88 protein-coding genes, 2 tRNA genes and 1 pseudogene (1 of these 91 only partly in view) are annotated in these 115,343 nt (G+C 46.6%); 45 read left to right on the top strand and 46 right to left on the bottom strand.

All coding sequences use genetic code 11. The features are described from left to right. Positions 1-13: 13 nt before the first annotated feature. On the top strand, positions 14-763 hold the full coding sequence (locus Tanf_RS04000) for a NigD1/NigD2 family lipoprotein (protein WP_014225136.1): 750 nt from the start codon (positions 14-16) through the stop codon (positions 761-763). A gap of 99 nt (positions 764-862) precedes the next feature. Here Tanf_RS04000 and Tanf_RS03995 read toward each other — a convergent pair whose 3' ends face one another. From Tanf_RS03995 to Tanf_RS03970, 6 genes are all read right to left on the bottom strand, one after another. Next, a complete protein-coding gene (locus tag Tanf_RS03995) occupies positions 863-1,741 on the bottom strand; it encodes a 3-keto-disaccharide hydrolase (RefSeq protein WP_046824980.1) in 879 nt (292 codons plus the stop codon). A gap of 103 nt (positions 1,742-1,844) precedes the next feature. Further along, positions 1,845-3,326: a glycoside 3-dehydrogenase gene (locus Tanf_RS03990; protein WP_014225134.1), complete on the bottom strand. Its 1,482-nt coding sequence runs from the start codon at positions 3,324-3,326 to the stop codon at positions 1,845-1,847. 155 nt (positions 3,327-3,481) lie between these two features. Beyond that, complete coding sequence (locus Tanf_RS03985) at positions 3,482-5,377, bottom strand: RagB/SusD family nutrient uptake outer membrane protein (protein ID WP_046824979.1); 1,896 nt, start codon at positions 5,375-5,377, stop codon at positions 3,482-3,484. Between the two features lie 17 nt (positions 5,378-5,394). After that, the gene (locus Tanf_RS03980) at positions 5,395-8,925 is read right to left on the bottom strand and encodes a TonB-dependent receptor (RefSeq protein WP_371706658.1); all 3,531 of its coding nucleotides are present in this window, start codon (positions 8,923-8,925) and stop codon (positions 5,395-5,397) included. Positions 8,926-8,949: 24 nt separating this feature from the next. Then, positions 8,950-10,074 carry a FecR family protein gene (locus tag Tanf_RS03975; RefSeq protein WP_046824977.1) on the bottom strand — a complete coding sequence of 375 codons (1,125 nt, stop codon included), beginning with the start codon at positions 10,072-10,074 and terminating at the stop codon, positions 8,950-8,952. A 169-nt stretch (positions 10,075-10,243) separates the two neighbouring features. Then, positions 10,244-10,834 (bottom strand): RNA polymerase sigma-70 factor, encoded by a 591-nt coding sequence (locus tag Tanf_RS03970; protein ID WP_046824976.1) that lies wholly within the window; start codon positions 10,832-10,834, stop codon positions 10,244-10,246. A 131-nt stretch (positions 10,835-10,965) separates the two neighbouring features. Here Tanf_RS03970 and Tanf_RS03965 point away from each other — a divergent pair, with 131 nt between their 5' ends. Genes Tanf_RS03965 through Tanf_RS03955 form a run of 3 tightly spaced genes read left to right on the top strand, consistent with a single transcriptional unit; the run spans position 10,966 to position 13,953 of the window. Further along, complete coding sequence (locus Tanf_RS03965; protein ID WP_041590785.1) at positions 10,966-11,199, top strand: DUF4492 domain-containing protein; 234 nt, start codon at positions 10,966-10,968, stop codon at positions 11,197-11,199. Between the two features lie 22 nt (positions 11,200-11,221). After that, the gene (locus Tanf_RS03960) at positions 11,222-12,772 is read left to right on the top strand and encodes a cytochrome ubiquinol oxidase subunit I (protein ID WP_046824975.1); all 1,551 of its coding nucleotides are present in this window, start codon (positions 11,222-11,224) and stop codon (positions 12,770-12,772) included. A gap of 26 nt (positions 12,773-12,798) precedes the next feature. Beyond that, complete coding sequence (locus Tanf_RS03955) at positions 12,799-13,953, top strand: cytochrome d ubiquinol oxidase subunit II (protein WP_046824974.1); 1,155 nt, start codon at positions 12,799-12,801, stop codon at positions 13,951-13,953. 351 nt (positions 13,954-14,304) lie between these two features. On the opposite strand, the gene Tanf_RS14730 is transcribed toward Tanf_RS03955, so the two are convergent. Both Tanf_RS14730 and Tanf_RS03950 read right to left on the bottom strand, forming a co-directional pair. After that, on the bottom strand, positions 14,305-14,544 hold the full coding sequence (locus tag Tanf_RS14730; protein ID WP_140230696.1) for a hypothetical protein: 240 nt from the start codon (positions 14,542-14,544) through the stop codon (positions 14,305-14,307). A gap of 16 nt (positions 14,545-14,560) precedes the next feature. Next, positions 14,561-15,205 carry a Crp/Fnr family transcriptional regulator gene (locus Tanf_RS03950; protein ID WP_046824973.1) on the bottom strand — a complete coding sequence of 215 codons (645 nt, stop codon included), beginning with the start codon at positions 15,203-15,205 and terminating at the stop codon, positions 14,561-14,563. A 189-nt stretch (positions 15,206-15,394) separates the two neighbouring features. Here Tanf_RS03950 and Tanf_RS03940 point away from each other — a divergent pair, with 189 nt between their 5' ends. Then, positions 15,395-17,485 (top strand): KamA family radical SAM protein, encoded by a 2,091-nt coding sequence (locus tag Tanf_RS03940; RefSeq protein WP_046824971.1) that lies wholly within the window; start codon positions 15,395-15,397, stop codon positions 17,483-17,485. Positions 17,486-17,620: 135 nt separating this feature from the next. On the opposite strand, the gene rpsO is transcribed toward Tanf_RS03940, so the two are convergent. Beyond that, the gene (rpsO, locus tag Tanf_RS03935) at positions 17,621-17,890 is read right to left on the bottom strand and encodes a 30S ribosomal protein S15 (protein WP_014225122.1); all 270 of its coding nucleotides are present in this window, start codon (positions 17,888-17,890) and stop codon (positions 17,621-17,623) included. A 149-nt stretch (positions 17,891-18,039) separates the two neighbouring features. Between rpsO and typA the strand changes: the two genes are divergently transcribed. After that, positions 18,040-19,848 (top strand): translational GTPase TypA, encoded by a 1,809-nt coding sequence (gene typA, locus Tanf_RS03930; RefSeq protein ID WP_014225121.1) that lies wholly within the window; start codon positions 18,040-18,042, stop codon positions 19,846-19,848. 254 nt (positions 19,849-20,102) lie between these two features. Beyond that, on the top strand, positions 20,103-21,749 hold the full coding sequence (gene hcp, locus Tanf_RS03925) for a hydroxylamine reductase (RefSeq protein WP_014225119.1): 1,647 nt from the start codon (positions 20,103-20,105) through the stop codon (positions 21,747-21,749). Positions 21,750-21,854: 105 nt separating this feature from the next. Here hcp and Tanf_RS03920 read toward each other — a convergent pair whose 3' ends face one another. The 5 genes from Tanf_RS03920 to Tanf_RS03900 all read right to left on the bottom strand — a co-directional run bounded on the left by Tanf_RS03920 (position 21,855) and on the right by Tanf_RS03900 (position 27,103). Then, a complete protein-coding gene (locus Tanf_RS03920; protein ID WP_014225118.1) occupies positions 21,855-22,712 on the bottom strand; it encodes an enoyl-ACP reductase FabI in 858 nt (285 codons plus the stop codon). A gap of 248 nt (positions 22,713-22,960) precedes the next feature. Then, positions 22,961-24,766, bottom strand: coding sequence for a 30S ribosomal protein S1 (gene rpsA / locus Tanf_RS03915; protein ID WP_014225116.1), 1,806 nt, complete (start codon positions 24,764-24,766; stop codon positions 22,961-22,963). A gap of 150 nt (positions 24,767-24,916) precedes the next feature. Next, positions 24,917-25,291, bottom strand: a complete 375-nt coding sequence (locus Tanf_RS03910; RefSeq protein WP_014225115.1) for a hypothetical protein — start codon at positions 25,289-25,291, stop codon at positions 24,917-24,919. A gap of 10 nt (positions 25,292-25,301) precedes the next feature. Then, entirely contained in the window at positions 25,302-25,847 is a 546-nt protein-coding gene (locus tag Tanf_RS03905; protein WP_041590783.1) for an RNA polymerase sigma factor, read from the bottom strand. Positions 25,848-25,921: 74 nt separating this feature from the next. Beyond that, entirely contained in the window at positions 25,922-27,103 is a 1,182-nt protein-coding gene (locus Tanf_RS03900) for a MalY/PatB family protein (RefSeq protein WP_046824970.1), read from the bottom strand. A 75-nt stretch (positions 27,104-27,178) separates the two neighbouring features. Between Tanf_RS03900 and Tanf_RS03895 the strand changes: the two genes are divergently transcribed. Further along, positions 27,179-27,862: a hypothetical protein gene (locus Tanf_RS03895; RefSeq protein WP_140230695.1), complete on the top strand. Its 684-nt coding sequence runs from the start codon at positions 27,179-27,181 to the stop codon at positions 27,860-27,862. On the opposite strand, the gene Tanf_RS03890 is transcribed toward Tanf_RS03895, so the two are convergent. The 3 genes from Tanf_RS03890 to Tanf_RS03880 all read right to left on the bottom strand — a co-directional run bounded on the left by Tanf_RS03890 (position 27,863) and on the right by Tanf_RS03880 (position 30,536). After that, positions 27,863-28,639 (bottom strand): porin family protein, encoded by a 777-nt coding sequence (locus Tanf_RS03890; RefSeq protein WP_046824969.1) that lies wholly within the window; start codon positions 28,637-28,639, stop codon positions 27,863-27,865. It lies immediately after the preceding gene. A 52-nt stretch (positions 28,640-28,691) separates the two neighbouring features. Next, positions 28,692-29,081: an Ig-like domain-containing protein gene (locus Tanf_RS03885; protein ID WP_014225109.1), complete on the bottom strand. Its 390-nt coding sequence runs from the start codon at positions 29,079-29,081 to the stop codon at positions 28,692-28,694. 204 nt (positions 29,082-29,285) lie between these two features. Continuing rightward, a complete protein-coding gene (locus Tanf_RS03880) occupies positions 29,286-30,536 on the bottom strand; it encodes an MFS transporter (RefSeq protein WP_046824968.1) in 1,251 nt (416 codons plus the stop codon). 481 nt (positions 30,537-31,017) lie between these two features. Here Tanf_RS03880 and Tanf_RS03875 point away from each other — a divergent pair, with 481 nt between their 5' ends. Further along, positions 31,018-33,321 (top strand): TonB-dependent receptor, encoded by a 2,304-nt coding sequence (locus tag Tanf_RS03875; protein ID WP_161794935.1) that lies wholly within the window; start codon positions 31,018-31,020, stop codon positions 33,319-33,321. A 538-nt stretch (positions 33,322-33,859) separates the two neighbouring features. Continuing rightward, positions 33,860-35,473, top strand: coding sequence for a DUF4139 domain-containing protein (locus tag Tanf_RS03870; RefSeq protein ID WP_014225104.1), 1,614 nt, complete (start codon positions 33,860-33,862; stop codon positions 35,471-35,473). 22 nt (positions 35,474-35,495) lie between these two features. On the opposite strand, the gene folK is transcribed toward Tanf_RS03870, so the two are convergent. The 11 genes from folK to Tanf_RS03815 all read right to left on the bottom strand — a co-directional run bounded on the left by folK (position 35,496) and on the right by Tanf_RS03815 (position 46,252). Beyond that, complete coding sequence (folK, locus tag Tanf_RS03865; protein WP_046824966.1) at positions 35,496-35,975, bottom strand: 2-amino-4-hydroxy-6-hydroxymethyldihydropteridine diphosphokinase; 480 nt, start codon at positions 35,973-35,975, stop codon at positions 35,496-35,498. Then, positions 35,972-37,021 (bottom strand): tRNA preQ1(34) S-adenosylmethionine ribosyltransferase-isomerase QueA, encoded by a 1,050-nt coding sequence (queA, locus tag Tanf_RS03860; protein ID WP_046824965.1) that lies wholly within the window; start codon positions 37,019-37,021, stop codon positions 35,972-35,974. The genes folK and queA overlap by 4 nt, the downstream gene beginning before the upstream one ends. Before the next feature lie 14 nt (positions 37,022-37,035). Beyond that, positions 37,036-37,755, bottom strand: a complete 720-nt coding sequence (gene truB / locus Tanf_RS03855; RefSeq protein ID WP_014225101.1) for a tRNA pseudouridine(55) synthase TruB — start codon at positions 37,753-37,755, stop codon at positions 37,036-37,038. 11 nt (positions 37,756-37,766) lie between these two features. Continuing rightward, complete coding sequence (locus tag Tanf_RS03850) at positions 37,767-38,579, bottom strand: undecaprenyl-diphosphate phosphatase (RefSeq protein WP_046824964.1); 813 nt, start codon at positions 38,577-38,579, stop codon at positions 37,767-37,769. Then, positions 38,576-38,830, bottom strand: coding sequence for a DUF3098 domain-containing protein (locus Tanf_RS03845; protein WP_014225099.1), 255 nt, complete (start codon positions 38,828-38,830; stop codon positions 38,576-38,578). Before Tanf_RS03845 ends, Tanf_RS03850 begins: the two co-directional genes overlap by 4 nt. Positions 38,831-38,854: 24 nt before the next feature. Next, complete coding sequence (locus Tanf_RS03840) at positions 38,855-39,733, bottom strand: cell division protein FtsX (protein WP_046824963.1); 879 nt, start codon at positions 39,731-39,733, stop codon at positions 38,855-38,857. Positions 39,734-40,045: 312 nt separating this feature from the next. Continuing rightward, a complete protein-coding gene (locus Tanf_RS03835; RefSeq protein WP_014225097.1) occupies positions 40,046-41,059 on the bottom strand; it encodes a 2-oxoacid:ferredoxin oxidoreductase subunit beta in 1,014 nt (337 codons plus the stop codon). A gap of 4 nt (positions 41,060-41,063) precedes the next feature. After that, positions 41,064-42,923, bottom strand: a complete 1,860-nt coding sequence (locus Tanf_RS03830) for a 2-oxoacid:acceptor oxidoreductase subunit alpha (RefSeq protein ID WP_014225096.1) — start codon at positions 42,921-42,923, stop codon at positions 41,064-41,066. A 59-nt stretch (positions 42,924-42,982) separates the two neighbouring features. Next, positions 42,983-43,519 carry a shikimate kinase gene (locus Tanf_RS03825; RefSeq protein WP_046824962.1) on the bottom strand — a complete coding sequence of 179 codons (537 nt, stop codon included), beginning with the start codon at positions 43,517-43,519 and terminating at the stop codon, positions 42,983-42,985. Between the two features lie 235 nt (positions 43,520-43,754). Next, positions 43,755-45,503: a S8 family serine peptidase gene (locus Tanf_RS13765; RefSeq protein ID WP_052448990.1), complete on the bottom strand. Its 1,749-nt coding sequence runs from the start codon at positions 45,501-45,503 to the stop codon at positions 43,755-43,757. Beyond that, complete coding sequence (locus tag Tanf_RS03815; RefSeq protein WP_046824961.1) at positions 45,500-46,252, bottom strand: hypothetical protein; 753 nt, start codon at positions 46,250-46,252, stop codon at positions 45,500-45,502. Before Tanf_RS03815 ends, Tanf_RS13765 begins: the two co-directional genes overlap by 4 nt. Positions 46,253-46,623: 371 nt before the next feature. On the opposite strand from Tanf_RS03815, the gene Tanf_RS03810 reads away from it, so the two are divergent. From Tanf_RS03810 to Tanf_RS03795, 5 genes are all read left to right on the top strand, one after another. Then, positions 46,624-49,068, top strand: coding sequence for an FAD-dependent oxidoreductase (locus tag Tanf_RS03810; protein ID WP_046824960.1), 2,445 nt, complete (start codon positions 46,624-46,626; stop codon positions 49,066-49,068). A 15-nt stretch (positions 49,069-49,083) separates the two neighbouring features. Beyond that, positions 49,084-49,284 (top strand): hypothetical protein, encoded by a 201-nt coding sequence (locus tag Tanf_RS14140; protein ID WP_074451832.1) that lies wholly within the window; start codon positions 49,084-49,086, stop codon positions 49,282-49,284. Between the two features lie 8 nt (positions 49,285-49,292). Next, complete coding sequence (gene trxA / locus Tanf_RS03805) at positions 49,293-49,751, top strand: thioredoxin (RefSeq protein WP_014225089.1); 459 nt, start codon at positions 49,293-49,295, stop codon at positions 49,749-49,751. Positions 49,752-49,768: 17 nt separating this feature from the next. After that, on the top strand, positions 49,769-50,122 hold the full coding sequence (locus Tanf_RS03800) for a MarR family transcriptional regulator (protein ID WP_041591212.1): 354 nt from the start codon (positions 49,769-49,771) through the stop codon (positions 50,120-50,122). A gap of 242 nt (positions 50,123-50,364) precedes the next feature. Continuing rightward, the gene (locus Tanf_RS03795) at positions 50,365-51,573 is read left to right on the top strand and encodes an ROK family transcriptional regulator (RefSeq protein WP_046824959.1); all 1,209 of its coding nucleotides are present in this window, start codon (positions 50,365-50,367) and stop codon (positions 51,571-51,573) included. A gap of 170 nt (positions 51,574-51,743) precedes the next feature. Here the strand turns inward: Tanf_RS03795 and Tanf_RS03790 are convergent, their stop codons facing one another. From Tanf_RS03790 to pheS, 6 genes are all read right to left on the bottom strand, one after another. Then, positions 51,744-52,745: a hypothetical protein gene (locus tag Tanf_RS03790; protein WP_140230693.1), complete on the bottom strand. Its 1,002-nt coding sequence runs from the start codon at positions 52,743-52,745 to the stop codon at positions 51,744-51,746. A gap of 133 nt (positions 52,746-52,878) precedes the next feature. Beyond that, a complete protein-coding gene (locus Tanf_RS16080; protein WP_327093334.1) occupies positions 52,879-53,037 on the bottom strand; it encodes a Fic family protein in 159 nt (52 codons plus the stop codon). A gap of 131 nt (positions 53,038-53,168) precedes the next feature. Further along, positions 53,169-54,164 (bottom strand): STELLO glycosyltransferase family protein, encoded by a 996-nt coding sequence (locus Tanf_RS03780; protein ID WP_046824957.1) that lies wholly within the window; start codon positions 54,162-54,164, stop codon positions 53,169-53,171. A 601-nt stretch (positions 54,165-54,765) separates the two neighbouring features. Further along, entirely contained in the window at positions 54,766-57,594 is a 2,829-nt protein-coding gene (locus Tanf_RS03765; protein ID WP_046824956.1) for a M16 family metallopeptidase, read from the bottom strand. Positions 57,595-57,703: 109 nt separating this feature from the next. Next, complete coding sequence (gene nth / locus Tanf_RS03760; RefSeq protein WP_046824955.1) at positions 57,704-58,357, bottom strand: endonuclease III; 654 nt, start codon at positions 58,355-58,357, stop codon at positions 57,704-57,706. A gap of 42 nt (positions 58,358-58,399) precedes the next feature. Continuing rightward, a complete protein-coding gene (gene pheS / locus Tanf_RS03755; RefSeq protein WP_046824954.1) occupies positions 58,400-59,422 on the bottom strand; it encodes a phenylalanine--tRNA ligase subunit alpha in 1,023 nt (340 codons plus the stop codon). 78 nt (positions 59,423-59,500) lie between these two features. Here pheS and Tanf_RS03750 point away from each other — a divergent pair, with 78 nt between their 5' ends. The 8 genes from Tanf_RS03750 to Tanf_RS03715 all read left to right on the top strand — a co-directional run bounded on the left by Tanf_RS03750 (position 59,501) and on the right by Tanf_RS03715 (position 72,749). Then, positions 59,501-60,709 (top strand): L-serine ammonia-lyase, encoded by a 1,209-nt coding sequence (locus tag Tanf_RS03750; RefSeq protein ID WP_014225078.1) that lies wholly within the window; start codon positions 59,501-59,503, stop codon positions 60,707-60,709. Next, the gene (locus Tanf_RS03745; protein ID WP_046824953.1) at positions 60,700-61,971 is read left to right on the top strand and encodes a hemolysin family protein; all 1,272 of its coding nucleotides are present in this window, start codon (positions 60,700-60,702) and stop codon (positions 61,969-61,971) included. The genes Tanf_RS03750 and Tanf_RS03745 overlap by 10 nt, the downstream gene beginning before the upstream one ends. 146 nt (positions 61,972-62,117) lie before the next feature. Next, positions 62,118-64,682 (top strand): ATP-dependent Clp protease ATP-binding subunit, encoded by a 2,565-nt coding sequence (locus Tanf_RS03740; protein ID WP_046824952.1) that lies wholly within the window; start codon positions 62,118-62,120, stop codon positions 64,680-64,682. Positions 64,683-64,801: 119 nt separating this feature from the next. Further along, positions 64,802-66,862 carry a molecular chaperone HtpG gene (gene htpG / locus Tanf_RS03735; RefSeq protein WP_046824951.1) on the top strand — a complete coding sequence of 687 codons (2,061 nt, stop codon included), beginning with the start codon at positions 64,802-64,804 and terminating at the stop codon, positions 66,860-66,862. 494 nt (positions 66,863-67,356) lie between these two features. Beyond that, positions 67,357-68,334, top strand: a complete 978-nt coding sequence (gene fmt, locus Tanf_RS03730; RefSeq protein ID WP_014225072.1) for a methionyl-tRNA formyltransferase — start codon at positions 67,357-67,359, stop codon at positions 68,332-68,334. Positions 68,335-68,385: 51 nt separating this feature from the next. Further along, entirely contained in the window at positions 68,386-68,874 is a 489-nt protein-coding gene (locus Tanf_RS03725; RefSeq protein WP_014225071.1) for a DUF456 domain-containing protein, read from the top strand. Positions 68,875-69,104: 230 nt separating this feature from the next. Then, positions 69,105-70,829, top strand: coding sequence for a single-stranded-DNA-specific exonuclease RecJ (gene recJ / locus Tanf_RS03720; RefSeq protein ID WP_014225069.1), 1,725 nt, complete (start codon positions 69,105-69,107; stop codon positions 70,827-70,829). A gap of 6 nt (positions 70,830-70,835) precedes the next feature. Next, on the top strand, positions 70,836-72,749 hold the full coding sequence (locus tag Tanf_RS03715; protein ID WP_014225068.1) for a RecQ family ATP-dependent DNA helicase: 1,914 nt from the start codon (positions 70,836-70,838) through the stop codon (positions 72,747-72,749). On the opposite strand, the gene Tanf_RS03710 is transcribed toward Tanf_RS03715, so the two are convergent. After that, the gene (locus tag Tanf_RS03710) at positions 72,733-73,932 is read right to left on the bottom strand and encodes a THUMP-like domain-containing protein (protein WP_041590777.1); all 1,200 of its coding nucleotides are present in this window, start codon (positions 73,930-73,932) and stop codon (positions 72,733-72,735) included. The genes Tanf_RS03715 and Tanf_RS03710 overlap by 17 nt on opposite strands. A gap of 153 nt (positions 73,933-74,085) precedes the next feature. Here Tanf_RS03710 and trxA (Tanf_RS03705) point away from each other — a divergent pair, with 153 nt between their 5' ends. After that, a complete protein-coding gene (gene trxA, locus Tanf_RS03705; protein WP_231964139.1) occupies positions 74,086-74,505 on the top strand; it encodes a thioredoxin in 420 nt (139 codons plus the stop codon). 116 nt (positions 74,506-74,621) lie between these two features. Here trxA (Tanf_RS03705) and Tanf_RS03700 read toward each other — a convergent pair whose 3' ends face one another. Then, positions 74,622-75,212: a 30S ribosomal protein S16 gene (locus Tanf_RS03700; RefSeq protein ID WP_046824950.1), complete on the bottom strand. Its 591-nt coding sequence runs from the start codon at positions 75,210-75,212 to the stop codon at positions 74,622-74,624. A gap of 196 nt (positions 75,213-75,408) precedes the next feature. Here Tanf_RS03700 and Tanf_RS03695 point away from each other — a divergent pair, with 196 nt between their 5' ends. After that, positions 75,409-76,233: a tetratricopeptide repeat protein gene (locus tag Tanf_RS03695; protein WP_046825095.1), complete on the top strand. Its 825-nt coding sequence runs from the start codon at positions 75,409-75,411 to the stop codon at positions 76,231-76,233. A 12-nt stretch (positions 76,234-76,245) separates the two neighbouring features. On the opposite strand, the gene Tanf_RS03690 is transcribed toward Tanf_RS03695, so the two are convergent. The 3 genes from Tanf_RS03690 to Tanf_RS03680 all read right to left on the bottom strand — a co-directional run bounded on the left by Tanf_RS03690 (position 76,246) and on the right by Tanf_RS03680 (position 78,564). Further along, a complete protein-coding gene (locus Tanf_RS03690) occupies positions 76,246-76,707 on the bottom strand; it encodes a methylglyoxal synthase (protein WP_041591207.1) in 462 nt (153 codons plus the stop codon). A gap of 67 nt (positions 76,708-76,774) precedes the next feature. Beyond that, the gene (locus Tanf_RS03685) at positions 76,775-77,872 is read right to left on the bottom strand and encodes a hypothetical protein (protein ID WP_140230692.1); all 1,098 of its coding nucleotides are present in this window, start codon (positions 77,870-77,872) and stop codon (positions 76,775-76,777) included. 92 nt (positions 77,873-77,964) lie between these two features. Further along, positions 77,965-78,564, bottom strand: coding sequence for a porin family protein (locus Tanf_RS03680; protein WP_041590775.1), 600 nt, complete (start codon positions 78,562-78,564; stop codon positions 77,965-77,967). Positions 78,565-78,732: 168 nt separating this feature from the next. Here Tanf_RS03680 and dnaE point away from each other — a divergent pair, with 168 nt between their 5' ends. From dnaE to Tanf_RS03665, 3 genes are all read left to right on the top strand, one after another. Further along, positions 78,733-82,518, top strand: a complete 3,786-nt coding sequence (gene dnaE / locus Tanf_RS03675) for a DNA polymerase III subunit alpha (RefSeq protein WP_014225059.1) — start codon at positions 78,733-78,735, stop codon at positions 82,516-82,518. A gap of 29 nt (positions 82,519-82,547) precedes the next feature. After that, positions 82,548-82,862, top strand: coding sequence for a thioredoxin (trxA, locus tag Tanf_RS03670; RefSeq protein ID WP_014225058.1), 315 nt, complete (start codon positions 82,548-82,550; stop codon positions 82,860-82,862). Positions 82,863-83,019: 157 nt separating this feature from the next. Further along, positions 83,020-83,433, top strand: coding sequence for a Fur family transcriptional regulator (locus Tanf_RS03665; protein WP_014225057.1), 414 nt, complete (start codon positions 83,020-83,022; stop codon positions 83,431-83,433). A gap of 323 nt (positions 83,434-83,756) precedes the next feature. Here Tanf_RS03665 and Tanf_RS03660 read toward each other — a convergent pair whose 3' ends face one another. The 6 genes from Tanf_RS03660 to Tanf_RS03635 form a co-directional block, all read right to left on the bottom strand. After that, positions 83,757-84,890 carry a TlpA family protein disulfide reductase gene (locus Tanf_RS03660; RefSeq protein ID WP_231964071.1) on the bottom strand — a complete coding sequence of 378 codons (1,134 nt, stop codon included), beginning with the start codon at positions 84,888-84,890 and terminating at the stop codon, positions 83,757-83,759. Between the two features lie 32 nt (positions 84,891-84,922). After that, positions 84,923-86,410, bottom strand: coding sequence for a RagB/SusD family nutrient uptake outer membrane protein (locus Tanf_RS03655; protein WP_080948543.1), 1,488 nt, complete (start codon positions 86,408-86,410; stop codon positions 84,923-84,925). Between the two features lie 35 nt (positions 86,411-86,445). Further along, positions 86,446-90,030 (bottom strand): SusC/RagA family TonB-linked outer membrane protein, encoded by a 3,585-nt coding sequence (locus Tanf_RS03650; protein WP_046824947.1) that lies wholly within the window; start codon positions 90,028-90,030, stop codon positions 86,446-86,448. 150 nt (positions 90,031-90,180) lie between these two features. Continuing rightward, the gene (locus Tanf_RS03645) at positions 90,181-91,905 is read right to left on the bottom strand and encodes a RagB/SusD family nutrient uptake outer membrane protein (RefSeq protein ID WP_046825094.1); all 1,725 of its coding nucleotides are present in this window, start codon (positions 91,903-91,905) and stop codon (positions 90,181-90,183) included. Between the two features lie 35 nt (positions 91,906-91,940). Then, on the bottom strand, positions 91,941-95,231 hold the full coding sequence (locus Tanf_RS03640; protein WP_041590774.1) for a SusC/RagA family TonB-linked outer membrane protein: 3,291 nt from the start codon (positions 95,229-95,231) through the stop codon (positions 91,941-91,943). A 36-nt stretch (positions 95,232-95,267) separates the two neighbouring features. Beyond that, entirely contained in the window at positions 95,268-96,272 is a 1,005-nt protein-coding gene (locus Tanf_RS03635; RefSeq protein WP_161794934.1) for a FecR domain-containing protein, read from the bottom strand. Between the two features lie 315 nt (positions 96,273-96,587). Here Tanf_RS03635 and Tanf_RS03630 point away from each other — a divergent pair. From Tanf_RS03630 to Tanf_RS16330, 4 genes are all read left to right on the top strand, one after another. Beyond that, a tRNA-Glu gene (locus tag Tanf_RS03630) sits at positions 96,588-96,659 on the top strand. 39 nt (positions 96,660-96,698) lie between these two features. Beyond that, entirely contained in the window at positions 96,699-96,953 is a 255-nt protein-coding gene (gene rpsT, locus Tanf_RS03625; protein WP_014225051.1) for a 30S ribosomal protein S20, read from the top strand. Positions 96,954-97,024: 71 nt separating this feature from the next. Beyond that, a tRNA-Glu gene (locus Tanf_RS03620) sits at positions 97,025-97,096 on the top strand. A 645-nt stretch (positions 97,097-97,741) separates the two neighbouring features. Further along, a complete protein-coding gene (locus Tanf_RS16330) occupies positions 97,742-98,293 on the top strand; it encodes a hypothetical protein (protein ID WP_046824945.1) in 552 nt (183 codons plus the stop codon). A gap of 53 nt (positions 98,294-98,346) precedes the next feature. Here the strand turns inward: Tanf_RS16330 and Tanf_RS03605 are convergent, their stop codons facing one another. Further along, positions 98,347-98,541, bottom strand: a complete 195-nt coding sequence (locus Tanf_RS03605) for a DUF6722 family protein (RefSeq protein WP_046824944.1) — start codon at positions 98,539-98,541, stop codon at positions 98,347-98,349. Between the two features lie 661 nt (positions 98,542-99,202). On the opposite strand from Tanf_RS03605, the gene Tanf_RS03600 reads away from it, so the two are divergent. The 13 genes and pseudogenes from Tanf_RS03600 to Tanf_RS03540 form a co-directional block, all read left to right on the top strand. Continuing rightward, positions 99,203-99,403 carry a hypothetical protein gene (locus Tanf_RS03600; RefSeq protein ID WP_046824943.1) on the top strand — a complete coding sequence of 67 codons (201 nt, stop codon included), beginning with the start codon at positions 99,203-99,205 and terminating at the stop codon, positions 99,401-99,403. A 489-nt stretch (positions 99,404-99,892) separates the two neighbouring features. Beyond that, positions 99,893-100,861 carry a lanthionine synthetase LanC family protein gene (locus tag Tanf_RS03590; RefSeq protein ID WP_046825093.1) on the top strand — a complete coding sequence of 323 codons (969 nt, stop codon included), beginning with the start codon at positions 99,893-99,895 and terminating at the stop codon, positions 100,859-100,861. Between the two features lie 47 nt (positions 100,862-100,908). Next, on the top strand, positions 100,909-101,724 hold the full coding sequence (locus Tanf_RS03585) for a glycosyltransferase family 2 protein (protein ID WP_236684378.1): 816 nt from the start codon (positions 100,909-100,911) through the stop codon (positions 101,722-101,724). A gap of 33 nt (positions 101,725-101,757) precedes the next feature. Continuing rightward, positions 101,758-102,222: a hypothetical protein gene (locus tag Tanf_RS03580; protein WP_046824941.1), complete on the top strand. Its 465-nt coding sequence runs from the start codon at positions 101,758-101,760 to the stop codon at positions 102,220-102,222. Between the two features lie 183 nt (positions 102,223-102,405). Further along, entirely contained in the window at positions 102,406-104,151 is a 1,746-nt protein-coding gene (locus tag Tanf_RS03575) for an erythromycin esterase family protein (protein WP_236684377.1), read from the top strand. Further along, entirely contained in the window at positions 104,148-104,708 is a 561-nt protein-coding gene (locus tag Tanf_RS03570; RefSeq protein ID WP_046824939.1) for a hypothetical protein, read from the top strand. Before Tanf_RS03575 ends, Tanf_RS03570 begins: the two co-directional genes overlap by 4 nt. Positions 104,709-104,867: 159 nt before the next feature. Next, a complete protein-coding gene (locus tag Tanf_RS03565; protein ID WP_080948542.1) occupies positions 104,868-106,595 on the top strand; it encodes an erythromycin esterase family protein in 1,728 nt (575 codons plus the stop codon). A gap of 30 nt (positions 106,596-106,625) precedes the next feature. Then, a pseudogene (locus Tanf_RS16325) lies at positions 106,626-107,651 on the top strand (glycosyltransferase family 4 protein); the annotation flags it as partial. Positions 107,652-107,822: 171 nt separating this feature from the next. Continuing rightward, positions 107,823-108,491: a glycosyl transferase gene (locus tag Tanf_RS16320; RefSeq protein ID WP_371327241.1), complete on the top strand. Its 669-nt coding sequence runs from the start codon at positions 107,823-107,825 to the stop codon at positions 108,489-108,491. A 139-nt stretch (positions 108,492-108,630) separates the two neighbouring features. Next, a complete protein-coding gene (locus Tanf_RS03555) occupies positions 108,631-109,866 on the top strand; it encodes an HlyD family secretion protein (protein WP_236684389.1) in 1,236 nt (411 codons plus the stop codon). A 4-nt stretch (positions 109,867-109,870) separates the two neighbouring features. After that, the gene (locus tag Tanf_RS03550) at positions 109,871-112,057 is read left to right on the top strand and encodes a peptidase domain-containing ABC transporter (protein WP_046824936.1); all 2,187 of its coding nucleotides are present in this window, start codon (positions 109,871-109,873) and stop codon (positions 112,055-112,057) included. Positions 112,058-112,286: 229 nt separating this feature from the next. Further along, positions 112,287-114,245, top strand: a complete 1,959-nt coding sequence (gene gyrB, locus Tanf_RS03545) for a DNA topoisomerase (ATP-hydrolyzing) subunit B (RefSeq protein ID WP_014225039.1) — start codon at positions 112,287-112,289, stop codon at positions 114,243-114,245. 77 nt (positions 114,246-114,322) lie between these two features. Continuing rightward, positions 114,323-115,343, top strand: partial view of a gamma-glutamyl-gamma-aminobutyrate hydrolase family protein gene (locus tag Tanf_RS03540; protein WP_046824935.1) — the 5' portion only. The gene runs 761 nt beyond the window's last position; 1,021 of the gene's 1,782 nt are visible here — the first part of the coding sequence; it begins with the start codon at positions 114,323-114,325; the stop codon falls past the right edge of the window.

The raw sequence follows: 115,343 nt of genomic DNA, 5'->3' as shown, positions 1-115,343 counted from the left end.
ATAAAAAAACGAGATGAAGACAAAGAGATTATTTTTCAACTGTGCAGGCGGAGTGATGATCGCCCTGTTCTTAAATTCGTGTAACCTGGATAATAACGGTTATTCACTGGGGGATGTATGGTATTCGTTGGCCACCGTAAATCCTTTAGACAATGGAAGAATTTATTCGCTGACCCTCGACGATGGAAAAACGTTATGGCCGGCAGCCACACGAGCTCCTTACTATAAACCGAAAGCCAATCAACGGGCATTCGTTTATTATACGATTCTTTCCGATTCGTTTCAAGGATATAACCATGCCGTGCAGATACACGATATCCGTAACATTCTGACCAAGCCTTTTGTCGATCAGTTCAACCCCGACAGTCTGGATGTGAGATACGGAAAAGATCCTTTGAAAATCATGGATATGTGGATGGGTGATGGTTATCTGAATGTACAGTTCGGATTCAACTACGGTGGCACGAAAGTACATTATATCAACCTTATACATCGTCCGAAGGGAGACAATCCCTACGTTTTCGAGCTCCGTCATCATGCATATGGGGATCCGCAGCGCTATGGACGTAAAGGGTTGGCGGCTTTTGATTTGTCCAAATTGAAACTGGAAAGTAAAGAACCCACGCTGACCGTGCTGGTAAAAACGTTTAAAGGAGATAAGGAATATACGATCAAATATAAGAAGAAGCACACATCGAAGGCCACACCATATTCGATTAAAGACAAAGATTTAAGCGATCTGGATTTCGTAGCGACGAAATGACGATCTGTTAATAATGTTGTTTGTTGTTCTGAAAGAAGAGGGTGTGCCTGTTGGAGTACACCCTCTTTGTCGTAAGAATTATGAATTAAAGGGAGAAATTTATTCTAAGACTTTAATTCGGATGTTTCGGTACCATACCGTATCGCCATGATCCTGTAATCCGAAGAATCCTTCTCTGTTTTCCCCGCCGCAATTGTTGAGCAACTCGAATGCCAATGGCCATTTTTCCTGGCTGAATTTACTCTTTTGCAGCATTTCTGTCCATTGCGGAGTCCATAAATGATATTCCACCACGGCCTCATCGTTCTGATAATGAACCACCGTACCCTTGTAGCACATGATTTTTGCCTTGTTCCATTCTCCAAACACTTTTGAATTCTGGGGATTGGCCGGAATCATGTCATACAACGATGCTGACTGACGGTTACCGTCTTTGCCTAACTTGGCATCCGGATGATTCGCATTGTCAAGTATCTGATACTCGGGAGCAGAGATATACGAAGGCTGGGTCTTCCAATTACCTTGTTCATCGGGGGATTCTACTTCCTGAATCATATAGAAAATACCGGAATTAGAGCCTTTGTCGACTTTCCATTCCAGCTCAAGTTCGAAGTTGCTGAACTTGTGAGCGAAGATAATGTCTCCGCCATCTTCCGCACCGGCTTCTCCCTTGCCCGAGCCGGTCATCTTGATACAACCGTTTTCGATCGTCCAGCGAGCCGGCATGTCTTCGCGTCCGTAACCGCGCCAACCATCGAACGTCTTGCCGTCGAACAGCGTAATCCATCCGTCTTTATCTTTGGCAAATTTTGCCAGATCGACAGTCGGCAAGTTTAACGTCCGGTATTCAGGAGCGGCCTGAGCCGTAGGAACAGAATCGGTCGCCGCCGTATCGGCGCTTTCGGCTTTTTTCCCTCCGCCGCAGGAGGCAAGAGCTATCATACCGACAGCGCTTGCAACTAATACACTTTTCTTCATTGTTTATCGGTTTAATTTTTGTAAGTAAGAAAAGACGGAGCGCACGATCCGCAACTCTCACGGAAAGCTCTCCGTCTTCGTCTATGTATTCATTATTTTCCGCTTACGGCATATCCGGCAACTTCCAGCCTGCGCGATACGTATGCTTCACCAATTCCTCGGCAAACTGTTTCGCATTCATCGGCTCAGTGAATTTCTTGTCGAACTTGGGATCGCCGTCCACCACTTTGAAGTCGTCACTGATCTGGATTTTGAGCATCTCGTCATCCTTGATATTCGTAAACTTCATGTTCTGTCCGTCCCAATCGAGCACTTTGTTCAGTCCCTGCAAACGAACCGCCAGTACTCCCATCACGACCATTTCGTTGAACGGTCCGGCTTCGGAGAAGTCCGACTTCGGCTTCACGCGGTTTGCCGGGCTTTCCTTACATGCGCGCACCCAATCCTGCTCGTGGCCGCTCTCTGCGTCGGACACCCGACGTTCTACCTTCGGCGCATTCGGTACACGTCCCGAAAGCAGGAATGGGTCACGTCCGTAGCATCCGCAGATCAGCGTATCTTTCGTACCATGGAAAATACATAATCCGCCTCCGCCCTGCATCAGTTGCTTGCCTTGCGGGAATCCTTCCGGACGGTCAGGCATCATGCCGCCATCGTACCAATGTATTTCAACTTCGGGAAGCGCTAACTTAGGCATATTTTCACGCGCCGGGAAGATCAGCTTCACATGCTGTGCCTGCGGAGCGCAGTCAGTCAATAACAACGTCGAAGAAGCTTCGGCATGAATCGGAAAGCCCAGTTTCAGCGCCTTGAAAGCCGGATGCATGATATGGCATGCCATATCTCCGAGAGCACCTGTACCGTATTCCCACCATCCGCGCCAGTTCCACGGATGATAGATGTTGTTGAACGGTCTGAGTTTACCCGGTCCTGTGAACAAATCCCAATTCAGCGTCGAAGGTATTTTATCGACTTTCGTCGGGGCATTCAGACCTTGTGGCCAAATCGGACGGTCGGTAGCGCAATCCACGCGTTTCACCTCACCGATCTCGCCGTTCCAGATCCATTCGCAGACCTGATTGACACCTTCGCCCGATGCTCCCTGATTACCCATCTGGCTTGCGATCTGATATTTCTCAGCCAGCTTCGTAAGCAGACGCGATTCGTAAACCGAGTGGGTCAACGGTTTTTGTACGTAAACGTGCTTGCCCAGCGTAATGGCATCGGCCGTAACGATCGCGTGCGTGTGATCGGCCGTAGCCACGATCACCCCGTCGATCGATTTGCCCATTTCGTCGTACATCTTCCGATAGTCCCAATACTTCTTGGCTTTGGGATGCGCATCGAATACTTTTTTGGCATACTTCCAGTCCACATCGCAAAGAGCGACGATGTTTTCGGTCGGCGACACTTTCTTGATGTTGGCATTTCCCATTCCGCCGATACCCACAGCGGCAATATTCAACTTATCCGTCGGGGCGGTATAGCCATGACTTTTACCTAATACACTGCTCGGGACGAACGACAATGCTGCAGCGGCAGCAGCTCCCTGTTGGAGAAAACTTCTTCTTGAAATGTTTGACATAGTTAGTTAAGTTTGATATTGTAATTATAACTGTAAAATACATGAAAAAACCATGCAAATGTAAAGAAAAAAGGAATAAAACAAAAATATTCGTATTCTTTTTTACGCACTTTCATACCGACCTGCTATTCTACAGCTTAATCTTACCATAGCCCCTACCATCCCGGATTCTGCTTCAATGAGGGAGTACGTTTTAACTCATCAGTCATAATAGGAAACCAGTAATGTCTGGGTGTTTCAAAGACACGGTCATCCCGGACTTCAAAACGTTGCATCTTGTATTTCTTACCATCGACTTCGATCTTACCGTTAGCGTCTTCGACAGGCCTCATACCGTGCGAACTGCGTTGTGTTTTAGGATAAGGCCAATGGTCGGCATTGGTATATGCTTTTTCAAGAGCAATCATCTCAGGATCATCCGGTTCTAAGTACAATCTGCAATGCCATATACGATGGTTCTCATAAAAGAGTTCGACACGTCGTTCCCGCTGTATGTATTGATTCATCAGCTTCTTGTCCGTCTTTGCAGCAGGAGGAATCGGTGCCATGAACGAACGAGCGCGTATTTCGTTGAGTAGAGCATATATTTCTTCATTGGGCCCTGTCGTTTCATTGACGGCCTCACAATAGATATAGATGAATTCAGGAAGCCTCCATATGGCAGGAGCGCTGATCGAATGCCCTCCGGAGCCTTTATTCCACCCATCCTTATAAAACTTACGCATATAATATCCTGTGTGAGATGCATTATCAAGATAGCTTCCGCTTACGGCATCATTTTTTTCCGCCGTATTGAGTATACTGCTGCGATAAGAAGAACCATGATAACGAATATCACGGTAGAAACGCGGATCGCGCTTTACGCTTTCATATGGATTTGCGTCGTCATATCCGTCTGTTACTGCGCGCGAGCCATACACCGGATACCCGTATCCATCAGAAGCGATATATTCGTATTCATCGACCTGTTCCTGCAGCGGGCGCTGGCGTGCATGCCCACCTTGTGAAGGAGGCAATACGTCTCCGGACCATCCCGTATCTTTATCTCTCGTTACAAACCAGACCCACTCCTGCTGTATGGCATCCATATCATAAAACATGGTCCACAGTCTTTTATAGACTTTTCCATTGCTTGTGTTTTTATTGTCTATGTCTCCAAAGTCTTTTTCATCATATTTTTTATACAGCCCATAGCGTAAATTCCCATTATGGTCCTTACATTCCAGCACAGCTTTGGCCGCCTGCTTCGCCAATTCCCAGCGTTTGGCAACATATCCGTATTCGTCTTTATATATACGCGTATCGTTAGGAATATTGCCACCATTATACATCGGAGTTGCCGCCATCCATCGCACCACGGCTTTCAGTCCGAGACAAGCGCCTTTGTCTACGCGCCCAAAGTCTTGTCCGCCGTTAAAAGCCGAAACCCTATGATATGCCGAATCAGCATCCGCACATATTCGCTCGACAATTTCATGTGCAGACAATTGCTTGAATTCCATCTTGTCATTGGGCATGATTACACGATCGATGTAGGGCATCTCTCCATAAGCGCGCAATAAAAGAAAATGCAGGTAGCCTCGCAGGAAATACGTCTCACCGACACGTTTTGTGATGTCTCCTTCACGTCCCATCTGCGGATTATCAGGTGTATCATATTTTTTTACTCCTTCAAGTATAATATTGGCTTTACGCACCTTCTCATATAAATGCTCCCAGTACTGGCCACAGCTACTGCGAGAAGGCATCCCTTGCGACGGGCCATAATTACCGATATGAAACTGATGAGGAATCGCTGCCTCATGACTGCTGGCACTGCACTCATCGGTAACAGAGGCGGTTCCAAAATGGTTAAAATAAAGCAGCGGTCTATTGGCCGTTTTACAGCCTTCGTAGAGGTCCGTCACTAATTTTTCCACCTTATCATATGAGGTAAACACCTCTTTTTCATTCACTTTATCGTCAGGCGTTTTATCCAAGTAGTCGTCACATCCGCAAAAGATTATTGATAAACACACCAAAAGGCTTGTCAAAAGCTTTATCTTATTCATGTCATTGAGTTTTAAAGTTAATACGTAATATTAATGCCAAAATTAAAAATACGCTGTACGGGATACCATGAACCGTCTCCGCTCCTTGTTTCCGGATCGACATCTACCTCTCCCAGATTATCAAAAGTTAAAAGATTCATTCCCTGTGCATATATTCTGAAGTTTTGTAATCCTGCGAAACGAATCGCACTTTGGGGAAGCGAATATCCGATTTCCAAGTTCTTCAGACGCAAGTATGAAGCGTCATATAAGAACAAACTGCTGTGATTATTTTTATTATTGTTATTCGCTCCATAAGTCAGTCTCGGATACTTTGCTCCCTCTTTTCTTTCTTCTGTCCATCGCTCAAGGTGCATCGGTTTTACTTTGCCGATTTGATCCTGTTCATATGCAGGAAAATCCCACACAGCAGCCCCGTTAAGCAACACACTGCTGTGGCCTGAACCCTGGAAGAGCAAGCTAAAATCCAAGCCCTTATATTGTATTCCGATCGGAATACCGAATTGTATTTCGGGAGTTCTCGGATATCCCATAGGTATACGGTCTCCTTCGTTATCAATCTTACCGTCTCCGTTGAGGTCTTTATATACAACATCACCGGGATAAAGTTTTCCCCATGGCTGAAAGCCACTGCCACTGTTCATCGCATTTAAACGGTCGGCCTCCTCCTGATCACGAACAAAATGGTCTGCGATGTAAACAAAATGCTCGCCAATACGTTTGCCGGTATTTCTACGGTAGTCGTTATCATAATTTATCTCGTTCATAAATTTGATCTTATTCCGAGCGAATGTAAAGTTAGGCTTTATGTAATAACGAAGATTTTTCCCCACACGTCCGTTCCAGCCTATTTCGAAGTCGACACCATAATTATCGACAATACCTGAATTGATGAATGGTGCGTCTTTGCCTACAATATCAGGGAATCCAAGTTTATCACTACCGTTCAAACTCGTAATAATGTCATAGCGATGTTCCCTGAAATAATCGAACGAGAATGTAAGACGTTCGTTGAAGAGCGATGCATCCAATCCGATATTGAGTTTTTGAGCTTTTTCCCAGGTCAAATCAGGGTTGGCGAAATTCCCTTCGTGCAAGCCATCATAACGACTGCCGAACTCATTTACACCAAAGTTATAACCGTTACCTCCTCTGTAAAACTGCAGATAGGCGAAGCGATCATCGTCCAAATCGGATATCATGTCGCTCCCGACTAACCCGAAAGAACTTCTTATCTTTAACATATCCAACCATGAATTCGCTTTTTCCATAAATGATTCGCGCGATATGACCCATCCTACAGAAGCAGCCGGAAATGTTCCGTAGCGTTTGCCCGGAGCAAAGTTTTCCGAACCATTATACCCTATGTTAAATTCAGCCAGATACTTATTCTCATAGCCATACGTAATCCGTCCGCTAATTCCCTGATAACGATAATCTACACGATTATCATATGTTCGTGTCGAGCGGTTGAACAGTATGAGCCCTGAAACATCGTGTGCCCCAAACCGACGTAAATAATCGAGTTTCAACTGATAATATGTTTTACTTTGCGTCGGATTATGCTCCAAATTATTGCTGATCGTTTCATCCGTGTCATACCAGGGGTTGCCCAATTTATATTTACCATCATACGAAGTGTGATTCATGTAATAAGAGCCATTATTCCCTTCTTCCGGTTGAAACGTGGCATACCTTCCATAATGGGCGTATCCGTCGGCGCGTGTCTCGAGAAGACGCCGAATCCATCGTCCCTCTTCCGCATCATACGAAAAAACGCCCTCTATTTTTAGCCCTTTGGTGATAAAGTCAAGACGGTGTCCGATGGCAAAAGAACCGTTTAAATAAGTCTTCTTCTCATTCAGATAGCCCGTACGTGACAATTCGCCCAATATGTTATAGCGGTGCTGGTAGTCTCCATACAATAATCCATATGGATTTTTCAGCACATATTTCTGATTGTCCGCATGACCGTTATCAGGCAGCGTAATTGGCAAATAAGGAGGCTGTGTATTACAGATGGCGACTATTCGGGAGGCCGTCGTTCCGGGAGCATTTCGATCCGTTATACGCGCCCCCAAATCAACTTTTACGTAGAAATTCTTCGTGATATTTACATCAACATTGGCCCGGAAATTATATCGTTTGAAAACAGCTTGCGTTTCATATTGTGTGAGATCGGTATGTTTGTAGTTGCCGCTTTGCTCATAATAGTTGGCCATTACATAATAACGCGCCCGATCGGATCCCCCTCGTACCGAAAGACTGTAATCCTGCTGCATTCCGGTTTGAAATGCATAGTCGAAATAATCGTTATCATATCCCAAGCCGTCCGAATTATCCCCTTTCGCTCTCCGATAATCGGCAATCGCTTTCTCCGAAAAAAGGGTCAATTTCGACCGATCAACGTTCGGATTGCTATTAATCACAGCTTCATTATAAAGCATGGCATAATCGGCAGAACCTAAGTATTTCGGAAATTTCACAGGGTTATTCGTGCCAACGGACGCCTTGAAGTTGACGGTAGCCTTTTCTTGCGCTTTTCCGCGCTTCGTTGTTACAATAATGACTCCATTGGCCCCGCGTACTCCGTAAGGCGCTGTTGCCGAAGCGTCCTTGAGAATCGTAAATGTTTCTATTTCTTCCGGAGCAAGATAACTCATGTCACGTTCTACCCCGTCGACAATAATGATCGGAGACTGATCGCCATAAGTACCCGTACCGCGTACTCTCAGAGTGGCTGCATCAACGCCCGGCTCTCCCCCGCTGAATTGATTGACCATTAATCCCGGCATACGTCCTGCAAGCGCATTATTAAGATTCGCCGTGGGACTTTGTTGCAGATCTTTCGTTGTGATAGTAGCAATCGAGCCTGTAATCGTCGCCTTCCTTTGCGTAGTGTATCCTATGACAACCACCTCTTCCATCGCCTTGCTGTCTTCCACCAACCGAACTGCGATCCGGTCTCTGCCATTAAGTGCGACCTCTTCGGGCTGAAACCCGACATACGAAAAAACCAACACCGCATCGGCATAAGGAACTTCAATCGAGAAAACGCCCTCCGCATCTGTAATAGTCCCGACAGACAAACCCTTAACCTGTATATTTACACCGGGTAAGGGATCATTGAGATGATCGACTACGGTTCCCGTAATGTTCACTTTTCGCTGATCGGGGGCATGTACGCGCTCCCCGTTTTTTTCTGAAGAAGGAAACAATACGACTTGTCCGTTTCTCTCCCTGATGGAGATATTCTTCCCTTTTAAGGCCATTTTCAGCGTCTCTTCCAATGTCGAATTTTTGACTTGAATCGAGATCGTTTCATCGTCATTTACAATTTCATTGGAATAAATAATGCTTACACCTACTTGTCTGTGAATCTCATCAAAGAGTTGTTGCAATGTAACATTTTTCATTGTCAGGCTGACTGAAGATTTTAGGACATTGGCATGTACCGACAGTCCAACCACAGATAATAAGCAAACAACAAGCGCTCTTCGGCAGCCGAAAGCAAATCCGAGGCCTTTTCTTTTGTGTGAATTACTCATCTTTCCCATGTTATTAAAATAGGATTAATGATTATGTTTGATTTTATAAAACGCTTTTTCGTCAATCAACTTCTCCGGAGCAACCGTTTCCATGAGCATTCTGACCGTTTCTTCTGCCGAGTTTCTGAGATTAAGTTGCCCCGAAACCTGATAATTGAGATATTGACGATCCATCAGTTCGATCCGTATGTCGTATGTTTTCTCCAACTTGCGTATCGCTTTATACAACTTCTCTTTTTTGAATTGAAGTCTGTTCTCGATCCATGATGTATAGCAAGTTGCATCAACAGTCCGGACCTCCTCGATCTTCGTTTGATCCGAAAAGGTGTAATATTGATCCGGTCTCAATAGCTCATCCGTTGCATCCCCTTTTATCATCACCGAGCCGTTGACCAGCATCGTCTCAAACGTTTGAAACTCCCTGTCGACGGATACATTAAATTTCGTGCCTAAGACCTCTACCGAACGATACAACGTTTTGACAACAAACGCTCGGCTTTCATCCTTGGAAACATCAAAATAAGCTTCGCCATCAAGATAAACTTCCCTTCGGCGGGTCGTAAAACAGGATGGATAGATAAGCGTAGAACCGGAATTTAAATAGATCATTGTGCCGTCGGAAAGCAGAAGTTCTGCACGCTTTCCGTAAGGTACATATAAGACATTCGGTTCTCGCCTTTCCCGATCAATGACTTCGATCGTATCATTAATGACCGTTTGCCGATGATTATGCAAGATTTTCACAATCGATTCGGCGCATCGTATCTCCTCTTTTCCTCCGATTTTCAATATGATCTTATCGCCGCACGAAAATTGTCTTACGGCCGCCTCATAATCAAAGTTCTTCTCCCATGTATTCCATACGGCAATCCCCGCAGCAATCACAACAATCACACATGCCGCCGCTGCATAATACAGGGATAGTGGCATTTTCTTCTTATCTTTTTTCCGTATGCGTCCCACAATCTTTTTTACCGCCCTGTCATTTGTTTCATGCGGAGCGTCGATCAGGGTTGCCGCCCATAAAGTTTGCAACTCGGCAAAATGTGATCGGTTTGCTTCAGACTGTTCCATCCAGCTCAAAACCTGACGTGCTTCTTCAATCGTCACGTCCTGTTCAATGAATTTTATCAATAACAGATCATCCATATTTTAAAGTATCCATATTCATAATAAAGAACAACAAATCCTTCATCACACCCTAAAATATAGCTGTTAAATGTGAATAATGAATGAACGTTCTTCTCGAATCCAGGCTTTATGCTGGCAACGCGACAGATAATTTTTCCATTCCTACGGAAACGCTGTGGAACTCCGGTTAACGCCAATAAGAAGAAAACAGGAAAAAGAATAAGAAGAAATATTCTTTCGGCAGATTTTTTCTCAGATGTTGCAAAGCCTTCGTGATATGGAATTCTATTGTCTTCACAGACAAGCCATATTTATCCGCGATCTCCTTATTTTTTATGCCCTGGATACGACTCATCTCAAAAATCGCACGTGTTTTTTCCGGCAACGATTCCATCGCCTTGCTTATTATAAGTCGCAAATCCTCCTCTTCCAAAAGTCCGGAGGCATCATCCTCTAATGTATACAAATGAGCTTTCATGTACATCGCTCCGATATCCATCTCGTCGATCGATACAAACTTATGCCGGAAGGACCTCAAATAATTTATACATTTATTTCGGAGAATAACCGTCAGATAAGGAATTAATCGAGTATTTTCATCCAGAGAATGACGGTTTATCCATAACGACAGAAAGGTGTCAGACACGATCTCTTCGGATACTGCACGGTTTTGTGTGTATATCATGGCAAATCGGTTCAATCGGCCTTCGCAAGACTGAACGATTTGTCTGAAAACATGCTCATTTCCTTCTTTCAGAAGTCTGAGATCAACATCCATGCGTATAACATTTATCTTATTAGAGGGTTATGTTCCTTTGTGCAAATTTATAAAAAAGATGCGGGTGTTGCATGTTTCCAAAAAAGAAATTACATTTGCATAAGCATTAATTTTGTAATCAATACAATGTCATGAACTATCGCAATCTGTCGATGCGTATCTTCCGATTCTATGTTGAGGGCTTCAGGTCAATGACTTGGGGAAGGACGCTTTGGATATTGATTTTGATTAAACTGTTCGTCATGTTCGTGATCCTGAAAATTTTCTTTTTCCCACGATACCTGAACCGGTTCGACACGGCGGCAGAAAAAGAGCATTATGTCTCGGAAGAACTCGTTGAGAGAGCGTTAAATCCATCAAATTAATAAATGACTAAAATAAAACACGATGATTGAAAATTTAAATTCTTCTTTGGTTGATTGGTCGCGGGCGCAGTTTGCCTTGACAGCCATCTATCACTGGCTATTCGTTCCGCTCACCCTCGGGCTGGGAATTGTGATGGCCGTGACGGAAACGATCTACTACCGTACCGGAAAAGAGTTTTGGAAAGAAACAGCCAAATTCTGGATGAAACTCTTCGGTATCAATTTTGCGATTGGAGTGGCTACCGGTCTGATCCTGGAATTTGAGTTCGGCACGAACTGGTCGAACTACAGTTGGTTCGTAGGCGATATCTTCGGCGCTCCGTTGGCAATCGAAGGTATTCTGGCATTCTTTATGGAAGCCACGTTTATCGCCGTCATGTTCTTTGGCTGGAACAAGGTCAGCAGAGGTGCACATCTGGCTTCTACCTGGCTGACGATTACGGGTGCAACCCTTTCGGCCTTCTGGATTCTGGTAGCCAACGCGTGGATGCAATATCCGATCGGCATGCAGTTTAATCCGGACACGGTGCGGAACGAGATGTTCGACTTTTGGGCGGTTGCTTTCTCGCCGGTAGCGATCAATAAGTTCCTCCACGCCGTACTCTCCGCCTGGGTGCTTGGCGCGGTGTTCGTTGTGGGTGTCAGCTCGTGGTTCCTGCTGCGGAATCGTCAGCGGCAATTTGCGACGGAAAGCATAAAGATCGGTGCGATATTCGGTCTCGTATCATCCGTATTGCTGATGTGGACGGGCGATGGTTCGGCTTACTGCGTCGGACAATATCAACCGATGAAGCTGGCTGCGATGGAGGGTTTGTATAAAGGCTCGAACGGAGTAGAGCTGGTGGCTGTCGGGGTCTTAAACCCTTCGAAGAAAGCGTACAACGATAACGAGGACCCGTTCATCGGAAAGATCGGCATCCCCAAGCTGTTGTCGTTGCTGACGGAACGCGATCCCAACGCGTTTGTACCCGGTATCGGCGACCTTATCGACGGCGGTTATCCTTCGGGTGATGGTGTGACGATATCGGCACAGGAGAAGATGGCGCGCGGGAGACTGGCAATTCAGGCAATGGCCGATTATCGGAAGGCCGTCAAGGCCGGTGACGAGGCGTCGATGCAGACGAGCCGTTCTACTTTGGAAGAAAACTTCCGCTATTTCGGCTACGGTTACATCAAAGACCCGGCCGAACTGATCCCGCCGGTGGCGCTGACGTTTTACTCGTTCCGCGTGATGGTCGGATTAGGACTTTTCTTTATGTTGATTTTCGTACTGGTGCTGGTATTCGGACGGAAAGAACAAATCACGAAACATCGCTGGCTGCAAAAGGTTTCTCTTTGGTCTATCCCGTTGGCTTACATTGCCAGTCAGGCGGGATGGATCGTAGCCGAAGTAGGGCGGCAGCCATGGGTGATCCAGGACCTGATGCCGACGGGAGCAGCCGTATCGAAACTGTCAACCGGTTCGGTGCAGTTGACGTTCTTCCTGTTCCTCGTACTATTCACGATCTTGCTTATTGCCGAGATCGGCATCATGACGAAGGCCATCAAGAAAGGCCCTGAAATTTCCGAATAATGACAACCAATTAAAAACGAAACACTATGAATCAAATAAGTTATCAGTTTCTTCAAGAATATTGGTGGTTTCTGGTCTCGTTGCTGGGAGCGCTGCTGGTATTTTTGATGTTTGTGCAGGGCGGTCAATCGCTGCTGTTTACGATAGGAAAGACGGAAAGACAGCAGAAATTGCTGATCAACTCGATCGGTCGCAAGTGGGAGTTTACATTCACGACGCTGGTCACCTTCGGAGGGGCTTTCTTTGCGTCGTTTCCCCTGTTTTATTCGACGAGCTTCGGAGGCGCCTACTGGGTGTGGACACTGATTCTGCTTTGCTTTGTGCTGCAAGCCGTCTCGTACGAATTTCAGGCTAAAAAAGGTAACCTCTTAGGGGAAAAAACCTACCGGATTTTTCTGATCATTAACGGAGTGCTTGGGCCGCTGCTGCTCGGCACGGCGGTCGGCACGTTTTTTACGGGCGCCGAGTTCGTGATCGATAAGACACAGCTCACCGAGGTAAGCATGCCGGTGATTTCGCGTTGGGCCACGCCGTGGCATGGTCTGGAGGCCGTGACGGTAGTCTGGAATCTGTGCCTCGGAGCAGCCGTATTCTTTTTGGCGAGGGTATTGGCCATCCTTTATTTCGTAAATAACATCGAAGACGACGAGGTGGATAAGCACTGCCGTAAGCGTCTGCCGATCGAAGCAGGCGGATTTCTCGTTTTCTTCCTCCTGTTCGTCGGTCGTCTGATGACGATGGAAGGGTATGCGGTACAGCCGGAGACGGAAGCAATCTTCATGCAACCGTACAAATATCTGAACAATCTGCTGGAGATGCCGGTCGTACTGGTACTTTTCCTCGCAGGAGTCGTACTGGTGCTCTACGGTATCATCGACACGATGCTCTCGAAATATCACGTCAAAGGGATCTGGTTCGCCGGGACAGGGACGGTACTGACAGTGCTGGCGTTGTTGCTTTGTGCAGGTTGGAATCATACGGCGTACTATCCGTCGACGGTCGATCTGCAAAGCTCCTTAACGATTCAAAACAGTTCGTCGAGCCATTTTACCCTTCAGACGATGATGTACGTTTCGTTCCTGATTCCGTTCGTGCTGGCGTATATCTTCTATGCATGGCGGGCGTTGGATTTGCATAAGATCAACGATCAGGAGATACGCGAGGGAGAACATACATATTAAATGTATAGTTGTCTGTTGTTAATTGTCATGCCGGGTACATGATTCGTGTACCTGGCAAATAACCATCAATAACCAACAATTGGAAAACAGCCCTGAAAGGGCGTGTTAATTCAGCCCAATGCGTAGCGAAGCAAAGCGTTGGGAAAAAGGATGCACCCCCGATAAGAGGGCTGCAAGCCTGAATTAATCAGCGTTCGTCATTCGTAACTTATAATTCGTAATTCTCCTACCCTGTCATTCAGAGTGTCAGCGATGAATCTTTTTCTGTCACTTTGGGCTTGACCCAAAAGTGACCCAAAGGTCAAGGCTTCGTGCGCTTCACACGCCTTCGCGACGCTTACAGGTCGAAAATCAGGTAACTCGCTTTGCTTCGGACAGCCTGATTTTCTTTCGTCCTGCTCGCTGCTCCGTCGGCTCACCGCCCGAGGCCCATGGACGAACGCCGAAGCGTTCGAGGCAAGATTCGTCACTACGTTCGGAATGACAGGAGGAGGCGTTCGTCATTCGTAATTTGTCATTCGTAATTTTTACGGTGGTTAGCCGTCTCAGCTCTTCGGAAGTTGGGAGAAGTGCGGAGGGGAGTGTCAACACGGCACGCCCTTTCTTTTTATGAATCGGATTTCGGAAGCGAGCGTTTCAGCAGGGTGATTTTTCCGTGTTCGAGTTTAACGATTCCTTCGTGACACAGTTCCTGCAACACGCGGTTGAGTGAAGGACGCGCCACGCCTAACCGATCGGCGATTTCCTGCTGTTTTCCGTAGTGCTCTCGCGTGTGAAGATATTGCAACAATTGTTCGCGAAGCGATTTCAGGGCGAAGCTATGGAGTCGTCCGGTCAGTACGGCACACTTGTCCGAAATTTCGCGCAAGAAATTTTCCATCATACGCAAGTCGGCATGCAGCATCTTGAGCAGCGTGTCCTTGTTCAGCACAAGCACTTCGCAGGGCGACGTGGTTTCAATATTGACAGGGAAGACGTTGTGCGTAGCCAACAGAAAAGCAGGCGCAAGCACCGACCAGTCCGTAAATTGCTCGACAATAATCTGACGCCCTTCGTGATTAATCATCAAAGCATTGATATGGCCGTGGCAGAGAATAAACAACGAACGACACATCTCGCCTTGCATCGCCAGAAAAGACTGTTCGGGATACGAGCGGAGCGCATAGCCGTAGCGGTCGAACAAGTCCTGGACCGTCTCCGGCTTCACACCCTGAAACAATGTGCAATGTGCTGTTAATTCTTGAATAAGCATACGGCAAAGATACTGTTTTTTTCATTGTCTGCTCTGCCGAATATTGGGAAATATGCGTCCGTACCCGGCAAACAAAAAATCGGGGGAGAGGGAAACTTGCATCCCAACGCCTGATACCGATCAAAAATTTTGCTTATCCGCGTCCGTTTCGTTATATTTGCAAACATAACACTCCAAAACACGACGCAGATGAAACACAAATACTGCCTTTCCCCTCACCAGGATATACGAAGTCGATTCGAGCACGATCTTCCGCACATTGTTGCACTCGCTTCGTCGAGCCGCGACGAGACCGAGTTCAAACAGCGGCTGAACAAACTGCTACTCTCCGGAAACTTCCATCCCGATGGCGTGCGAAATATCGCGCGATTAATCGCATACGACGGCAAAACCATTTTCGAACTCTCGACCGAGTCCGAGATCAAGCTAAAGACTCTCTCGCTCCTCCGGCAATTCCTGGCCGGACGGCTGCATGACGATCACGACGTCTCCGTCGACTTCCTGACCGATCTCTATCACCAGTTCATGCGACTCCATGCACCGGAGCGCTCCACCCCGTCGCCGACTCAAGTATTGCAATGGATGAAACGCTGGCCGAGCGGGCTGAGCAAAGACGTACGCACCATACGACGTGAAAACAAAGAACGAATTATTGAACAGCTTATCCACCGTATCGAACGACGGCACTCCACATCAAACCGTTACGTCTTTCCCGAAGGATGCAGTGAGAAAGAAAAACGGTGTCTCATGAGCACATGGTGGGACGACCATCGTTTTCACCTCACGTTTGCCGTAAAGAACGCCGACGAACTGAACCGGATGCTGGGACATACGCTGTCCGAAGAAACGATGCAGACCTACCGCAAGGCGCGGGAGAAAGGTATTCCGGTCTTCGTGACGCCCTATTACCTGTCGTTGCTGAATCCCACCGGGCGGGGCTATGACGATCAGACGCTGCGCAGCTATGTGCTGTACTCGCCCGAGCTTGTCGATACATACGGTAAGATACGCGCTTGGGAGAAAGAAGACGTAATCGAGGTCGGCAAACCGAATGCCGCAGGATGGTTACTCCCCGACGGACACAACATCCACCGCCGCTACCCTGAAGTAGCTATCCTCATCCCCGACTCCATGGGACGCGCATGTGGCGGACTGTGCGCATCGTGTCAGCGCATGTACGACTTCCAAAGCGAACGTCTGAATTTCAACTTCGAAGACCTCAAGCCCAAAGAAAGCTGGGAGATACGATTACGTAAACTAATGAAATACTTCGAAGAAGATACGCAACTGAGAGATATCCTCATCACCGGAGGCGATGCGCTGATGAGCCAGAACAAAACGCTGCGCCATATCCTCGATGCCGTCTACAAAATGGCGATAAACAAACGAAATGCGAACCTGAAACGCCCCAACGGCGAGAAATATGCCGAGATGCAGCGTGTACGGCTCGGCTCGCGCCTGCCGGTCTACTTGCCCATGCGGATCAATGACGAGCTGCTGACCATTCTGCGCGAATTCAAAGCCAAAGCATCGGCCGTAGGGATCAAACAGTTTGTCATCCAAACCCATTTTCAGTCACCGCTCGAAGTGACCCCCGAAGCGCGCGAAGCCCTCCGCCGCATCCTCTCGACCGGATGGAGCATTACGAATCAACTCGTTTACAACGTGGCTGCCTCGCGTCGCGGACACACAGCCAAACTGCGCAAGACCCTCAATGCGCTCGGCGTGCTTTGCTATTACACCTTCTCCGTGAAAGGGTTTGAAGAGAACTATGCTGTATTTGCACCTAACAGCCGCTCGATGCAGGAACAGCAGGAAGAGAAAGCGCTCGGCAAGCTTGACCGCAAAACCGAAGCCGAATTTCTCTCGCTCCTCCACAACAGCAACGACCGCGGTGATGCTATCCGGCACTTCTGCGAAGCGAGGGACCTCCCTTTTGTGGCAACCGACCGAAACGTACTCAACCTCCCCGGAATCGGCAAAAGCATGACCTTCACACTGGCAGGCATCACCCCCGACGGCAAACGAGTGCTGGAGTTTGATCACGATCATACGCGCAGACATAGCCCCATGATCGGACGCATCGGCAAGGTCTTTATTCGTGAGAACAAATCCATCCTGCAGTATATGCTCCAACTTCACAAAATGGGCGAGAAGCCGGAACATTACGCCGACATCTGGTATTTTACCGAAGGCAAGACGGAATCTCGCTTCCCCCTCTACGATTATCCGAAAAGCGACCTCCGGACCACCCCGGAATACAGCCATTGCGTTCTCTGACCAACCGAGTTTTTCACTTTCCCATAACCATTGACCATTAAAAATTAACAATCAGCTCAAAGCAAATTATACCGAAAAAGCAACTGCCCGCAAAAGGACAGTTGCTTTTTTATACGTGGTGTTCGGATGTCCGGATTACTTCCGGATGCCGAGTTCTTTGATGATGGCACGATAACGTTCGATATCGATCTTCATCAGGTAGTCGAGCAGACGACGACGCTTCCCTACGAGCATCTTCAATGCGCGCGAAGTGTTGAAGTCTTTCTTGTTCTTCTTCATGTGCTCCGTCAGATGACTGATGCGGTACGTGAACAACGCGATCTGACTTTCCGCCGATCCGGTGTCGGCTTTCGATTTTCCGTATTTCCCGAAAATCTCTTCTTTTTTTGCTGAATCTAAATACATGTTCTACTTTGAATAAATTAATACCATTTTATTTAAGCGGCTACAAAGATAGGGCTTTTATTCGGACAGACAAACGTTTCCGACCTCTTTTTTTTTCGCGTCGCTGAATTTTTATGCTTACTTTTGCCCCCGAAAGTAACAGGTTATCTATGCAAAAAATTAGAAATATCGCTATTATTGCCCATGTGGATCATGGCAAGACGACGCTGGTTGACAAGATGCTGCTGGCCGGTAAGCTTTTCCGCGAAGGACAGGCCGAACCGGATCAGTTTTTAGACAGTAACGATCTGGAACGCGAACGGGGGATTACGATTCTCGCCAAAAACGTTTCCATTAACTATAAGGATTACAAGATCAATATCATCGATACGCCCGGGCATGCCGACTTCGGCGGCGAAGTGGAGCGGGTGCTCAATATGGCCGACGGCTGCCTGCTGCTTGTCGATGCGTTCGAGGGACCGATGCCGCAGACGCGCTTCGTCCTGCAAAAAGCTATTCAGATCGGACTGAAGCCGATCGTGGTCATCAACAAGGTCGATAAACCCAACTGTCGTCCGTCGGAGGTACAGGAGATGGTCTTCGATCTGATGTTCAGCCTCGACGCCACAGAAGAACAGCTCGACTTCCCGACCCTCTTCGGTTCGGCCAAGCAGGGATGGATGTCGGACGACTGGCAGCAACCGACAGAAGATATTTATCCGTTGCTCGATGCCATCATTCAATATATTCCCGAGCCGGAAACCCTTCGTGGAGCATCGCAAATGTTGATCACTTCGCTCGATTACTCCAAATACGTGGGACGAATCGCCGTGGGGCGCGTCCATCGCGGTGAGCTTCTTGAAGGACAGGATATCATGCTCTGCAAGCGTGACGGTTCGTTCGTGCGCTCAAAGATCAAGGAGATCGATGTGTTTGAAGGATTAGGGCGCAAAAAGGTAGAAGCCGTGCCATCCGGTGATATCTGCGCCGTGATCGGGGTGGAAGGCTTCGAGATCGGCGAGACGATTGCCGACGCCAACGAGCCGGAAGCGTTGCCGACGATCGCTATCGACGAGCCGACGATGTCGATGCTCTTCACGATCAACAACTCTCCGTTCTTCGGCAAAGATGGGAAGTTTGTTACGTCGCGCCATATTTTCGAACGCCTCACGAAGGAGTTGGACAAAAACCTCGCGCTGCGCGTAGAACCGACGGAGTCGGCCGACTCATGGAACGTGTTCGGGCGCGGGGTACTGCATCTGTCGGTGCTTATTGAGACGATGCGCCGCGAAGGCTACGAGCTGCAGGTAGGACAGCCGCAAGTGATTATCAAGGAGATCGATGGCATTAAACACGAACCGGTAGAACAGTTGACGGTGAATCTGCCCGAAGAATGCGCCAGCAAAATCATCGATGTGGTGACAAAGCGGAAAGGCGAAATGATGTCGATGGAGAGTAAGAACGAGCGTGTCTTTCTCGTCTTCACCATTCCTTCGCGCGGCATCATCGGGCTGAACAACCTCGTGCTTACTCTCTCGGCCGGCGAAGCCATCATGGCACATCGTTTCCTCGAATTTCAGCCGTGGAAAGGACCTATCGAGCGTCGCCAAAACGGCTCCATCATTGCGATGGAAACCGGCAATGCGTTTGCATACGCACTCAACAACCTGCAGTCGCGCGGACGATTTTTCATCGCACCAGGCGAAGAGGTGTATGCCGGACAAGTAGTCGGCGAACATACGAAAGAAGGCGATCTGGTCGTGAACGTCACCAAATCGAAAAAACTGACAAACATGCGTGCTTCCGGCTCGGACGAGAAGGTGGGGCTGGCCCCCCCAACCGTCTTCAGCCTTGAAGATGCGCTCGAATACATCAAGGCCGATGAATACGTGGAGGTGACCCCTCACTTTATGCGCATGCGCAAAATCCTCCTTGACGAAAACGAACGCAAGCGGCAGCAAAAAGCGGTGGCAGAATAAACCAAACATGTCGGGGCAAAAAACGAATATCGCGTGGGGTGCGCGGAGATGTTCGATCGCCGTTGAAGAGATTTGTGAAGCTCGCGAAGACTTTCGGATACTTGACGAACGTCTGCGCAAGACGTATGGGCATTTCTCTCACAAAAAACAATAAAAAAACAGCTCTGTCACATAAGTGACATTTGAAGAACAGACCTATCCGGATATTTGCATCATGAAATTTATTGATGTTACATGTAAAAAAATTGAAGGATATGGATGCTAAGATGTTTTGTTTCCAGTGTCAGGAAACGGCTAAGGGGACCGGTTGCACGGTTCAGGGTGTTTGTGGTAAGAAGAGCGATCTCTCTGCCATGATGGATATGTTGCTGTTTGCCGTTCGCGGCATCGGGGTGTTAACTACCGGCCTCCGCCGGGCCGGAAAGGAAACAGAACGTGAAGTCGACCATCTGGTGGTCGACGCGTTGTTTTCGACGATCACGAATGCGAATTTCGACAAGGCGAGCATCCGTGCTCGGGTAGAACGTGCTTTCGCGCTGCGGGACAAACTGAAACAACAGGTTGCCGAGGCGGGACTGCCTCCGTACGATGCCGAAGAGGTGGTATGGGCTCCCGTAGTCGATGAGTATGAAGAGAAAGGATTTGTCGAAGGAGTCTTGCGCGAGACGAATGCCGACGTGCGTTCGCTTAAAGAACTCGTGATTTACGGTCTTAAAGGAATGGCTGCCTATGCCGAGCATGCCATGCGTCTGGGATATGAAGACGACGAGATTTATGCGTTTATGGAACGTGCGCTGAGCGACATAACCATTGGTGAACTCAACGGCGAACAGCTTACGGCCCTCGTGCTTGAGACGGGGTCGGTGGGGGTCAAGACGATGGCCTTGCTCGATCAGGCCAATACCTCGACATATGGCAACCCGGAAATGACGGAAGTAAACATCGGTGTGGGCAACCGTCCCGGCATCCTGATCAGCGGACACGACCTGCACGATATGGAAGCGTTGCTCAAACAGACCGAAGGTACAGGCGTCGACGTCTATACGCACAGCGAAATGTTACCCGCGCACTATTATCCGGCATTCAAGAAGTACAAACACTTCGTAGGCAATTACGGCAACGCATGGTGGAAACAACGCGAGGAGTTCGAGACCTTCAAGGGGCCGATTCTTTTCACCACCAACTGCATTGTGCCACCCTTGCCTAAAAACACGTACGTAAGCCGTATGTTTACGACCAACTCGTCCGGCTATCCGGGCTGTAAACACATCCACACAGGACCCGGCGGAGAAAAAGATTTCAGCGAAATCATCGAGATCGCCAAGCAATGCGAACCGCCTGTTCAGATCGAGAGCGGAACGATTATTGGCGGCTTCGCACACCGTCAGGTGCTGCAACTGGCCGACCGGATTGTCGAAGCCATCAAGTCAGGCGCATTACGCAAATTTGTGGTTATGAGTGGATGTGACGGACGTTTCCCTCACCGTACATATTATACGGATTATGCGAAAGGTCTGCCCAAAGATACGGTTATCCTCACCTCCGGATGTGCAAAGTACCGGTATAACAAGTTGAATCTGGGAGACATCAACGGTATTCCCCGCGTACTCGATGCCGGACAGTGTAACGACAGTTATACATGGGCCGTTGTGGCACTGAAACTGAAAGAAGTGTTCGAACTGAACGATATCAATGACCTTCCGATCGTGTTCAATATCGCGTGGTACGAGCAGAAAGCCGTTATCGTATTGCTCGCCTTACTCAGTCTCGGGGTGAAAAATATTCATATCGGCCCCACACTGCCGGCTTTCCTCTCGCCCGGTGTAACGCAAGTGCTCGTCCATACGTTTGGCCTTGCCGGTATCACCACCGTCGAGGAAGATTTGAAGCTCTGCATCTGAGAAGAAAGTAGAGAACACAATAGCAAGAAAGCCGTCTCTTCCTTTCGGTCGAGACGGCTTTCTCATGCTTTTTCCGGACATGACCGTCCGAATACGCCGCATGCGTTATCCGTAAACGATTTTTCCGCTCTCATCGGTATACTCTTCGAGCCCCTTGCTGTACTGATTCATGGCGCGCAGGCTCATACCCATGCTTGAGAATCCGCCATCGTGATAGAGGTTTTGCATCGTCACCTTACGGGTCAGGTCGGAGAACAATGTGATACAGTAGTTCGCACAGTCGTCGGCCGTCGCATTGCCGAGCGGACTCATCTTGTTGGCAAAGTCCATCAAGTGATCCATGCCTTTGATACCGCTCCCGGCCGTCGTCAACGTGGGCGATTGCGAGATCGTATTGATCCGCACGTTCTTTTCCCGTCCGTAGATGTAACCGAAACTGCGGGCAATCGACTCGAGCAAACTCTTTGCATCAGCCATATCGTTATATCCGAAAAACGTACGCTGTGCCGCCACATAAGTAAGCGCCACGATTGATCCGTACTCGGCAATGGCCTCCTGCTTCTTGGCTACCTGCAACATTTTATGAAATGAGATGGCCGAGACGTCGAGTGTCTTCGACAACAAATCATAGTCGAGATCGTCATACGTACGTTTCTTGCGTACGTTCGGACTCATACCGATGGAATGCAACACGAAATCAATCGGACCGCCAAGAATTTTCACCGACTGTGAAAAGACCTCTTCCAAATCTTCCACACTCGTGGCGTCGGCCGGAATCGCTTCTGCCTGCAACTTGTCCGACAAAGCTTTGACTTCGCCCATACGAATCGCCACCGGCGTATTGGTCAAAGTAATCCTTGCCCCTTCTTCGACGGCACGCTCGGCCACCTTCCAGGCAATGGACATATCGTTTAATGCTCCGAAGATAATTCCTCTTTTCCCTTTTAATAAATGATGACTCATTTTCTTTCCTATTAAAATCCGAGGCAAAGATAGTGAAAGAACGCCAATGCAACAAACGGCCTCCCGTTCCGTTCCTCTCCTCCTTCCGGCACAGATACTTCAACCCGGCACCGTCGCTCGCCGAAGCCATGGACCTTAGTACTAAAAAAGAGGATGTTTTCAGACGTCGTTTATTGCCCAAAAGAGAAAAAGAAGAGACTGCCTCAAGATGGAGGCAGCCTCTTTTCAAGATAAAACCTGTGATAAGATTATTCGGCTTTCGGCTCTTCCGGGGCGGCCGCGGCCGAAGGTTTCTCGCCCAATTTTTCTTTCAAGGCCGCCAACTCTTCAATATCCCCCAGCGTAGTCTTTTCCATCACCGGACTATTCACCGTCTCGACGTTCTTTGATGCTTTTCTTTCACCCCCTCTCGAACTCTTCTGTTCGTCTTCAAAAGTACGGCTGTGCGAAAGGATGATGCGTTTCGCGTCTTTATTGAACTCGATCACCTTGAATGGCAGTTTCTCGTCTAATACGGCCAACGATCCGTCTTCCTTCGTTAAATGCTTCGGCGTAGCAAATCCTTCCACCCCGTAAGGCAATGAAACGACTGCACCTTTTTCGAGCATCTCGATGATCGTACCTTCATGTACGGAACCTACGTTAAAGAGGGTCTCAAAAACATCCCACGGATTTTCTTCCAACTGTTTGTGACCAAGACTCAGGCGACGGTTTTCTTTGTCGATCTCAAGTACCTGCACATCGATATCCGCTCCGATCTGGGTAAATTCGCTCGGGTGCTTGATCTTTTTCGTCCACGACAAGTCGGAGATATGAATCAATCCGTCTACGCCTTCTTCGATCTCCACGAATACCCCGAAGTTGGTGAAGTTACGCACTCTGGCCGTATGCTTCGAGCCTGTCGGATAGCGTTGTTCGATATGTTCCCACGGGTCTTCGCGCAGCTGCTTGATGCCAAGCGACATTTTGCGTTCTTCGCGGTCAAGTGTAAGGATCACAGCCTCTACTTCGTCGCCCACCTTCATAAAATCCTGTGCGCTGCGCAGATGTTGAGTCCAACTCATTTCCGACACGTGGATCAATCCTTCTACCCCCGTAGCCACTTCTACAAAGGCACCATAGTCAGCCATCACCACAACTTTGCCGCTCACCTTATCTCCCACCTTCAGGCTCGGATCAAGTGCATCCCACGGATGCGGAGTCAGTTGTTTCAGACCGAGCGCAATACGTTTCTTCTCATCATCAAAGTCAAGAATTACAACATTGATCTTTTCATCAAGTTGAACAATCTCTTCCGGATGCGAAACACGTCCCCACGAAAGGTCGGTAATATGGATCAGCCCGTCCACGCCGCCAAGGTCGACAAACACACCGTAAGATGTGATATTCTTGACCGTACCTTCGAGTACCTGGCCTTTTTCGAGCTTCGAGATGATTTCTTTCTTTTGCTGCTCGAGCTCGGCCTCGATCAGCGCCTTATGCGACACGACGACGTTCTTGAAATCCTGGTTAATCTTCACGATTTTGAATTCCATCGTCTTGCCGACAAATACGTCATAGTCACGGATTGGCTTCACATCGATCTGCGAGCCGGGCAGGAAAGCCTCGATACCGAAGATATCGACGATCATACCGCCCTTTGTACGGCATTTAACGTAACCTTTGATGATTTCGTCTTTTTCAAGCGCTTCGTTGACCCGCTCCCACGAACGAGCCGCACGCGCTTTCTTGTGCGACAAAATCAATTGCCCTTTTTTATCTTCCTGATTTTCAATATAAACTTCCACTTCATCGCCGATTTGCAAATCCGGGTTATATCTGAACTCGGACATCGGTACGACACCGTCCGACTTGAAACCAATGTTAACCACCACCTCACGTTTGTTCAGTGATGTCACGGTTCCGATTACGACTTCCTTGTCTCTCATGGTATTCAAGGTTTCATCGTAGGTCTTGACCAGTTCGTCTTTTTTTACCTCCGTGTTTAAATCTCCCTTTTCGTACGACTCCCAATTGAAGTTTTCGTCAGGGACAATGTTTTTTAAATTCTCCATTTTAAAGTTAATACTCCGTTTTTTTTAATTAAAAGTTCGACAATCTATTTATTACTCACTAAAAATAATCCGAAAAAGTGGGACAAAGATAATGCTTTTTTTCGAAGAGGAAGCCGTTCTCGGAAGAAAATCTTTGAATTTCAATTTTTTTCATGTGCTCTCGTGCGGGTATTTTTTGCAGTAATATCTTCGGAAAGCGGTATCGGCCATCCAAAGTGCAAAAGCTAATGCTCCGATATATGCGTAAAACAAGAAAGTAGACATCTCGGGGAGCGATATCCGCCACTGCGGCCATTGCCATGAAATGCCCAAAAAGAAAAACAGGACAGCAAGGCCGCCCAGGAGAGATATGATCAGGACACCCATCCCCAACAGGTTCAAGCGTTCTTTGCGGCGTTCGGCACGGAGCAGTGCCTCCTGCCGGATGCGTTCCATGAGGAGGGTCTGAAAGTCCGCCGGAAGCTTCTTATCCGGCAGCCGGGCAAACCAATCATTCAAACGGTCTTTTTCTATTCGTTCCATCATTCAATCCTTTCTATTTTTTTACGCGATCCATTAATTTCTTGCGGATACGGTGCATCTTCACTTTCACGTTCGACAGCGTCAGTCCCGTAATCTTCGCAATCTCCTCCATCGTTTTTTTCTGCTGGTAATAAAGCAGGATCAGCGCTCGATCACCCGGCCGAAGTTGATCCAGCGCCTGCTCAAGTCGCTGCTGACGTTCCTCATTGAAGACTTCGTCCGCCTCATCGTCCGATGTCTCTTCCGCCATACGCTCCATCCCGGAATCGTCAAACGACATCCATTCGCGCTTCGGCCGGCGTGTCGCCGAAACAGCCGTATTGTAGGCAATGCGGTAGAGCCACGTCGCAAAGCTACTGTTACGCCGGAATGAGGAGAGCGAACGAAATACTTTCAGGAACACATCCTGGGTCAGCTCTTCCGCATCTTCACGATTGCCTACGATCCGCACCAATAACGAAAAGACGGGCTGACTGTAACGTTCCAGCAGCGGAGCAAAATATTCCGCATCCCCGGCCTGAACCTTTTCAACATATTCCATGTCGCTCCACTGTTCCATACCGTTATGGACGCACATCGGGGGGACAGGTTACAGTTACCAGTCAATTCGCTTTCAACCTGAAGGAGATAACCCTAACCCATCCTCTTTTTCACGGCGTTTTTCAGTCTCTCCAGCGCTTGTTCGAGTGTAGCACGTGGACAACCTACGTTCAGACGCATGTATCCTTCTCCCCCGGAACCGAACATCGATCCGTCATTCAGCGCCAGTCCGGCATCATTCACAAAGAAGTCGACCAGCCCTTTCTGTTTCAACTTCATCCCTCGGCAGTCAAGCCAGATAAGAAACGATGCCTGTGGCCGATATATGCTGAGTTGCGGAATATGTTGCTTCAGATACGCTTCCACAAAATCTATATTCTTCGACACATAGTCCAGCATCTGCCTACGCCATTCCGCACCATGCCGGTAAGCGGCAATGGTAGCCGTGTAGGCAAAAATCGTTCCATGGTTGAACTCGCCCGATTCAAGAAACGAGTAAAACTCCTTGCGCAGCTTATCGTCGGGTACGATAGCGTAGGATGACACGATGCCGGCAATATTAAAGGTCTTACTGGGAGCCGTGAAAGTGATGCTGCATGCCGCCGCTTCGTCCGACACGGTCGGGAACGGATGATGCGTAAACGCAGGATAGGCCATTTCGGCATGAATCTCGTCCGAAATAACGAGAATATGGTGCTTGGCACAGATCGAAGCCAGCCTTTGCAGCGTTTCTTTCGGCCAGACGATACCGGCAGGGTTATGCGGATTGGAAAGGATCAAGGCTTTGCAGCCTTCGTCGATGACAGATTCGAGGTGATCGAAATCCATTTCATACGAGCCGTTCATTTTACGCAACGGGTTATATACCACTTCGCGATGCATCGCTTCGGGCACCAAGTGGAACGGATGATACACCGGCGGTTGGATGATGACCTTATCCCCTTTGTGCGTAAAATGGTCGAGTACAAACGCAAACCCTTTGACGATGCCGGGAATATACGAAAGCCATTCGCGACGAATCTCCCACCCGTGCAGGTCACGCACCCAATCAATAATACTGTTGTAATACTCGTCCGACGGGTATGTATACCCGAAAACCGGATGTTCGCATCGTGCCTTCAGCGCATCAATGATAAAATCGGGCGTGCGAAAATCCGTGTCGGCAATCCAAAACGGCATCAGATCATCACGTCCGAAATGCTCTTTCAACGCATCGAACTTGATACAATCCGTACCTTTTCTCTCAATAATTTCATCAAAGTCATAACGTTTCATAAAAAGATTTTTTTTGCCGGCAAATGTAGTACTTTTGTCCCGATAAAAAAACCAAGTTTAACTCTAAACAGAAGAATGATGAGAAAAAGTTTTTTAATGTATTGCTGTATGCTCGTATGTACGATGGGCATTTTCAGCGGATGTAACAAAAATGACGACAAGAAGCCATTCGAATTGGCGGGTAAATGGAATGTAAAAGAAATGCCGATGGATATCGTGTGGGAAGCTCCGGACAATGTCGTGATTGAGGCGGGAAAGATCAAACTTACGGTCAAGCAATTGACTGCCATGATGACTCCGACCCTGAACGAACTCGTACAGGCCGGGCTGAAAGACGTTACGTTCACGGCCGATGGAAAAATTGAAGCCACATATAAGAAAAAAGATTCGAAAGAATGGATGGCGGCCAAAGGTTATGCGACATACAACACAAAAGTCGCTAACAAAATCCTGTTGCATCCGGACGCAGACAAGGTTTTCGCGGAAATGAAAGGTCTTGATGCTACGAAATTGGCTGCTATCAAAGTGCTGTTTAAGGCCGGGATACCCGTATATTATACCTCGAACGGTTCCTCTACCCGCTTCTATCTCGACACGGAAACGGTTAAGGCATTACGCAATGTGCTGCCTGTCCTGTTGGCATCGGTCAAAAGTATTCCGGACTATGCGAAGCCTCTTATAGCCAAGGAACTCCCCAACCTGTTGGAAAAATCGACGAAAATCGAGATCGGTCTGACTTTGACCAAAGCGGCCAATTGATTAAAAGACATATCCGAATCCGGCATTCAGATAGATGGGGTACAGAGCGAATGAGATGGTTTCAAAATCGCTTTTAAACAGACCGTTCAAGCCCCACGAGAGATCGGCGAACGTATTGAAATGCTTGAAGGCGCGCCATGAGATACCCATTTGAGCGCCATATACGAAATGTCGCAGCCGGTTGGAAAAATCGTAGGTGGCGATCCGCCCGTCCTTAAACTCAATTTTAGGACCGGTCGGGTCGCCTTCTCGCAGGTAGCCGTCGTACACGTGTCCGGAAAAGTCGCCCTCGGTCAGATAAGAGACGTAAGCACCGCCGCGCATCACCCAGCGCTCATCGAGCCGGTAAGCAGCCAGCAGAGGTATTGTCAGGTACGCAGTACGCATTTTAGTCTTGACATATCCCGTCCAGCGCCCGCTGACTTTCTCTCCCCCGTCGCCGATAATCTCGGTACGGTAATTCTTCACACGCGAGCAAGTAATCATCCCTTTATTCTCTAATTTCAGTCCTGCGGTCACGCCCCATTTCCTCTGCTTACCCAACCATTGTGTCACCGTCCCTTCGATCGGGATGGCTAATGTCGGGTTATAACTGCTGATCTCACGTATCTCGTGCGGCAAGGGCAACGGCGATGCCCCCCCGATATGAAACCCGGCCTTCACTTCATATTCCAGTCCCTTGGCAGCAGAACGAAGAACGGTTGCACTACGATCGTGCTGCGCATGGATGATCCATACACAAAACGATAGTAAAGCAACCATATATATCTTTGTCATTTCGGTATCGGGAAAGAGGTTAAACAGCTCATGAGTAATCCAATCAACTCATTCAGAGTTTCACTTTACGTACCCAGCCCGACGAGCCTTTCACGATGACGATGCCGCGCGGCACGTTCAGATCGAAGACCGTCTCACCCGGCTGTTTCATTGCACGATAAACGATTACGCCTGTCAGGGCATACACTTCAATCACCTCCTTCACCGGCGATGTAACGTACAGCCGACCATAGTCGCTCCATGCCGATGTTTCCGCCTCACCCGCCCTGCTGGCATACACCTTGCCATCGTTATCGACCAGGGCCATCGATTCATGATTGCCGCTCCACGTCACATTGCGGTTCGCGGCATCGTTGGGAACGATCACGGACGCATAAACTCCCGACACGCTTAAAAGCATGACGACAACAAGAAGCATCCATGGGTGAAAAGCAGTTTTCATTATGTTTCGATAAATGTAAATATATAACGTGACCCTTTCTATGTCACTAAGAATAATAACCTGGATCGTCGACAAAAATACATCTTTTCGAGGAGGAAGCAGGGATGTATTAACGTTTTTTACCCGTCGATATGTATTTATTTTTGATTTTTATTCTTTCGATAAAGTCTTCATCCGGACTGATTGTCAGACTGAATCCCCGTTCTATTCCGGTTTCTTCCGCAAAAGAACGACGGCATAAATCAAAATTACCGCAAACGCCGTCAAGGGCACAAGAAACGAGAACGTCATGTTGTGCATATCGGCAGCCATTCCCATCAATACCGTACCGATGGCTCCGCCGACAGGTGTCATCATCAAGATAGCTGACGCCTTTTGCGTAAGGCTTCCTAAACCTTTGATCGATAAGGCGAAAATTGTCGGGAACATAATCGATTCAAAAACGAAAATCAGGATCGAGGCCACGAAAGAGACTCCGTGCATATCCATCACCACAAGGGTGGTCATCGTCACCGTCCCGATGGCACAACCGAACAGGACTTGCTCGGCACGCATACGTTGCATAAGCATACTGCCCGCAAACCGACCGAGCATAAAAAGTAGCAGACCGACCGACAGCACGATGGAGGCGATAAACTTAGGGTGAAGATTCATCCCGAAATGCGTGGCGATAAAGTCGGTAAACCACTCAACCATGTGATTCTCGACCGCATAATTGATAAAGAATGAGTTGATGGCGATCTCGGCAATCTCGTAACAGAACAGCGCAAAAAGACCGAAAAGAAACAGCGGTCGGGCACTCAGCCCTTTCGTCGGACGAGAGCGCGCAGCGGAACCTTCGTCTTCTATAACAAATTCAGGCAACCTCACCCGCGAAAACAAGACAGCGATCACTAACACAATCGCCCCGATACCTATGTACGGGATCGAGATGTTCGGATTTTCGCCCGAAAAACAATAGATGCCCCCCAGCAACGACCCGCAGATACACCCCAGCCCGTTGAACGACTGCGCCCGGTTGATGCGTCCGGCAGCCGTCTCCTTATCGCCGAGCAATGTCACGTACGGATTAGCAGCCACCTCAAGACAGGCCAGCCCGCAACCGATGACAAACAACAGCAACAGATAAAACCGAAAGATGTATGGCCCGAAGAAACGACTCGCCACAAAAGCCAGTGCTGCCCCGCCGAAAGCCAGCAGCCCGACAACGACACCTTTACGGGTACCGTACCGGCGAATCATCATGCCGGCAGGCACAGCCATCAGAAAGTATGCCAGATAGGTGACGAACTGAATCAGCGATGCCTGCGTCTTGTTGATTTGGAATGTCTCCTGGAAAAATGGATTGAGCACGTCGAGAATCGCCCGTGCAAATCCCCACAGGAAAAAGAAAAAAGTAATCAACACAAATGGCAGCATATAGCCCTGCCCCACCAGTGAATGTCTGTGTTTCATGTTTTCGTTTTTTGTTGTTCTTGACTGCAAAGGAAACATTTTTTTGTCATACGTAAACGATGAAGAAGCGAAAAACGAAGAGAAAAGTCGTATGGGATGGTTAAAATCCTTTGGGATAGTCGTCAGCAGTCGATTTTCAGCATCCGGCAGTCAGTTTACCCGTAGAGACGCAATATTGTCCTAAATAGTTTCATGTCACACGCTAAGTGACAGATATACATATTTCTACCTAAAACGGTCGGTCATAATCACCCCTTACGTTTGAAGTACCACCTCTGGGGGTGTCGTAAATGGTTCATTGGCTAAGGAGAAACTACACTCCTCGTTTTTTTATCTCCATTGGCTTAAATATCGCGTTTTTTATGTAAATTCGCCGTTTTCAACTGCTGATATGTTCTGTTAGCCATTTTTATTTTGCAGATGATCAGCGCGGATGCATAAGCGGACACACGAATCTTTTGTTTATTATATGAATAATGTTATGAGAAAGAAAATTTTTTTATGTCTGTTTTTTTCGACATGCCTGTTTGCTTTTGTACATGGGCAAACCGATTCGGAAAACAATCTGAAATTCGATGAAGAGAAGGATACTGTTATCCATCTGGAGGAACATGTGGTTGTTGGACGTCACATTCGCAAAACAAGTCTGCTTAAACTGCCTGTTGCACTATCGGAAATGCCCCTTACGATGTCTGTTGTCGAAGGCAGGGTGTTATCTGATCTAAACATCACCGATCTGCTCAACATCAATAAAACAACGACCGGGATAAGAGTGATGAATAATTACGGAGGATTTCATATGTTTCGTACTAGAGGCCTCAATGGTGTTGTGTTGTTATCGAATGGTATTCGAGACGAAAGGTCTGAGTTTTATTCTTGTGCTCCCACTTCATCATTTGTCGGAGTTAATCGGATTGAGGTACTCAAAGGGCCTTCCTCGGCAATGATCGGCCATTCTGCTATTGGCGGTATCATTAATATTATTTACAACCAGCCGTCGGCAACAGCCTCAATGGATGCAAGGCTCGCTTTCGGCAGTTGGAATACGTATACCGCTCAGTTAGGTGCTTCCGGTTCCTTATCGTCAAAAGTTAATTTTAGAATCGATTATACCGGTATACAAAGCGACGGATGGAGAAAAAACGACAAAAAATCTCATAATATCTATCTGGCATTAGATTTTCGTCCCAATATCAGGAATAAGTTTTCTTTTTCTGCGATAGCATATGATAACAGAGTGCATACTGATCCTGGTATTCCACGCTTTTTCAACGATATATATGATGAAAGCGGAAAGAAAATTTATTCGATTGGTGACATTCCTGAAGGGGTCGATCTGAAGAAAACAAATCTCACCTATGTAGATGATCATTTGAATGATAAACATCTCTCAACGACAAACATCTGGGAACATACGTTTTCAGACCAATGGAAGTTGCGAAATATATTCGGCTTATCATATAATACATTGAGTTACTTACAGTCGGAAGAGTTTTCACATTTGACAAGCAAAACTTCCGGACGTTACAAGCATTATTATCTAAACGGCAAAGAAAAAAGGTATATCAGTATTGATTCAATTATTCGTGAGCCGTTTCATTTTGATTATGACAATTATTATATAGGCAATCAAATAGAAATACAGGGGAGTTTGGATACATGGGGAATAAATCATCTTGTATCGTTCGGTCATGATTTCTCTTATATGTATTTGCAGAGATGGCAAGGCAGCAATTTTTCAGGACCTGCCACGACGACGGCGATGTCTATCTATCATCCGATAGCCAACCCTGGATATTTGGAGGCCAAATTTACAAACAGAGTAAATGTTAAGGAATATTATCATTCTCTTTCATTGTTTGATCAGGTTGCTTTGAATAAACGTTGGTCCGTCATGCTTGCATTGCGTTATAATCTATTCAGGAGGAAGGTAAAAAACAATAAGACCAACCATCGTACCGTCACAGAAGAGGGCATAGAATACATTCTTCCAGACAATGCCTTGACATATAAGTTCGGATTGATTTATGAATTTGCTGCAAATAACAGAATCTATGCTTCCGTTTCCAATTCATTTAGACCGATAAGGACTATTGGAGACAAAAGTTATATTTATGTTGATAATAAAGGAAATATCATAGAACCCGGTTCGACAGGAAAAATATATGCCCCGGAGCGTGGAATGCAATATGAAATAGGCCTTCATTCTAAAATCAATGATGTTTTTTTACTCGAATTGTCAGCTTTTCATATCCGAAAGACGAATATTGTACAAAAGTTGGGAAAGAATACAGAAGGCAAGAGTGTGATTGGACAAGTTGGTACGGTTAACTCGGATGGCTTTGAAACAGAAGTGACATACTCTCCCGTAACATATCTCAGTTTACGGGGAGGTTATGCTTTCACAACTTCTCGGGTGGGAGAATATTCCAGTACATCCATTTCAAAATCGGAAATGAAGGGGAATTATTTGCCATATTCACCTGTTCATACGGCTTTTGGGTGGATATTTTTCAATAATAATTCGATAAAACATCTTTTCCGTTTGGGAATCGGATTTGACTACTCCAGCAAGTCGTATGCTGATCTTGCTAACGAGATGTGGTTCAACCCCGCATTTGTCGGAAATATTATGGTTAGCTATCGTTATAATAAAAATTGGACTTTGCAGTTGAATATAGACAATATTTTTGATAAACGATATGCCAAAGCAGCTGAGAATACGATTCAATGGTTGCCCGAGCCCGGGAGAAATATTACGCTTTCAGCCATATTTCATCTATGAAAGGATTACAATTGAAAAAAAGAAAAAAGTAATCAGCACAAATGGCAGCATATAGCCCTGCCCCACGAATGAATGTCTGTGTTTCATGTTCTCGTTCGTTGTTATTCTTCCTGCAAAGAAAACATTTTTTTGTCATACGTAAACGATCAAGAAGCGAAAAACGAAGAACAAATCCCTGCAGAAGGTTTGTTGCCCCGCGGGTGTTGGTTGTTGAATTGTTGCATCGTCTTTTGTCATTCAGAGCGAAGCGATGAATCTCCTTCTTTCTCGGTGGGATTCCTCTCTGCATTCGGAATGACAAAACGCGGTTCTTTGCGTTTTCCTTTGCGGTAAGGAATAAACCGCAAGGTTTCAGTCAGCCGTCAGCATTCAACGACTAAACACCTCAACAACAAATAAAATACCCGAAGGCCTTTTCGTTCTTCATAAACAAACCAACCATCCAACAGAACAAGAATTCATTCAATAATCCAAAGAAATTCAAAATTATCGTGTAACTTTGCATAACGTTAAGAATACCTAAAAAAACAAGTAAAAAATGAGAACAGCAGGAATTATTTTAACCGCGATTTTTATGATGAATATGATGATGGAAACACAAGCGAATGAACGAAAGACGGTCCGATCAAAATTAGACGAGGTAACGGTCTTTTTCCATGGAGCCGAACTGAAACATTCGGCCGAAATAGCCTTAACGCAAGGCGAGAATGAAGTATGGATTGAAGGGTTGAGCACCCAGATCGATGCCGGCAGTCTGAACATACGTGCCGGAGCGGGAATTGTTATCTCGGCATACGAGTTCGTGCCAGCACATGTATCGGAGCATATTTCTGATCCGGTGCTCCGGAAGTTGCGCGACTCACTGGTGATGTATCAAAAGAAAGGGCAGCAGATCGACATTGAGATGAGTGTGCACCGGCAGATGCTGGAACTACTAGAGAAAGGCATGACCCAGAAGATGGCTTCGCAGGAAAAGGGCATGACGCTCGACGAACTGTCGAAAAGCATGGAATATTTCAAGGACAAGCACATTGAGATCGAGACACTGCTGATCAGGCGTGAAGAAGAAAAGAAACACCTCGAAGCGGACATCGCACGTATCACGGGTGAGCTGAAGGCCGGCGGACACGAGACAGGTGCGCTGAAGCTGAGCCTCACTGCGCCATCGGCCATGAAGAGCCGGCTGGCAGTGAGTTATTGCACGTTCGCGGCCGGCTGGTCGCCTTATTACCATCTGCATGTGGAATCGATCGAGCACCCGGTACAGATCGTCTCGAAAGCACGGGTACGCCAGACGACGGGCGTCGACTGGAAACGTGTGAAGCTGACTCTCTCGACAGGAGCGCCCGGCAAGGAACAAGTCGCTCCACTATTCAACACATGGTTTCTGCGCGAATGGTCTCCCATGCCGATGCTACGTAGCCAGCCGTCCGCACGAAACACCTACGCCGAGAAAGCAAACATGGAGATGGCGGCAGAAGAGCCCTCGGCAGCCAAAGCCGAAGCAACGGTAGACGACTATCTGACGGTGGACGAAAATGCGCTGGTCACGACGTATGCCATCGACCTGCCCTACACCATCCCCGGTAATGGCAAAGAACAGAATATCGACCTGCGGGTACAGCAAGCCAACGCCACTTACCGCTTCTATGCGGCGCCGAAATTAGATACCCGCACGTACCTCACCGCCGAACTGACGGAAAGCGAGAAGCTGGATCTGCCAAGCGGCAAGGCGATGATCTCGTACGACGATATGTATCTGGGCGAAACGTATATCGATGGCTCCGGTACGCTGCAGAACATGACACTGACGCTCGGCACGGATCAGCGCATCTCCGTGAAACGGGAAAAGATGCAGGATTTCAGCAGTACGCGCCTTTTCGGATCGGATGTGAAGCAAGTGTTCACCTTCAAAATCACCGTTAAAAACAACCAGAAGAAAGAAATCAAACTGACGCTCAAAGATCAGTATCCGATCTCGACACAGAAAAATATCGAAGTAGAACTGTTGAAAGAAACAACCCCGCCGACAACGAACAAGGCGGATACGGGAGTGCTCACGTGGGAAGATACGTTTCAACCGGGCGAGACGAAAAGCTATCAGATCAGTTACAGCGTGAAGTACCCGAAAGGGATGCAGCTGAATCTGTAACGACGGTCATGTCGCGACTGTGTCACAGGGCGTGAAGCAGCTCGTCGACCGTGCGATGCAATACCGGATGGCGGAGTGCCGGCGCTACCTCGGCCAGCGGCTCGAGCACAAACCGCCGACGGTGCATCAGCGGGTGAGGAACGGTAAGCTCGGGCGTCTCACACACTAAATCGTCGTACAGCAAGATATCGATATCGATCGGACGGTCATGATAAATGCGGTTCTCGCTTTTGACCGTACGTCCCAACTCGCATTCAATCTGCTGCGTAAGTACCAGCAGGTCTGTAGGCGAAAGTGTCGTTTGCAGGTATGCCACGGCATTAAGGAACGTATGGTCCGAATCGAACCCCCACGGTTCGGTCTCATAAAAAGCCGAAAGGGTAGGAATATCTCCCGCCCTTTCGGCCAACAGTGCCAATGCTGTAATCATATTTCTTCGCTTATTCCCCTGATTGGAGCCTAAACTCAAGTAAACATGGTTTGTCTGTGTGCCTGTTGTCATAAAATCAACATGGCATCGCCGTAAGCACAAAAACGGTATTTCTCCTTGATCGCTATCCGGTAGGCTTCCATCGTCAAGTCATACCCTCCGAACGAAGCTGTCATCATCAGCAACGTAGAGAGCGGCATATGAAAGTTCGTAATCATTGCGTTAGCAATGCTGAACTCGTATGGCAGGAAGATAAACTTGTTCGTCCATCCGTCATACTCTTTCAGGTTACGGTCTGTCCCGACCGCCGTTTCAATGGCACGCATCACCGAGGTACCCACGGCACATACCTTGCGACCGTTGCCTTTGGCCTTGTTGACGGCCTCCACCACTTCGCCATTAATAATCATCTGCTCGGAATCGACCTTATGTTTCGACAAATCTTCGACGTCAATCTCGCGATAGATGCCCAAGCCGGAATGTACGGTCAGATAAACAAAGTTGCAATCTTTGATCTCAAGCCGTTTCATCAACTCGCGGCTGAAGTGCAGCCCTGCAGCCGGAGCGACAACGGCGCCCTCTTCCGTAGCGTAAATCGTCTGATAACGCTCTACATCGTCAGGCTCGGCCGGTCGGTTCATATATTTGGGCAGCGGCGTTTCGCCCAAAGCAAACAGTGCTTTGACAAACTCTTCGTGCGTGCCGTCGTAGAGGAAACGCAACGTCCGTCCGCGTGAAGTGGTATTGTCAATTACTTCCGCTACCATCGAGTCATTCTTCCCGAAGTAGAGCTTGTTGCCGATACGAATCTTACGCGCCGGATCAACCAGCACATCCCACAAACGCATGCTCTCATTCAGCTCTCGAAGCAGGAAGACTTCGATTTTAGCACCGGTCTTTTCCTTATTGCCGTACAAACGAGCCGGAAACACCCGTGTATTGTTCATCACGAACACGTCGCCGGCGCCGAAATATTTGAGGAGGTCTTTGAAGACCTTATGCTCAATCTTGCCGGTATTCCGATGCAAGACCATCAGGCGAGACTCGTCGCGGTGCGGTGCCGGATACGCCGCAATCAGTTCCGGCGGCAAATTGAATTTGAAGTTTGAGAGTTTCATATGATTATTTTATTTTAATTCGATGATTCAACCGGATGAGACAACTCTGCCAGCGTACGATCCAGAAAAGTCTCCATCTCTTCGGGACGGATGCAACAGTCGAGGGTCACCTCACCGATACGCGTACGTTGCAAGGCGATCAGATGCGCTCCGGAACGGAGAGCTATCCCGATGTCGCGTGCCAACGCACGGATATACGTTCCTTTGCTGCAAACTACCCGTATCTTGATGACCGGAAGCGCATATTCCAGCAATTCCAACTCGTCGATAACAAGCGTCTTTGCTTTTAAGGCGACTTCCTCGCCTCTGCGTGCCAGCTCGTAAGCGCGCTTCCCCCCCACCTTGCAGGCCGAAAAAACAGGCGGTACCTGCCGGATCGTGCCCACGAATGTAGTCAACGTTTGCTCGACCAACTCGCGCGTGATATGTCCGGTCGGATAAGTACAATCGATTTCCTTCTCCAGATCGAAAGACGGAGTAGTCGCCCCCAGTTGTAAAGTCGCCACATATTCCTTCGTCTGATACTGGAACTCGTCGATACGCTTCGTCGCCTTCCCCGTGCAGACAATCAGAACCCCCGTCGCCTTGGGATCCAACGTCCCGGCATGTCCTACTTTGATCTTTTTAACCTTCAGCCTGCGGGATAGCAGATAGCGGAACTTGTTCACCAAATCGAACGATGTCCAGTCCAACGGCTTGTCAAAACATACGATTTCACCCGCAAGAAAATCCATCGCAGCCTCGTTTATTTAAAGAATGAATAGATGATGGCCAGCGTTCCGATAGCCATACAATAATAAGCGAAATAGATCAGCTTACCCCGCTTGACGATGCCGATCATCCATTTGCAGGCAACAGCCCCCGAAACGAAAGCCGCCGCAAAACCGCATAACATCGCTACCGGCGACATGGTCGCATAAGCCGAGACCTCATCGCCCTTAAGCATCTTCAACACATCGAGCAGGGCTTCGCCCAAGACCGGGATGAGTACCATCAAAAACGAAAACTTCGCTACCCGCTCTTTCTTGTTCCCGAGCATTATGCCCGTTGCAATGGTCGCACCCGATCGCGAGAGGCCCGGCATAACGGCGCAAGCCTGCGCCACTCCGATGATCAGAGCATCGCGAAACGAGATTCGATCTTTCCGCACGTCAGGCTTGGTCAAATACGATACCAGCAGCAAGGCAGCGGTAAGTAGCAACATACACCCTACAATAAACAGCCCCTGCCCGAATACGGCCTCGACCTGATCCTTAAAAAACAGTCCGATAATGCCGACCGGTACGGCAGAGAGTAAAAGCTTCGCAACGGTTAACGTCTCTTCGTTGCGCCGAAACGCAAAAAAACCTTTGAACAGGTCTGTGATCTCTCCCCACAGCACAACGATGGTGCTGCATACCGTAGCCACATGAAGCAACGTGGTGAAAGCGAGAATCTCTTCACCGCTCTTCATCCCGAACAGTGTGCCGGCAATGGTCAGATGCCCACTGCTGCTGACCGGCAAAAACTCCGTCAGCCCCTGAATGATTCCGAGAATAACCGCTTCGATCCAGCTCATTCGCCGAGGGTTTCGTCCTTATGTTCCGCGGTTTTCTTATCCCCTTTCAAAATAGCGAAAACCATAAGTATAAATCCGACCATCGTCACGATCGGGGCAATAACAATACGCTGTTTGCTGAAAATCTCAGGATTGAAAGAGATGCCGTCTTTCGACCCGCCTCCACTCATCAGAGCGAAACCAACAATAATCAAGAAGACGGAAACTCCGACCCAGATAAAATTGCTCTTCCCAAATGCAAAATCTTTCATGTTTGTTCTAATATATCCTTCTGTTTAAATATAATACATTTTTCCTACAGCCATATACATATAGCGGTTTACGGCAAACCAGGCTGCCAATACCGCCAGCACGATCCCCAACACAAGCACCGCACCATAAACAATAAGTAACCCTTCACCGCGCAGTATTTGCTCTAATCCGGCAAGTTCACCTTCCAGATAATACAACGTACCCATCAGCATCATTATTGCCAGTACGCCGGCAATCAGTCCGCTGACAATATTATAGCGGATAAACGGCCGGCGGATAAACGCCGGGGTGGCTCCGACGAGCCGCATGGTGTACACTAAGAAACGCTTCGAATAAATCAACAGCCGGATGGTATTGCTAATCAATACAAACGAAATCAGAACCAGAATCGTTATCAGCATAAACAATACCAGGCCGATACGCCGGACGTTGTTGTTCACCACCTGCATGATATCTTTCTGATACAGCAATTCCGACACATTCGTATATGAAGTGAGCTTCTTTTCAATTTGTTGCAAACTGTCCGGATTGGCATAGGCGGATTTTAACTTTACCTCCATCGACGCCTGAAAGGGATTAAATCCAAGAAACATCTGCGGGTCTTCTCCCAATTCGGCGACCATCTCCCGGGCCGCCTCCTCCTTCGAGATGTATTTCGCGCTCTTGATGAACGGTTGTGCATTCAACTGCCTCTCCATTTGCCGGATATCAGCCTCTTTGATATCCTCTTTGAGGAGGATGGAAAACGCAATGTTCTCCTTCATATAAACCGACAATTCTTTACTTATCAGCCCGAATATAAAGAAAAGACCCATCATATACAATGCGAGTGCAATGCTTATGACGGAAATCAGGCGGGAGTTGAAAAACGAAATCGGCGCTTTCTTCTTGCTTGCTGTCATGCTCCTGTACGTTATTTCTGCAACCATTGGGAGGTAATCAGGATATGACCTACCCAATTTTAGTGCAAAAGAACGATTTATTTGCGGAACAACACAATATGTTAGTATTATTTAACGCGAACATCCTAAACTTTTCGCAGTTTTCGACATCTCATACATAATGGCCTGCCCCATCTTTATCGTGGGCGATTGGCCGAAGAACTCCTGATGCTTCCGCCTACTCTTCCCTACCGACCCTCTGTATGGCATTAAAAAAAGTCGCCTCCTCGTCTTAAGGGACGACTTTTTCCTGTCTTATCTAAGTACAACGACTTACTTGACTTCCCACGTCTCGCCGGTCATCAACATCTCGTGCAGTGTTCGGGGAGACTTCTTAGCCTGTACATCGGCAAGCTGCCGATGTACGGACTCATCGTACACCGGTGCTTCTACATCGCGGATAATACCGAGTGCTAAAGGCATCTCGTCTCTCATCATAGCAAGCATCATGTGCAACGTGTTATCTCTTTCGTGCGCATCGTGAACAAGGATATCGTCGATCGTATAACCGTCTTCTCCAAGTGTCACCGCCTTCAACTTCAAGCCGTCAAGCACAAGTCCCTTCTGATTGTCTTTGCCGAAGAGCATCTTTTCGCCGTGGCGCAGGAAAATCGTCTTCTCGGCACGTACCTCGCGGTCCGAAACCTGCCGATGGATCCCATGATTAAAGATGACGCAATTGACAAGCACCTCCGTAACGGATGCTCCTTTATGGCGGGCGGATGCCGCAAGAGTATCCGTCAGGTTCGACAGGTCCACATCAAGCGCACGGGCGAAGAAATGGCCGCGGGCACCCAATGTCAGCTCGGCGGGAATAAACGGATCTTCCACTGTTCCGTATGGCGAACTTTTCGATACGAATCCACGATCGGAGGTCGGAGAATACTGTCCCTTCGTCAACCCGTAGATCTTATTGTTCATCAACACAATATTCAGATCGACATTACGTCGAATGGCATGGATGAAGTGATTTCCTCCGATGGCCAGACAGTCTCCGTCGCCGGTGACGAGCCAGACACTCAGATCGGGACGTGCCGTTTTCACCCCCGTCGCAATGGCGGCGCCGCGGCCGTGAATGGTATGAAAGCCATACGCATTCATATAATACGGCAATCGCGACGAGCAGCCGATACCGGAGATCACGGCCGTCTGATGGGGCGGTATCCCCACTTCGGCCATGGCCTTGTGCAGACAGTTTAACGTGGCATGATCGCCGCATCCGGGGCACCAGCGCACATACTGATCGCTTTTATAATCTTTGGGAGTATATTTCAAATCTGTATTCATCATTTTATTTGCCCTCCATAATTTTCGTGAATTCTTCAACCAAACGGGATACAACAAAGGGTTGTCCTTTGATACGATTAAACTTATGCGGATTGAAGTCTTTGATCTTACTCCGCAGATAGCCGGCAAACTGTCCGTTATTCTGTTCGGCGACCACCACGTTGGGATAATGTTTCAGGATTTGCTCCGTATTTTTAGGCAACGGGTTGATAAAACGGAAATGAGCCAATCCGATCTTATGACCGTTCTGACGCAGAATGTCCATCGCCTCATGCAGATGACCGTACGTGCCGCCCCAGCCTACGATCAGCAGGTCGGCATCCTGATCGCCCAACACTTCGACATCGGGAATATAATCTGCAATCTTGTCGATTTTCCCCTGACGTGTCTGCACCATCTTCTGATGGTTCCTGGGATCGGTCGAGATAGAACTGGTATCGTAATCTTTCTCCAACCCGCCGATACGATGCGTAAACCCTTCGGTTCCGGGCACTGCCCAATAGCGGACAAGCGTATTCTTATCGCGCCGGTAGGCTTTCCACGGCTCGGGATTCCTGTAATTCTCCACGTAGTTCGGTCTGATTTCCGGATAATCGTTCAGGTAATCCGGGATACGCCAGGCGGCAGAACCGTTCGCAATAAACGCATCCGTCAGCAGAATGACCGGAGTCATATGCTCCACAGCCAACTTACCGGCCCAATAGGCCATATCGAAACAGTCGGTAGGAGTCGAGGCAGCCAGTACAACGACTGGGCTTTCTCCGTTTCGTCCGTAAAGCGCCTGCATCAAGTCGGCCTGTTCGCTCTTGGTAGGCATACCGGTCGACGGGCCTCCGCGCTGCACGTCGATGACCACCAACGGTAACTCGGCAATCATGGCTAACCCGATGGCTTCGCTCTTGAGCGCCAGTCCGGGACCGGAGGTCGATGTCACCCCCAAGCAGCCGGCAAAGCTGGCACCGATCGCTGTACAAATGCCGGCGATCTCGTCTTCGGCCTGTACGGTGATGACGCCAAGGTTCTTGTGCTTGGACAGTTCGTGTAAGATATCGGTTGCGGGAGTAATCGGATAGCTCCCGAGAAACAACCGAAGGTTCGCTTTTTCGGCAGCAGCGATCAGTCCGTACGAAGTAGCATTATTTCCATTCACATCCATATAAATGCCGGGCTTCTGCTTCGATCCTTCGATACGGTAAGTCGAAACGGAGGCATGAATGTTGTTTCCGTAGTTATATCCATCGGTCAGAGCCTTGATATTGGCTTTGGCGATATCCGGTTTTTTAGCAAACTTGGTCTGAAGCATGGTCATTGCATGATCTAACGGACGATCAAACAGCCAGCAAACCAGCCCAAGCGTAAACATGTTCTTGCAGCGCAAGGCCGATTTGTTATCCAACCCGAATTCGGCCAGTCCGTCACGTACCATGGTCGAGATCGGTGCGGAAACGACCTGCACATTCGTCAGACCAAGCTCCTCCATAGGGTCTTCGGTCTTAAACTCCGCCTTCTCAAGGTCTCTCGTCGTGAACGAGTCGGAATCGATGATTACGATCGAACCCGGTCTGAGATTCTTCACGTTAACCTTAAGCGCCGCAGGGTTCATGGCCACCAGTACATCGGCCTTATCACCGGGAGTGTACACTTTCTTTGTTCCCAGATGTACCTGAAAGCCGGAAATACCGCTCAGTGAGCCTTGCGGCGCACGCACTTCGGCCGGATAGTCGGGGAACGTGGAGATATCGTTCCCGAAGATGGCCGACAGATTGGAGAAGATCGTACCGGTAAGTTGCATACCGTCACCGCTATCTCCCGAAAAACGGATCACCACATGATCCAGTGTCGTTACTTTGGTTGGTTCTGTCATGACAATTTAAATATTGTTCAATATTTTCAGAATAAAGTATAATTATATGGATATATATTTTACGAATAGCGTGTGTCGATCATTTCTTGAAGCTTCGATGCTTGTGCTATGACGTGATGCTCGGTGACCAATACTTCTACATCGAACGTAATGTGTGCCTGCTCGTAAAAAGGCACACGCTGCGCCAATGATTCTGCGACGAAATTCATCAAGCCTTCTCCCGAAAGTCCCTTCAACAAAGGGCGATTCGGTCTGCAATGTTCAAGACGCTCGGACAGCCCTTGAGGTGAAGCCTTTAAGTAGACCGTCGTCCCGATCGAATTCATGTATGCCATGTTGTCAAAAAAACACGGAGTCCCTCCTCCGGTAGATATAACCACGTTTTCAAAATCAGCCACTTCATGCAAGGCCTTTTTCTCGATTTGCCGAAACGTCTCTTCTCCCTTCTCTTCAAAAAGCTGTCGAACCGTTTTACGATATCGCCCCTCCATAAAGTGATCGAGATCAATAAATGACAATCCGCTTTGCTTCGAAAGCTCTTTGCCCATCGTCGTCTTACCGGCTCCCATGTAGCCAATCAGGAAAATGCGTCTCATGCTACTGACTTTTTCGGGGACAAAGGTAGAAAATAAATCTTAAAAGAAGCCTGCTCTGCAAATAATCTTCAGAGCAACCGTATTAAATCCGGTCACAACAGTCTGTTCGAACAGCACCAAGCAGGCTAAATAAAGTCCGGAGGAATTTACACATCTAAAAGAGGGTGTGCCCAAACATAGCGTTTTGACACACCCTCAAAATTCTCCGAACACGAGTTCCTGTTATCTCCTTTTATTATCTTATCTCAAAGCAACAACCTGAATTCACCTCAAATGTTCCGTTAACGGACGTTTCAGGCGATTTGACCGTCAATTTTGCACGATTAGAGACCGTTACATTCTGCAATGTAAAACCGGAACCGCAGCTCCGGGCAAATCGGTTGGACGATATGTTATTCGCCAAATTATAGATACAGTTTGCCGCTTGGACGGCGGCTTCGGCGTCTACCAAGCCGTACCCCACCTCATTATTCCAGGAACCGTTGGGATGGTTCGGCGTCTCTTTAAACTCATAACGGTCCAGTTTACGGCATGTCATTTCGATAATACTCCGGACTTCATGTTCGTACAGATGCGGATTAACGGACAAGATCAATGCGGCAATCCCCGCTACCTGCGGACAGGCAGCCGAAGTACCCCGAAAACCATGGCGATAATCACCTGCAGGACCGGGCGCCGTATTGGTGCCTTTAGGTCCTTGTAAATCGGTTGTATAGACTCTTATAGCCGCATCTTCTTTTCCGTCTGGGCCAACAGGAGCGACCACATCCAGGTCTTTACCGTAGTTGGAACTCCCTACGCGTCTCCCTTTATTATCCACGGAACCTACAGCCATTACATTCGGAAGATTGGCAAGGTAGCGTACCCGAGGTTTTCCATCATTATGAGAACAAAAAACAACTACGCATCCTTTTCCGCTTCTTCCCCGAAGAATACATTCGCTAATAACGGCATCATGAGTAGGGCTTTTGTAGCTATTAAGTCCCCATGAATTGTTGATAACATCAGCACCGGATTGGTAAGCATGTCTAAGCCCTCTCACATTAATATCTATTTGAACAGGCGTTATTACATAATTATCTGAGAATATTCTTATCGGTATCATTTTGCATTTCGGTGCAACGCCTACCACTCCGATGGAATTATCGATTGCGCCTACCACTCCGGCACACCATGTGCCGTGACCGTCATTACCCGTATAGCTTCCTTTGGAATTACCTCCGGTAGCATCATATCCGAGATACTTCAGCAGATTGGCTTCCAGATCGGGATGCGTTAAATCAACACCTTGATCGACAATGGCAATCTTGATATTACCGTTACCTTTGGTGATTCTCCACGCAGGCTCGATATTGATATCGATTCCGGGGATTCCACCAGTCTGTCCGGTATTTTTGAATGTCCACTGTTGAGGCCAGTACGTATTGCCCAACATCGCTTCCATATAAAAATTGGGTTCGACAAAATCGACCGTTCCCGTTTCATATACCTTACGGCATACGGATAGAATATCTTTCATCTTGCAGTCTAACGTCAGTAGAGATATTCCCGATGCCGGCAAAATCAGTTCATTTTTTCTGATTTTACCGGATAATCCGCTTTTCCGGATCACGTTTTCTATCGTTTCTCCTTCGCGGGGTTTGATGAAAATACTGTTGGATAAAGCCAGCTGTGCAGCATTATTATATTCCAACATATAATAGACATCTTCTACCCTATCGGAGCGCATAAGTTCTTCATCCCGGAATCGATTCGGGTCGACCTTCGCTTTTACCCAACCGTCGGACAGCCTATCCAACGATTCGAACTTGAATTGCCGAATAGCCCGGTCCTGCAAATCCTGCGATTTCGTCTTAATGACAACGAGGTCTTTTCGAATCTTAAACACTTCTTTTTTCCCATCTTTCGAATAGAAAAAATCCGATTGAGCAAACAGACTCGTTGCAAGAAGTGCAACAAATAGACACAGATATAATCGTTTCATAGCTTTACTTTTTTGTGTAGTTTATCTATATGTTTGAAAGTCAAAATCCGAAACCTCGGATATTCTAAAACACTGCCCGAAGGATACTCAAATTCAAATTCGTAGTCATTTATCACATGGAAAAAATATTCCCATTCTTTTCCTGAAAAAGTATCTTTCAGTACAATCGTATGTTTGTCTTCACGAATTTCATAATGATAGTACCCCTTTGAAAAAAATACGACCTCTCTTTCATTGACAAAATCAACCTTTACCCTTTCGTCCTGACTCGGGTATGTGAGAAAATATAATCCCCGCTGCAATACGGATTTGGATTTACCCCCTGACGGTTCCAATGAAGTCAACTCCAGCATACCTCGTTTTATTGCCTGCCCGGCCGTATCAAGCCGAACAACCCCGTTCATCCGCACATTGATTTCTCGAATCGTACCGAATCCGGTATCATACACCAACTCTGCTTTCCAGTCCTTTACGGATTCCGGCAGGTTTTTCACTTCGCACTCGATAATCGCTCCCTGCTCATCCATATAGCCGAAGAAGGCTTTGCCCTTATAAGAATATGGCCTGCCCATATAGGAAATATTAAACGGTGGGTAGTATACCAGTATGTTTCCGGTATTGGCATGCCATAAATTCTCGACATCCGGATCAAGACTATCGGGCACTGCTATCCGCAGCCTCGTATCCAGATTTTCAATCCTGATGCCATCATCCTGTTTGTCCGGACCGTCTTCTTTCCTGCAAGACATACCCACAACTAAAGATAATAACAAACAAAAATATTTAAAAAAGAAAACCTTAAAACAACTGCATATTCGCAAATTTCGTTGAACTTGATAATATCTACTATCCGTTCTCATTCTAACGTTCGTTTCCATTTTTTTATTGATTTAAAATTAATAATGTTTCAAAAGTATAAATAAAAAACGAACCCTCTATAAAGCCCTTAGGATTTTGTGTTTTTTATATTTATTTAGCAATCTCGAAGCAAATATCTAATCAATGAATAATTTTCCGTTGGAAATTTGTTTTATCGGAAATATAGTTTTATCTTTGCGCCATTATTTCCATTGGAACATAATAAAACAACATATAGGAGAAAATTTATTCTAGAAAGAATATGAAATACCTTATTATAGGTGGAGTTGCGGGAGGAGCAACCGCAGCAGCAAGGATTCGACGCATCGATGAGTTTTCGGAGATCGTACTGCTTGAGAAAGGGAAATACATCTCGTATGCCAACTGCGGATTACCTTATTACATTGGCGGTGCGATTGCAGGACGTGAAAGACTGTTTGTGCAAAAGCCCGAATCGTTTGGTCGTCGGTTTAAAATCGACGTAAGGGTTGAAAACGAAGTCGTGGCCATTGATCCGTCAAGACAGACGGTGACCGTACGGCGTGCAGACGGCTCTTCCTACACGGAAAACTATGACAAACTATTGCTTTCTCCGGGAGCGTCGGCCATCCGTCCGCCGTTGAAAGGGATCGACAGCAAAGGGATCTTCACGCTTCGAGATGTAGAAGATACCGACCGGATCAAAACGTACATCACTTCGCACAAGATCGAAAACGCAGTGATTGTCGGAGCCGGATTTATCGGTCTGGAGATGGCTGAGAACCTGCATCGAACGGGGGCGCATGTATCCGTCGTCGAGATGGGGAACCAAGTGATGGCACCCGTCGACTTTTCGATTGCTTCACATGTTCATCAGCATCTGCTGCAAAAAGGAGTATCGCTTTTCCTGGAGCAGAGCGTCGAAGGCTTTGAACGTAAGGGCGACAAGATCGAAGTCTTTCTCAAGAGCGGTCAAACGCTTTTGACCGATATGGTGATACTCTCCATCGGCGTCCGTCCTCGTACCACATTAGCGAAGAAAGCCGGAATAGCTCTTGGCGAGACAGGAGGCATACGGGTAGATGAATACCTCGAAACATCGGTGAAAAACATCTATGCTGTCGGAGATGCGATCGAATATCCTCATCCTCTGACCGGTAAGCCTTACCTGAACTTTCTCGCCAACCCGGCCAATCGGCAAGGACGGATCGTGGCGGACAACATGGTCTTCGGGAATGTTGCGAGATACGAAGGTGCGATTGCCTCGTCGATCGCAAAAGTCTTTGATCTGACGGTCGCTTCGACGGGCTTGGCCGGCAAACGCCTCAAACAGTTGGGGATGGTTTATGCCGAATCCACAACGCATTCCGTCTCCCACGCAAGCTATTACCCCGACGCATTGCCTTTGACCGTCAAACTCACGTTTCACCCTGAAACGGGTAAGCTCTACGGTGCACAGGCGGCAGGATATGAAGGGGTGGATAAACGCATCGATCAGATTGCGTTGCTGATCAAAAACGACGGTACGATTTACGATCTGATGAAAGTAGAACATACGTACGCCCCACCGTTCTCGTCGGCCAAAGACCCGATAGCCATCGCAGGCTACGTGGCGAATAATATCGTCAGCGGGACGATGCCCGTCGTTTCATGGCGCGATATCGTTCGGACAGACCGTGACAAAGTGCTTCTGCTTGATGTACGTACAGCGACAGAATACGCGTTCGGATCGATCGAAGGTGCAGTAAATATCCCACTTGACGATTTGCGCGACCGTCTCGACGAACTCCCTGAAGACAAAGAGATTTATACGTTCTGCGCCGTCGGGCTTCGCGGTTATCTGGCGCAACAAATCCTGCGGGCACATGGCTTCACGCGAGTAAAAAACCTATCGGGAGGATACAAGACGTATTCCGCCGCCGTCGCACCCTTATCCGATCAACCGGCACCGGCTCCCTCACAGGCTAATATCGACATGGAGACTCAGACGGAGAATGACGTTAAGGTCATCCGGATCGATGCCTGCGGGCTGCAATGTCCGGGGCCGGTGATGAAACTTAAACAGGCCATTGACTCGATCGGCGAAGGCGAACGCATTGAAATGACGGCCACCGACCCGGGGTTTGCCCGTGATGCGCAGGCATGGTGCAATACAACGGGGCAGCGTCTGATATCGATCGCAGACGAGAAAGGCAAATATACGGTTGTCATCGAGAAAGGCGGAGCGCAGGCTTGCCGGACGGTGACGTCGTGCGAGGGCAAGTCGAAAACCCTGATCATGTTCAGCGACGATCTGGATAAGGCACTGGCCACGTTCGTGCTGGCCGGAGGAGCCGCCGCCACGGGACATAAAACAACGATATTCTTTACGTTCTGGGGGCTGAATGTCATCAAAAAAGTATTGAAGCCCAAGGTCAAAAAAGAGCTTTTCGGACGTATGTTCGGGATGATGCTGCCATCCAGTTCTCTGAAGCTCCATCTCTCCAAGATGAGCATGTTCGGGATCGGCGACAGGATGATGCGCCATATCATGAAGCGGAAAGGCATCGACTCGCTCGAGACGTTGCGTCAGCAAGCCATCGATCACGGGGTAGAGTTCATCGCTTGCCAAATGTCGATGGATGTGATGGGCGTGAAACGTGAAGAGCTGCTCGACGAAGTCACCGTAGGCGGAGTAGCCACTTACATGGAACGCGCGGAAAACGCCAACGTCAACTTATTCATATAACATACAACTACAACAATGGAAACAAGATTATTAAAAAAGTACGGACTTACCCTGCTCGGCACCCTGTTGGGAGGTGTGGGAGGATTCTTGTATTGGAAATTTGTCGGCTGTGCAAATGGCACTTGCCCCATCACGGCATCTCCCATGGGCAGTGTCGTTTGGGGAGCCATCACAGGCGGCCTGTTACTCGGCATGTTTAACAAACCATCTAAATAATCACTCCAATGAATAAATTATTTTTAATTTTATTTGCCTCGGTGGCGATGATCGCCTGCGGCAACAAAGAAGCAAAACATAATCATTCTAAAAACGAAGAAAAAATGAAAACAGTAGAATTAACAAAAGCGGAATTTTTAACAAAAGTAGCGAACTATGAAACGAACCCGTCGGAATGGAAATACTTAGGTGACAAACCGGCCTTGATCGATTTTTATGCATCCTGGTGCGGTCCGTGCAAAATGATTGCCCCGATCCTCGAAGAACTGGCGGCCGAATATGGCGACAGCATCGTAATTTACAAGATCAACACGGAGAAAGAGCAAGAGCTGGCCGCAGCCTTCGGCATCCGTTCCATCCCGTCGTTGCTGTTCGTGCCAATGAACGAACAGCCTCAGATGAGCATGGGCGCCATGGGAAAAGCCGAACTGAAGAATGCCATCGACAGAATCCTGCTGAAAAAGTAAGTGCGATGTCGGGAAACATGGAGAAGCTGTGCAAAATCAGGGACGTGCAGCGAAGCATCATCGCTTTCGAACAACGGTTCGTGAAACGCCACGGGATTTGCCTGAACGAAGGGATGCTTCTCTGCTCCCTTCACCAATCGGAACGTTTGTCGTCAGGCGAACTTGGTGAGTTATTGGGACTGACCCCATCGAACACGTCGAAAGTCATCACCTCGGTCGAGGAGAAAGGATTGATTACCCGCATCCTTGGCACGACAGACAAACGACAGATGTACTTTGCCCTGACGGAAAAAGGACGCGAGAAAATCGCATCGATCTGTTGCGAAGAGGTGGAGATTCCGGAGTTCCTGAACGAAATCATCGCTTCGTAAACAAGAGGACGGAAAACAGCCAATCTTATCCACACTTATACTCCAAGGCCTTTGCACCGGTTTCCAACGATGAGGACCGGCGTAAAGGCCTTTTTTACAGGAGAACCGGCACACGCCCCATACGAAAGAAGCCGAAAAGCCCCGCGACCAATGATGTCCCGCCGAAAATTCGGCTGAATAATCCGAAAAAAAAATTGTACGTCGGCAATAAAGTATTTACTTTTGCACGACAATCGAAATCTATGGGAACGAAGTTTTTAATTACAGCCGAAAGTAACAACCGAACCGAGATGCTGAAGAAGAAAATCATTCAGCATTATATTGCCAATGGCGATACGACAATCGCCGAACTGTGCAAAGAGATCGATTTGAGCATACCGACGGTCACCAAGCTTATCGGCGAGCTGCAGGAAGACGGTTATATTCTGGACTTCGGCAAGCAGGACACGAATGGCGGACGCAAACCGAACATCTACGGACTGAATCCCGATTCGGGTTACTTTATCGGGGTCGACGTGATGCGCGACCGCGTGCATCTGGCAGCCGTCGACTTCAAAGGCGGGCGCCTCAGAATGAACGAAAACATCTCCTATAAACTCGAAAATACACGCGAAGCATTAGACGTTCTGTGCGAGATCATCCTCCGGTTCATCCATGTGCTGCCCGTCCCCCGTTCCAAAATTCTGGCCATCGGCGTAAACATATCGGGACGGGTCAACCCCATGTCGGGCTACAGTTACAGCATCTTCTATTTCGAAGAAAAGCCGCTCGCCGAACTTTTCGAAGAAAGACTCGGCATCAAAACCTATGTCGAGAACGACTCGCGGGCAATGACCTACGGTGAATACATGCAGGGAGTCGTACAGGGAGAAAAGAACGTCCTCTTCCTGAACCTGACGTGGGGGCTGGGACTCGGCATCATCGTCGACGGTCGCCTCTATTACGGAAAATCGGGATTCTCCGGCGAATTCGGGCACTTCTGCCTCTTCGATAACGAGATCCTCTACCATTGCGGCAAAAAAGGATGCTTGGAAACTGAGGCCTCGGGAGCAGCGCTCTACCGACATCTTGTAGAACGGCATAAACAGGGAAGCAGTTCCATTCTGGCACCACGTCTCGAAAGCGGCGAACCCATCTCACTGGCCGATCTTATCGAGGCCATTCAGAAAGAAGATGTCCTATGTATCGACATCCTCGAACAGATCGCCTTGAACCTTGGAAAAAGCATCGCCGGACTGATCAATATTTTCAACCCCGAGCTTGTTGTGCTCGGCGGTGCGCTTGCCGCAACGGGCGACTATATCCGCCTGCCCATCCGAAGCGCCATCAAAAAATACTCCCTGAATCTTGTCAGTCAGGACACGGAGATCAAGCTCTCCCGTCTTCAGGAACGCGCCGGCGTGATCGGCGCCTGCCTCCTCTCGCGCAGCAAAATGCTGGGGTTGATTTAAAGGGCTGGTTTTAAACTTGTAATTCAAAGGATAAAGGCTATTTTCTACGGAGAGGTCCGAAGAAGAAAGAAAGAGCATTTACCCCCACAGTAACTGTCAGACGAACTGGAAAGAAAAAACCGATGGATACGGTAGATTTTGTATCTCTTCAGTATTCGTAACATCCTGCCTTACATCATCTTTTTTAAAAGTTCAACATTGATCGACGTATAAAAATCTTTTAAATACGCAGCATTCGCTTCTGTGGGCGGAGAGGATTTTAAGGCATTGCTCAATTGACTTTCGAAAGCAGGGTAAGTCGTGATTGAAGGGCAGATCTCATCTAACCGATAATAGTCCGTTTCTACTGTTTTCGGATACCGTGCAATAATGTGGCAACCGCCGGAAAGTAATTCGAAGAGTCTCGGGGTAACAGGATTAAAACCTCCTGTACGTCGCTCCCCTCCATCCATACCGGGAGTTGCATAAAATGCGACTTTCGCCGTTTTCAACAGATTCATGTATTCCCGACGTGTGTGAAACTTCCCGACAATGCCTTTTTTATTACTCTCATAATATAACTCCCCATCTTTCCGTATCTGATGAAGATATTCAATGTCCGGGTGTGCAGCCTCATATTGTTTGAGAAAATTCCAAAGAACAGGATTCTTCCTGCCGGCCAATATGATATCGATCTTTTTATCGAACGATTGTGCCGGATTTAATCTGTACATAGAAGGTAAAGTCATTGGAAAATGGATCAAGTTGTTTCTTACCTGATTTGTTTTTAAGAAATTGAGCACTTCCAGACTTGTAACCAGAAGATACGGACAGTCTGCATATAATTTTTTAAAACGCTCTATACCCTCTTTATCCCAAAAATCGATAATCACCGGAATCGTTCTCCGGCTGTTGGAAAAGCTTTTATATCGTTTGGCACACATTTCAAAATAGAGACAACAGCCCTTGTTTCTATGGCCCCAATCTGCGATCATACGGCCAACTCCACCATTAAACACCTTATGATCAATATGTTTAAACATGTTATACAAAACATGTTTGCTTCCTTCCGGACTGTTTTTTAACGGTAAATGTAGCGCATGAGACAATTCATCTTCCCATTCATATACAATATGCCAGCTTGGCCAGTCCTGATAATGTCTATCCGTAAATACACCTTTTAAATCCATCATATATCAATTATTAATGCAATTTTAATAAGAAGGATCTCAAATCCCAACACCTTCTTCCACCTCGCCCATCGAAAGATCACACAGGTTTGCAATCAGCCCCCAAACGATCCCTTTTATTCTCCATCTCTTACTATCACCTTACCGTCTGCTTTGAATTACAAACAGCTAATCCTTTTACTGTCAGTAGATATTTCTGACGAGGGGGTCTCGGACTGTTAGGGTAGAGCATCGTAACAAGACCTTCTTTCATGGCAGGATTCAGATAGTTTTCTGACGGGGGATTCACAACCATATATCGATTCTTCAATTCATTGTGTTCGCCTATCATCAAGTTTCTGAAGATCGCATCCAACTTACTGCCACTCTTCATTTAGCCAAGAAGGATCATCTATATTTCAACAATCTCGTCTGTTCATAATAGAATTAACTGTTTATGTCTGTAATCCATGCATCAAGAAGAGTCAGTTCCTTTTCTTCTATTAATGACATTTCAACGAATGCACGATAACAACGTATCAGATTTTCGGGTATAGCCTCTACTCCTTCTTTCAGGTCCAATTGCATAAGTCTATCCATAATCTCACGGTTATTGCAATATCCTGAAATTTCATCTTTAAAATCTTTGATGATGGCATGTTCGTTTCGTTCTTGCCAAACTGTTGCTTCATGAAACAAAATATTCCAACCGCACGTCCATGCAATTCGCTGTGCCACGAATGAACGCCAAATATCAGTCATCCGGAAGCTGCAATACGAAGGCAGATACATGAGAGGGAAGGCTTCGCGGAACCATGTCGTATTTTGGCTGTTGAACGGGCAGATACTTCCATGTCCTAATGCAATACGTTTGGGTTCTTTTTGAAAACATACCGGCAAGGGCTGTGTTAAGCGGTAAATAGCATCGACATCGGGATTTAAATCTGCCAAACCTTGCTGGATGGGAGCCAATATTTTTTGCAACGGTTCCAATTCCGGAAGCTCGCTTTGAATATGTTCAAGTGCAAAGCCACGAGGCCATACAATGCTGCGGGTGTAATATCCATACATATTTACCCAACCTTTTTCTTTCAGACAATGCGCAGTGACCATTTTATTTCGTTCTCTCCAAAAGCAGGTTTCCGGATAGTTGTCATCATCCGTTTCGATAATAATTTCTGCACCGTGCCGTGCCGCTTCAAGATAGCCAAGATTTTTGCGTGCGTAGTGACCAAACGGCAACAATCGAGCCAACGTGTAAGGCATCACACATTGTCTCTCAATGGAAAAGAAATCACACCCGTCAAGATGAAAGGTAGGACTTTTTTTATCCCCGATGACCATAAAGCGAACCGAATGTAAGGCTGCCTCTTGAGCAAAGCGACTGAGCACCGGATGTTTATCCGAAGCAATAGACGTAATGATTAAAGTAGTATTTTTCATTGCTCTTTTATATCAATGGATTGGAATTTTAAACGTTTGAAAAAATAATAAAACAATACTTTATCTACGATAAAATAAACCGATCCGGAACCTATACGATCTAATTCATCCTTTAAAATCGAAACGAATGATTCAAAATCGTTTTCTTCGTTGGCCATAGGGATGATGACGGCATAACTAAATAACATATTCGAATTTATATAAATAACTTCACGGCATAAAAACGTAATCCGGATGATTCTCTAAAAAACACAGGTTAAACCTTTTACAGACGAATAACCCCATACAGGCTTGTTTGTCCGGAGGATCCAGTTACGTATGGAAAATAACGTCTTTTTTTCAATGTTCATTTTTTTATTTGTTGCATTGGCAAAAACTGCAATGATACGGTGCAAAGGTAGAAAATAATACGAAATCGATTCTTTCAGCATGAAAAAATATGTCCATATCTTTGTATCCGGAATTGACGAATGGGAATAAATGGGAATAATAGGCTGCTTTCGATTGGAAGGGAGTAGCTCTCGCATCGGCTACATGGGAAAGGCCGTCTCGTTCGTACGGAAGCGGGACGGCCTTTCGGGGCTTTCCTTGTTACGGAAAATTATTCTTGGCTGCTCATCGATACTTCGATGCGGTTATTCTGTTTCAGCAGTTCGTCGGTGAACTGTTGCAGCGATGCGATTGACAGATTGTTTACGTGTTTGACGTAGTTTTTCTCGCGGTCAATGCCGTGAATCAGATACTCTTGCAAGTTTCGGAGGGCATACCTGTTTTCTTTCAGGTTGTCGGCATGCTGTTTCAGCATATATTCTTTGACCTTCTGCAACATTTGGGCATCGGGGCCTTCCGTCCGTAATCGTTGGGTTACATCGTTGATGGCATTGACGAGTTCCGTGCGTCGGGCAGGATCGGTGTCGAATCTGAACTGGAGAGAGAAGCCTTCGGAAGGAATCTTTCGGGCATCGCTTTGTACGCGCACGCCGTATGTTCCACCCTTTTCTTCGCGAATCTTATCTGTGAACTCCATCTGGAAGAGTTGCGACAGAGCGCTCAGACAGATGATATTTTCGGGACTGTATACCATATCGCCCGAATATACGATGGCTGTTGTGGCTTTGGGGGTTTCGAGCTTGCGCATAAAATGGTTATTGTATATGCCTTTGCGTTCGGGGGTACGGTTTTTATCGTACATGGCGGTGGCGGTGGTACCCGGCAGTGAGGCGATATATTGCTCTACCAGCGGTTTGAGCTGAGCCGGAGAGACATTCCCCACGAAAGAGAACGTATAGTCAGCTGCATTGGCAAACCGGGCGCGATACAGTTCGAGCAGATTGTCGTAGTTGCAACTCTCAATTTCTTCGACGGTTGGGATAGACATGCGCGGATCGTTCATATAGATCGTACTTGTCAGCGAGTCGCCGAAAACGAAATCGGGGTTACTCGTTAACATCGGCAAGAGCCCTTTCAGGCGTCCAACAATCGATTTATATGCCGTTTCGTCTTTACGGATAGCCGTAAATCTCAGATAGAGCAACTGCATCATTGTTTCCAAGTCTTTAACATTGCTTGTGCCATTGACATTCTGGTTGTATTGATCGACATTAGTGCTTACGCCGGCATGTTTGCCTGACAAGGCTTTTTTAAGATTGGTAGCGCTGAAATTGCCCAACCCTCCTTCCGGAACGACATCATCCATCAGTTTGATTTCGGCGAGATGTTCGTTCCCGATGACAGACGTTCCTCCAAAGGCAAAGCCCGACATCAGAATTTCGTCTTGTTTGAAATCGGTTTCTCTGACCGCTACTTTTGCTCCGTTCGAGAGTGTCCATACCGTTACGCCCCGTTCAGCATCCGTCGTTTCGTTCGTGATACTGCCTTTGGGGAGGAGTTGTGCCAAGAGCGGTTCTTGCACGGTGTTGTCGGTATAGGCTTCCAACTTTTCGCGGTCTACTTCTTGTATGATTTCGCGTATCCGGTCGAGAGACGGATAAGTCGCTCTTTCATTTTCGTTGCCCATCAGAACGACCACTCTGTTTTTATCGGTGATGATCTGCTGCATGATTTGATTGATTGCTTCCACCGGGATGTTGGGTACGATCATCCGACTCATGGTGTTGTATTCGTCTTCGATAGAAGGGATCGGTTCGTTTTTGAGGAAATGCTGTATGTATTTCTGCACATAAAAGCCGTTGAGTTGTTTTTCCCGTTCGTTGTACAATTTTTCCATTCCGCTCAGATAGTTCGCTTTGGCACGTTCGTACTCGCCTTCGGTAAAGCCAAAATCATGGGCGCGTTTCGTTTCGCGCAGTAGTGTTGCAATGGTGATCTCCGCTTCTTTGGGGCGGGCTACACCGATCAATTGCAGGGCATCATTGGCATGTACGCCGTAAAAAGAACCGTCCATGACCGTCGCAAAGGCGAACGGCGGATTTTCCTGCTGCAACATTTCCTGAAGACGGTCGCTCAACATTCGGCTGATCATTTGCGTGGCAAATCGGAATACGAGATAATCCATCGTCGTTTTTCGGTCGGCAGGTATAATCTTTCTTTTAAAAGCGATCATCACGTTGTTGTTCGGAAGCTCCTTGTCGGTGGCTATGGCAACAATCGGTTCATCGTTGTCCGGTATTTGTTCATAGACCCGTTCGGCCGGATTTTCCGGTTTGGGAATGCTGCCGAAGAGGTTTTTTACTTTTTGCTCGATCTCCTCCGCATCGATGTCTCCCACGACAATGATTCCTTGTAAGTCGGGGCGATACCATTTATGGTAATAGTCGTGCAGTGCCTGCGGTTCGAAGTGATCGACCACGCTCATAAGCCCGATCGGCATGCGATGGGCATACTTACTGTCCTTGAAGATGGCCGGAGCGATGGAGTCAATCATACGCTGTGAAGCGTTACGGCGCGTACGCCATTCTTCGTGAATCACCTTACGTTCTTTATCGATTTCCTTCTCGCGTAGCAGCAGGGTATTCGACCAGTCATACAGGATCAGCAGGCATGAGTCTACGGCTCCTGCTGTGGTTGTCGGGACATCGTTGATGTTATAAACCGTTTCGTCCATGCTCGTATAGGCGTTCAAGTTAGCCCCGAATTTTACGCCGATGGTTTCGAGATACGAGATCATGTTTTTGCCGTCATCGCCTGCGGGGAAGTTCTTGGAACCGTTAAAGGCCATGTGTTCGAGGAAATGTGCCAAACCGCGCTGATTTTCTTCTTCCAGAATGGAGCCTACGCGTTGTACGATGTAGAAATTAGCCCGGTTTTCGGGGCGTTTGTTGGCGCGGATGTAATACGTCAGTCCGTTTTCCAACCGACCGACACGTACTTCTTTGTCCACGGGGATCGGGGGCATCTGCTGAGCCCTGAGTGTAGTCGTGCTTGCAAAGAAAGCAAGCAGGAGCATCATGTGTTTGAAATGTGCTTTCATCTGTTCTGAATTTTATCTGTTAAAAAAAACTTCGGCAAAGGTATAAATGGAGGGTGAATGTTCATGTTAACGGAATGTTATCTTACGCAATCTCAACGTTAATATTAGGTTAATTACCGGTTACGGTTTTTGTTTGCGCGTATGTCCTGCACCAGGGTGTCAGTCCGCAGCGTTCGCATTGAGGGCGGCGGGCGATGCAAGTGTAACGCCCGTGGAGGATGAGCCAGTGATGCGCTTTGGCAATCAGATGCTCGGGAATATGTTGAACGAGCTCCCTTTCGGTGTTTAACGGGGTTTTGCTCATAGAAGTCAACCCAATGCGATTAGCCACACGAAACACATGAGTATCGACGGCCATGCGTGGCTGATCGAAGAGTACTGAGGCGATAACATTGGCTGTTTTACGACCGACGCCCGGTAACTTTTGCAGCTCGTCCGTATCGGAAGGCACCTTGCCGCCGAAATCGGAAACCAGCATCTGTGCCATACCGGCAAGATGCTTCGACTTATTGTTCGGATAAGAAACGCTTTTGATGTATTCGAAGATTTCTTCGGGAGAGGCGGCGGCCATCGTTTCGGCCGTAGGAAAAGCTTCGAACAGGGCGGGGGTAATCATGTTCACCCGCTTGTCGGTACACTGTGCCGAGAGAATCACAGCGACCAGTAACTGAAACGGGTCGGTATATTTCAACTCCGTCTCGGCAACGGGCATATGCTCCTCGAACCATCCGATGACCCCCTTGTATCGTTCTTCTTTTCTCATCGTTACGAAAAATAAGCGATCATGTATCCATGCGAGACTCTTCTAATAATGAACCGCCTCAAACTGACGCAGGAACCGAAGGTCGTTTTCAAAAAACAGGCGGATGTCGTTGATCCGGTATTTGAGCATGGTGATTCGTTCGACTCCCATACCCAAGGCATATCCGGAGTAAGTGCGGCTGTCGATACCGCACAGATCGAGCACATTCGGGTCTACCATTCCGCAACCGAGAATCTCTACCCATCCGGTATGTTTACAGATGTTACAACCCTGGCCGCCACAGATGTGACATGTGATATCCATCTCGGCGCTCGGCTCTGTGAACGGGAAATAAGACGGCCGCAGGCGGATCTGCGTATCGGCTCCAAACATCTCTTTCGCAAAGAAAAGCAAGACCTGTTTCAGGTCGGCGAATGAGACGTCGCGGTCTACATACAGTCCTTCGATCTGATGGAAAAAGCAGTGGGCGCGCGCCGAGATCGCCTCGTTGCGGTAAACGCGTCCGGGGCAGATGATACGCACGGGCGGCTGTGTTTTTTCCATAACCCTTGTCTGTACCGACGAGGTATGCGTGCGCAGCAATACATCGGGCGCATGTCCGATAAAGAAGGTGTCCTGCATGTCGCGTGCCGGATGATCTTCGGCAAAGTTGAGCGACGAGAAGACATGCCAATCATCTTCCACTTCCGGCCCTTCGGCAATGGTAAATCCCAGTCGTGCAAAGATATCACATATTTCTTTGCGCACAATCGAGAGCGGATGGCGTGTACCGAGCGGAATCGGATAGGCCGTGCGCGTCATATCATAGAAGTCGGAGTTCTCGGCTGTCTGTTCAAACCGTTCTCTCAATTGATTGATTTTCTGTTGGGCCATTTCTTTCAGTTCATTCAAGGACTGTCCGACCTCGCGTTTCCGGTCGGCTGCCACATTTCGGAAATCGTTCATCAAGGCGTTAATCTCTCCTCTCTTACTCAAGTATCGGATACGTAACGCTTCCAACTCTTCGGCATTATCAGCTTTCAGGCGTTCTACTTCCTGCATCAGCGCCTTAATTTTTTCAATCATCTTATCGTGCGTACTGATTATTTTTCAGCCGACAAAGGTAAAAAATAAATTTATATCTTTGCGCCGCGAAAGAGAAATATGAAATCGTTAAGAGAACTCTATAAAATAGGAAACGGACCTTCAAGCAGTCATACCATGGGGCCTCAGAAGGCAGCCCGTCTGTTTCTGGAACGCACTTCAGGAGTATCGTATTTTCGAGTAACGCTGTATGGCAGCCTGGCAGCGACCGGTCGTGGGCACATGACCGATCGGGCGATCCTCGAGGTGTTGGAACCGGTTGCACCCACCGAAATAATCTGGAGACCCGAGGTCTTTTTGCCTTTTCATCCGAACGGGATGCTGTTTGAAGCTCTTTCGGAGGGGGAGGTAAAAGATTGCTGGACGATTTACAGTGTCGGAGGCGGGGCATTGGCGAATGAGGAGACGAAGCATATGGAGAACGACATCTATCCGTTGACGGCGATTGCAGAGATTCTTGAATTGTGCAGGACTGACGGCTGCTCCTTTTGGGAATATGTCGAGCGGTGTGAAGGCCCGAAAATCTGGGATTACCTGAAGGAGGTCTGGCATGTGATGTGCGAAGCGATAGATCGCGGTCTCAATAACGAGGGAGTTTTGCCCGGTGGTATCGGGGTGCGTCGCAAGGCTGCCACCTATTACGTCAAGGCCAAGGGCTATACCGGGAGTCTCAATTCGCGTGGCAACATCTATGCGTATGCGCTGGCCACCTCCGAAGAGAACGCTTCGGGCGGACGCATCGTAACGGCCCCCACCTGCGGGTCGAGCGGAGTCTTGCCGGCGGTGCTGTATCATCTTTACAAGGCGCACGATTTTCGTGAGATACGGATATTGAGAGCGTTAGCTACAGCCGGGTTATTCGGTAACATCGCCAAGGAGAAAGCCTCGATTTCGGGCGCCGAAGTCGGCTGTCAGGGAGAGGTAGGTGTGGCTTGTGCCATGGCTGCAGCTGCAGCCTGTCAGCTCTTCGGCGGTACGCCGGGGCAGATCGAATACGCGGCTGAGATGGCGCTGGAGCATCATCTGGGACTGACGTGCGATCCCGTATGCGGGTTAGTACAGGTGCCTTGTATCGAGCGCAATGCGGTAGCGGCGGCCCGGGCGCTCGATGCGAACGTTTATGCGATCTATTCCGACGGCAACCATCGTGTCAGCTACGATCGTGTGGTCGAGGTAATGAAAGAAACGGGACACGATATTCCCAGCCTGTATAAAGAAACGGCCGAAGGCGGGCTGGCAAAAAGCAGCCCTTTGTCACCATGGAAATAGTCGTCATTTTGGGACTTATTTTACTGAACGGTTGCCTCTCTCTGGCCGAAATCGCACTCGTTTCGGCGCGTAAGGCGCGTCTTGAATCGGAGGCTCGTAAAGGAAAAAAGTCGGCTCAGACGGCTCTCGAATTGGCGCATAACCCGGATAAGTTTCTGTCGACCATTCAGATCGGTATTACGCTCGTCGGCATTTTAACGGGGCTTTTTTCGGGTGAGGCCTTTGCTGCCGACCTGGCAAGGGTGCTGAAAAGCATGCCGGTGCTTGCACCGTATGCGTTGGCGATCTCAAAACTGACGATTGTCGTACTTGTGACATACCTCACGCTGGTATTGGGCGAGTTGCTGCCCAAACGTATCGGTATGAACTTTGCCGAACAGGCGGCCAAGCTCGTTGCCCGACCGATGAATATGCTGTCGAAGATCGCATCGCCCGTTGTATGGATGCTCTCCAAAAGCACACGCGGACTGATGATCCTTTTCGGCCTGAATCGCCCCGAAGAAAACAAAGTGACCGAAGATGAGATAAAAGCCATCGTTCGTGAGGGGTTCGACAGCGGCGAGGTGCAGGATGTGGAGCAAGACATCGTAGAGCGCGTATTTACGTTGGGCGACCGTGACGTCGGTTCGATCATGACCCATCGCAGCGAACTTATCTGGCTCAATACCGAAGAGCCTCTCGATACGATCCGTCAGACCGTGAAAGACCATCTCTTTAATGTCTATCCCGTAGCTGCCGGAAAATTTGACAACATTATCGGGGTGGTGTTCCTCAAAGACTTGTTCGGGAAGATTGATCGGCCCGGCTTTTCGCTCTCGGAGGTGTTGCGTCCCGCTCACTTCGTGCCCGAAAACCAGAGCGTCTATAACACACTCGAACAGTTTAAAGGTGCGCGGGTTAAGTATGGTTTGGTTACTGATGAGTTCGGCGGCATTCAGGGAATTGTTACCCTTAAGGATATCGTCGAAGCGCTGATCGGCGAGCTACCCGACGTCGACGAAGAACCTGAAATCAGAGAACGTACCGGAGGTAACGGATGGCTCGTGGACGGGCAGTATTCGTTCTATAACTTCCTCGAATACTTTGACATGGCCGACCTCTATGCCGACTATGACTACAATACCCTCAGCGGGTTGATTCTTGAGCTGCTCGAGCATGTTCCCAAAACGGGCGAGACGTTCAGTTGGCAGTGTTTCGACTTTGAGATTGTCGATATGGATCGTGCCCGCATCGACAAGGTGCTTGTGCGTAAGCATGCATAGCAGGAATCTCTTCTTCTTCCGAACGAAAAAAATTTTTTTCGCCCAGCTGGCTTCACCCTGTTGGAGGCCGAGTTGAGTTTTGGCATAAAATTTGTATGACATATTGGGAGATATTACTAACTTTGCACAGACGAAGCATGAGAAGTATGAAGAACAATTATTCAAAAAAAGTGATCGACGTGATTGAATACAGTCGCGAAGAGGCTGCTCGTTTACAGAACAGCTACATTGGTCCGGAGCATTTGATGCTGGGCCTGCTGCGCGAAGGCAATGGGAACGCCGTAACCATTCTTCAGGAGATGAATGCGGACTTGACACAGATCAAAAAAGAGATCGAACACGAAATACGAAATACGTATGAAACGGGCGAAATGCCACTCAATGATATTACCATCAGCAAAAGTACCGAACGTGTATTGCGCATGAGCATGCTCGAAGCCCGGATCTTTAAAAGCGAACGTACGCGAACCGAACACCTGCTGCTGGCACTCCTGAAAGAGGAGTTTAATACGGCGGCACAGATTTTGGGACGAACGGGTATTGATTATCACGCCGTCTACGGTCGCGTGAGCGGTGAATCCGATATCGATATCGCGGAGATCGAAGAAGTTCGCGACGGGTTTACCGACGATGATGAGGAAGAAGACGATGCCTTTTCATCGTCGTATTCTTCGTCTTCCTCGGGGCAGTCGACACCGGGAGGCATGGTGCGCGGCGCAGCCGGCACTTCGCAGAAAGTGTCGAACGATACGCCGGTGCTCGATAATTTCGGCTCGGACATGACGCGGGCGGCTGCCGAAGGGAAGTTGGACCCGATCGTTGGACGCGAGAAGGAGATTGAACGGCTGGCACAGATTCTGAGCCGTCGGAAGAAGAACAATCCCGTGCTGATCGGCGAGCCGGGCGTCGGGAAATCGGCGATTGTCGAAGGGCTGGCACAGCGTATCGTTCAGCGCAAGGTGTCGCGCATCCTGTTCGATAAAAGAGTGATCAGCCTCGACATGGCCTCCATCGTGGCCGGAACGAAGTATCGTGGGCAGTTCGAAGAACGTATCAAGGCTGTTTTGAACGAGCTGACAAAAAATCCGAATATTATCCTGTTCATCGACGAAATCCACACGCTTGTCGGGGCCGGTTCGGCTTCGGGCTCAATGGATGCCGCCAATATGCTTAAGCCTGCACTGGCACGGGGTGAGCTGCAATGTATCGGCGCTACGACACTCGATGAGTATCGGAAGAACATCGAGAAGGACGGAGCATTGGAACGCCGTTTCCAGAAGGTGCTCGTCGACCCGACCACCCCCGAAGAAACCTTGCAGATTCTCAAAAATATCAAGGAACGGTATGAAGAACATCATCATATGATCTATACCGATGCGGCGCTTGAAGCATGTGTCAAACTGACGGAACGCTACATCAGCGACCGCAATCTCCCCGACAAGGCCATCGATGCACTGGACGAGGCCGGATCACGCGTGCATATCTCGACCATTGTCGTACCCCGGCATATCGAAGAGCTGGAAGCGAAGATCGAAGCGACCCGAAATGACAAACTAGCGGCTGTGAAATCGCAGAATTTTGAGCTGGCGGCAAGCCATCGCGATACCGAACGGCAATACATCATCGAACTGGAAGCGGCCAAGCATAAATGGGAAGAAGAGATGCAGGAACATCGCGAGACGGTCGATGCCGAGCAAGTGGCGGAGGTGGTGGCGATGATGTCGGGAGTACCCGTGCAACGTATTGCACAGACGGAAAACATACGACTGCGTGACATGGGGGCACTGCTCAAGGAAAAGATCATCGGGCAAGATGAAGCCGTAGAAAAGATCGTTAAAGCCATTCAGCGTAACCGCGTCGGACTGAAAGACCCGAACAAACCCATCGGCACCTTCATGTTCTTAGGACCTACGGGAGTAGGCAAAACGCATCTGGCCAAAAAACTGGCCGAGTTCCTGTTCGACACACCCGATGCGCTGATCCGAATCGACATGAGCGAGTACCTTGAAAAGTTCGCCGTCTCGCGTCTTATCGGAGCACCTCCGGGATACGTCGGCTATGAAGAAGGCGGACAGCTGACCGAAAAGGTGCGTCGCAAACCCTATTCCGTTGTGCTGCTCGACGAGATCGAGAAAGCGCACCCCGACGTGTTCAACCTCTTGCTTCAGGTGCTCGACGAGGGACGGCTGACCGACAGCCTCGGACGCCGCATTGACTTCAAAAATACGATTCTGATCATGACATCCAATATCGGGACGCGCCAGTTAAAAGACTTCGGACGGGGCATCGGCTTCCATCCGCAGCGACAGGGGCTGATGGACAAAGATTATTCGCGCGGCGTGATTCGTAAAGCGCTGGAAAAGTCGTTCGCACCCGAATTTCTGAACCGTATCGACGATATTGTCATGTTCGATCCGCTGGACAAAACCTCGATTCACCGGATTATTGACATCGAACTGAAAGAAGTCTATCGACGGATCGACGAGCTCGGCTACCGTCTGGAAATTACGGACGAAGCGAAGGAATACATCACCTCGAAAGGCTATGATGTCCAGTTCGGTGCACGGCCACTGAAACGCTCGATCCAGAAATATATCGAAGACGAGATGGCCGGCATCCTTCTGCAGGAAGATGTGACGCCGGGTGATACGATCGTAATCGGGTATGATCAGGCAACCGACAAAATGACACACGAAATCAAAAAGGCGTGAAGCACGATCGGCGTTGCGTATAAGTAGACAGACAAAATGTCGGACATGAAGGGTCTGGCATTTTTTTTGTCCGGACAAGAGACTATAGAGAAAACAATAAAAAAACGAAAATAAACAATATGGCAAATCACGAAACCAAGGGAAATATCGGTGTTACAAGCGAAAACATCTTTCCCGTTATCAAGAAATTTTTGTACAGCGACCATGAGATTTTTCTCCGCGAGCTGGTGTCTAACGCAATCGACGCGACACAAAAGCTGAAGACCTTATCGTCGGTCGGCGATTTCAAAGGCGAACTGGGCGACTTGTCCGTGCGCATCCGTATCGAAGACGGCAAGCTCATCGTCTCCGACCGCGGAATCGGCATGACGGCCGAAGAGATCGAACGGTACATCAACCAGATCGCGTTTTCCGGCGCCGAAGAGTTCGTGCAGAAGTATCAGAACAATGCGTCTGCCATCATCGGACACTTCGGACTGGGATTCTATTCGTCGTTCATGGTAGCCAAGAAGGTCGAGATCGTTACCAAGTCGTATAAAGACGGCGCTGTCGCGATGAAGTGGAGCTGCGAAGGATCGCCCGAATATCAGATGACGGAAACGACAAAAGACGATCGCGGCACAGACATTATCTTATTTGTCGACGACGAAAACAAGGAATTTCTCGAGAAGAGCAAGATCACCTCGCTGCTGAACAAATATTGCCGTTATCTGCCCGTCCCCATCGTCTTCGGAAAGAAGCAGGAATGGAAAGACGGTCAATACGTCGACACGGACGAGGATCAAGTCGTCAACGAAACTCAGCCGGCATGGATACGCAAACCCTCAGAATTGAAAGAGGAAGATTACCGGACGTTTTACCGGGAGCTTTATCCGATGAGCGACGAACCGCTCTTCTGGATTCACCTGAATGTGGATTATCCGTTCAATCTGACGGGAATCCTCTATTTCCCGCGCATCAAAAGCAACATCGACCTGCATCGAAACAAAATTCAGCTATATTGCAATCAGGTGTTTGTCACCGACTCGGTCGAAGGCATCGTGCCCGAGTTCCTGACCCTGCTTCACGGCGTGCTCGACTCGCCCGATATCCCGCTCAACGTCTCGCGTTCGTACCTGCAAAGCGACCAGAACGTGAAGAAGATATCGGCGCATATCACCAAGAAAGTGGCCGACCGTCTCGAAGAAATCTTCAAGAACGACCGTCCGCAGTACGAAGAGAAATGGGACAGCCTCAAGCTCTTTATCCAGTACGGCATGCTCAGCGACGAGAAATTCTACGAACGCGCCGCCAAATTCGCATTGTACAAAGACGTAGACGACCAATATTATACGCACGACGAATATCAGCAGTTGATCAAGGAAAACCAGACTGATAAGGAAGGCTTCCTGACGTATCTCTACACCACGAATCCGAACGATCAGTACAGCTACATTCAGGCAGCTAAAGATAAAGGTTACAGCGTGCTGGTTATGGACGGACAGTTGGATGTGCATGCCATCAGTCAGTTGGAACAGAAGCTCGAGAAAACGAGATTCGTGCGCGTCGACAGTGATACGATCGACCGCCTGATCCGTAAAACCGACGGCAACACGGTTCACCTCGACGACCGCCAGAAGGAGGCGTTGCAGGAAATCTTCACAAGCCAGTTGCCCGGGATCGACAAGGTTGAATTTACCGTCTCGTTCGAGGCCTTAGGTCAGAGCGCTAACCCGGTGATGCTTACGCAAAGCGAATACATGCGACGGATGCGCGAAATGTCGGCTATGCAGCCCGGCATGTCGTTCTACGGAGAGATGCCCGACAGTTACAACCTCGTACTCAACACCGATCATGCCCTGATTCAGTCCGTACTGGCCGACGAAGAAAAGGCATGTGCCGAAAAGTTACAGCCTGTTCGGAACGATATCAAGGGATGGGAAGCCCGACAAAGCGACTTGCGTGAAGCGCAAAACAAAAAGAAAGAGGACGAAATTACGGCTTCCGAAAAAGAGGACTTGACGAATACGAACCGGAAACTTACCGAGTTACGCGGACAACAGAATGCCATTCTGGCCGAATATGCCGCCGGCAATCCGATCATCGGCCAACTGATCGACCTTGCCCTGCTCGGCAACGGATTGCTCAAAGGGGAAGCGTTGAGCCGCTTCATCCGCCGAAGTGTCGATCTGATTCGGTAATCCGGAAGAAGTGAACCGTCCGACAGATCAGGAAGAAGAGAGGGGGGCGAAACCGGACAGGGAAGCCCCCTTTTTTTGATGGAGCAGGCTGTCGAATGAATCGACATTAGGCTACCGGACGGAACGGTATTAGGCTACCGAACGAAATGCCGCGTAGCGGGCGAACCTTGTGTTCGCCCGCCGGAACAACATTTGCGAAATTCGCGTTCTGACATTTGTCATTCAGAGCGAAGCGATGAATCTCTCTCCTTTTCCGGGGCGAGATTCCTCACGGTGTTCGGAATGACAAAGGCGGCGTTCGTAATGCCCATACCTTGTTCAGAGGGCTGAAGGCCTGACATAATCGTCAGCGTTCAGCATTCAGTTAGTCAGCGTTCAGCAAACAATTCAACACCTAAACCCCTCCCCCCCCCTCCATTCTTATTTCTTCTATTGCGGAATCTGCGATTAAAAATTATCGCGTACATTTGCGTCGTCGGATAAAAAGAAAACGTATGGAAAAAAACGACCTGAGAATAGTATTTATGGGTACGCCCGAGTTTGCTGTAGCCAGTCTGCGTGCCCTTGTCGAGGGCGGCTACCGCGTTGTGGGAGTCGTCACCATGCCCGATAAACCGGTAGGACGCCATGGCAGTGTGCTTCAGGCTTCGGCCGTCAAGCAATATGCCCTTTCGCAGGGGTTTCCTGTCTTGCAGCCCGAAAACCTCAAAGACGAGCGGTTCATCCGCGAGTTGCGTGCTCTGCGGGCCGACTTGCAGATCGTCGTCGCCTTCCGGATGCTGCCCGAGGCGGTTTGGGCGATGCCGCCCCGGGGCACGTTCAACCTGCATGCCTCACTCTTGCCGCAATATCGCGGAGCGGCACCCATCAACTGGGCGATTATCAACGGCGAGAAGGAAACGGGAGTGACGACTTTCTTCCTTAAGCACGAGATCGATACCGGACACATCATCCGTCGTCGCCGACTGCCCGTGGCCGAAACCGACGATGCCGGACGCCTGCACGATGCGCTTATGGACGCCGGAGCACAGTTGGTGATTGAAACGGTTGATCTGCTGATCGAAGCCGGCGGCACGATCGAAACCAGACCGCAGGAGACGCTTTGTACCGACGAAGAAGAGCTGCGCCCCGCCCCGAAGATTTTTAAAGATACGTGTCGCATAAATTGGAAGCAGCCTGTGGCTAAGGTGTATGACTTTGTTCGCGGCCTCTCCCCCTATCCCGCAGCATGGACTGAGCTCGTCTTGCCTGACGGCCGTCGCTCCGTACTGAAACTGTTTGCGACCGAGAAGAGGATGGAAAACCATCGGCTCGCAGCCGGAACGATCCGTACCGACAGTAAAAAACACCTCGATATTGCCGCCGAAGACGGGTTTATCCGCGTCAAAGAAGTACAGTTAGCCGGCAAAAAACGGATGGCGGCGAGCGATTTTCTGAACGGAATCGCACTTTCGGACACGAGGGTGGAATAGGCCGTTGACAAATCTGTCGTTGTTTCGTCCAACCCTTCAATACAAAAGATTATGATGGTATTAGAGATTGTGTTAATCATCCTCGGAGCCGTTTGCTTGTTGGGAGGACTGATTGGCAGTCTACTCCCCGTGTTGCCCGGACCACCACTCTCGTACGGAGGATTGCTTCTGCTGCACTTTACCGAACGCGTAGAATTTACCACCACACAGCTGATTGTCTGGTTTATGCTGGTATTGCTCACCATAGCTTTCGACTATTTACTGCCGATCTGGGGCGTGAAAAAATGGAATGGAAGCCGATGGGGCAATTGGGGATGTGTTGTAGGTACGTTAGCGGGTGTTTTCTTCTTTCCTCCGTGGGGCATTTTGATCGGCCCTTTCGTCGGGGCGATAGCGGGTGAACTGTTGTTGGGACGACGCCATATCAGAGAGGCTGTAAAATCCGGATTCGGCGCATTTGTCGGTTTTCTGCTCGGTACGATATGTAAGATCGGTGTCTGCGGATGGTTTATCTATTGCTTTATTGCAGCGTTTTTCTGATTTCTTTTGCACGTTCGTTTTCTTTTTCGATCGACTGCAAAAAAGAGAAACAAATCTTTTTTTTTCAAAAAACAAATGTGCGCCGTTTTATTTTTTCGGCGATGACCATGTTATGTCATTTATTCGTTGTATTTTTACAGCCAATAGTAATTTTCTGAACCTGTCGCACTATGTAGCGATCATCGTTCATTCTGTTACTGCATGCTTGAAAAAAATAAAAACAATATATAATGACAAACAGATGGAGTATTCGACCCCATACAGAAGAAGATTTACGCAAACGCGACGAGTTAGCTGCCGAGCTGGGACTTAGTCCCACCCTCTGCCTGTTGCTCGTGCAACGCGGCATCGCCTCTGCCCGTGAAGTGCGGAAATTCTTTAAACCGAACCTGAACGATTTGCATGACCCGTTTCTGATGCCCGACATGTTCAAGGCCGTGAAACGGCTCAACAAAGCGTTAGGAAACAAAGAGAAGATTCTGATTTATGGGGATTATGATGTAGACGGTACAACGGCTGTATCGCTCGTCTACAAGTTTTTGAGACCCTACTCGTCGACAATCGATTTTTATATTCCCGATCGGTACGACGAGGGCTATGGTGTTTCGTACAAAAGCATCGACTATGCCGTCGAAAACGGCATCTCGCTGATCATTACGCTCGACTGTGGTATCAAAGCCATCGACAAGGTGGCCTACGCCAATGAGCGGGGCATCGATTTCATCATTTGCGACCATCACATGCCCGACGACGAACTGCCGGCCGCCGTGGCTGTGCTCGATGCCAAACGTACCGACTCGCAGTATCCCTACGAACATCTCTCGGGATGTGGCGTGGGATTCAAATTCATGCAGGCGTTTGCCCAGAGCAACGATATCCCTTTCACACAGCTCGAAAATTTACTCGAACTGACGGCCGTCAGTATCGCGTCCGATATCGTACCGATCACGGGCGAAAATCGCATCCTCGCTTACTACGGGTTGCGCCAGCTCAACAACAACCCGAGCTTCGGACTGAGAGGCATCATCAACGTCTGCGGACTGGCCGGCAAGGAGATAACGATCAGCGACATCGTCTTTAAGATCGGACCACGCATCAATGCCTCGGGACGGATGATGAACGGACGCGAGGCCGTCGAATTGCTGCTCTCGAAAGATATGAACGAGGCGAACGAACGAAGCGAAAGCATTGACCAGTATAACGACGACCGGCGCGAACTCGACAAGAAGATTACCGATGAAGCCAATGCGATCATCGAAGAAATTCAGGACATCGAAACTCAGAAAGGCATCGTAGTGTATAACCCCGACTGGCACAAGGGGGTAATCGGAATCGTCGCCTCGCGTCTGACGGAGAAGTATTATCGTCCGTCGGTTGTGCTGACGAAGTCGTCGGAACTGATAACCGGCTCAGCACGCTCCATCGTCGGATTCGATATCTATAAAGCCATCGAGGGATGCCGCGATCTGCTGGAGAGCTTCGGAGGGCATACTTATGCCGCGGGACTTTCACTGCGCGAAGAGAATCTGGAGGCGTTTACGAACCGTTTCATGAAGCTGGCGGCCGAAGATATCGTGCCCGAACAGATGACTCCGCAAATCGACATCGATGCCGTCATCGACCTGAAACATATCACGCCCCGTTTCGTGAACGAGCTGAAGAAGATGAACCCTTTAGGTCCGGATAACGAAAAGCCCGTCTTCTGCTCCCTGCGTGTGCAGGACTACGGAACGAGCCGCTGTGTCGGGAAGGAACTCGAACACCTGAAACTGGAAATCATCGACGGGAAAGGAGGAGGGCCGCTTCACGCCATCGCATTCGGGATGAGTACGCATGCCAACTATGTCAAAGCAATGAACCCGTTCGACTTGTGCTATACCATCGAGGAGAATACGTACAACGGGAATACGACCATCCAGTTAATGGTAAAAGATATTCGACCCTCGGAGTTGTGATTGCTCATGGATCGCCACCATGAGATATTAAAGCAGTATTGGGGGTATACCTCGTTTCGCCCCTTACAGGAAGAGATCATTCATTCGGTCTGTGCCGGTAAGGATACACTCGGGCTGATGCCTACCGGAGGCGGTAAATCGCTGACTTTTCAAGTGCCCGCACTTGGTATGGAGGGGCTCTGTTTAGTCGTCACCCCGCTGATTGCGCTGATGAAGGATCAGGTGGATAACCTCCGTCAGCGGGGAATCAAAGCGACCGCCGTCTATACCGGCATGACGCGCGAAGAGATCGGTACGCATCTCGGTAACTGTATCTTCGGAGATTACAAGTTCCTGTACGTTTCGCCCGAGCGGTTAGCCTCCGAGATGTTCAGAAGCAAACTGCGTGCCATGAATGTCTGCCTGCTGGCCGTAGATGAGAGCCATTGTATCTCGCAATGGGGATATGATTTCCGGCCTTCTTACCTGAACATTGCTTCCGTACGGGAGCTGTTCCCCGAGGTTCCCGTGCTGGCGCTCACAGCTACGGCTACTCCCGAAGTGATCGAGGATATCCAGGAGAAACTTTGTTTTCGCAAAAAGAATGTGTTCCGCAAGAGCTTCGTACGCAAAAACCTGTCATACGTTGTCCGTTCATGTGAAGACAAGTTGCAGACGCTGCTCTATATGCTTGATAAAGTGCCGGGGTCAGCCATCGTTTATGTGCGTAACAGGAAACGCACGCAGGAGTTGGCCGCGTTTCTTCGGCAGGAGGGTATATCGGCGCAGTTCTTTCATGCCGGACTGAAACGCGAGGTGAAGACCGAGCGTCAAAACGCGTGGAAGAATAATCAGTGCCGCGTGATGGTTGCGACGAACGCTTTCGGGATGGGAATCGATAAGCCTGATGTCCGTCTGGTCGTGCATATCGATATGCCGGGATCGCTCGAAGAATATTTTCAGGAGGCCGGACGTGCCGGACGCGACGAACAGCGTGCCTATGCCGTGGTGCTCTGCGCTTCGTCCGATATAACGAAACTGAACAAACGCATTACCGACGAGTATCCCGACAAAGAAGTGATTGCGCGTGTCTACGAGTCATTGGGATATTATTTCCAGATTGCTTCGGGGTTCGGACTTTTTACTACACATGATTTTTCGATTGCCGAATTTTGTACTGTCTATAAATTCTCTCTTACGCAAGTCCATCATGCCCTGAAAATCCTCGAGCTGGCCGGTTATATTGAATATGTCGAAGAGCCCGATAACGCCTCGCGTATGATCTTTCTCATTACCCGCGAAGAACTTTATCAGGCGTTGCGTCAAGATGAGCTTACGGACAACGTGGTGCGTGCCGTCCTGCGTTCTTATACCGGACTCTTTGCGGATTATGTTTTTATCGACGAAACATTCATCGCTACCCGTGCCCATACGACCGCGGAGCATGTATATCATTGCCTTGTCGCACTCTCGAAAGCCGGTATCATCCGTTATGTCCCTCGAAAAAAGGTGCCGCAGATTACGTTTACACGCACTCGTGAAGAGATTGTGCATCTGCATATCCCTGCCTTTGCTTACGAGGAGCGTAAAAAACGCGATCGGGAGCGTATCGATCGGGTGATCGGTTATCTGAATGAGAAGCATCATTGCCGCACCCGTTTACTGCTTCATTATTTCGGGGAGAAAGATGCTGAAGATTGCAAGGGATGCGATATCTGCCTGAGAAAAACGCAATCTGGGCTGACACAGTGGGAGTTCAATATGATTCGTCGAGCCTTGATCGAGATGCTGGGCGAAAAGCCCGGAAGCGTCCTCGAACTGGCCCGTCTCTTGCCGCTGGAACAGGAAAAAAACATGCAAGCTTTACGCTTCCTGCTCGATCATGACGACCAATTTCACTTGAAGGACGAATACATTTCGTTTGTTAAGGGAACTGACTGAGCTTCGTACAACGGATAAGCACTTTTTGATTGTCGGCGAGCGTCGTGGCGAAAAGATAGATTTCTCCGCCATCCGTGATCTTTGTTCGCTTGCGCAATTCTTCGACCGACAGCGGGAAATTACGCACCGTCAGATTGGCTTGCGGAATATTCCGCGCGATGGTCCGGCATATTTTCCCACTGAAAGGGAGCACTTCTTCGATCCGGAAGCTGCGCCCCGGAAAATCGAATACCTCCTCGTCCGATGTATAAAGATGGCTGTTTACATGCAGTTTACGGACGCCCGTACGCAGAGCCGTTTGTTTGTAGGCGCCGGCTTTCAGGATCGAAGCATTCGGTTCGTACAGGTAAGCTCCTGCCGACTTTGCCGGTAAGACGGGAGTAGCCTGTTCTTCGGCCGGAGTAAAACAAAAAGCCTGTTCCGAAGAATCTGTCATGATATTTATACAATGTATACGGGGTATCTTTGCCGCGTTTCCCCGTCGCAGTACGAACAGCAGTTCCTTGCATTCGTTCTTGACCGACACGACGTGCACATCGGTCGTTTGGGGCAGCAGTGCCAGCGTATGACTCAAGTCGAGCATCGGTGAAAGTTTGGCAATCACCTTCGGAGCCTTGCGCAGCATCGCCGGTAGAAGCTGTACGATATCGGGCTCACAGTCGGACAGGGCGAACATTCTTCGGTTGCCCGTGCCGCGCCGTGCCGGATCGATATAAAAGACGTCCGTTGCCGTAAGCTCCGACAAGGCGTGTGCGGCTTCTTCGTTGCGTCCTTCGATATTCTTTGCGGAAAGGACGGAGAAGTTTCGTATCGCCGCGTCGAAACAGGCCTTGTCACGCTCTACATAGCATACCTGTTTCACCTGCTTCGCAAAGAAGTAACTGTCTACCCCCAATCCTCCCGTCAGGTCGCAAAGATGCCGTTCATCTTCGAGCAGCCGGAGTTTGTATTGTGCCGTTCGTGCAGACGAACATTGCTCGGCTGCCAGCTTGGAAGGGAAAATCAACTCGTCACAGGCATGCCAGACCGGCATCTTATCTTTCAGGACGCGTCGCGCTTCGATCTGCGTGACGGCATGAGGCACATCGATCGAAGGGTATTGAGCTGCCGAAAGTAATAATCGCTGCACATCGTCTGCCGCATGTTCGCGAATAAATCTTCGCATCGTTTCTGTCAGTTCCACAAGTGCAAAAATAAACAAAAAACACTTTTTATTCGTCACAGTGCATTGAAACTTGATGAATTGTCATTTATCTTTGCACTGAAATAAAATAGAGGATAAACATTAAAAATTACAGGTATGAATAAAATGAAATATTCGATGATCCTTTCGCTGATGTTTTTTGCATTTTATGCTACGGCACGTTCCGGCAACGCATCGGCAGCGGGCGAAGTGATTGTGTTGAATAAAGCCGATTTTCTGGCGAAGGTGTTTAACTACGAAAAGAATGCTTCGGAGTGGAAGTATGAAGGGGACAAACCGTGTATCATCGACTTTTATGCCGACTGGTGCGGGCCGTGCAGACGTGTTGCGCCGATATTGAAGGAACTGGCAGCCGAGTACAAAGATGACATTGTGATTTACAAAGTGGATGTCGTCAAGGAGCAGGAATTGGCGTCGGCTTTCGGGATCAACAGTCTTCCAACGCTGTTATTCGTCCCGATGCAGGGTAAACCGCAAGCCAGTATGGGATTGCAACCGAAAGAGACACTGGCAAAATATATCGATGAGTTTCTATTAGAGAAGAAGAATTGAGTCAGCCCAAAGCGAAGTGGTGGGGAAAAGGTCGCATTTCGACAGGCGAACCATCAAAAAAGAGGGCATTTTCAAATGAAAAATGTCCTCTTTCTTATTTTCTGTGCTAAACGGATTTATTCGGCTTTCGGAGCTTCTTCGGTCTGAGGCGTCTCAGGAGCTTCTTCGGCCGGTGCGGCAGCTACAGCCTCTTCCGCAGCGGCGGCAGCAGCTTCCTCTTTGGCTTTAGCCTCGGCGGCGGCAGCCAACTCCGCTTTTTTCTTTGCTACAGCTTCCGCTTTTGCCTTGTTCACTTCTTTCTCCGCATCCAGACGCGCTTTCACTACGGCTTTCGACTTTTCGCGTTCGGCATCTTTCACTTTCTGCAAAGTGAGTTTCTTCTCCGTCAGCCACGACTGGAATTTCTCCTCAGCCTTTGCCTCGTCGAATGCGCCTTTCTTTACACCGTCGAGCAAATGCTTTTTCATGCACACCCCCTCGCGCGAGAGGATCATACGCGCCGTGTCGGTCGGTTGCGCACCTGTCTGTAACCAATACAAAGCTCTATCGAAATTCAAATCTATTGTGGCAGGATTGGTGTTCGGATTATAAGAACCGATCCTTTCAATAAACTTTCCATCTCGTGGAGCCCTGCTGTCTGCAATAACGATCTGATAAAAGGCGTAGCTTTTACGACCGAATCTTTGCAATCTAATTTTTGTTGCCATGTTTGAATAATTAAATAAAACTTTGTTCGTGAAAATTGAGCAGCAAAGATACGCATTTTTTTTATACCGCCGCTTCTCCCTACAGAAAAATCAAGGCTTTTCGGTTGATCATTTATAATATAACGGGCGTTTAACACGAATTTACGTCCCATTGTTGTAGCTTTGCGACGATAAAACGGAGATAACAGGTATGAAGATGAAAACATGGAGCATCGTGCTCGGACTGCTGCTCATGGTGGGAACGTTGCGGGCGCAGACGTATGAAGAGATGATTCGCAAGAGTTACGAATATGCGGACAGAGGCGATTTGCCGGCAGCCGAAGAGGCGCTGAAAGCCGCCATGCATGCCGAACCGGCCAATAAGAACAACTTCGCCCTGCTCTCGAATCTGGGAACGATCCAGCGGCAGCAAGGCAAAACGGATGAGGCGCTCGTGTCGTATACGGCTGCGCTCAGCCTGCAACCGAAGAACAAGCTGATTCTTTCGAACCGTGCGGAGCTTTATATCGAGATGGGTGAGACGGAAAAGGCGCTGAGCGATTATCAGGCGTTGCTGCTGCTCGATCCACTCGATCTCGACGCGTATTACCGCCGCGGGATGTTATATATAGAGATGAAGGATTATATGCTGGCCGACGAAGATTTCGAGAAGATCATGTCGATCGACAAAGAGTCGGAGCAAGGGCGTTTCGGGTTTGCCTTGCTTGATAAGGCACGTGGTAATTATGAAGACAGCGAAGCCGTCTTCAGCTACCTGATCGAAAAGTCGAGAACTCCTCTGCAGTATTACGAGGAACGTGCCGAGCTGTATTTTCTGATGAAAAAAAATGCACGCGCCATGGCCGACCTTAACAAGATCTTTGCCGAGACGAACGACGTGCCGGCACATCTGTACGTCTTGCGCGGAAAAATTAAACTCGCGCAATTTGAGAAAGAGTCGGCCGCGATCGATTTCAAAAAAGCGCTCGAGCTGGGTTATGACAAGGCCGTTATCGACGAACTGATCAAAATGACTTTTTAGCGATATCCCGCTTTATACGGGATAGTTCTCGCGGTTAAACGGAGCATATTTCGGTTCCATCGGCTCATACGCGTCATCGTCCCAAAGGCTGCTGGTAATCATCAGGTCGGCGCTGTAACGGTTGCACGCAATGGGTACGTTGTGAACGCGGCACTGGCGCAGGAGCATCTGGATGTCGGCTTCGTGCGGTTGCGGATTGAGGTCGTCGATCAGGAAAACGGCCAGATTGATCTCCTTGCGTACCACCATGGCGGCAATTTCGGTATCTCCTCCCATCGGGCCCGAGTGCATGCAGCGGATATTGCTGTATTCGATGCCCCGCCGTTCGAAGGCGTCGCGAATCAGCGTGCCGGTCGTGCCGGTGCAAACGAGGTTGTGTGCAGCCAGAAAATCGGCATTGAAGACAGCCCAGTCGATCATGTCGACCTTGCGGTTATCGTGTGCTACGAGTGCGATCGTTAATTTCTTTTTCATCATATCGTCAGTTTTTATGTATTCGTACGCGACAAATGTAGTGATTTTTCCGTTGTGGCGAAGCGCGCTACTCGTGATTCTCACGGAGCAGGAAGCATAAATCGCGCACATCGGACAGCTTGGCGGTTTGAGGAGAAGCAAAGACGGCCGGTTGATGTACAACACCGCGTTCCACCAATTCGCTGAGGATATCCCACATGACTTCGTGATAGAAAATAACCATGGCTTCATGCGTGTCGGCAAAGCCGTATTTATGTGTGATAGCTTCGATGTCGACCTTTGTTTGCAACGCTTCCGTAAGTTTGTTGCTAATCGTCTCGGCAAAGGCATGAATGCGGTTTGCATCGGAGTCTTCAATAATCGGGATGTTGATGGAACCATCCGGACGGATCACTCCGATTTCCGTAAAAAATGAGAATGCGGAAGGTTCGGAAACCTTATCGTTTGCATCGATTTCTTTCAGAAAATTATTTAGGTTCTTCGAGTTGAAAAGAGGGTGTGCCAAACGAATCAGGCCGTCCGACCAATTGATTTTGACCGAATACTTTCCGCCCACGCTCATTGTATTTGTTCCGCATTGCAGGGCTTTTCGCTTGTTGTACAGTATCCAGTAATTGCCCTCCCACGATTCGTGACTCTCTTTGTTGCGTCCGGTTACCATCTCTTTTTTTTCCATGACTTTCCAGATTTTTCCGTCGAGGACGTAAGAGAAAAGGATGCTGAATGCATGATGGGGCATGCCTTCAGACGAAAGGTGCTCGACCAGATTGCGGCAGTCGTCGACAATTTCGGGGACAAGTATTTTTCCGGTCTCGTATGAATCGGTTCGTAAGGCGCTTGTATGCAGACTGTCGAGTATGGGGATTATCGTCCGGTACATGTTGCCATCGCGCTCGATCAGACGTTGCGACTGTAAGAGCAGGATTTGGTTTTCGCTGTGTGAGATACCGGTGGCAGCAAGCTGCTCAAGTGTCATTGGGCGGCGCAACGCCAATAAAACCTCGTAATTGTTGCTGTTTTTAACAACCTGACGGGGATGTAGAAACTGCACGGCGCAATAGCATATATCTTCGACACGATCGAAAGACGGAAAATGACCGGTGTCTTGCGCTATAACCCATTGTACACAACCTAATATGGCGGATAAGAAGAATAACTTTTTCACGGGATGTCTGTTTAATTTCTTGAATAATCGTAATAATTTTGTCCAGCGCGATCGATCTTAGGGCCTAAAAGATTTTCAACCTGAGGCCGGAGTCATCGAAACCGGTAACCGAAGGAGAAAGTCACGTCGTTTTGATAAATCTGCGATTCGAAAGGTTGTTTTTCCCGTAACTTATCGATAAATCCCGTTTGGGCATAGACCGAGAAGAAAACGTGCCGGTGCTCGACATATAGTCCTGTTCCAGCACCGATATCGAACGGTCTGAAGTCGCGGGTTTTCCATTTGTGTCGCTCCCGCTCTCGTGTGGAAACGGAGACAAACGGGCCGGCTTGAACGCCCATCTGCCAGTTGCTGAGATTGATCTTATACACTAAGTTAACAGGTAGTTGAAGCGAGTAATAGTTGCATGTATGTCGCCCTTCTTTCTTGTCATTATAGACGAAATACGTATAATCGTATGATCCTCCTTGATTGATGAATACAAGTTCCGGACATAAAGAGAACTTGCGCGAAAGCGGAATGTCGGCCAGCCCGGACACACCGAACCCTAACCGGCCTCCATACGTGACCTCTTCGTCGACAATCTGCGTCAATGAGCTGTATGACAAACCGGCCCGGACCCCCCATGTAATCTTGGCTTCCATCGCCCACGAAAGCAGGCACATCATCAGTATAAATCCTCCCTTTCTCATCTTCTTCCATCTGATTTGCAAACAAAAGTACTGTTTTTTTTGAGATGCGACCTATTTATTGCTAAAAAAAACGAGTAATGACGAAATTTCTTGCCGGCTTCCGAAACATCGCTTATCTTTGAATCGAATTTGAATTTAATCATCATTATTGCGTAAAATGTAAAATTTATGGTACCGTTTGTTCATTTACATGTACATTCGCAGTATTCACTACTTGACGGACAAGCTTCCATCGATGCGTTAATCGAAAAGGCGCAGGGCGATGGAATGCCCGGCATGGCGCTTACCGATCACGGAAGCATGTTTGGCATCAAAGAATTTTACAATAAGGTTCAGAAGAAAAACAGCAAACATCTTAGCATAATTAAAGATTGCGAAAACGAACTTCGGAAGTTAAACGATAAAGATCATCCGACGCCTGAAGAAACGGATCGCATGCAAAAACTTTCGGAGAAGATACATGCGAAAAAAAAAGAAGTCTTTAAACCAATCTTAGGTTGTGAGTGTTATTGTGCACGGAACGGGCGTTTTAACAAGACGGCTAAAGAAGATCTCGGAGGATGGCATCTGATTGTTCTGGCGAAGAATCTGAAAGGATACAAGAACTTAATTAAGATGGTCTCGCTCTCATGGACGGAAGGGTTTTATCGCAATCCGCGCATTGATAAGGAGCTGCTTGAAAAATATCATGAGGGGCTCATCATCTGTTCCGCATGCCTTGGAGGTGAAATCCCGCAGTTGATCATGCGAGATCGGAAAGAAGAGGCCGAAGCTTCGGTGCTATGGTTCAAGAACCTTTTTGGCGATGATTACTATCTGGAATTGCAACGTCACGAAACGCATGCCCCAAATGCCGACCAAAGCACTTATCCAAAGCAAGTGGAAGTCAATAAAGTCTTGGTCGAGTTGGCACGTAAGCACGGCATAAAAATCATTGCAACGAATGATGTGCATTTTGTGAATGAAGACGATGCCGAAGCGCATGATCGCCTGATCTGCCTCAGCACCGGCAAAGACCTCGATGATCCGGCAAGAATGCGGTATTCCAAACAGGAGTGGATGAAGAGTACGGCTGAGATGAACTCGATTTTTGCCGATGTACCCGAAGCCCTGAGCAATACGCTTGAAGTTCTTGACAAGGTGGAACTGTATTCCATCGACTCACCGGCATTGATGCCTTTCTTCGAAATTGATCCTTCGTTTGGTACGGAAGAGGCGTATCGCGAAAAATATACGGCCAAAGACTTGATGGACGAATTTAATGAGACGGATGCCGATGGTAAAGTAACGGATAATTATCTGCGTCTCGGCGGTTATGAGAAGGTGATCCGTATCAAGCTGGAAGCGGACTACCTCGAGCATCTGACCCTTAAACGGGCGATGAGCCCGAACCGCTACAGCGAAAACATACCGGAAGAGGCGAAGGAACGTATTCATTTCGAACTGAAAACGATTAAAAGAATGGGGTTCCCCGGCTACTTCCTGATTGTACAGGATTTCATCACAGCCGCCCGGGAGATGGGCGTATCCGTCGGACCGGGACGTGGCTCGGCCGCCGGTTCGGTCGTCGCATACTGCTTGGGAATTACCGATATCGATCCCATCCGATACGATTTACTGTTCGAGCGTTTCCTTAATCCCGATCGTATTTCTATGCCTGATATCGATATCGATTTTGATGACGACGGGCGTGGGGAGGTTCTGAAATGGGTGACGGAAAAATACGGTCAGCAGCGCGTAGCGCATATCATTACCTACGGCACGATGGCAACCAAGCTGGCGCTGAAAGATGTGGCGCGGGTGCAACAACTGCCTCTGAAGGAATCAAATCGTCTGGCCAAGCTGGTACCGGATAAAATACCGGATAAGAAGCTAACGCTGAAGAATGCCATTGAGGCCATACCTGAGTTAAAGGAGGCAGCCAACAGCACGAATCCCATCCTGCGCGACACGTTAAAATATGCTCAAAAGCTGGAGGGCAATGTGCGGAATACAGGTGTGCATGCCTGCGGTGTGATTATCGGACAGCAGGATATTTCCGATATCGTGCCTGTGGCAACGGCCGAAGACAAGGAAACGAAAGAGACTTTGCTCGTTACGCAGTATGAAGGTTCGGTCATTGAGGAAACGGGGCTGATCAAGATGGATTTTCTTGGCCTGAAAACACTGTCGATCATTAAAGAAGCGATCGAAAATATCAAGCAGACGACCGGTAAGGCCATTGATATTGATAAGATTCCGATCAATGACAAACGGACTTACGATCTGTTCTGTCAAGGAAAGACCGTCGCGACGTTTCAGTTCGAGTCTGCCGGCATGCAAAAGTATCTGAAGGAATTGCAACCGACCGAATTTGAAGACCTGATCGCGATGAATGCGCTCTATCGTCCCGGACCGATGGATTATATTCCCGCATTTATCGCGCGTAAGCATGGTCGGGAAGAGATCACCTACGACATTCCCGAGATGGAGCGTTATTTGAAAAATACGTACGGAATTACCGTTTATCAGGAACAAGTCATGTTGCTCTCGAGGTTGCTCGCCAGCTTTACCCGCGGGCAAAGCGATACGTTGCGTAAGGCCATGGGAAAAAAGCAGATTGACAAGATGAATGAGCTGAAGAGTAAATTCCTTAACGGCGGCCAAAAAAACGGGCATAATATAAAAACACTTGAGAAAATCTGGTCTGACTGGGAGAAATTTGCCTCGTATGCGTTCAACAAAAGTCATGCGACATGCTATTCATGGGTCGCTTATCAGACAGCGTATCTGAAGGCTCATTATCCGTCGGAGTTTATGGCCGCCGTACTGAGTCGGAACCTTTCGAATATCAAAGAAATTACGAAGGCGATGGACGAATGCAAGGCGATGAAGATTAAAGTGCTGGGTCCTGACGTCAACGAGTCGCACCGTAAATTCGGGGTGAATACGAAGGGAGATATCCGTTTCGGACTCGTGGCCGTTAAAGGAGTGGGAGAAAGTGCTGTTCAGGCGATTATCGAGGAACGTGACAAGCGCGGGCCTTATAAGGATATTTACGATTTTGTCGAACGGGTTAATCTGAGTGCATGCAACAAGAAAGCATTTGAAAGCTTGGCTCTGGCAGGTGCATTCGATACCTTGAGTATACCGCGCGAACCGCTCGTTACTCCGAGTGGAAAGGGGGAGACCTTTATTGACGTTGTGATACGTTACGGAATGAAATATCAGACGGATAAACAGATGTCGTCCGCCTCGCTGTTCGGTGATGATCATGCGATACAGATTGCACGTCCCGAAATCCCGAAGTGTGAGCCGTGGAGTGTGCTGGAACGGCTTAACAGAGAGAAAGAACTGATTGGCATCTATCTGTCTGCACATCCGCTCGATGAATACCGCATCATCCTGAACCATGTCTGCAACATGACGATGAAGGATGTGGACAGCCGCGAATGGGAAGAGTTTCAGAACAAGGAACTTTTGCTTGGCGGTATCGTGACGGGGTATCGGGAGGGACTCACGAAGACCGGGAAGCCTTACGGCATCATCAAGATCGAAGATATGTCGGGCAGCGGAGAGATGCCGCTTTTCGGCGACAATTATATTAATTTCAGCAAGTACGGCAAGGAAGGACTCTATCTTTATATAAAGGCGGAGCTTCAGCCGCGAAGGTGGAAAGAAGCAGAGCTTGATTTTAAAATCAACTCGATCCAACTGTTGCATGACGTGAAAGACTCGCTGATTCATTCGCTCAGTATCTCCATTCCGATCGACGATTTGAACAAGCAGATAATCAGCGAACTGTCCACTTTGATAAAAAGTAATCCGGGCAAGACACAGTTGTTTTTCAACGTCGCCGGAAGCGATCATGTGGCATTGCATTTCTCGTCGCGTGACATCAGGCTGAACGTTACGCAAGAGTTGCTGAATTTTATCAACGACTCGGATCATTTAGATTTTACGATCAATAAATAATTTTTCAACCAATTAAAAACAAAAGAGTTATGGCATTAACAGTAACAGACGCAAATTACAAAGAAGTATTGAATGCAGGGAAACCTGTGGTATTGGATTTTTGGGCGGAATGGTGCGGCCCCTGCCGGATGGTGAGTCCCATCATCGATGAGTTGGCAACCGAATACGAAGGCCGCGTTACCATCGGGAAGGTCAATGTCGATGAGAACGACGAGGTGGTTTCGGAATACGGAATTCGCAACATTCCTACGATTTTACTCTTTAAAGATGGTCAGCTTGTCGACAAGCAGGTAGGTGCTGCGCAAAAAGGTGCACTGGCCGAAAAGATTGATAAACTTCTTTGATTGAATTGCTTTTATGAAGAATCCGGGTAGCGCTTTTTTCCGGCGTTTACCCGGATTCTGTTCTATGGGGTTCAAAATGCTTTCGATATATTTGATGGGCTTCTTTTTTTGCCTTACTTTTGTGTCCATTATAAAAAAATAAGATGAACTGGACGGTATGAAATCGACGCAACAATATTTACTGGCGCATGGCATTAAGCCCTCTGTTCAGCGCATAGCTATTATGGAATATCTGTTTCAGCATCATACCCATCCGACCGTGGATGAGATTTATACGGAGTTGTTGCCGCAGATTCCCACACTGTCGAAAACAACGGTGTATAACACGCTGAAACTTTTTGTTCAACAGGGAACGGCGATGCAGATTGACATCGATGAGAAAAATGCCCGGTTCGACAGTGTGATGGAAACACATGGGCATTTTCGTTGTAAGGCATGCGGATGCATCATCGATATTCCACTGCCCGAAATTCATCATTTACTCCCCCAAAATACGGATTTCTCGATCGATGAAGCCTATGTGAATGTAAAAGGTTTGTGTGCCGAATGTAAGTCGAAGCGGACTCCTTGAGCATTGGGGTCGACAAAGCCCCAAGAAGCTAAAAAAGAAGCCCCTTTGGAAAATACGGAATACCGATGGTTCTAAGGAGTTAGAGGTATTTCTGTGCGTGTGGTAAAAGATAAGGGGATCGGCACGGGAAATGAGAGGGTTAGGTTTATCGCCACGAATCAGAAGCAAGAAGCGGGAAGTTTTCCAAATCTTCCCTGCTCCTTTTGCTATCTTATCTTATTCCCTCTATGAGTACCCGGTATAACGGTTGACCATGAATCATCATGTTCTCTTTCTTGACGTTTTTTTCGAAAACCCATCCTTTTTGAGGGGGCATCTCCGGACTATTCCGCGATTATTTTCGCTAATGTTTCGTCCAATTCCGTTGCGACAATTCCTCTCTCGATGATTTTTCCGTCTTTATCAAGCAGCACTAAATGAGGTATGCCACTGAACTGATAGGTGCTCATAATATCTTTCCCTGAATTAGGTGCGCACGTTTGTGACCAGGGCATCTTTTCTTCGTTCAATGCTTTTTTCCAGTCCGTTTCTTTCCTATCGATCGATACGGATAAGATTTCGAACCCTTGTGCTTTGTATTTCGCATAAGCCTCTTTCAGGTGCGGGATAGCTTTCCGGCAAGGGCCACACCAAGATGCCCAGAAATCGATCAAAAGATATTTTCCTTTGAAATTTTCAGGGCCGAGTGTTTTTTTACCGTCCGGTGTGGGGAAACTGAAGCCCGGAGCAATCTTCCCGGCTTCCAGTTTGGCTGCCTGACTGAGTCTTTCTTCCTCCTCCTTTACATACTTCACATAGGGAATGTAATCCGGCTTGTTTTTTTGAAAATAAGTCAGAATGCTGTTTTTTAACTCTTCATCCTTCAACCTGTATAGAAGAGAAATAGCGCTGTTCCGGTCTCCGTAATAACGTACAAGGTATTTGATGTATTCCTCGCTTGTTTCGGCATTCCTGTCATACGCTTTTTTTACGTATTCTTTCCATTCATCGCAAGTGCTTTTCCCGGCTTGATAGACCTCTTTACCTGCACTAATCATTCCCTGATAGGCCATATGGTCAAAATAGTTCTGCAAATTCATCAATTCATTGTTTCTTCCGGGATTTACGATATGCTCATACAGCGGATTTTTGATCTTTATTTTGGCCGTATCCTGTCCTCTGAAGTGCACTTCGATGTTCTCATCTTCACCCCAAAATTCCAGGTATTCCCATTTCTGACAATCGATATAGTAGATACCGGGGAAAGGGAGTGTTACCTTTTTCTCAAAAGTATGGTCTGCCTTTACTTCAAATGAATCGATGACGACTTCATCGAACTTGTCAGCATAAAAAATCCGAATTTTGGATTTGTCATCCGGGAACTTAACGCTCCCTTTTACCGTAATTTCACTTTTTTGCGCATGCACCAATGGCATTGCCATCAATACAAAGATCAATGCGATCAATTTTTTCTTCATTTTCTTCATGTTTAAAATTTTATATAATTATCTTAGGGATTTTGTTCGATATTATTTGTCTGAATTTCTCCTTCAGGTATTTGCAGGGTAAACATTTTACTGTCAGCGGGATACAATATTCCTTCGGCATCATTCCTTTTGATGGTATGAAGTCCCTTCCTTACGAGCGGCTTGCGAAAACGCTTGAGATCAAGAAGTGCAAAGCCTTCACCGTAGAGTTCCTTGCGTCGCTCCGTCCAGATTTCATCGATCAGCGCTTGGCTGGTAGCCGTTGTTTTCACGGCAGCGGGGTAGCGTGTCTGCTGCAGCTTAAAGAGGAGTTGTTGCGCTTCGGTATCCTTCTTCAGTCTGGCTGCGCATTCGGCAGCAATCAGAAGCATCTCACTGCTCCGCATCAACAGCACATCGGGCAACTTGTCGTTTTCATCCGGGTCCATAATCTTAAAAGATATATATTTCCGCTCGGGATATTTTCCGGTTTCCTCCGTCTTCGGATTGAGCTGAATCAGTTCTTTCCGCACGTCTCCCTCTGCAAACAATTCGACGAAGTCACTGTTCAGGAAAACAAACTCCATCGACCAGCGTTTGTTCTTACGCGGATGACTCCAGACTGTAGGCAGCGAATAGTTGGCATTCGTATTTTTTGCGGAAGCAGGCAAGCCCCATATACATTCGGAAACAGATACATTATTAAAACCCTGCTTATATTCATCATTCGACATTAAGGGATACGCTTCGGCCAATTCTTTGGCTAATACGGCCGCTTTTTCGTAATCACCCGTCTCCATATAGACACGTGAAAGCAAGCCTTTCACCATATCTTTGCAGACAACATATTTCGAATCCTTGCGCCGGCCGGAGGGAAGGTTTTCAACGGCCCATTGCAGGTCTGCCGTAATCGCCTCATACACCGCTTTCATACTTTCCCTATTTTTGGGATCAATCGTCGGTTCGAGGTATAACGGTACACCGGGAGCCTCAGGATTGAGCAGATAGGTTTGCTGAAACCATTGTACCAGCAACAGGTAATGATAGGCACGCAAGGCCCGCGCTTCCCCTTCCACCTGTTTTTTCTCGGACGTCGTTCCCTGCATTTTGGACATGTGACTGAGCAAGTCGTTCAGCACATTGATATGGGTATAACAATAGAACCAAAAGAAGGAAGGACGATCTTTCTCCATCGTACGAGTGCTGAAGCTATAGTCATCACCTTGAAACTGCCCGGAAAAGTTTTTCGGAATAATATCCTGTCCCATCATATCGGCAGCCAAAATAAAGTTATGGATACCTAAGCTCTGGGCTTTAATCATGAATCCTTCGGCCGAATAGGTCATATGATCATACACGCCGCCGAGCACGGTTGTTGCCGACTCGTAAGAGGTGAATACAATATCGGATGATACCTTATCCCTCGGTATCACATCTAAAAAATCATTACACCGCACCAACAGGAGACAAGCGACAAGCACCATGATAGAGGGCACATTTCGACGATTCAATCGTCTTAATATAGTTTTCATCTTATTATCAATTAATCATTTATATACCAGATGGATTAAAAATCAAGTTTGACCCCGACCGAATAGGTAGATAAAGTAGGGAAACTGTTTGTGACAACCCCCCCTGATACCTGCTCCGGATCAAACCCCTGTTCGGCACTGAAGTAACATACGTTATCGGCCTGTAAATAAAATTGGGCGCCGGCAATATGCAGCGCTTTATTCATTTTCGAAGGCAACATATACCCCAAATGCAGGGTCTTCAACTTCAAATAGTCTCCACTACGCATATAGAATGTGGAGGTATATGAAAAAGAGCCGGTGTAATTATTGACACTCGTAGTTGTCAATCGGGGAATATCCGTCACGTCGCCCTTTTTCTGCCAACGGTTCAGCATGTCGTGATGGAACAATTTGACGGTACTACTTCCGGAATTGGTAAGTGGGGCATAGTCGGCCATCAAAATTTTGGCACCCAGCGAGTAGTTAACTAAAATCCCCAAGTCAAAATTTCCGATCCGGAACGTATTGTAAAGTCCTCCGGAGATGGTAGGCGTATAATTCCCAACGGAATAACGTCCCAGGTTGCGTACTGTTTTGGTCGATCCGTCATCGAGTTTAATCGTTTTAATCACTGTTTCATTCCAATTTTCCGTTGTCACCCGGTTCCCCGTTCTTTCTCCTGTCTGTGTACTTACTTCGTCAATATACCATTGCGGCTTTCCGTTCTCGGGATTCACGCCGGCATATTCACGGATAAAAAATTCGGTAGTACTTTGTCCCACCTTATAGATACGGTTTCCGGTAATGAACTCGTCTTGATTCAACGCCAGAATCTCATTTTTATTGTTGGAGATATTAAAGTTCGTCGTCCATTCAAAATCTTTCGTTTGGATATTTCGAGTCGTTATCGACAATTCAAGTCCTCTGTTTCTCAAACTTCCGATATTACGGAGCACCTGCTTAAATCCGATCGAAGGCGACAGCGGGACATTATAAAAGAGATCATCGGTCTGCCGGTTATACCAGTCGAGCGTCAAACGGATACGATCATTGACAAAGGCCGCATCTATCCCGACATTGAGTTGCTTATTGATTTCCCATTTCAGGTTTTTATTGGCTAATTCGGAGATATACACTCCGGGAGTTCCCAAGAACATGTATCCGGTAGCATAATAGGAACGATAGTCATTCGTCCCGATATTCCCCGACGTACCATAGCTGACTCTCAGCTTTAGAAGTGACAGCCATTTACAGTTCTGCAAAAACTTCTCCTGACTGATGATCCACGAAGCGCCGGCACTCCAGAAGTTCCCCCAACGTGTATCAGGATGGAAACGGGAAGAGCCGTCGCGTCGGAGACTGGCCGAAAAAAAGTAACGGTTATACAAGTCGTATTCCGCACGAGAGAAGAAGCCCACCAAACGGTCGGATGACGAAGAGCCTGCACCCAAAGCAGGTTTCACAATGGTCGATCCGTTTACCAGCTCATCCATTCCTTCAAAAGCAAAGCCTGTGGCAGAAGCGTTGACACTGGAGTTGGCTCTTTCGTTGATTTCGGAGCCTAACAGCAAACGAAGGCGGTGATCGCTTCCCCATGCTTTGTCATAACTCAATATACTGTTTACCGTCCAATGCGTCGTTTGTGAGGTATTGACAATCAGAAGCCCTTTTCCTTTGCTCTCTCCGATCGTTCTGTTCCGGTAGAATTTACTGTCGGAATACGACGTATTTCCGGAATAAGAAGTTTTGAATTTCAGCCCTTCGCACAGATTGACATCGACAAAGAAATTCGTGAAATAATACCGACTTTTATATCTGCTCTTATCTAAATCCAATGTACCTAAAGGATTACATCCTCCTTCCTGTGAAGTAACATTAGGCCGTCTGCTGTTTAAAATATTGGCCGGACCGTTTCCGAAATCCAATACCCGCTGCCCATTTTCATCATAGACAAGCTCTCCTTGTTCATTGCGTTTATACAACGGGTACAGCCCCGGTGTGAGGCGGGCATATGTGGCGAAATCAGCATATCCGTTGTTGATACTGTTCGTCTTGGTGGTCGAGTTACTCATACCGAGATTAATTCCCACCGTGACATAACGGTTAATCTCGTACGAGAGATTCGTGCGAGCCGTAAAACGGTCAAACCCTCCGTTTCCAGGGTTCAACCCTTTCTGATTCAAGTATCCTGCCGAAATATAATATTTGAGCTTATCCGTTGCGTTATTGATATTAAACGTATGTTCGTGCTTCAAACCGGTTTTGATCAGGCTCTCGCTATAATCTTCCCACCATAGCAGCTTAGCCGACGGGTCTAATTTACCGTCCAGCCCTACCGGTTGTGCCTTATCATAAGCATTGTATCCGAAGACATTCAGCAATTCCGAGGTCGCATATTCAGCTGCCGACGCGTATTTCTTCCCTCCGGCCGTCAGTAATCCCGGATTATCTTCTGCACCATTACGCAACGCCTCCCACGACAGTTCATAGTAATCTTTCGGAGATACCATCTTGTAATCTTTCCCTGTACGATTGGAAAAGCCGATCTGTCCCGTATACCTCACGGATGCTTTTTGATGCGTATTTCGACGCCCCTGTTTCGTCGAAATCAGGATGACACCATTCGTTGCCCGAGCCCCATAAAGCGAAATAGCCGCCGCGTCTTTCAACACCGAGACCGATTCAATATCGTCAGGATTCAGTTGTTCGATGGCATCGCTGGGCGCTCCGTCAATAATATAAAGCGGAGAGATACTCGAATTAATCGAGGAAGCACCTCGAATAACTATATGCGGCTGACTTCGTCCGTCTCGTTGCGACTTATTTTCGAGTCGAAGCCCGGGAATCGTACCTTGCAAGCTGCTTAATATATTATTCGATTTGTTCCGCTGAATATCATCCGCCGTAAGGGCTGAAACCGATCCGGTAAATGTTTTACGGTTGGTGGACCCATAAGCAACAACAACTAATTCACTCATTTGAACGGCGTTGGATACGAGTTTAATCAATACGTTCTTGTTTCGGTACGATTGAGCTAAAATACGCTCGGTACGATAACCTACATAGGAAAAGTAAACACTGTCGTTCGCATGGTTAACCGGCAGGCTGAATTTACCGTCCGGATCGCTGATCGTGCCGGATGTCATATCTTTCGTATAGACTGATACCCCGGGTAACGGTTCACCGGATTCATCGATAATCTTTCCTTTTATCACAACCTTCCCCTGTTGTTGCTGCGCCGGAGAAGAAGAAGAAGAAGATGCTACCGGATAACTCCGGGGTTGTTTTCCATTTGCCTTGTACACTAAAATCCTCTGATTGTTCACGGTAAAGGTTGCATCCTGCTTTTTCAGGGCATCGGTCAGGATGTTTTCTACCGGCTGATCGGTTACATCGAGCGTAAGACGCTCATTCAAGTCGATGTCGTTGTTACGGACCAAGAACGAATAGTCGAACTTTTCTTCGATCAGATGGAAAAGCTCGCGCAAAGTTCCGTTTTCCAGTTTGACAGACATCCGTTGCACCTGCAACGGAGAGGCAGACAATACACCGGATACACCGGATATGCATAGCATAAGCGCTAGCGACATACCGGCAGCCAGCTGTCTGAACCGTTTTCTTTGTTTGTTCTGATTCATAGATACTATTTTTTGTTTTGTAAAGATTAATATGTATACTTTGTAAAAAAACAGAAAAGAAAGTGTGCCTTGTATCTTAATTCTTCCGGCACGCCTTGAAGAAACTGTCTCAATAAACAGCTATTGATACGGCTCTTATTTTACTTCCAGCTAATTTGATGTCGGATTCTGTGTCAGTTTGCTTCCTTCCGGGTAAGCATTGATGGCATTCTGAGGAATGAAATAGACCGTCCGATAATCTTTAGGCTGGATCTCTTCCAGTGCATTATGCGGCCCCGGATAGTGACGTGTCAACGAATGGCCGTTTCGGTAGACATCGTAACTGCGTTCGGCCTGAAAAGCCAATTCGAGAGTACGCTCTTTCTCTATACGTGCTTCGGCATTTTCTGCCGTTAAAGCATCGTAGCCTTTACCCGGCAACGAACGCTCACGCACAACATTAAGGGCATTCAGCGCCATTGCATAATCGCCCAACTTACCCGCTGCTTCAGCTTTGTTCAGATACATCTCAGCCAAACGGGTAATAACCGGAGAATGCAAGTGAGAGTCCTCCCCTTCGCGCGAACATTTGACAACATAAAACATGGGATAGACGCGATTTAATTTCATCTCCGGATCAATCACCCCCGTATATGTATTCCCGTCTTTGTATTGAATCGACCAAATGCCCTGCTCCCGATCGACAGGAGTGAGTGTATACGTTTCGGTATTTTCGGTACAGGTAAGCGTCGAATTATCAGCATTGTTTTTTATTTCGGCCTGCACATAGTTGTAATTCGTATGTACCCCCTGACTATTATATACTTTTTTAATAAAGCGAAACACCTTTTTTCCGTCCTTCACATACTGCGGTTCAATAAATGCAGCACGTGCATCCACAATTTTATTGTTCGCCCAGTCGTTACGCCCGGTTTCATCAAGCAATGCAATATATTTTGCACTGGCATACATTTCGCCCCATCCCATACCGCCAATATTGGCATACATTCCTCCTATCCCGTAATAGTGATCCCAGCCCGAAAATTCGGAAGCCACACGCTTAATGGCAAAAATAGTCTCTTTATTCTGTTCGGGTGTAAAAGTATTATACTTCATAAAATCAGCACGATCCAGCATTTTATACACACCCGATTGAATCACCTTATCGGCATACTCAACGGCAAGTTTTGCATATTCGGCATTAGGATGGTCAAATGTACCGCTCATATAAAGATAGATACGTGAGAGCAAAGCCCATGCCGCTTCCCTTGATCCGTAGGTAGCACCGTTATTCTTCGTTATCAGCGTAGCCGCTTTCTTCAAATCCGAAATAGCCTGTTCATACGTCTTTTGCACACTGGAACGATCGGGAAGAGGGCCTAATATATCATCCGGCGTACCGTTTACGATAGGTACTCCTAGATTCGTTTCCGGATTCTGATAGTATGGTCTACCGTATGCACGGCAAAGATAGAAGTAGAGAAAACCACGGATAAAGTAACACTCTCCGAGTTTATTATCAATATCTTTATTGATCCCTTCGTCAACAAGTTTGAGAATATTGGAGGTCTGTGCAATGGCTTTATAACTATTATCCCAAAACGACTGTAGCCGGTAATTATTGGGGGTGCGCGAATAAGAAATAAATTCATAAAATGCGTCGGTAGATGTTCCACGTATCATGATGTTATCTCCTGCATACTCTCCACAGCGGTGCATCACGTCCGACCATTTTTTCAACTGTGCATAGGCTCCGTTGAGTAATGCATCAAGCGAAGCTTCCGGGTCTTTCTTCACTTCATCTGCAGACAAATCCGTATATGGAAATCGCTCGATATCGCATCCCGTAAATGTCCAGAAAGTTGCCATGATTAGCATTGATATTATCTTTTTCATTGTAACTGAATTTTTATTGATCTTGGTATTCCTGCTCATAAGGTAAAATTCACTCCAAATATAAATTTACGTATATTCGGATAGGGGTTGATGGTAATATTTTTAATTCCATCTTTATTAACCGGAGTTTCCGGATCAACCCCCGAATAACCGGTAAGTGTAAATACATTCTCTGCCGAGATGAATAAACGCAACGCCGAAATCTGCCATTGGGGCAGATTCAATGTATATCCAAGGGTGAGGCTGCGCAGTTTCAGATAATCTCCTTTCTCTATAAAACGTGATGATACCTTATTGGAATTGGAAGGATTATTATATGCGGGCAATGGATGGGTTGCCACATCTCCTGTTTTCTGCCAACGATTCCAGCCTTTGTAAAGTCTCATTTGGTTTCTGTCCGTGTAAGCTCCGTCCGAGTCGTATTCCGAACGTGAATAATGGTAAATTTTACCACCGACAGAATAGCCAAACACGGCATCGAAATCAAGATTCTTCCAACTCATCTGTGTGGAAAATCCACCGAAGAAATCGGGCGAGAAACGTCCTAAAATCACTTCGTCCGCCTCTGCATAAGACTCGGTAAGGATACGTTCGTTTGTTTTCTTATCAGTCATATACCATTGAGGCTTTCCATTTTCCGGATTTACGCCAGCCCACTCACGACCGTAATATGTATCAGCATCATAACCGGGTTTCAGAATACCGTTGATGCTACCGGCTATTCCTCCCAAAGAGCTGTTGATAAGAACCGGTGGCTCGCCTGTCGTCGGGTTAGGAGCGCCATAAAGTTTTTCAATCTTATTGCGGTTGATCCCCATGTTGAAGTCGGCACTCCACTGCCAATCTTTTGTTTTGATGATATCCGCACCCATCGAAATATCTACGCCTCTATTTCTCATCTCTCCGATATTCTGCCATACGCTGGTGACTCCGGTCAAGCCGGAAACAGGTCTGCTGAACAACACGTTATCAGTATATTTATGATAAAAGTCCAGCGACATACGCAACCGGTCGAACACCGCCAGATCAAGTCCGATATCAAGCGTATACGTTTTTTCCCAAGTCAGATTTTTATTTCCGATTTGATAAATCAAGGCCCCCGGCGTTTCATTATATGTGGAATTAGCGGCATACAAGTCATATTGTGGATAAAGCGAGGTCGGATCGTTTCCTGTCGTTCCGTATGAGGCACGTAATTTAAGTTGATTCAACCAGCTGTAATCCATAAAAGCTTCACGCTCGATATTCCACCCTCCGCTGATGGAGAAAAAGCTTCCGTATTTCTGACTGTCTCCGAAATTCGAGGCTCCATCGCGACGGAACGATACTTGAGCAAGATATTTGTTGTCATATGCATAGTGCATATTAAACAGAAAGGATTGTTTTACTTTTTCCAAAATATATCCGGCCGCTTTCTCCGGCTTAGCCGTGACATTAAGCACCTCGAATCCGGGTACGAATCCGGTACCATCTGCTTCAATCGTTTTAAAACGATAGTCGTTGTATTCATACGCTACCAATCCATTGAAAGCATGCTTGTCAAGGTTACGGTTGAAGCGTAAAATCTGATTGGTATATCTCCGTTCCGTTTTTTGTGTTTCTTCAGTCAAACGCCCTTTTACCCCTGAGCCGGCATACGACCGTGGATCAGTTAAATATGTATCTTCATATTGCGTATAGGAATAATTATTGACTGAAGCGAATGTCAGCCAATCCGTGATACGAATATCAAAATCCAAATTTCCCATAAATGTATAAGTCACTGACGCACCTTTGTTCCATTGAAGATCATACAGATAATTTGTTGCGGTACTGTTTACCCACGTCTTTGATTGAGGAGGAGTTGGTTTCCCGTCTTCCAAATAGGGACTATCCCAAGGTAAATAAGAGTACATAGCTGAAACCGAACGCTCCCGATTATCGATATCTCTCTTCGTTCCAGAAATCAAAGGTTTAATGGTCAACCATTTTATTGGCTTTAATTCCGTATGCAAACGAAAAGAATATTTTTTATAGTCGTATCCGATAACTGCACCTTTCTCGTCATAATACCCGAACGAGCAGTAAGAGCGCAATTTTTCGGTTCCTCCTGATACCGAAGCATTATATTCCTGCACCATTCCGGTCTGTGTCGCGATATCCCACCAGTTGTAATCACTCTTGCGCAAGTTTTCGTTCCAGCGGGGAAATGAGATCATCTCCTGATTCGAAAACGACTTGTAATAGTCGTATAACTCTGCACCATTCATCATTTCTAATTTACCGTTATCTAAATTGTTCAACCCGAATTTGGCTGACACATCGACAGTCAGCTTGTCGGCCGATCCCTTTTTCGTCGTAACGACAATCACGCCATTGGCACCTTGCGAGCCGAAAAGGGCAGTGGAAGCGGCATCCTTTAACACTGTCATTGTTTCGATATCATTAGGATTAAGTGTAGTACCCGGTTCTGTGCCGACGATGACCCCATCAATCACCCAAAGAGGTTGTGTCTCTCCATTGATCGATGCTTTACCACGAATAATGACACGTCCGGCCGATCCGGGACGACCATCACCTGGGGCTACAAATACTCCCGGTATTTTACCATTCAGCATGTTTTGTACCGAAGGCGTCGTGATATTCGTCAGTTTTTCATTGTTGAGCGTTTGTAAAGCTCCTGTAAGACTTTCTTTCTTCTGCACACCGTAACCGACAACCACAATTTCTTCAAGTGCTTGTGTGTCCTCGCGCAGAGATATTTGCATTGGGGCCTTGGTCACAACCTGTTGAATACTCAAATATCCGATATAAGAAATGACCAATACGCTTCCTTCGGGAGCTTCAAGTGAAAAATGGCCATTGATATCGGTAATCGTACCTACCGTCGTTCCCTTTACCGTGACATTGGCGCCGATTACTGGCTCACCGGTCATCGCGTCAACTACGGTACCAGTAACCTTACCAGCCTGCTGAGCCGCCTGGACAACCGGCAAAACCCTGGTTGTATGAGCTTTATACACCATAATCCGCTGATTGTTCACGGTAAAAGTTGCATCCTGCTTTTTCAGGGCATCGGTCAAGATGTTTTCTACCGGCTGATCGGTTACATCAAGCGTAAGACGCTCGCTTAAGTCGATGTCGTTGTTACGGACCAAGAACGAATAGTCGAACTTTTCTTCGATCAGATGGAAAAGCTCGCGCAAAGTTCCGTTTTCTAATTTAACAGACATCCGTTGCACTTGCAACGGAGAGGCAGACAATACACCGGACACGCATAGCATAAGCGTCAGTAACATACCGGTAGCCAGCTGTCTGCGCCGTTTTCTTTGTTTGCTTTGATTCATAGATATTAGTTTAAAAATGTAATTATTAATATTTGTTTATTTGACACCTCCTTCAATCGTTTCTGAAAACAGCGATCTGTCACGAATAACAAGCGCTCCCGTATGATCATGAGACCAATCATATCGGTGCTCCATATCTATTTCACGCAGAATCTCATCGAGCGAGGAGGTCTGGAGGAAGCTGCCAGAAAAACTTTCCATTTTTAGCTGTTCACTATCGACCTGTATACGGACATTATACAATCGTTCCAGTGTTTTGACCAGCTTCGTGAACGGTTGTTCGTCAAAACATATCCGTCCTTCTTTCCAAGCGCAGTAATCACGTCCTTCTACGCGGTGTTTTTCGATATGATGCGTCTCACGGTGAAAGGTCAGCTTTTCGTCGGGTGAGAGCGCATACGTTTCTTCCCCGCGTTCGTTCAGCCGGACGGCTACTTTACCCGAAAGCAATACGACATCGACCGTCTCCTCATCACCATATGCCTTAACATTAAACTTAGTACCCAGCACCCGCACCTGCATGCCCCCCGATTCGACGATAAACGGTCTCTTGCGATCAGGTTTTACCTCAAAGTATGCCTCGCCCTCAAGCACTACGCTGCGCATTTGCTCGTGACGGTCCTCACGGTATGTCAAGGAAGAGCCGGCATTGACCCATACGACAGAACCGTCAGGCAGTGTTACCTCCGACCGTGAACCTGCAGGAACCGTGGTACGATAAAACATATCGGGAGATGCATTGCCGAATTGCTTCCCCACCCAAAAGGCTGAAAGCGCGATCGCAACCGATATGATGCAGGCCACAGCTACGCCCGTCCAACGTTTCCGCAGCATCACAATATTCCTACGTGCCCGGGGCAACATCGGGCCGTCCGCCTTCAACCGTCCGACAAAAAGCGGGATATGCGCCACCGCCCACGTATCAGCGATTCTCCGAAACGTCTTCTTATGTTCATCGTCCCGATTTAACCAATCGAGCAACTCCCTCTCCTCTGTTTTATCCAACTCTCCGGCAAAGTACCGCAGTAAGAATTCGTCCATCTTGTTTTCCATCAGCTTTTCTTTATGTATATACATACACATCCATGAGGGGTTGCGTTTAAAATAAAGACGAAAAAAATTATTTCGTATGAACATCGAACACAAAGCAAAGCGCTCCCCCGCTCCCACCGAGCAAGCGTTGCACACCCAAACGATCATTTCACATTCAATCATTTAAACTCCACACATTTGTCAGATTGCAAAAAAAAAGCAGAAATTTTGCAGGATTAAAAATAGTCTTTATCTTTGCACTCGCAAAAAAGGCACTATAGCTATCATAAAAATGGATAAATATAGTTCTTTCAGAAGATTAATGGCCTGTTCGTCTATCGGCTAGGACGCAAGATTTTCATTCTTGAAAGAGGGGTTCGATTCCCCTACGGGCTACAGAACAAAGAATTAAGAATAAGATAAAATAAAAAAGCGATGGCAAATCATAAATCATCCATAAAAAGGATTCGGCAGACAGCAACACGCTGCTTACGTAACCGCTATGGTGCTAAGACGATGCGTAATGCCGTAAAAAAGTTACGTGCTACCGAAGACAAAAAAGAAGCGGAGGCATTGTATCCGAAAGTTTGTTCGATGCTTGACAAGCTGGCAAAAAGCAATGTGATCCACAAAAACAAAGCCGGCAACTTGAAATCAAAGCTGGCGAAGCATATAAACGCTCTGGCGTAATCATCTCCGTATTTTTTGCTAAAGCAAAATAAAAGAGCCGGACGGTCGATGTCCGGCTTTCTTTGGCTAATGGCCTGTTCGTCTATCGGCTAGGACGTGAGATTCTCATTCTCAAAAGAGGGGTTCGATTCCCCTACGGGCTACAAATAACAAAAAATAAGGTATATCTAAGATCATATCAATCGCCTTTCAACATTTCCTGCCGTACCGTGTACCTCCTTCGGATATTATATGCAAGAACAGTATTCCGATGCTTATTCACCTCTTCTGATTTTAACAGGCGAAGGCACCGGCATCGCATATGATCAACATTATAACCAGCAAAAGACGTTCTTACACAAGCTTCCTTTTAACAGTATGGAGTCTTTCCTAAGCACTTTCGACGAGAATATTTTTTACATCCCACTGACCCCTGAATTTAACCGATTGATCTTGTCACGATTCAAAGGTAGACATCATATGCCTCAAGAGTTTTATCCTTTTAATCTATATCAGAGATATAAAGGAATATTTTTTAGTAAAAACTTAGGTCGTAAACCCATGGAGAATAAAGAGGTCACATTTCAAGAATTATCTCATTTATACTTGTTAAACGTAAAACGGAGAGAGAACAAAATGAAAGAAATACGGGAATGCATGCAAAAAGCCAACGTTTCTCGAAGCACACAGCAATAGCGAGAAAAAGAATCAAAATGTTATCATAGTCCCTATCCTCATGAATATTGTTTTTCTAACGACATTAATCCGTACGATAAGTAAGTCGTACAAATTAATTTATACTAAGTCACATGGGCAAAATTGATATTGAGTTCATCCCCGATAGCCGCCAAGGCTCGGTTGGTTGCGTACAGCAGAGAATCTGTGGAAAAGTAATCCGCAGACCTGAGCCATTTGCCCCCGAGTATTCACCAAAGTATCTCTGCAAGATTGAGATGCGGGCTGTATGGTGGGAAAAAGAAGAGAAACAATCCTCACTTTTCCCAAACGGGTCGAAGCTCCTTCATGAACTTACATCTGTGGACACTCGCATTGTCAAGAACTACAAATGTATCCTTGCAGATACAGAGCGAAAGCTGGTCGATAAAGTCAGCAATCTTGTCAGCGGTCATGTTCTCGGTAGTAGAGAATCCCTCATATCTGTTATTGCGGTCAATCATACCGAAAAGGTTAAGCCTCAGACCTCTTTCGGAAGGGAAAAAGCGGTAAAAAAAACGCTTTTATCAAAGATTCTTGAGCCATTTCTTACCTGCTGGGGTGTACAGATAAATAACCATTCCCACAACCACAACCGTAATCATCGTAAAAACAAATATTCCAGCATTCATAACCTAATGTTTTAAAATCTTGTTACCAACTATCACCAAACCGACGGTTGAAACACCGCCTAAAATCATCATAATGTATGTATTTGCGTTTGAAGAAGCGTTACTATCATCCTCCTGAAATAAGGAAACATTCCACCAAGAACGAGGGCAGCAAAAACAAGTTTTGCAAGATCAAAGTAAAATTTACCCAAGGCTTCGCACCTTGTTTTTTCCTTCTCCTTTTGCTCCTGTTTCTTTTCCTGTTGTTTTTCAAACTTTCCCATAATATAAATATACAAATGTATAAATAATTTCTGAATCTGTTCTTCTTGTTGTTTTTTTTATCGAATTCCAAGGGGAGGGGTTACTTTTTTCTTTTCTCTGAAATCCGACTTTTTTTTGTCTTTCCTTTCGGGGGTGTCGTTTTTTTACATCGGCTTTTCATCATCGCGGTTTAGGAGTGCAAGGTTTTTAGAAAAAATACTACCCGGAGCATCGCACAGGTGTGGAGATTTTTTATAAAACCCGCAGGGTTCGACCTTGCACATCCGCAAGAACCGCGATATACCTTTGCCGATGGGAAAAATGACCACCTCAATAGGAAAAGAATAGACAGGAGGATAGCAGAGAAAAGAAAATCATTAAATGTATACTCCGCTCTCCCTCGATAGAGAGGTTTTGCGTTAGGGATTGAATGGGAAATTCTTTTCTAAAAGAATTGGAATGGAAAGCCTGACGGCTTTAGCCGAAACGCCCAAATAAAAATGGGTCTCTTAGTCATAAACAATTGGTCAGGAACAACCTACCATTTGTTGCAAACTTTAAGTAGGGTTTACCGAATAACCCATTTTGCCAATTAAACTACTGACGATTAAAATAATATATTTGAAAACAGTTGCTCATTTAAGAACAAATCTGCAAATTTGCATATTAAAACAAAACCGGATGAAGCTTAGCTCACAACATAAGCAGCTGAGTCCGGATCTCATCAAGTCCTCTCTTGACAAACTCCCCAAAGATAACCAGTGGGTAAGGTTGGGCGACAGCCTTGTGTGGGATGAGATAGAGCGTATTTATAATATCAGGGCAAAACGGCCTGATACGGGAGCCGCGTGGACTGCAGCATGCTATTTACGAAAAACGTGATGAAGTTGCTAAGAGAGCTTCTTCATGCTCTTATCCAAAGGATGCTGACCGTTATTTTGGAGACGGTATACATGAGAAATATGGAAACAAAAAACTTCGGGTTGACAGAAACGGATTTTTTACAACTCTTTGTGGAATATAATTCAAGGAATCCGAATTACAGGCATATTTTACGGACAGACTCGACCACTAATAAGATGAACAACAATAAAATAAACCGAATCCCAATCCCCGACACACTGATATTCGGTGAAGCAAACTCAATCTACAATGTTAAATATTACAAATACGCAAGTACAATAGAAAAATTATTCTTATTTTTGGGGCAAGTGATCCGATATGATCCATATCTTAATCTATTTGTAATTGTAACATGATTAGAATCAAACATAAAACGATACCAATGGGGTCAAATACATATATAAATACGTATATGGTTCATTTTGGGTGCGTAAAAACCTCGAATCAGAATACACAAAACACTCATCCATGATTAACGAGGCAACGATACGAAAAATAGTTGATGAATTATGGTTAAACACAACAATCAGTTCATCCGGATTATACAATGGCAAAGCCGGCATCGCTTTAGCCTTGTTTGAAGCAGCACGTTTCTTGGAAGATGAGAGCATTGAGAACAAAGCTTTCGATCTGTTTCAAGAGTGTTTAATAAGAACAACAAATGATTCCAGCTTTGAAGAGGGACTTTCCGGCATTGGATATCTCCTTATTTACCTTATAACAGACAGATTCATTGATGCTGATTTTGATGATATATTCAACGAACAATATAAAAAAATAATCAATGATCTCAACAACATAGAGAAGCATCCCAGCAAGTTGTTAATATCTTTAAGAACTATTTATTTCCTGTCTGCTTTAAAAGGTATTCATTCCGAAAGTCTTCAAACCAATCAGATTATTGAAAAAATATTCCGTGGTATCGAGCTTTATCTGTCTCTCCAGTTTTTCGATTGGAGGGATATTCATTATATCAATGACAAGGTATATATATTGCGAACCTTTGAGACCTATCTTAAACTAATCGACTTCACCGGATACAAAGATTTCTCAAACCATACGATAAACAGTTATGCTAATCTTTATCGCAACAACAGAGTGGCAAGTTCACTATCCATAGGATACTATCTTGATAAAATAACCCGACAGAATCAAATCACACAGTATTGCGATGTAATAGATAGCAATATCAGTTATGGGATAAAAAACATTCATTCAAATTTATTGTCTCTTGATGAAAAAATAAATTTGACAATGATCGTTGAGGATCGTAGAGAAAATTATGAAGACGCTCATCTCATTTTCATGGATTTGAAAGAAAAGAGTGTCGAGAAAATAAAAAAGACGATTCGCGCTAATTGCCCATACCACGGATACCAATATGGCTTAGCACGTTATCTGATATACGGTGTAAATAAAAATGCAGTACTGACTTAATTCATCATTTAAATTTGACGCAACTAATGTGTGAAATATCTGTCGTAATGCCGGTCTACAATTCGGAGAAATACGTAAATGAAGCGATAAAGAGCGTATTGGTTCAATCTTTTGATGACTTTGAATTTATTATTGTGGATGATGGTTCTACCGATAACACACAATCCATAATCCACTCATTTACTGATGAACGAATTAAGTTTATTCAGAATGAACATGACTTTATTGGGTCTTTAAACCGAGGAATGAGTAGTGCTACAGGAAAATACGTCGCACGGATGGATGCCGATGACATAATGCATATTGACCGGTTAAAAATTCAACATGCAGTTATGCAGCAACATTCAGAAATAACCATTTGTGGGACATCAGCAAACAATTTTTCCAACTCACAAAACAAAGGCCGATCTGATATTGTAAGCGGTCTAATTGAGAAGCCTATACTAAAACTTATTCAAGGTAATTTTATAATCCACCCTACAACGATGATAAGAAGTAATTTTCTGAGAAAACATTCATTAAAATATGAAGACTATCCATACGCAGAAGATTATAAATTATGGTCGGAAATTGCAAAGTTCGGCGGACAGTTTTATGTTGAGAACCAACCTCTGCATTATTATAGAATTTCAGATGGCCAAGTCAGCAATAAGTACAGAGAGCAACAAAAGAAGACAACCGAGATAATCATAAAAGAAATTATAGCATTTCTAATCGAAGGAAATAAACAAGAATATCCGGAGTTGTCTGATATGTACAACAGTTTATGCAAATTACAAGAAAGACAATTACTCTCTGCATATGAAGTTTCGAGGTTCTTTCAAAATTTGTTTTCAAACAATGAACTAAGATTAAATCTATAGTTAATTAATATTCACTTCAAAAATTAAAAGACAATGAAAAAATTGACCAGAAAAAGTTTAGATGAGTTGGCAAAAACATTGCCAGTAATTGAAGAAGCATCCCAAATGCACTACGTAGGTGGAGGGGATGGAAGTCCTAATAATCCCTATACTGCCCACGAGTATGTCATGATGCTAATAAATAATAAATGGGAAGGTGGTTATGTCGAAGGATGTGGCTATATTCTACCTTCTGTCACGGTTACAAGCTACAATCCGAGCAGTTTATCTCTATCTGGCGTCGATAGTTACGATCAAATGTATCGTTCTGGATATGATACAGGATTTAAGGCAGGTGTATCACCAGGTATAACAGATAACATCGCGGTTGGAGCATGGAGCATATTGTCAGCAGCTTCTGCCGGTTCAGATTTTGGAGATGTTAATTACAATATGACATGGTATTCTCAGGGATTAAGAGACGGCCTATCAGCAGGTATAAGATCCAGGCAACATTAAGCGATAAAAAAGTAATCGGCATCAATATCCAACAATTCATTTAAATAAAGCATTGGATATTGATGCTATTAAAAGAAATAATATAGATACAAAATAATGAAAGTACACTTTCTTATTCTACTCTTTGGCGCTTTTTATGGTATGTCCTGCACATCAAAAACAGAGCATAAGACATACACGAAAATGTATGACTTGGAATTCAGAATGCAGGAAGACTCCTCGATTGTTTATCATTGGCAGCAAAATGCGGCATATCTCAATTACACAATTCCCGTTGGTGTGAAAGGAGTAGATCGTCCTCTATTTGCCATGATGTATCAAAAAGGACACCCTTTTTTAAATCGGCTGCAAACGGAACTCAAACAAAGAATCCTGCTTCCCCCTTGCAATGCAAACCAAGCGACGGTTGAATTTGAGTCGAAAGGAAAAAACATCAGGCAAATTTCCATTACCTTAGATGCTATCAATGAGGAAGAAAAAGTCATTTTTTCCGACACACTAAAATTTATACCCGATACTGCTTTACGTATCGTATCGAAAGATATAATGGTAAAAAATGCGAAGTTGCTGAATATCCGAATAAATGCCGAAGGAGTCGTTGACTCAACGGCTTATATCGCCCTCTCAAAATTAAATCTATGGTTGGATGGCAAGCCAATCGACAGCTTCCTTGTCCGAACTCTATCTCCCTTTACGGCACAAGACGCACGCACATACACCCCAATAGCGATGGATGAGAGACTCCCATTGGATCAGATCAACGAAATAAATAAGAAGAAGATTATCGGTCTGGGAGAATCCATGCATGGAAATGACGAAATCAAAAAATTAGGATATGAGTGTATCCTTCAAACGGCGGAACAACAAAATGCCAGATTGGTCCTTTTAGAAATGCCTTTGGAAGTTTCATTGGCATGCAACAGATACATACAAGACAGCCGTTATACGTTGGACTCTTTGTTTCTGGCGGGTAAATCCACGCTTCACTTGTTTGATTTCTTAGATAAATTACGCCTTTTCAACTCGAAACAAACAGACGAATCGAAGGTGAGACTGTATGGTTCCGATTACAACCCCATTTATTCACCGACTCAAAATTCGGCCGTAGATATCTTTGACTTTGTAACGCGGCTTAACGAGCAAGCTAAAATTCCGGAATTGGACCAATTCTCCCTTTTATTAATGGAAGCGGACTGGCAGGAAGCCAGCTCTTTCCTTCAAGCTCATAAAAACGAGATTCAAAAAGTGCTTACACCCGAAGAAGTCGATGTCATTTCTCACATCTTGACTCTTTCGAGAGAAATTGGAGATAACCCCATACAGCGATTTATCCGAAGAGATTCTGTCATGTTTGCAAATGCCAAGTTTCTTATCGACAAATATGCCAGCGCCGAAAATGTAAAAACGATCATCTACGGACATGCGATACATATCAATCGCCTTTCAACATTTCCTGCCGTACCGTGTACCTCCTTCGGATATTATATGCAAGAACAGTATTCCGATGCTTATTCACCTCTTCTGATTTTAACAGGCGAAGGCACCGGCATCGCATATGATCAACATTATAACCAGCAAAAGACGTTCTTACACAAGCTTCCTTTTAACAGTATGGAGTCTTTCCTAAGCACTTTCGACGAGAATATTTTTTACATCCCACTGACCCCTGAATTTAACCGATTGATCTTGTCACGATTCAAAGGTAGCCATCATATGCCCCAAGAGTTTTATCCTTTTAATCTATATCAGAGATATAAAGGAATATTTTTCATAAAAAACTTAGATTACGATAGTATAGATAAAAAAGAAATTTCTCTTGATGAAATTTCTAATCTATTCATGGCAAAAACAAAACAGAGACAAAAAAAAATCGATGAGATACAGAAACGTATTAAGATTTCACAATCACTTCCAATTAAAAGACAATGAAAAAATTGACCAGAAAAAGTTTAGATGAGTTGGCAAAAACATTGCCAGTAATTGAAGAAGCATCCCAAATGCACTACGTAGGTGGAGGGGATGGGACATCCGCTAATCCCTACACCCAATATGAGTATAACACCATGCTCAACAGTAACAGTTGGAATGGAGGTTACGTAGAAGGGATAGGGTATGTAGCCAATGATGTGTATATTCATGGGAATTCAACTTATCCAGGGCAAACATCACAAGTGTATTATATGAATTTATCTGATTTTATTCGTAACCAATCTATTTCCGAAGCAGATATTTGGGCAAATACAGGATTGAGTATTATACCAGGACTGTCTCAGATGATTGATCAATTCGGGACTCGACTTGAAAACATGATGAGAGAATTACAAGCGACCTTATTGGACCAGGGCTATACAAATTCAGAAGCATTTACAGTGGTAAAAACTGACTTGTCTGGACAAAACGCCATAAGATTCTCGATCTATAACGCAAATAATGGTTCTTTTATAACATCAAGAACAATACATACGCCATATGGAAATTGGAATTGAGTTTCTTGTCAACAACCTCATAAAATTATTGTGAGATTGTTGTCCGCGAATTGATTAAATGAACTACTCGCCCGCTTTTGGACGGGTAGTTTATAGAGGAATAATTTTTACTTCTCGCTGCAAGTAGCGAGGAGTTAAACTCTAAGAGATTAAATTATAATGACAATTAAGACAAGACCAGTTCTTATATTTTTGCTGTTTTTTTTATTATTAATGCAGTGCCATTCCTGTGCACAGCAATCAAATAACAGTCTCTTAACTTATCATTGGGTTATGAGCAAAAACCACCCTTTTTTAAAATCAAAGATTGACAGCACAACCGTACCCTCCATCCTCTTAGAGACAATTGGCGAGAAAACAGGAATTTGCGGATTTTCTAAACCTCTTTTTCAAGAAAAAGGTTTCCGCTCCAAAGTTTTGATTAAAATCAACTATAAAATAGAAAACGGTAGTGAATTATACCTGAAATTAATCACTATTGGCGATTGCGAAAAAATAATATCAATAGATACTCTTTATCTTTCATTAAATGAAGAATGGACTACAGAGACTCTATCGGTAGATTTAATGGAAGCAGCGTTCCTTAATTTATCGATAGAAGCGAAAGGAGATACAAAAAATAGCGCAAAAATATGGATAAATAACCTAAATCTTTTTATAAACGAAAAAAACATAGGGAAGCTTGAAACCGAAGACCAAGGGATTAAAATGTCATTGCAGAAAGAGGATATCATTCCTATTGATGACAAGAACCGAAATCACCTTCCTTTTATGAGTAGAAAAATATTAGCCATAGGAGAAACCATTCACGGCACTGAAACAATGAATGATATAGCCATTGATATAATCAAAAACAGGATTATTCATAATAATTGTAGATTGATTCTGTTAGAGATACCTTTTGAGAATTCGTTCTACATAAACAGATATATTGAGAAGGACTCCAACTTCAAAATAGACAGTATTTCCACTTATTTTGACCGATCGTTATTCTCAAGCTCTTTCTTATCGCTAATAGAATGGATAAAGAGACATAATTCACACTCAGATAAGAAAGTCTTTTTCTGGGGAATTGACGTAAATTATATCCAACTACAAAGCAAGTTGGATTTGTTTAAATTCTTTTACACCCTTAATATAACCGAGCAAGACAAAAATTTAAAAAGGATATGTGAATTATTGGTATATACCGGACCATCGTTGGACGAAATTATCGCCATATTTGATGCCAGCAAGGGCTTTAAGAATATGCTAACAGAAGATGAATCTGAATTGATGCGACATTGTCTGGTCTTGTTGAATAATAAATCAGATAGTTACTACAACTTTATAAATCGAGACGAAAGGATGTATCAAAATACAGCGTTTATGGTTAACCATCTATTAAAGCCAGACGAAACCGCCACTTTATTTTGCCATTTCGGACACGTGGCTTATCAGGGTATCATAGAAAATACTCTAAGTGTTGAAAGCCATAATACACTAGGGTATTATATGAAAAACAAATACAAAGACGATTACAGCTGTATTGCTTTGATAACTGGTAAAGGAAATTTTTTGACATCAACCTCAGATTCTCGATTCCATTTTAAAATAAAATCATTGCAGTCTCCAACGCGAGGTAGTTTGGAGTATTTAATGGATGATGAGCGCTATGGGTACTCTTCTTTTTTATCCACAGAGAAAATGAATTGCGCTGATATATTTAAAACCAGATATATAGGGAATATGTATATTAAAAACCAATTCAAATATATGATGCCCAAAGCAAGAATGGACGGAGCTATTTTTATTAAACAAGTATATCCCATAAAGAAAAAAAAGATATTTGGAGAACCCGAATTAAATACGAACGTAATCATAATGAATGCCTTCCAAGAGGCATAAAAAAAAATAAAAAAATAAATAGGATTGAAGATGAATATTGCCTTTTTAACTACATTAAATCCATACGATATAAACAACTGGTCAGGAACAACCTACCATTTATTGCAGATTTTAAGTAAAAAGCATCATGTAAAAGTGATTGGACAAAACACCCTTTCTCAGACAGCATATTATATTAAGGATAATTTTTCAAAAAGACACCCATTGGACAAATATGCTCCTCTCTTCGGGGAATTATATGCAGAACAAATGTCAGGCAGCGATCTTATATTTTTTGGAGATTTATATTTAGCCTCTTTTTTAGATGTAAATATCCCGATGGTGCACCTAAGTGATGTTACATATCATTCCTTCAAAGATTATTCAGAGCTAAAAAGAAGCAGAGAACAAATAAAAAAGACAGAAACTCTTGAAAAAAAGCTCTTAAATAAATATACAACTATTATTTACAGTTCTGAGTGGACAAAACAAAATACAATAGACTATTACGATATAGAACCGAATAAAATTCATGTTGTAGAATTCGGTGCGAATATCCCTGCTCCTTCGGATTATAAAATTTCCATACAAACAGATACTTGCAATTTAGTTTTCATCGGGAAAAATTGGAAAAAGAAAGGGGGAGATAAAGTCTTCATGGCATATCGAAAATTAAAATCCAAGGGGTTACAATGTACGCTTACCATTATCGGTTCAACCCCTCAAGAACCTTACGATGAAATAAAGGATGTGACAGTTATTCCTTTTTTAGATAAATCCAAGCCGGAACATCTAAAAAAGTTTTGCAACATCCTTAAAGAAGCACATTTTTTAGTGCTTCCTACGGAATTTGATGCATTCGGTATCGTTTTTTGTGAAGCATCCGCCTACGGAGTTCCTAGCATCGCAGCGAATGTAGGCGGGGTGAGTCAGCCCGTAAGGGATGGAAAAAACGGATTTTTACTGCCACCCAATGCTACGGCAGAAGATTATGCCGAGAAAATAAAATCAGTGTTCAGCGATAAAGACGGTTATATAAAGCTGCGCGAATCTTCTCGCCGAGAATATGAAACACGCTTAAATTGGGAGGTGTGGGGAGAAAAAGTGAATAGAATCTTAGAAGAAACGGTGGTAAATTATAAAAAATGTGACAATAAAGCAATATGCCAATGTAACAATATAACAACATGTAATCTTTTGTCTGATAATAACATCTCAATCGGTAGACAGTCAAAAGAACAGCCATTAATCGATAAAGAAGAGTTTTATGTTCCCGTTTACGTCATCAATCTCAAAGAGCGTATCGAACGGAGAAAGCACATAGAAGAGCAATTTCACGGAAAGCCGGAGTTTGAACTCACATGGGTCGAAGCCGTAGAGCACCCGATTGGCGCCGTCGGACTTTGGCAAAGTATGGTAAAAGCGGTGCAGATGGCAGAAGATAACGAGGATGACATAATGATCATTTGCGAAGATGATCATACATTCACATCCGCATACAGCAAAACGTACCTTTGGGCAAATATGATCCAAGCCAACGAACAAGGCTCTGAACTCCTTTCCGGCGGCATCGGCGGTTTTGGAGCGGCTGTGCCCGTTGCTACCAACCGTTATTGGGTAGATTGGTTCTGGAGTACGCAATTTATGGTCATCTTTAAGCCTCTCTTTCAAAAGATATTGGATTATGATTTTAAAGATACCGATACGGCTGACGGGGTTTTATCCATTCTTGCTAAAGATAAAATGGTACTCTATCCGTTTATCTCTATTCAAAAAGATTTTGGCTATTCCGATGTTACACGTAGTAATAATGATGTTTCAGGATTGGTAAATCACCTTTTTCAGCAATCCGATTACCGATTGAGAACCATTCATCATGTAGCACATAAATTCAGACAGGAGAAGAATGACAAATAGCGACTGCAACAAAAACATACAAGACACGCCGCCCTCCTCGTTCATTCCGACAGGAAGAGAGGAACTACTCCCGGATGAACGAAACGAACCGGACGAAATCGGCGAAAAATCCGAAGAGGTACAAGCCATTATCGATCGTATGCCCACCTATTGGGTAAAATGGGTCGTTTTGTGTGTCGGTGTGCTGATGAGTGTTATCTTGCTGTTGGGTTTTCTGATCCGATATCCCGACACGGTCGACGGACAAATTTCGGTAACAGCTACTACTGCTCCCGTTCGTTTGGTCGCAAACAGCAACGGGCGCATCCATTTGCTAAAAACCAATAAATCCCAATTGCAAAAAGGCGATGTAATTTCCTACTTGGAGAGTGGTGCAGACTACAAGCACATTCTATGGGTGGATACCGCACTCAACCTTTTGAAAGCAGACGCTTCCGCTAAAATATCCTTACCCGATACGCTGATACTCGGGGAAGTCAGTTCTGCTTACAATGCTTTTCTGCTTGCCTATCTTCAATACGAGCGTGTGCTGAGTTCCGTTATTTACAGTACGATGCGCCAAAACCTGCAACAGCAAATCCTCACGGATAGAGCCGTAATAGCCAATCTCGACAATGAAATTCAACTCAAAAGACAAATCCTCCGCACTTCCGCCGATCAACTTAGAAAAGACAGTTTATTGCTCGTTGCCAAAGCCATCAGCGAACAGGAATATCAACAGCAGCATACCGCTCATCTCTCACTACAACAGACACTCTTAAATCTGCAGAGCAACAAACTGATGAAACAATCGGAGGTAGGCCGCAATCAGTTCGAAATACAGCGTATTCTGCTGGAAGAAACCGAAACCGGAGAAAAAGCCTATTCCGATTACATCACACGTAAAAACGAGCTTTCAAACGCCATCAATCTTTGGAAAGAACGTTACCTGCAATATTCACCTACTGCGGGCGAATTGGAATATCTCGGTTTTTGGCGGGACAATAGTTTTGTACAGACCGGACAGGAACTTTTTTCCATTATTCCCGATAAAAACAACATATTAGGTGAAGTGATCATACCTTCGTTTGGAGCCGGAAAAGTGAAAATTGGTCAATCCGCCAACGTAAAAATCAACAACTATCCTTACGATGAATACGGATTGATAAAAGGTATTGTAAAATCCGTTTCTCGCATTACCAACAAACTGAAAACACCCAAAGGAGAAGTAGATGCATATCTCGTGATTATTTCATTTCCTGAAAGCACGGTAACGAATTTTGGAAAAACGCTACCCCTCGACTTTGAGAGCAAAGGAACAGCAGAAATTATCACCAAACGCAAACGACTAATTGAAAGGCTATTTGATAACTTAAAAGCGAAAGGAGAAAAATAAAATCATGCTTTTCCGGCGTTTCCCCGTAGAATATCAGATGGATTCGCAAGACTGCGGTCCGGCGTCTCTGAAAATTATTGCCAAACATTTCGGTAAGTTTTATTCCCTGCAGTTTATGCGCGACCGCTGTGGCATAACTAAAGAGGGTGTTTCACTGCTCGACCTCAGCACCGGCGCCGAAAGCATCGGGCTTCGCACGCTCGCCATCAAATGTACCACAAACGATGTGGTAAACAGCATTCCCTTTCCGGCCATTCTATTTTGGAAAAACAGCCACTTCGTGGTAGTGTATCATTCCGATAAAAAACACATCTGGGTTTCCGATCCCGCCAAAGGACGCATCAAATACAGCCACGAGGAATTTAAGCAAGGCTGGTATCAGAAAGGCGAAAAGCGAGGCGTGCTGCTTGCTGTGGAACCTACAGCCGAGTTCAAAGACAGCAAAGCCGAACGGGAACAGAAGAAAAACAGCTTCTCAAGCATTCTGAAATATTTCTTTCCGTACAAACACAACTTCGGGCTGATATTCATTATTATGCTCGTAGTTACCGCTTTGCAGGGAATGCTTCCCTTTATTTCCAAAGCGGTCATTGATGTGGGAATCAGGACTTCGGACGTAAAATTTATCCATATGGTATTGATCGGAAATATCAGTATATTATTGAGTGTAATGATATTCAATGTATTGAGAGATTGGATTTTGCTTCATATCACGGCACGGGTAAACATTGCCCTGATTTCGGATTATCTGATAAAACTGATGAAACTGCCCGTTACGTTTTTCGAGAACAAACTGATGGGCGATATTCTTCAACGGGCGCAAGACCACGAACGTATCCGAAGTTTTATCATGAACAATTCGCTGGCATTGATATTTTCGACTTTCACATTTGTGATATTTTCCATCATTCTTTTGATTTACAATGCCATTATTTTCTATATCTTTTTAGCAGGCTCCATTCTTTATGTTTGCTGGGTATTACTCTTTTTGAGTATCCGAAAGAAATTGGACTGGGAGTATTTTGAATTGCTCTCCCGCAATCAGAGCTATTGGGTAGAAACGGTTTCTGCCATTCAGGATATCAAGATTTATAACTATGAGAAATATCGCCGTTGGAAATGGGAAGAGATTCAAGCCCGGCTCTATCACGTCAATAAGCGTGTTCTCGCCATAACCAACGCACAGAACTTGGGCGCTCAATTTATCGAAAGCATCAAAAATATGGGCATTGTCTTTTTCTGTGCCATGGCGGTAATCAAGGGCGATATCACATTTGGGGTAATGATTTCCACGCAGTTTATTATCGGAATGCTCAACGGGCCTTTGGTACAGTTTATCAACTTTGTCGTGGGTGCGCAATACGCTAAAATCAGTTTTTTGCGTATCAATGAGATTCGTCAATTGGAAGACGAAGAAGAACTGCTTTCCATTGGCAACACCTCCATTCTGCCCGAAAAGAAAACGATCCGCCTGGAGAATATCCATTTTCAATATACTCAAAATTCGCCTTTGGTATTACGAAATATCTACCTGCAAATACCGGAGGACAAGATTACGGCAATTGTAGGAGGTAGCGGAAGCGGAAAATCGACACTGCTCAAACTTCTGGTACGGCTTTACAAACCCAGCTACGGAGAAATAAAAATGGACACGATGAACGTAAATGCTATTAACCTTCATCAATGGCGAAATCTGTGCGGTGTAGTAATGCAAGATGGAAAGATGTTTAGCGATACCATTTTGAATAATATTGTCTTAGATGCCGATCGGATTGACTACGACTGGCTGCGTGAAGTGTGCCGGATCGCTCAAATTGAAGATGAGATCAACGCCATGCCCAAAGGTTTTGAAACGATCGTCGGCGAAACCGGACGCGGACTGAGTGGCGGACAAAAACAGCGTTTGCTGATCGCTCGAGCCTTGTACAAGAATCCGAAATTTCTATTTCTCGACGAAGCGACCAACGCCTTAGACAGCATCAACGAACGTAAAATTGTGGATGCGCTGAATAATGCCTTTCAACAACGTACCGTAGTGGTAATAGCCCATAGGCTAAGCACCATTCGCAATGCCGATCAAATTGTTGTACTCGACAAAGGTTTTATCGTGGAAGCAGGTAATCACAAAACTCTTATGGAGAAAAGAGGACATTATTTTGAGTTGGTATCGTCGCAAATGCAAATTTCATAAGTTTGATCATCTAAACTCTTTCAAGTAGATTCTTTTTTGAAAACGAGATTCTCATTCTCAAAAGAGGGGTTCGATTTCTCTACAGACTGCCTTTTCGGGAAGAACCGCATTTCATTGCCCTTCCGGCGTTTTTTAATACTTTTTACCACATACACGCCCTCCTGTCTTGAAAAAAACAACTACATTTGTTAGCCTTTTACATTAGATTTATTAAAAAGATATAAGCACAATGAGTGACGAAGAAATAAGAGCTGCGAGTAAGGAATATTCGTCGAAAAATATTCAGGTACTCGAAGGTTTGGAAGCGGTGCGCAAACGTCCCGCCATGTATATCGGCGATACGGGCGAAAAAGGATTACATCACTTGGTGTATGAAGTCGTAGACAACTCGATTGATGAAGCGCTTGCGGGTTTCTGTAAAAACATTGAGGTCGTAATCAACGAAGATAATTCCATCTGCGTAACGGACGACGGGCGAGGCATACCGGTCGATTATCACGAGAAAGAGGGCAAGTCGGCGCTTGAAGTCGTATTAACAGTGCTTCATGCCGGCGGCAAATTCGATAAGGGAACCTATAAGGTCTCAGGAGGATTGCACGGTGTCGGTGTTTCGTGTGTGAATGCGCTTTCTTCCCATTTGAAAGCAGAAATACATCGCAACGGCAAAATCTACATACAGGAATTTTCGCAGGGTAAGCCGCTGGGAGATATCCGTGAGACGGGTACGATCGACCGTACCGGCACCATCATCTCGTTTAAGCCGGATGATACGGTTTTCACCGTTACCCAGTACAAATACGACATCTTAGCCAATCGTTTGCGTGAGCTGGCGTTCCTGAATGCCGGCATTTATCTGACACTAACCGACAAGCGAGAGAAGAAAGAAGACGGATCGTTCAAATCGGAAGTTTTCCATTCGAACGAAGGGTTGAAAGAGTTTGTTCGCTACATCGACAAATCGAAAGAATCAATGATTCATGATGTGATCCATATCGTAACAGAGAAACAAGGGATTCCGGTCGAAGTGGCAATGACGTACAACACCTCGTATAACGAAAGTGTCTTTTCGTATGTGAACGACATCAACACGATTGAGGGAGGAACGCATCTCTCCGGTTTTCGTCGTGGTTTGACACGCACGTTGAAAAAATATGCGGAAGATTCAAAGCTGCTTGAAAAGGCGAAAGTGGAGATTCAGGGAGACGATTTTCGCGAAGGCTTGACAGCCGTCATTTCGATCAAGGTCGCCGAACCTCAGTTCGAGGGACAGACGAAGACGAAGCTCGGAAACAACGAAGTGATGGGTGCCGTCGATATGGCGGTAGGTGAAGCGCTGGGTTACTATCTGGAGGAACATCCGAAAGAGGCCAAGGCCATTGTCGACAAGGTAATTCTTGCGGCTACGGCGCGCCAGGCGGCTCGTAAGGCGCGGGAGATGGTACAGCGCAAGTCGCCGTTCTCGGGCGGAGGATTGCCCGGCAAACTGGCAGACTGTTCATCGAAAGATGCGGCGGAATGCGAGCTGTTCCTTGTCGAGGGAGATTCGGCCGGCGGTACTGCAAAGCAAGGAAGAGACCGTAATTTTCAGGCCATCCTGCCATTACGCGGGAAAATTCTGAATGTGGAAAAAGCGATGGAGCACCGCATCTTTGATAGTGAAGAGATTCAAAATATCTTCAAGGCCATGGGCGTTACCATCGGAACGGAAGACGACCCGAAAGAGCTGAACTTAAGCAAGCTGCGCTATCAAAAGATCATCATCATGACCGATGCCGATGTCGATGGAAGCCATATTGCCACGCTGATTCTGACCTTCTTCTTCCGCCGTATGCGCGGCTTGATAGAGAAAGGGTACGTCTATCTGGCTACTCCCCCACTCTATCTCTGCAAGAAAGGCAAGGTCGAAGAATATTGCTGGACGGAGCAGCAGCGCCAGAAGTTTATCGACACGTATGGTGGAGGAAATGAGAGTCAGATACATACGCAACGATATAAAGGTCTGGGAGAGATGAACGATCATCAGCTATGGGACACGACGATGAATCCGGAGAATCGTACGTTAAAGCAGATCACGATAGAAAATGCGGTGGAAGCGGACTCGACGTTTGCCATGCTGATGGGAGAAGATGTGGCTCCGCGACGTGACTTTATCGAGGAGAATGCAACGTATGCCAACATCGACGCATAATTAAAAATTAAAACATACGGGGGCAATTCTTTTCACGGATTTGCCCTCTTTTATCCGGTTTCCGTAACATATCGTTTATGTCTGTCTTGCTCGATACATTATATAAGAAGGTAGCGTGTGCGGCATCGGCCGTTCCTTTGCACCGTCTGCCGAAAATCGGAATCTCGGCCAACCGGAAAGAGGGTACTTCGTGTATTGCAGAACCTTACTTCCAATCCGTCGTAATGGCCGGCGGCGCTCCCATTTTGATCCCGGTCATCACCGATATTCATACGCTTAGTTCGATCGTAGAGGAGCTCGACGGACTGATTTTTTCGGGAGGGGGCGACATAAATCCCGAATATCTGGGAGAAGCACCGATTCCCGAGCTCGGCGATACGGACGCTTGCCGTGACGAATACGATTTTCTGTTGCTGAAGCTTGCTTTCGATCATCAAGTACCTGTTTTCGGAATTTGCCGGGGACATCAGTTGATCAATGTCGCCTTCGGAGGTACGCTTTATCAGGATATTCATGCTCAACTCTCGAAAGAGGCGTTGCCACACAGTCAGGAAGAGGCGCGTGACGTCGCCACACATACGGTCACGTTAGCTCCGTTTCTTTCCAAGCTGCAAGCAGCATTACATTTCAGCGAGGCATCATCTCATCGGTTATCCTCTTCAATCGCTGTCAATTCCATCCACCATCAGGCCGTTAAGGATCCGGCACCCGAGTTTGTAGCTACGGCTACGGCGCCGGACGGAGTGAATGAGGCGATGGAGCATCCCGAATACCCGATCTTCAGTGTGCAGTGGCACCCGGAGCCTATGGCTGTATCGGGAAATGAGACGATGCTGAATCTCTTCCGTTATCATGTGCATCAGGCAGAGGTATATGCCCAGGCCAAAACGTTGCATCGCAAGATGATCACGATCGATTCGCACACGGATACGCCGATGATTTTTCAAACATTCGACCTCGGGCGCAAAGAAGGAGGCAAAGTCAATCTTCCGTTGATGCGTGAAGGACGTCTTGATGCCGCTTTTATGGTGGCCTATATTCCGCAGGGTGACCGGAACGCAGCAGCCTTACAGAAGGCGACGGATTATGCGACGGACC

This window comes from Tannerella forsythia (genome assembly GCF_001006485.1).
Classification (GTDB): domain Bacteria; phylum Bacteroidota; class Bacteroidia; order Bacteroidales; family Tannerellaceae; genus Tannerella; species Tannerella forsythia.
The sequence above is the reverse complement of the archived record's forward strand: the minus strand, read 5'-3'. Positions and strand labels throughout refer to the sequence as shown.

Excerpts from the sequence above, each read along its gene's own strand:
- Tanf_RS04000 (WP_014225136.1), top strand. The coding sequence starts at position 14 with ATGAAGACAAAGAGATTATTTTTCAACTGTGCAGGCGGAGTGATGATC.
- Tanf_RS03995 (WP_046824980.1), bottom strand. The coding sequence starts at position 1,741 with ATGAAGAAAAGTGTATTAGTTGCAAGCGCTGTCGGTATGATAGCTCTT.
- Tanf_RS03990 (WP_014225134.1), bottom strand. The coding sequence starts at position 3,326 with ATGTCAAACATTTCAAGAAGAAGTTTTCTCCAACAGGGAGCTGCTGCC.
- Tanf_RS03985 (WP_046824979.1), bottom strand. The coding sequence starts at position 5,377 with ATGAATAAGATAAAGCTTTTGACAAGCCTTTTGGTGTGTTTATCAATA.
- Tanf_RS03980 (WP_371706658.1), bottom strand. The coding sequence starts at position 8,925 with ATGAGTAATTCACACAAAAGAAAAGGCCTCGGATTTGCTTTCGGCTGC.
- Tanf_RS03975 (WP_046824977.1), bottom strand. The coding sequence starts at position 10,074 with ATGGATGATCTGTTATTGATAAAATTCATTGAACAGGACGTGACGATT.
- Tanf_RS03970 (WP_046824976.1), bottom strand. The coding sequence starts at position 10,834 with ATGGATGTTGATCTCAGACTTCTGAAAGAAGGAAATGAGCATGTTTTC.
- Tanf_RS03965 (WP_041590785.1), top strand. The coding sequence starts at position 10,966 with ATGAACTATCGCAATCTGTCGATGCGTATCTTCCGATTCTATGTTGAG.
- Tanf_RS03960 (WP_046824975.1), top strand. The coding sequence starts at position 11,222 with ATGATTGAAAATTTAAATTCTTCTTTGGTTGATTGGTCGCGGGCGCAG.
- Tanf_RS03955 (WP_046824974.1), top strand. The coding sequence starts at position 12,799 with ATGAATCAAATAAGTTATCAGTTTCTTCAAGAATATTGGTGGTTTCTG.
- Tanf_RS03950 (WP_046824973.1), bottom strand. The coding sequence starts at position 15,205 with ATGCTTATTCAAGAATTAACAGCACATTGCACATTGTTTCAGGGTGTG.
- Tanf_RS03940 (WP_046824971.1), top strand. The coding sequence starts at position 15,395 with ATGAAACACAAATACTGCCTTTCCCCTCACCAGGATATACGAAGTCGA.
- rpsO (WP_014225122.1), bottom strand. The coding sequence starts at position 17,890 with ATGTATTTAGATTCAGCAAAAAAAGAAGAGATTTTCGGGAAATACGGA.
- typA (WP_014225121.1), top strand. The coding sequence starts at position 18,040 with ATGCAAAAAATTAGAAATATCGCTATTATTGCCCATGTGGATCATGGC.
- hcp (WP_014225119.1), top strand. The coding sequence starts at position 20,103 with ATGGATGCTAAGATGTTTTGTTTCCAGTGTCAGGAAACGGCTAAGGGG.
- Tanf_RS03920 (WP_014225118.1), bottom strand. The coding sequence starts at position 22,712 with ATGAGTCATCATTTATTAAAAGGGAAAAGAGGAATTATCTTCGGAGCA.
- rpsA (WP_014225116.1), bottom strand. The coding sequence starts at position 24,766 with ATGGAGAATTTAAAAAACATTGTCCCTGACGAAAACTTCAATTGGGAG.
- Tanf_RS03910 (WP_014225115.1), bottom strand. The coding sequence starts at position 25,291 with ATGATGGAACGAATAGAAAAAGACCGTTTGAATGATTGGTTTGCCCGG.
- Tanf_RS03905 (WP_041590783.1), bottom strand. The coding sequence starts at position 25,847 with ATGGAACAGTGGAGCGACATGGAATATGTTGAAAAGGTTCAGGCCGGG.
- Tanf_RS03900 (WP_046824970.1), bottom strand. The coding sequence starts at position 27,103 with ATGAAACGTTATGACTTTGATGAAATTATTGAGAGAAAAGGTACGGAT.
- Tanf_RS03895 (WP_140230695.1), top strand. The coding sequence starts at position 27,179 with ATGATGAGAAAAAGTTTTTTAATGTATTGCTGTATGCTCGTATGTACG.
- Tanf_RS03890 (WP_046824969.1), bottom strand. The coding sequence starts at position 28,639 with ATGACAAAGATATATATGGTTGCTTTACTATCGTTTTGTGTATGGATC.
- Tanf_RS03885 (WP_014225109.1), bottom strand. The coding sequence starts at position 29,081 with ATGAAAACTGCTTTTCACCCATGGATGCTTCTTGTTGTCGTCATGCTT.
- Tanf_RS03880 (WP_046824968.1), bottom strand. The coding sequence starts at position 30,536 with ATGAAACACAGACATTCACTGGTGGGGCAGGGCTATATGCTGCCATTT.
- Tanf_RS03875 (WP_161794935.1), top strand. The coding sequence starts at position 31,018 with ATGAGAAAGAAAATTTTTTTATGTCTGTTTTTTTCGACATGCCTGTTT.
- Tanf_RS03870 (WP_014225104.1), top strand. The coding sequence starts at position 33,860 with ATGAGAACAGCAGGAATTATTTTAACCGCGATTTTTATGATGAATATG.
- folK (WP_046824966.1), bottom strand. The coding sequence starts at position 35,975 with ATGACAACAGGCACACAGACAAACCATGTTTACTTGAGTTTAGGCTCC.
- queA (WP_046824965.1), bottom strand. The coding sequence starts at position 37,021 with ATGAAACTCTCAAACTTCAAATTCAATTTGCCGCCGGAACTGATTGCG.
- truB (WP_014225101.1), bottom strand. The coding sequence starts at position 37,755 with ATGGATTTTCTTGCGGGTGAAATCGTATGTTTTGACAAGCCGTTGGAC.
- Tanf_RS03850 (WP_046824964.1), bottom strand. The coding sequence starts at position 38,579 with ATGAGCTGGATCGAAGCGGTTATTCTCGGAATCATTCAGGGGCTGACG.
- Tanf_RS03845 (WP_014225099.1), bottom strand. The coding sequence starts at position 38,830 with ATGAAAGATTTTGCATTTGGGAAGAGCAATTTTATCTGGGTCGGAGTT.
- Tanf_RS03840 (WP_046824963.1), bottom strand. The coding sequence starts at position 39,733 with ATGACAGCAAGCAAGAAGAAAGCGCCGATTTCGTTTTTCAACTCCCGC.
- Tanf_RS03835 (WP_014225097.1), bottom strand. The coding sequence starts at position 41,059 with ATGAATACAGATTTGAAATATACTCCCAAAGATTATAAAAGCGATCAG.
- Tanf_RS03830 (WP_014225096.1), bottom strand. The coding sequence starts at position 42,923 with ATGACAGAACCAACCAAAGTAACGACACTGGATCATGTGGTGATCCGT.
- Tanf_RS03825 (WP_046824962.1), bottom strand. The coding sequence starts at position 43,519 with ATGAGACGCATTTTCCTGATTGGCTACATGGGAGCCGGTAAGACGACG.
- Tanf_RS13765 (WP_052448990.1), bottom strand. The coding sequence starts at position 45,503 with ATGAAACGATTATATCTGTGTCTATTTGTTGCACTTCTTGCAACGAGT.
- Tanf_RS03815 (WP_046824961.1), bottom strand. The coding sequence starts at position 46,252 with ATGTCTTGCAGGAAAGAAGACGGTCCGGACAAACAGGATGATGGCATC.
- Tanf_RS03810 (WP_046824960.1), top strand. The coding sequence starts at position 46,624 with ATGAAATACCTTATTATAGGTGGAGTTGCGGGAGGAGCAACCGCAGCA.
- Tanf_RS14140 (WP_074451832.1), top strand. The coding sequence starts at position 49,084 with ATGGAAACAAGATTATTAAAAAAGTACGGACTTACCCTGCTCGGCACC.
- trxA (WP_014225089.1), top strand. The coding sequence starts at position 49,293 with ATGAATAAATTATTTTTAATTTTATTTGCCTCGGTGGCGATGATCGCC.
- Tanf_RS03800 (WP_041591212.1), top strand. The coding sequence starts at position 49,769 with ATGGAGAAGCTGTGCAAAATCAGGGACGTGCAGCGAAGCATCATCGCT.
- Tanf_RS03795 (WP_046824959.1), top strand. The coding sequence starts at position 50,365 with ATGGGAACGAAGTTTTTAATTACAGCCGAAAGTAACAACCGAACCGAG.
- Tanf_RS03790 (WP_140230693.1), bottom strand. The coding sequence starts at position 52,745 with ATGATGGATTTAAAAGGTGTATTTACGGATAGACATTATCAGGACTGG.
- Tanf_RS16080 (WP_327093334.1), bottom strand. The coding sequence starts at position 53,037 with ATGGTTGTGAATCCCCCGTCAGAAAACTATCTGAATCCTGCCATGAAA.
- Tanf_RS03780 (WP_046824957.1), bottom strand. The coding sequence starts at position 54,164 with ATGAAAAATACTACTTTAATCATTACGTCTATTGCTTCGGATAAACAT.
- Tanf_RS03765 (WP_046824956.1), bottom strand. The coding sequence starts at position 57,594 with ATGAAAGCACATTTCAAACACATGATGCTCCTGCTTGCTTTCTTTGCA.
- nth (WP_046824955.1), bottom strand. The coding sequence starts at position 58,357 with ATGAGAAAAGAAGAACGATACAAGGGGGTCATCGGATGGTTCGAGGAG.
- pheS (WP_046824954.1), bottom strand. The coding sequence starts at position 59,422 with ATGATTGAAAAAATTAAGGCGCTGATGCAGGAAGTAGAACGCCTGAAA.
- Tanf_RS03750 (WP_014225078.1), top strand. The coding sequence starts at position 59,501 with ATGAAATCGTTAAGAGAACTCTATAAAATAGGAAACGGACCTTCAAGC.
- Tanf_RS03745 (WP_046824953.1), top strand. The coding sequence starts at position 60,700 with ATGGAAATAGTCGTCATTTTGGGACTTATTTTACTGAACGGTTGCCTC.
- Tanf_RS03740 (WP_046824952.1), top strand. The coding sequence starts at position 62,118 with ATGAAGAACAATTATTCAAAAAAAGTGATCGACGTGATTGAATACAGT.
- htpG (WP_046824951.1), top strand. The coding sequence starts at position 64,802 with ATGGCAAATCACGAAACCAAGGGAAATATCGGTGTTACAAGCGAAAAC.
- fmt (WP_014225072.1), top strand. The coding sequence starts at position 67,357 with ATGGAAAAAAACGACCTGAGAATAGTATTTATGGGTACGCCCGAGTTT.
- Tanf_RS03725 (WP_014225071.1), top strand. The coding sequence starts at position 68,386 with ATGATGGTATTAGAGATTGTGTTAATCATCCTCGGAGCCGTTTGCTTG.
- recJ (WP_014225069.1), top strand. The coding sequence starts at position 69,105 with ATGACAAACAGATGGAGTATTCGACCCCATACAGAAGAAGATTTACGC.
- Tanf_RS03715 (WP_014225068.1), top strand. The coding sequence starts at position 70,836 with ATGGATCGCCACCATGAGATATTAAAGCAGTATTGGGGGTATACCTCG.
- trxA (WP_231964139.1), top strand. The coding sequence starts at position 74,086 with ATGTTTTTTGCATTTTATGCTACGGCACGTTCCGGCAACGCATCGGCA.
- Tanf_RS03700 (WP_046824950.1), bottom strand. The coding sequence starts at position 75,212 with ATGGCAACAAAAATTAGATTGCAAAGATTCGGTCGTAAAAGCTACGCC.
- Tanf_RS03695 (WP_046825095.1), top strand. The coding sequence starts at position 75,409 with ATGAAAACATGGAGCATCGTGCTCGGACTGCTGCTCATGGTGGGAACG.
- Tanf_RS03690 (WP_041591207.1), bottom strand. The coding sequence starts at position 76,707 with ATGAAAAAGAAATTAACGATCGCACTCGTAGCACACGATAACCGCAAG.
- Tanf_RS03680 (WP_041590775.1), bottom strand. The coding sequence starts at position 78,564 with ATGAGAAAGGGAGGATTTATACTGATGATGTGCCTGCTTTCGTGGGCG.
- dnaE (WP_014225059.1), top strand. The coding sequence starts at position 78,733 with ATGGTACCGTTTGTTCATTTACATGTACATTCGCAGTATTCACTACTT.
- trxA (WP_014225058.1), top strand. The coding sequence starts at position 82,548 with ATGGCATTAACAGTAACAGACGCAAATTACAAAGAAGTATTGAATGCA.
- Tanf_RS03665 (WP_014225057.1), top strand. The coding sequence starts at position 83,020 with ATGAAATCGACGCAACAATATTTACTGGCGCATGGCATTAAGCCCTCT.
- Tanf_RS03660 (WP_231964071.1), bottom strand. The coding sequence starts at position 84,890 with ATGAAGAAAAAATTGATCGCATTGATCTTTGTATTGATGGCAATGCCA.
- Tanf_RS03655 (WP_080948543.1), bottom strand. The coding sequence starts at position 86,410 with ATGAAAACTATATTAAGACGATTGAATCGTCGAAATGTGCCCTCTATC.
- Tanf_RS03650 (WP_046824947.1), bottom strand. The coding sequence starts at position 90,030 with ATGAATCAGAACAAACAAAGAAAACGGTTCAGACAGCTGGCTGCCGGT.
- Tanf_RS03645 (WP_046825094.1), bottom strand. The coding sequence starts at position 91,905 with ATGAAAAAGATAATATCAATGCTAATCATGGCAACTTTCTGGACATTT.
- Tanf_RS03640 (WP_041590774.1), bottom strand. The coding sequence starts at position 95,231 with ATGAATCAAAGCAAACAAAGAAAACGGCGCAGACAGCTGGCTACCGGT.
- Tanf_RS03635 (WP_161794934.1), bottom strand. The coding sequence starts at position 96,272 with ATGGACGAATTCTTACTGCGGTACTTTGCCGGAGAGTTGGATAAAACA.
- rpsT (WP_014225051.1), top strand. The coding sequence starts at position 96,699 with ATGGCAAATCATAAATCATCCATAAAAAGGATTCGGCAGACAGCAACA.
- Tanf_RS16330 (WP_046824945.1), top strand. The coding sequence starts at position 97,742 with ATGGGCAAAATTGATATTGAGTTCATCCCCGATAGCCGCCAAGGCTCG.
- Tanf_RS03605 (WP_046824944.1), bottom strand. The coding sequence starts at position 98,541 with ATGGGAAAGTTTGAAAAACAACAGGAAAAGAAACAGGAGCAAAAGGAG.
- Tanf_RS03600 (WP_046824943.1), top strand. The coding sequence starts at position 99,203 with ATGAAGCTTAGCTCACAACATAAGCAGCTGAGTCCGGATCTCATCAAG.
- Tanf_RS03590 (WP_046825093.1), top strand. The coding sequence starts at position 99,893 with ATGATTAACGAGGCAACGATACGAAAAATAGTTGATGAATTATGGTTA.
- Tanf_RS03585 (WP_236684378.1), top strand. The coding sequence starts at position 100,909 with ATGCCGGTCTACAATTCGGAGAAATACGTAAATGAAGCGATAAAGAGC.
- Tanf_RS03580 (WP_046824941.1), top strand. The coding sequence starts at position 101,758 with ATGAAAAAATTGACCAGAAAAAGTTTAGATGAGTTGGCAAAAACATTG.
- Tanf_RS03575 (WP_236684377.1), top strand. The coding sequence starts at position 102,406 with ATGTATGACTTGGAATTCAGAATGCAGGAAGACTCCTCGATTGTTTAT.
- Tanf_RS03570 (WP_046824939.1), top strand. The coding sequence starts at position 104,148 with ATGAAAAAATTGACCAGAAAAAGTTTAGATGAGTTGGCAAAAACATTG.
- Tanf_RS03565 (WP_080948542.1), top strand. The coding sequence starts at position 104,868 with ATGACAATTAAGACAAGACCAGTTCTTATATTTTTGCTGTTTTTTTTA.
- Tanf_RS03555 (WP_236684389.1), top strand. The coding sequence starts at position 108,631 with ATGCCCACCTATTGGGTAAAATGGGTCGTTTTGTGTGTCGGTGTGCTG.
- Tanf_RS03550 (WP_046824936.1), top strand. The coding sequence starts at position 109,871 with ATGCTTTTCCGGCGTTTCCCCGTAGAATATCAGATGGATTCGCAAGAC.
- gyrB (WP_014225039.1), top strand. The coding sequence starts at position 112,287 with ATGAGTGACGAAGAAATAAGAGCTGCGAGTAAGGAATATTCGTCGAAA.